This is a genomic window from Pseudomonas wenzhouensis (assembly GCF_021029445.1).
GTDB lineage: Bacteria > Pseudomonadota > Gammaproteobacteria > Pseudomonadales > Pseudomonadaceae > Aquipseudomonas > Aquipseudomonas wenzhouensis.
Genome location: NZ_CP072610.1, coordinates 3,260,465 through 3,372,708, shown reverse-complemented (window position 1 = coordinate 3,372,708; position 112,244 = coordinate 3,260,465). Strand labels below are relative to the sequence as shown.

106 protein-coding genes and 1 pseudogene (2 of these 107 running past the window's edge) are annotated in these 112,244 nt (G+C 62.9%); 52 read left to right on the top strand and 55 right to left on the bottom strand.

Annotated elements, in window-relative coordinates:
- A protein-coding gene (thrC, locus tag J7655_RS15565) for a threonine synthase (RefSeq protein WP_230925222.1) crosses the window boundary here: on the top strand, positions 1-478 show its 3' end. The gene continues 932 nt to the left of window position 1, outside the view; only the last 478 of its 1,410 coding nucleotides appear in the window; its start codon lies off the left edge, out of view; it ends in the stop codon at positions 476-478.
- A gap of 46 nt (positions 479-524) precedes the next feature.
- Here thrC and J7655_RS15560 read toward each other — a convergent pair whose 3' ends face one another.
- Positions 525-779, bottom strand: a complete 255-nt coding sequence (locus J7655_RS15560) for a hypothetical protein (RefSeq protein WP_230925221.1) — start codon at positions 777-779, stop codon at positions 525-527.
- A gap of 369 nt (positions 780-1,148) precedes the next feature.
- Here J7655_RS15560 and J7655_RS15555 point away from each other — a divergent pair, with 369 nt between their 5' ends.
- From J7655_RS15555 to J7655_RS15540, 4 genes are all read left to right on the top strand, one after another.
- Positions 1,149-1,697, top strand: a complete 549-nt coding sequence (locus J7655_RS15555; RefSeq protein WP_230925220.1) for a rhomboid family intramembrane serine protease — start codon at positions 1,149-1,151, stop codon at positions 1,695-1,697.
- 255 nt (positions 1,698-1,952) lie between these two features.
- Entirely contained in the window at positions 1,953-2,492 is a 540-nt protein-coding gene (locus J7655_RS15550; protein WP_230925219.1) for a YaeQ family protein, read from the top strand.
- Between the two features lie 182 nt (positions 2,493-2,674).
- Positions 2,675-4,384 (top strand): single-stranded-DNA-specific exonuclease RecJ, encoded by a 1,710-nt coding sequence (recJ, locus tag J7655_RS15545; protein ID WP_230925218.1) that lies wholly within the window; start codon positions 2,675-2,677, stop codon positions 4,382-4,384.
- A 232-nt stretch (positions 4,385-4,616) separates the two neighbouring features.
- On the top strand, positions 4,617-5,351 hold the full coding sequence (locus J7655_RS15540) for a tellurite resistance TerB family protein (RefSeq protein WP_230925217.1): 735 nt from the start codon (positions 4,617-4,619) through the stop codon (positions 5,349-5,351).
- Between the two features lie 14 nt (positions 5,352-5,365).
- Here the strand turns inward: J7655_RS15540 and J7655_RS15535 are convergent, their stop codons facing one another.
- A complete protein-coding gene (locus J7655_RS15535; RefSeq protein ID WP_230925216.1) occupies positions 5,366-7,138 on the bottom strand; it encodes a SulP family inorganic anion transporter in 1,773 nt (590 codons plus the stop codon).
- A gap of 179 nt (positions 7,139-7,317) precedes the next feature.
- Here J7655_RS15535 and J7655_RS15530 point away from each other — a divergent pair, with 179 nt between their 5' ends.
- On the top strand, positions 7,318-8,952 hold the full coding sequence (locus J7655_RS15530) for a GMC family oxidoreductase (RefSeq protein WP_230925215.1): 1,635 nt from the start codon (positions 7,318-7,320) through the stop codon (positions 8,950-8,952).
- Positions 8,953-8,960: 8 nt separating this feature from the next.
- Here the strand turns inward: J7655_RS15530 and J7655_RS15525 are convergent, their stop codons facing one another.
- A complete protein-coding gene (locus J7655_RS15525) occupies positions 8,961-10,607 on the bottom strand; it encodes a sensor domain-containing diguanylate cyclase (RefSeq protein WP_230925214.1) in 1,647 nt (548 codons plus the stop codon).
- A gap of 161 nt (positions 10,608-10,768) precedes the next feature.
- Between J7655_RS15525 and prfB the strand changes: the two genes are divergently transcribed.
- From prfB to J7655_RS15480, 9 genes are all read left to right on the top strand, one after another.
- A protein-coding gene (gene prfB / locus J7655_RS15520) for a peptide chain release factor 2 (protein ID WP_230925213.1) occupies positions 10,769-11,864 on the top strand; the annotation gives its coding sequence in 2 pieces (ribosomal slippage) (positions 10,769-10,840 and positions 10,842-11,864; 1,095 coding nt in all).
- An 80-nt stretch (positions 11,865-11,944) separates the two neighbouring features.
- Positions 11,945-13,447, top strand: a complete 1,503-nt coding sequence (gene lysS / locus J7655_RS15515) for a lysine--tRNA ligase (protein WP_230925212.1) — start codon at positions 11,945-11,947, stop codon at positions 13,445-13,447.
- A gap of 166 nt (positions 13,448-13,613) precedes the next feature.
- Positions 13,614-14,327, top strand: a complete 714-nt coding sequence (locus tag J7655_RS15510; protein WP_230925211.1) for a TetR/AcrR family transcriptional regulator — start codon at positions 13,614-13,616, stop codon at positions 14,325-14,327.
- A gap of 37 nt (positions 14,328-14,364) precedes the next feature.
- Positions 14,365-14,916, top strand: a complete 552-nt coding sequence (locus J7655_RS15505; RefSeq protein ID WP_230925210.1) for a hypothetical protein — start codon at positions 14,365-14,367, stop codon at positions 14,914-14,916.
- Positions 14,917-14,924: 8 nt separating this feature from the next.
- Positions 14,925-16,214 carry a flavohemoglobin expression-modulating QEGLA motif protein gene (locus tag J7655_RS15500; RefSeq protein WP_230925209.1) on the top strand — a complete coding sequence of 430 codons (1,290 nt, stop codon included), beginning with the start codon at positions 14,925-14,927 and terminating at the stop codon, positions 16,212-16,214.
- 47 nt (positions 16,215-16,261) lie between these two features.
- Positions 16,262-16,921, top strand: a complete 660-nt coding sequence (locus J7655_RS15495; protein WP_230925208.1) for a Bax inhibitor-1 family protein — start codon at positions 16,262-16,264, stop codon at positions 16,919-16,921.
- Positions 16,922-17,010: 89 nt separating this feature from the next.
- Entirely contained in the window at positions 17,011-17,757 is a 747-nt protein-coding gene (locus J7655_RS15490; protein ID WP_230925207.1) for a TIGR00266 family protein, read from the top strand.
- The gene (locus J7655_RS15485; protein WP_420850888.1) at positions 17,708-18,631 is read left to right on the top strand and encodes an alpha/beta hydrolase; all 924 of its coding nucleotides are present in this window, start codon (positions 17,708-17,710) and stop codon (positions 18,629-18,631) included. The genes J7655_RS15490 and J7655_RS15485 overlap by 50 nt, the downstream gene beginning before the upstream one ends.
- Positions 18,628-18,951 (top strand): PA3694 family proteiin, encoded by a 324-nt coding sequence (locus J7655_RS15480; RefSeq protein ID WP_230925205.1) that lies wholly within the window; start codon positions 18,628-18,630, stop codon positions 18,949-18,951. The genes J7655_RS15485 and J7655_RS15480 overlap by 4 nt, the downstream gene beginning before the upstream one ends.
- An 801-nt stretch (positions 18,952-19,752) precedes the next feature.
- On the opposite strand, the gene lptF is transcribed toward J7655_RS15480, so the two are convergent.
- Both lptF and J7655_RS15470 read right to left on the bottom strand, forming a co-directional pair.
- Complete coding sequence (lptF, locus tag J7655_RS15475) at positions 19,753-20,538, bottom strand: lipotoxin F family OmpA-related lipoprotein LptF (RefSeq protein WP_230925204.1); 786 nt, start codon at positions 20,536-20,538, stop codon at positions 19,753-19,755.
- Positions 20,539-20,585: 47 nt separating this feature from the next.
- Positions 20,586-20,999, bottom strand: a complete 414-nt coding sequence (locus tag J7655_RS15470) for a DUF4398 domain-containing protein (protein WP_187272877.1) — start codon at positions 20,997-20,999, stop codon at positions 20,586-20,588.
- Between the two features lie 543 nt (positions 21,000-21,542).
- Here J7655_RS15470 and ppc point away from each other — a divergent pair.
- From ppc to J7655_RS15430, 8 genes are all read left to right on the top strand, one after another.
- A complete protein-coding gene (gene ppc / locus J7655_RS15465) occupies positions 21,543-24,179 on the top strand; it encodes a phosphoenolpyruvate carboxylase (RefSeq protein ID WP_230925203.1) in 2,637 nt (878 codons plus the stop codon).
- Between the two features lie 223 nt (positions 24,180-24,402).
- Complete coding sequence (gene adk, locus J7655_RS15460) at positions 24,403-25,050, top strand: adenylate kinase (protein WP_230925202.1); 648 nt, start codon at positions 24,403-24,405, stop codon at positions 25,048-25,050.
- Positions 25,051-25,230: 180 nt separating this feature from the next.
- Positions 25,231-25,827: an HAD family acid phosphatase gene (locus J7655_RS15455; protein WP_230925201.1), complete on the top strand. Its 597-nt coding sequence runs from the start codon at positions 25,231-25,233 to the stop codon at positions 25,825-25,827.
- Entirely contained in the window at positions 25,802-25,999 is a 198-nt protein-coding gene (locus J7655_RS15450; RefSeq protein WP_230925200.1) for a hypothetical protein, read from the top strand. The genes J7655_RS15455 and J7655_RS15450 overlap by 26 nt, the downstream gene beginning before the upstream one ends.
- Positions 26,000-26,103: 104 nt before the next feature.
- A complete protein-coding gene (gene tsaB, locus J7655_RS15445) occupies positions 26,104-26,787 on the top strand; it encodes a tRNA (adenosine(37)-N6)-threonylcarbamoyltransferase complex dimerization subunit type 1 TsaB (protein ID WP_230925199.1) in 684 nt (227 codons plus the stop codon).
- Positions 26,788-26,900: 113 nt separating this feature from the next.
- Complete coding sequence (locus J7655_RS15440) at positions 26,901-27,245, top strand: hypothetical protein (protein WP_230925198.1); 345 nt, start codon at positions 26,901-26,903, stop codon at positions 27,243-27,245.
- A gap of 53 nt (positions 27,246-27,298) precedes the next feature.
- Positions 27,299-28,168 carry a DUF72 domain-containing protein gene (locus tag J7655_RS15435; RefSeq protein ID WP_230925197.1) on the top strand — a complete coding sequence of 290 codons (870 nt, stop codon included), beginning with the start codon at positions 27,299-27,301 and terminating at the stop codon, positions 28,166-28,168.
- 12 nt (positions 28,169-28,180) lie between these two features.
- Positions 28,181-28,882, top strand: coding sequence for an extensin-like domain-containing protein (locus J7655_RS15430; RefSeq protein ID WP_230925196.1), 702 nt, complete (start codon positions 28,181-28,183; stop codon positions 28,880-28,882).
- A 128-nt stretch (positions 28,883-29,010) separates the two neighbouring features.
- Here the strand turns inward: J7655_RS15430 and J7655_RS15425 are convergent, their stop codons facing one another.
- Complete coding sequence (locus J7655_RS15425) at positions 29,011-29,778, bottom strand: hypothetical protein (RefSeq protein WP_230925195.1); 768 nt, start codon at positions 29,776-29,778, stop codon at positions 29,011-29,013.
- 106 nt (positions 29,779-29,884) lie between these two features.
- Here J7655_RS15425 and J7655_RS15420 point away from each other — a divergent pair, with 106 nt between their 5' ends.
- Positions 29,885-30,670, top strand: coding sequence for a class I SAM-dependent methyltransferase (locus tag J7655_RS15420; protein WP_230925194.1), 786 nt, complete (start codon positions 29,885-29,887; stop codon positions 30,668-30,670).
- Between the two features lie 16 nt (positions 30,671-30,686).
- Here J7655_RS15420 and J7655_RS15415 read toward each other — a convergent pair whose 3' ends face one another.
- Entirely contained in the window at positions 30,687-31,322 is a 636-nt protein-coding gene (locus J7655_RS15415; protein ID WP_230925193.1) for a TetR/AcrR family transcriptional regulator, read from the bottom strand.
- 148 nt (positions 31,323-31,470) lie between these two features.
- Between J7655_RS15415 and J7655_RS15410 the strand changes: the two genes are divergently transcribed.
- Together J7655_RS15410 and J7655_RS15405 are read left to right on the top strand one after the other, a co-directional pair.
- The gene (locus J7655_RS15410) at positions 31,471-32,574 is read left to right on the top strand and encodes an efflux RND transporter periplasmic adaptor subunit (protein ID WP_230925192.1); all 1,104 of its coding nucleotides are present in this window, start codon (positions 31,471-31,473) and stop codon (positions 32,572-32,574) included.
- 6 nt (positions 32,575-32,580) lie between these two features.
- Positions 32,581-35,652, top strand: a complete 3,072-nt coding sequence (locus J7655_RS15405; protein ID WP_230925191.1) for an efflux RND transporter permease subunit — start codon at positions 32,581-32,583, stop codon at positions 35,650-35,652.
- A 120-nt stretch (positions 35,653-35,772) separates the two neighbouring features.
- Here the strand turns inward: J7655_RS15405 and bfr are convergent, their stop codons facing one another.
- The 3 genes from bfr to J7655_RS15390 all read right to left on the bottom strand — a co-directional run bounded on the left by bfr (position 35,773) and on the right by J7655_RS15390 (position 38,948).
- A complete protein-coding gene (gene bfr / locus J7655_RS15400) occupies positions 35,773-36,243 on the bottom strand; it encodes a bacterioferritin (protein ID WP_147812182.1) in 471 nt (156 codons plus the stop codon).
- Between the two features lie 268 nt (positions 36,244-36,511).
- Positions 36,512-38,041 carry a glycerol-3-phosphate dehydrogenase gene (gene glpD, locus J7655_RS15395; RefSeq protein WP_230925190.1) on the bottom strand — a complete coding sequence of 510 codons (1,530 nt, stop codon included), beginning with the start codon at positions 38,039-38,041 and terminating at the stop codon, positions 36,512-36,514.
- A gap of 148 nt (positions 38,042-38,189) precedes the next feature.
- On the bottom strand, positions 38,190-38,948 hold the full coding sequence (locus tag J7655_RS15390) for a DeoR/GlpR family DNA-binding transcription regulator (RefSeq protein WP_230925189.1): 759 nt from the start codon (positions 38,946-38,948) through the stop codon (positions 38,190-38,192).
- A gap of 98 nt (positions 38,949-39,046) precedes the next feature.
- On the opposite strand from J7655_RS15390, the gene ybaK reads away from it, so the two are divergent.
- From ybaK to J7655_RS15375, 3 genes are all read left to right on the top strand, one after another.
- On the top strand, positions 39,047-39,517 hold the full coding sequence (gene ybaK, locus J7655_RS15385) for a Cys-tRNA(Pro) deacylase (RefSeq protein ID WP_230925188.1): 471 nt from the start codon (positions 39,047-39,049) through the stop codon (positions 39,515-39,517).
- An 82-nt stretch (positions 39,518-39,599) separates the two neighbouring features.
- Entirely contained in the window at positions 39,600-41,087 is a 1,488-nt protein-coding gene (gene glpK, locus J7655_RS15380; protein ID WP_230925187.1) for a glycerol kinase GlpK, read from the top strand.
- Positions 41,088-41,192: 105 nt separating this feature from the next.
- Complete coding sequence (locus tag J7655_RS15375) at positions 41,193-41,999, top strand: PhzF family phenazine biosynthesis protein (RefSeq protein ID WP_230925186.1); 807 nt, start codon at positions 41,193-41,195, stop codon at positions 41,997-41,999.
- Here the strand turns inward: J7655_RS15375 and J7655_RS15370 are convergent, their stop codons facing one another.
- Both J7655_RS15370 and argF read right to left on the bottom strand, forming a co-directional pair.
- Complete coding sequence (locus J7655_RS15370; protein ID WP_230925185.1) at positions 42,000-43,106, bottom strand: ABC transporter ATP-binding protein; 1,107 nt, start codon at positions 43,104-43,106, stop codon at positions 42,000-42,002.
- The gene (gene argF / locus J7655_RS15365) at positions 43,103-44,023 is read right to left on the bottom strand and encodes an ornithine carbamoyltransferase (RefSeq protein ID WP_230925184.1); all 921 of its coding nucleotides are present in this window, start codon (positions 44,021-44,023) and stop codon (positions 43,103-43,105) included. Before argF ends, J7655_RS15370 begins: the two co-directional genes overlap by 4 nt.
- 358 nt (positions 44,024-44,381) lie before the next feature.
- Between argF and J7655_RS15360 the strand changes: the two genes are divergently transcribed.
- Together J7655_RS15360 and grxD are read left to right on the top strand one after the other, a co-directional pair.
- A complete protein-coding gene (locus J7655_RS15360; RefSeq protein ID WP_230925183.1) occupies positions 44,382-46,490 on the top strand; it encodes a molybdopterin oxidoreductase family protein in 2,109 nt (702 codons plus the stop codon).
- Between the two features lie 229 nt (positions 46,491-46,719).
- The gene (grxD, locus tag J7655_RS15355; RefSeq protein ID WP_230925182.1) at positions 46,720-47,046 is read left to right on the top strand and encodes a Grx4 family monothiol glutaredoxin; all 327 of its coding nucleotides are present in this window, start codon (positions 46,720-46,722) and stop codon (positions 47,044-47,046) included.
- A gap of 61 nt (positions 47,047-47,107) precedes the next feature.
- On the opposite strand, the gene J7655_RS15350 is transcribed toward grxD, so the two are convergent.
- Genes J7655_RS15350 through J7655_RS15340 form a run of 3 tightly spaced genes read right to left on the bottom strand, consistent with a single transcriptional unit; the run spans position 47,108 to position 50,209 of the window.
- The gene (locus J7655_RS15350) at positions 47,108-47,446 is read right to left on the bottom strand and encodes a YdbL family probable chaperone protein (protein ID WP_230925181.1); all 339 of its coding nucleotides are present in this window, start codon (positions 47,444-47,446) and stop codon (positions 47,108-47,110) included.
- A gap of 11 nt (positions 47,447-47,457) precedes the next feature.
- Positions 47,458-47,649: a YnbE family lipoprotein gene (locus J7655_RS15345; RefSeq protein WP_230925180.1), complete on the bottom strand. Its 192-nt coding sequence runs from the start codon at positions 47,647-47,649 to the stop codon at positions 47,458-47,460.
- Between the two features lie 4 nt (positions 47,650-47,653).
- On the bottom strand, positions 47,654-50,209 hold the full coding sequence (locus tag J7655_RS15340; protein ID WP_230925179.1) for an intermembrane phospholipid transport YdbH family protein: 2,556 nt from the start codon (positions 50,207-50,209) through the stop codon (positions 47,654-47,656).
- A 621-nt stretch (positions 50,210-50,830) separates the two neighbouring features.
- On the opposite strand from J7655_RS15340, the gene J7655_RS15335 reads away from it, so the two are divergent.
- Positions 50,831-51,082: an SEL1-like repeat protein gene (locus J7655_RS15335; RefSeq protein ID WP_147809657.1), complete on the top strand. Its 252-nt coding sequence runs from the start codon at positions 50,831-50,833 to the stop codon at positions 51,080-51,082.
- Positions 51,083-51,261: 179 nt separating this feature from the next.
- The gene (locus J7655_RS15330) at positions 51,262-52,611 is read left to right on the top strand and encodes a DNA recombination protein RmuC (RefSeq protein WP_230927739.1); all 1,350 of its coding nucleotides are present in this window, start codon (positions 51,262-51,264) and stop codon (positions 52,609-52,611) included.
- A gap of 70 nt (positions 52,612-52,681) precedes the next feature.
- Here J7655_RS15330 and J7655_RS15325 read toward each other — a convergent pair whose 3' ends face one another.
- Positions 52,682-56,170: a hybrid sensor histidine kinase/response regulator gene (locus tag J7655_RS15325; protein ID WP_230925178.1), complete on the bottom strand. Its 3,489-nt coding sequence runs from the start codon at positions 56,168-56,170 to the stop codon at positions 52,682-52,684.
- Positions 56,171-56,364: 194 nt separating this feature from the next.
- Between J7655_RS15325 and J7655_RS15320 the strand changes: the two genes are divergently transcribed.
- The gene (locus J7655_RS15320; protein WP_230925177.1) at positions 56,365-56,934 is read left to right on the top strand and encodes a GNAT family N-acetyltransferase; all 570 of its coding nucleotides are present in this window, start codon (positions 56,365-56,367) and stop codon (positions 56,932-56,934) included.
- 125 nt (positions 56,935-57,059) lie between these two features.
- Here J7655_RS15320 and J7655_RS15315 read toward each other — a convergent pair whose 3' ends face one another.
- Positions 57,060-58,394 (bottom strand): imelysin family protein, encoded by a 1,335-nt coding sequence (locus J7655_RS15315; protein ID WP_230925176.1) that lies wholly within the window; start codon positions 58,392-58,394, stop codon positions 57,060-57,062.
- A gap of 190 nt (positions 58,395-58,584) precedes the next feature.
- On the opposite strand from J7655_RS15315, the gene J7655_RS15310 reads away from it, so the two are divergent.
- Positions 58,585-59,157 carry a LemA family protein gene (locus tag J7655_RS15310; RefSeq protein ID WP_230925175.1) on the top strand — a complete coding sequence of 191 codons (573 nt, stop codon included), beginning with the start codon at positions 58,585-58,587 and terminating at the stop codon, positions 59,155-59,157.
- A 10-nt stretch (positions 59,158-59,167) separates the two neighbouring features.
- Entirely contained in the window at positions 59,168-60,073 is a 906-nt protein-coding gene (locus tag J7655_RS15305; RefSeq protein ID WP_230925174.1) for an E3 ubiquitin ligase family protein, read from the top strand.
- 60 nt (positions 60,074-60,133) lie between these two features.
- On the opposite strand, the gene J7655_RS15300 is transcribed toward J7655_RS15305, so the two are convergent.
- The 9 genes from J7655_RS15300 to J7655_RS15260 all read right to left on the bottom strand — a co-directional run bounded on the left by J7655_RS15300 (position 60,134) and on the right by J7655_RS15260 (position 71,000).
- Positions 60,134-62,188 (bottom strand): putative bifunctional diguanylate cyclase/phosphodiesterase, encoded by a 2,055-nt coding sequence (locus J7655_RS15300; protein ID WP_230925173.1) that lies wholly within the window; start codon positions 62,186-62,188, stop codon positions 60,134-60,136.
- A gap of 326 nt (positions 62,189-62,514) precedes the next feature.
- Entirely contained in the window at positions 62,515-63,096 is a 582-nt protein-coding gene (locus tag J7655_RS15295) for a superoxide dismutase (protein WP_003462535.1), read from the bottom strand.
- Positions 63,097-63,339: 243 nt separating this feature from the next.
- On the bottom strand, positions 63,340-64,671 hold the full coding sequence (locus tag J7655_RS15290; protein WP_230925172.1) for a DUF58 domain-containing protein: 1,332 nt from the start codon (positions 64,669-64,671) through the stop codon (positions 63,340-63,342).
- Positions 64,668-65,702, bottom strand: coding sequence for an AAA family ATPase (locus J7655_RS15285; RefSeq protein WP_230925171.1), 1,035 nt, complete (start codon positions 65,700-65,702; stop codon positions 64,668-64,670). Before J7655_RS15285 ends, J7655_RS15290 begins: the two co-directional genes overlap by 4 nt.
- On the bottom strand, positions 65,699-66,880 hold the full coding sequence (locus J7655_RS15280; RefSeq protein ID WP_230925170.1) for a DUF4350 domain-containing protein: 1,182 nt from the start codon (positions 66,878-66,880) through the stop codon (positions 65,699-65,701). The genes J7655_RS15285 and J7655_RS15280 overlap by 4 nt, the downstream gene beginning before the upstream one ends.
- On the bottom strand, positions 66,877-68,463 hold the full coding sequence (locus J7655_RS15275) for a DUF4129 domain-containing protein (RefSeq protein WP_230925169.1): 1,587 nt from the start codon (positions 68,461-68,463) through the stop codon (positions 66,877-66,879). The genes J7655_RS15280 and J7655_RS15275 overlap by 4 nt, the downstream gene beginning before the upstream one ends.
- A complete protein-coding gene (locus J7655_RS15270; RefSeq protein WP_230925168.1) occupies positions 68,450-69,430 on the bottom strand; it encodes a stage II sporulation protein M in 981 nt (326 codons plus the stop codon). Before J7655_RS15270 ends, J7655_RS15275 begins: the two co-directional genes overlap by 14 nt.
- Positions 69,427-70,152 carry an RDD family protein gene (locus J7655_RS15265; protein ID WP_230925167.1) on the bottom strand — a complete coding sequence of 242 codons (726 nt, stop codon included), beginning with the start codon at positions 70,150-70,152 and terminating at the stop codon, positions 69,427-69,429. The genes J7655_RS15270 and J7655_RS15265 overlap by 4 nt, the downstream gene beginning before the upstream one ends.
- Positions 70,153-70,241: 89 nt before the next feature.
- Positions 70,242-71,000, bottom strand: a complete 759-nt coding sequence (locus J7655_RS15260; RefSeq protein WP_230925166.1) for a DUF975 family protein — start codon at positions 70,998-71,000, stop codon at positions 70,242-70,244.
- 183 nt (positions 71,001-71,183) lie between these two features.
- Between J7655_RS15260 and sbcB the strand changes: the two genes are divergently transcribed.
- Positions 71,184-72,632, top strand: coding sequence for an exodeoxyribonuclease I (sbcB, locus tag J7655_RS15255; RefSeq protein ID WP_230925165.1), 1,449 nt, complete (start codon positions 71,184-71,186; stop codon positions 72,630-72,632).
- A gap of 194 nt (positions 72,633-72,826) precedes the next feature.
- Here the strand turns inward: sbcB and mvaT are convergent, their stop codons facing one another.
- Positions 72,827-73,201: a histone-like nucleoid-structuring protein MvaT gene (mvaT, locus tag J7655_RS15250; protein WP_230925164.1), complete on the bottom strand. Its 375-nt coding sequence runs from the start codon at positions 73,199-73,201 to the stop codon at positions 72,827-72,829.
- 294 nt (positions 73,202-73,495) lie between these two features.
- Between mvaT and purU the strand changes: the two genes are divergently transcribed.
- The 3 genes from purU to J7655_RS15235 are packed head-to-tail and all read left to right on the top strand — an operon-like array spanning position 73,496 to position 74,998.
- Positions 73,496-74,347, top strand: coding sequence for a formyltetrahydrofolate deformylase (gene purU / locus J7655_RS15245; protein WP_003462508.1), 852 nt, complete (start codon positions 73,496-73,498; stop codon positions 74,345-74,347).
- Positions 74,348-74,390: 43 nt separating this feature from the next.
- Positions 74,391-74,816, top strand: coding sequence for a CBS domain-containing protein (locus J7655_RS15240; protein WP_230925163.1), 426 nt, complete (start codon positions 74,391-74,393; stop codon positions 74,814-74,816).
- Positions 74,817-74,827: 11 nt separating this feature from the next.
- Entirely contained in the window at positions 74,828-74,998 is a 171-nt protein-coding gene (locus tag J7655_RS15235) for a hypothetical protein (RefSeq protein ID WP_230925162.1), read from the top strand.
- A 51-nt stretch (positions 74,999-75,049) separates the two neighbouring features.
- Here J7655_RS15235 and J7655_RS15230 read toward each other — a convergent pair whose 3' ends face one another.
- The gene (locus J7655_RS15230) at positions 75,050-76,927 is read right to left on the bottom strand and encodes a methyl-accepting chemotaxis protein (RefSeq protein ID WP_230925161.1); all 1,878 of its coding nucleotides are present in this window, start codon (positions 76,925-76,927) and stop codon (positions 75,050-75,052) included.
- A 155-nt stretch (positions 76,928-77,082) separates the two neighbouring features.
- Here J7655_RS15230 and J7655_RS15225 point away from each other — a divergent pair, with 155 nt between their 5' ends.
- Complete coding sequence (locus J7655_RS15225) at positions 77,083-78,558, top strand: helicase HerA-like domain-containing protein (protein ID WP_230925160.1); 1,476 nt, start codon at positions 77,083-77,085, stop codon at positions 78,556-78,558.
- A 125-nt stretch (positions 78,559-78,683) separates the two neighbouring features.
- Here J7655_RS15225 and J7655_RS15220 read toward each other — a convergent pair whose 3' ends face one another.
- Both J7655_RS15220 and J7655_RS15215 read right to left on the bottom strand, forming a co-directional pair.
- Positions 78,684-78,908, bottom strand: a complete 225-nt coding sequence (locus J7655_RS15220) for a hypothetical protein (protein ID WP_042857343.1) — start codon at positions 78,906-78,908, stop codon at positions 78,684-78,686.
- A 235-nt stretch (positions 78,909-79,143) separates the two neighbouring features.
- Positions 79,144-80,019 carry an aldose 1-epimerase gene (locus J7655_RS15215; protein WP_230925159.1) on the bottom strand — a complete coding sequence of 292 codons (876 nt, stop codon included), beginning with the start codon at positions 80,017-80,019 and terminating at the stop codon, positions 79,144-79,146.
- Positions 80,020-80,126: 107 nt separating this feature from the next.
- On the opposite strand from J7655_RS15215, the gene J7655_RS15210 reads away from it, so the two are divergent.
- Positions 80,127-80,882 carry a FadR/GntR family transcriptional regulator gene (locus J7655_RS15210; protein ID WP_230925158.1) on the top strand — a complete coding sequence of 252 codons (756 nt, stop codon included), beginning with the start codon at positions 80,127-80,129 and terminating at the stop codon, positions 80,880-80,882.
- A gap of 80 nt (positions 80,883-80,962) precedes the next feature.
- Here J7655_RS15210 and J7655_RS15205 read toward each other — a convergent pair whose 3' ends face one another.
- From J7655_RS15205 to J7655_RS15170, 8 genes are all read right to left on the bottom strand, one after another.
- Positions 80,963-81,868, bottom strand: a complete 906-nt coding sequence (locus J7655_RS15205) for an EamA family transporter (protein WP_230925157.1) — start codon at positions 81,866-81,868, stop codon at positions 80,963-80,965.
- Positions 81,869-81,963: 95 nt separating this feature from the next.
- On the bottom strand, positions 81,964-83,244 hold the full coding sequence (locus tag J7655_RS15200) for a TRAP transporter large permease (protein WP_230925156.1): 1,281 nt from the start codon (positions 83,242-83,244) through the stop codon (positions 81,964-81,966).
- Positions 83,245-83,772 carry a TRAP transporter small permease gene (locus tag J7655_RS15195; RefSeq protein ID WP_230925155.1) on the bottom strand — a complete coding sequence of 176 codons (528 nt, stop codon included), beginning with the start codon at positions 83,770-83,772 and terminating at the stop codon, positions 83,245-83,247.
- Positions 83,773-83,831: 59 nt separating this feature from the next.
- Positions 83,832-84,806 carry a TRAP transporter substrate-binding protein gene (locus tag J7655_RS15190; protein WP_230925154.1) on the bottom strand — a complete coding sequence of 325 codons (975 nt, stop codon included), beginning with the start codon at positions 84,804-84,806 and terminating at the stop codon, positions 83,832-83,834.
- 75 nt (positions 84,807-84,881) lie between these two features.
- Positions 84,882-85,757 (bottom strand): glucurono-1,5-lactonase, encoded by an 876-nt coding sequence (locus J7655_RS15185; RefSeq protein WP_230925153.1) that lies wholly within the window; start codon positions 85,755-85,757, stop codon positions 84,882-84,884.
- Positions 85,758-85,804: 47 nt separating this feature from the next.
- Positions 85,805-86,632, bottom strand: a complete 828-nt coding sequence (locus J7655_RS15180) for an NAD-dependent epimerase/dehydratase family protein (RefSeq protein WP_230925152.1) — start codon at positions 86,630-86,632, stop codon at positions 85,805-85,807.
- A gap of 439 nt (positions 86,633-87,071) precedes the next feature.
- A complete protein-coding gene (locus J7655_RS15175) occupies positions 87,072-87,830 on the bottom strand; it encodes an SDR family NAD(P)-dependent oxidoreductase (RefSeq protein ID WP_230925151.1) in 759 nt (252 codons plus the stop codon).
- Positions 87,831-87,892: 62 nt separating this feature from the next.
- The gene (locus tag J7655_RS15170; RefSeq protein WP_230925150.1) at positions 87,893-88,672 is read right to left on the bottom strand and encodes an SDR family NAD(P)-dependent oxidoreductase; all 780 of its coding nucleotides are present in this window, start codon (positions 88,670-88,672) and stop codon (positions 87,893-87,895) included.
- 186 nt (positions 88,673-88,858) lie between these two features.
- Here J7655_RS15170 and J7655_RS15165 point away from each other — a divergent pair, with 186 nt between their 5' ends.
- Positions 88,859-89,764: a LysR family transcriptional regulator gene (locus J7655_RS15165; protein ID WP_230927738.1), complete on the top strand. Its 906-nt coding sequence runs from the start codon at positions 88,859-88,861 to the stop codon at positions 89,762-89,764.
- Positions 89,765-89,775: 11 nt separating this feature from the next.
- Here J7655_RS15165 and J7655_RS15160 read toward each other — a convergent pair whose 3' ends face one another.
- From J7655_RS15160 to J7655_RS15145, 4 genes are all read right to left on the bottom strand, one after another.
- Entirely contained in the window at positions 89,776-90,879 is a 1,104-nt protein-coding gene (locus J7655_RS15160; protein ID WP_230925149.1) for a DUF1513 domain-containing protein, read from the bottom strand.
- Positions 90,880-90,881: 2 nt separating this feature from the next.
- Complete coding sequence (locus tag J7655_RS15155; RefSeq protein WP_230925148.1) at positions 90,882-91,943, bottom strand: imelysin family protein; 1,062 nt, start codon at positions 91,941-91,943, stop codon at positions 90,882-90,884.
- A 10-nt stretch (positions 91,944-91,953) separates the two neighbouring features.
- A complete protein-coding gene (locus J7655_RS15150; protein ID WP_230925147.1) occupies positions 91,954-93,366 on the bottom strand; it encodes a di-heme oxidoreductase family protein in 1,413 nt (470 codons plus the stop codon).
- A gap of 133 nt (positions 93,367-93,499) precedes the next feature.
- Positions 93,500-93,862 (bottom strand): winged helix-turn-helix transcriptional regulator, encoded by a 363-nt coding sequence (locus J7655_RS15145; RefSeq protein ID WP_230925146.1) that lies wholly within the window; start codon positions 93,860-93,862, stop codon positions 93,500-93,502.
- A 156-nt stretch (positions 93,863-94,018) separates the two neighbouring features.
- On the opposite strand from J7655_RS15145, the gene J7655_RS15140 reads away from it, so the two are divergent.
- Entirely contained in the window at positions 94,019-94,894 is an 876-nt protein-coding gene (locus J7655_RS15140; protein ID WP_230925145.1) for an NmrA family NAD(P)-binding protein, read from the top strand.
- 290 nt (positions 94,895-95,184) lie between these two features.
- The gene (locus J7655_RS15135) at positions 95,185-97,743 is read left to right on the top strand and encodes a sensor domain-containing protein (protein WP_230925144.1); all 2,559 of its coding nucleotides are present in this window, start codon (positions 95,185-95,187) and stop codon (positions 97,741-97,743) included.
- A gap of 6 nt (positions 97,744-97,749) precedes the next feature.
- Here J7655_RS15135 and J7655_RS15130 read toward each other — a convergent pair whose 3' ends face one another.
- A complete protein-coding gene (locus J7655_RS15130) occupies positions 97,750-98,745 on the bottom strand; it encodes a GlxA family transcriptional regulator (protein WP_230925143.1) in 996 nt (331 codons plus the stop codon).
- A 108-nt stretch (positions 98,746-98,853) separates the two neighbouring features.
- On the opposite strand from J7655_RS15130, the gene J7655_RS15125 reads away from it, so the two are divergent.
- Complete coding sequence (locus J7655_RS15125; protein WP_230925142.1) at positions 98,854-99,396, top strand: thioesterase family protein; 543 nt, start codon at positions 98,854-98,856, stop codon at positions 99,394-99,396.
- Positions 99,397-99,429: 33 nt separating this feature from the next.
- Here J7655_RS15125 and J7655_RS15120 read toward each other — a convergent pair whose 3' ends face one another.
- Complete coding sequence (locus tag J7655_RS15120) at positions 99,430-100,065, bottom strand: TetR/AcrR family transcriptional regulator (RefSeq protein ID WP_230925141.1); 636 nt, start codon at positions 100,063-100,065, stop codon at positions 99,430-99,432.
- A gap of 23 nt (positions 100,066-100,088) precedes the next feature.
- On the opposite strand from J7655_RS15120, the pseudogene J7655_RS21125 reads away from it, so the two are divergent.
- The 3 genes and pseudogenes from J7655_RS21125 (at position 100,089) to J7655_RS15100 (ending at position 102,392) form a co-directional block, all read left to right on the top strand.
- A pseudogene (locus tag J7655_RS21125) lies at positions 100,089-101,191 on the top strand (NADH:flavin oxidoreductase/NADH oxidase family protein).
- Positions 101,188-101,349 (top strand): hypothetical protein, encoded by a 162-nt coding sequence (locus J7655_RS15105; protein ID WP_230925139.1) that lies wholly within the window; start codon positions 101,188-101,190, stop codon positions 101,347-101,349. The pseudogene J7655_RS21125 and the gene J7655_RS15105 overlap by 4 nt, the downstream one beginning before the upstream one ends.
- A 227-nt stretch (positions 101,350-101,576) precedes the next feature.
- Positions 101,577-102,392, top strand: coding sequence for an oxidoreductase (locus tag J7655_RS15100; RefSeq protein ID WP_230925138.1), 816 nt, complete (start codon positions 101,577-101,579; stop codon positions 102,390-102,392).
- A 131-nt stretch (positions 102,393-102,523) separates the two neighbouring features.
- Here J7655_RS15100 and J7655_RS21120 read toward each other — a convergent pair whose 3' ends face one another.
- Positions 102,524-103,180 (bottom strand): methyl-accepting chemotaxis protein, encoded by a 657-nt coding sequence (locus J7655_RS21120; protein WP_420850954.1) that lies wholly within the window; start codon positions 103,178-103,180, stop codon positions 102,524-102,526.
- Positions 103,181-103,424: 244 nt separating this feature from the next.
- Positions 103,425-104,462, bottom strand: a complete 1,038-nt coding sequence (locus J7655_RS21115; RefSeq protein ID WP_420850887.1) for a nitrate- and nitrite sensing domain-containing protein — start codon at positions 104,460-104,462, stop codon at positions 103,425-103,427.
- 744 nt (positions 104,463-105,206) lie between these two features.
- Here J7655_RS21115 and J7655_RS15090 point away from each other — a divergent pair.
- Positions 105,207-105,917, top strand: coding sequence for an AzlC family ABC transporter permease (locus J7655_RS15090; protein ID WP_147810638.1), 711 nt, complete (start codon positions 105,207-105,209; stop codon positions 105,915-105,917).
- On the top strand, positions 105,917-106,246 hold the full coding sequence (locus tag J7655_RS15085; RefSeq protein WP_230925137.1) for an AzlD domain-containing protein: 330 nt from the start codon (positions 105,917-105,919) through the stop codon (positions 106,244-106,246). The genes J7655_RS15090 and J7655_RS15085 overlap by 1 nt, the downstream gene beginning before the upstream one ends.
- Before the next feature lie 27 nt (positions 106,247-106,273).
- Here the strand turns inward: J7655_RS15085 and J7655_RS15080 are convergent, their stop codons facing one another.
- The 8 genes from J7655_RS15080 to J7655_RS15045 all read right to left on the bottom strand — a co-directional run bounded on the left by J7655_RS15080 (position 106,274) and on the right by J7655_RS15045 (position 110,811).
- On the bottom strand, positions 106,274-106,861 hold the full coding sequence (locus J7655_RS15080; protein ID WP_230925136.1) for a putative glycolipid-binding domain-containing protein: 588 nt from the start codon (positions 106,859-106,861) through the stop codon (positions 106,274-106,276).
- Positions 106,862-107,023: 162 nt separating this feature from the next.
- The gene (locus tag J7655_RS15075; protein ID WP_230925135.1) at positions 107,024-107,365 is read right to left on the bottom strand and encodes a HopJ type III effector protein; all 342 of its coding nucleotides are present in this window, start codon (positions 107,363-107,365) and stop codon (positions 107,024-107,026) included.
- Positions 107,362-107,655: a DUF1244 domain-containing protein gene (locus tag J7655_RS15070; protein ID WP_147810641.1), complete on the bottom strand. Its 294-nt coding sequence runs from the start codon at positions 107,653-107,655 to the stop codon at positions 107,362-107,364. The genes J7655_RS15075 and J7655_RS15070 overlap by 4 nt, the downstream gene beginning before the upstream one ends.
- Positions 107,656-107,720: 65 nt before the next feature.
- Positions 107,721-108,092: a dihydroneopterin triphosphate 2'-epimerase gene (folX, locus tag J7655_RS15065; RefSeq protein ID WP_147810642.1), complete on the bottom strand. Its 372-nt coding sequence runs from the start codon at positions 108,090-108,092 to the stop codon at positions 107,721-107,723.
- Positions 108,092-108,652 (bottom strand): GTP cyclohydrolase I FolE, encoded by a 561-nt coding sequence (gene folE / locus J7655_RS15060; RefSeq protein WP_222711132.1) that lies wholly within the window; start codon positions 108,650-108,652, stop codon positions 108,092-108,094. Before folE ends, folX begins: the two co-directional genes overlap by 1 nt.
- A gap of 22 nt (positions 108,653-108,674) precedes the next feature.
- Positions 108,675-109,385 carry a dihydromonapterin reductase gene (folM, locus tag J7655_RS15055; RefSeq protein ID WP_147810644.1) on the bottom strand — a complete coding sequence of 237 codons (711 nt, stop codon included), beginning with the start codon at positions 109,383-109,385 and terminating at the stop codon, positions 108,675-108,677.
- A gap of 310 nt (positions 109,386-109,695) precedes the next feature.
- Positions 109,696-110,262: an antibiotic biosynthesis monooxygenase gene (locus J7655_RS15050; RefSeq protein ID WP_230925134.1), complete on the bottom strand. Its 567-nt coding sequence runs from the start codon at positions 110,260-110,262 to the stop codon at positions 109,696-109,698.
- Positions 110,263-110,373: 111 nt separating this feature from the next.
- Positions 110,374-110,811, bottom strand: coding sequence for a thiol-disulfide oxidoreductase DCC family protein (locus tag J7655_RS15045; protein ID WP_230925133.1), 438 nt, complete (start codon positions 110,809-110,811; stop codon positions 110,374-110,376).
- 90 nt (positions 110,812-110,901) lie between these two features.
- Between J7655_RS15045 and J7655_RS15040 the strand changes: the two genes are divergently transcribed.
- Positions 110,902-111,855, top strand: coding sequence for a MerR family transcriptional regulator (locus J7655_RS15040; RefSeq protein ID WP_230925132.1), 954 nt, complete (start codon positions 110,902-110,904; stop codon positions 111,853-111,855).
- Between the two features lie 15 nt (positions 111,856-111,870).
- Here the strand turns inward: J7655_RS15040 and J7655_RS15035 are convergent, their stop codons facing one another.
- A protein-coding gene (locus J7655_RS15035; RefSeq protein ID WP_230925131.1) for a PilZ domain-containing protein crosses the window boundary here: on the bottom strand, positions 111,871-112,244 show its 3' portion. Its footprint extends 247 nt past the window's final position; 374 of the gene's 621 nt are visible here — the last part of the coding sequence; its start codon lies off the right edge, out of view; its stop codon occupies positions 111,871-111,873.

The window sequence follows — 112,244 nt, the reverse complement described above, 5'->3', positions numbered from 1 at the left end:
GGTCTCGTCCAACTTCGAGCGCCTGCTGTTCGACCTGCATGGGCGTAATGGTGCGGCTATCGCCAGCTTGATGGATACCTTCAAGCAAGGTGGCGGCTTCAGCGTCGAGGAAGATCGCTGGGTCGAGGCGCGCAAGCTGTTCGATTCGCTGGCGGTGAATGACGAGCAGACCTGCGAGACCATCACCGAGGTGTACAAGGAGTGCGGCGAGCTGCTCGATCCGCACACCGCCATCGGCGTGCGCGCCGCGCGTGAGTGCCGTCGCAGCCTGGCCACGCCCATGGTGGTGCTGGGCACCGCGCATCCGGTCAAATTCCCCGAGGCGGTGGAAAAGGCGGGTATCGACGCCGTGCCGGCGCTGCCGGCACACCTGACCGATCTGTTCCAGCGCGAAGAGCGTTGCACCGTGCTGGCCAATGATCTGAAAACCGTGCAGCAGTTCGTTGCCGCGCATGGTAATCGCGGCAAGCCGCTCTGAGGCTGTCGCTTCGATAGAACCGGCGCCCTCGTGGCGCCGGTTTCGTTTACAGGGCGAAGATCAGGCCGGCTAGCGCCATTAGGATGATCAGGATCAGCCAGATCAGCGCATTGAGGTGGCTGGCGCGTACCACGGCAGCGCCACGCATACGTATGGGCGGGTTGTCTTCCAGGTATCGGTCGACGCGGCGCTGGGCTTCCTTCTGGTCGTTGGCCAGGTATTCGCTGAGCAGGTCGATGGCGGCCTGACGTTGATTGGCATGCAGCAGTTGGCGTACGGCCGGGGGGAGTTCGTCAAGCATGCGGCCGATCCTCTTGGTCAGGTGAGCGTCAGTCAGTCCCTGCTGGTGGCGACTGCTGGTCGGCACCTGATGTCGTCACAGTGGCAAGCTGGCAGTCATGGAGATGCTGCAGTTACCTTTAATAAGCCCTAGTAGCCGAGATATTGGCAAGGCGCCAGTTGACCATCGCCACTGCATGTCTGCGCTGCCGGTATCGAACGGTGCTTGCAGCGCTTGCGCGGGGCACGCAAGAATTGCCGGAGAGGGCAATAGCCTCTTGTCGCGAATAAGGATCATGCAAACGAATACCGATATTGGCTGGCGTAGTTGTGGCGTTACATGGGAGGTATCCATCTCGATGCTTTGCATGACGGCAGGCGGCGTAGCATCGTGAGGCGAGGCTGGCTGGTCGAGTTGCGTCCGCTGCTGTTGATCAGTGGCGCGCTGCTGCTGGTGCAACTGGTCAATGCTTCGCTCGGTGGCGCCTTGAACGTCTGGGGGCTGGTGCCCCGGCATATCGAGGCGCTGCCTGGCATTCTCCTCGCGCCCTGGCTGCACGGCAGTTGGGCGCATTTGCTGAGTAACCTCAGTGGACTACTGGTGCTCGGCAGCCTGGTGCTGCTGCGTTCGCGTAGAGACTTCTATTTCTCCAGCGCCTTCATCATTGTCGGTAGCGGTACGTTGGTCTGGCTGTTCGGACGCACTGGTCTGCACGTTGGAGCCAGTGGCTGGCTGTTTGGCTTCTGGGGATTGCTGTTGGCGCGAGCCTGGTTCGAACGCAGCTTGCTCGACTTGTTGCTGGCTGTGCTGGTGTTCTTCCTTTATGGCGGCTGGTTTTTCGGTCTGTTGCCGCGTGCCGATGTCTCCTTTGAGTACCACCTGGCGGGTGCGTTTTGTGGCGTGTTGTATGTCGCGCTGAGTCGCCGACAATATCGTTGAATGGACTGCAGCCGGCTCGGTGAGTAACTGGTGTGATCGCCTGGTTGGCCTGTGCCGAAGTAGCGATGAGCGCGACGGGGCAAGCGGTGTGAGGGTGGGTGCGGGTTATGACCTGAGCTCTTGCAGATAGAGCATCCTGTCGTACCGGGCGTCAGGACGGCTCACGTGACTGACGATGCGCGTGTGTCCGGTCAGGCGGCAGAAGAGGTTTCGCGGTAGACTTGGCGCCTTTCCCGACCAGCCAAGAAGCCCGCCATGGCCCTGCCATCGACCACGTACAAGATCGAACTGAACCTCACCGACATGGATCGCAGCGTCTATGAAAACCTGCGTTTCACCGTCGCGCGTCACCCGTCCGAAACCGAAGAGCGTCTGGCCGCGCGGTTGATCGCCTATGCGCTGTTCTATCGCGAGCAACTGGCGTTCGGCCGCGGCCTGTCGGATGTCGACGAGCCGGCGCTGTGGGAAAAGAGCCTGGATGATCGCGTGCTGCACTGGATCGAAGTGGGGCAGCCGGACAGCGAGCGCATTACCTGGTGCTCGCGGCGTACCGAAAAATTCAGCCTGGTGGCCTACGGTAACCTGCGCGTGTGGCAAACCAAGTGCCTCGATCCCGTACGCAGCCTGAAGAACATCAACGTGGTCGTCCTGGGCCAGGAGGCCCTGGCCGACCTGGCGCTGGACATGCCGCGCTCGCTGAACTGGAGCGTGATGATCAGCGATGGTGAGCTGTTCGTCACCGACGAGCGCGGTCAGCATGAGATCCCCATCGAGTGGCTCGCTGGCCAGCGTTGAGCCTGATGCGTGGCGTCGTCCACCCTACGAAACTGCCGTTCCCTCTCCCCTCGGGGAGGGGGCTAGGGAGAGGGGGGATTTCGGTGGCTTGGTGCTGCTGGATGGCCCCTCTCCCCCGGCCCCTCTCCCGTAAGCGGGAGAGGGGAGAAACCGTCCCATCTTGAAAAAGCGACACCTCGCCCATGCGTATCGAAGCCCGTCCCCTACCTGCACAACTGCCCGACCTGGGCAACTTGCCGCCGCTGCTGACCCGTCTCTACGCCGCCCGTGGCGTGCAGTCCGCCGAGGAGCTGGACAAGGGGTTAGCGCGGCTGATCCCATATCAGCAGCTCAAGGGCATCGACGCCGCCGTGGAGTTGCTAGTCGAGGCGCTGGCGCAGCGCCAGCGCATCCTGATCGTCGGCGACTTCGATGCCGACGGCGCCACCGCCAGCACAGTCGGTGTGCTCGGTCTGCGCCTGCTCGGCGCGGCGCATGTCGATTATCTGGTGCCCAACCGCTTCGAGTACGGTTACGGCCTGACCCCGGAGATTGTCGCCGTGGCGCTGGAGCGTCAGCCCGACCTGCTGCTGACCGTGGACAACGGCATCTCCAGCGTCGAGGGCGTGGCGGCGGCCAAGGCCGCTGGGCTGACGGTGCTGGTCACCGACCACCACCTGCCGGGGCCGGAGTTGCCGGCGGCCGATGCCATCGTCAACCCCAACCAGCCAGGTTGCACCTTCCCCAGCAAGGCCATGGCTGGTGTTGGCGTGATGTTCTACGTGCTGCTGGCGCTGCGTGCGCGCCTGCGTGAAAGCGGCTGGTTCGCCAGCCGTGCGGAGCCGAATCTGGGCGAGTTGCTCGACCTGGTGGCCCTCGGCAGCGTTGCCGACGTGGTACCGCTGGATGCCAACAACCGCATCCTGGTGCATCAGGGGTTGGCGCGCATTCGTGCCGGGCGGGCGCGGCCTGGCCTGCGCGCGATTCTCGAAGTCGCCGGGCGCGACCATCGGCGTATCACCTCCACCGATCTTGGTTTCATTCTTGGGCCACGCCTGAACGCAGCAGGGCGCCTGGACGATATGAGCCTGGGCATCGAATGCCTGCTCTGTGACGACGAGGCCCTGGCCCGCGACATGGCGGTGCAGCTCGACCAGCTCAATCAGGACCGCAAGGCTATCGAGCAGGGCATGCAGCGCGAGGCGCTGGCCCAGCTCAAGGATCTGCCTGTGGCGGACATGCCATTCGGTCTGTGCCTGTTCGAGCCGGACTGGCACCAGGGCGTGATCGGCATTCTCGCTTCGCGCCTGAAGGAGCGCTATCACCGCCCGGCCATCGCCTTTGCCGATGCCGGTGACGGCCTGCTCAAGGGCTCGGCGCGTTCGGTGCCGGGGCTGCATATCCGCGATGCACTGGATGCCGTGGCGGCCAAGCATCCGGGGCTGATCAGCAAGTTCGGCGGGCATGCCATGGCCGCCGGGCTGTCGTTACCGCAAGCCAACTTTGGTGCTTTCGCTGCCGCATTCGACGCCGAGGTGCGGCGTCAGCTCAGTGAAGACGATCTGACCGGGCGGTTGCTGTCCGACGGTCAGCTCGATGCCACCGAGTTTCACCTGGAACTGGCCCGCGCCCTGCGCAATGCCGGCCCCTGGGGCCAGCATTTCCCCGAACCGCTGTTCCATGGCGTGTTCCAGATCGTGGGTCAGCGCATCGTCGGTGAACGCCATCTGAAGCTGGTGCTCAAGACCGAGTGCGGCAGCGTGCAGCTCGACGGCATCGCCTTCAACATCGACCGTGAGGTCTGGCCCAACCCAACCCTGCGCTGGGCTGAAGTGGCCTACAAGCTCGACCTCAACGAGTTTCGCGGCAACGAGAGCGTGCAGCTGATGGTGGCGCATATCGCTCCGCGCTAAGGCGCAAGGCTAGCCAGCGCCGCCTTGATCGCCGACGGGTTGGCTTCGCTGAAGGCCGCCTGCATCAAGGGCAATAGGCGGTAGTGCAACTGCCGAAATCGTTCGTCGCTGGGCGTGGGTGCTGGTGCGGGCTGTCAAGCGCCCCTGGCGGTAATATCTGGAAGCATTCAGCTGGCTGCCGGGCCAGCGGCCGAAGCCTACACTCGGCGAGATTTCCTCAGGAGAATGCGCGATGAATACCCGTGGCTTGCTCGATCAACTGCTCAAATCCGGTCAGGACATGCTGCAGCAGAAGGGCGCTGGTTCGTCCTCTTCCGGCCTGGGAGGCGCACTGGGCGGCCTGCTCGGTGGTGCTGCCGGCAAGGGGGGCGGCAGCGATCTCGGCTCGATGCTCAAGGGCGCCGGTGGCGGTGCAGCGCTGGCCATGCTGTTGGGCAACAAGCGGGTACGCAAGGTCGGTGGCAAGGTGGCGGTGTATGGCGGTCTGGCTGCACTGGGCGTGCTTGCCTACAAGGCCTACGGCAACTGGCAGGCGCAGCAAGCCCAGCAGGGTGGCGCGCAGCCGGTCGAGCCGCAAACCCTGGATCGCTTGCCGGCGCCGCAGGTCGAACAGCACAGTCGCGCCATTCTCAAGGCATTGGTGGCGGCAGCCAAGGCCGATGGGCATGTCGATGAACGTGAGCGGCAGTTGATCGAAGAAGAACTGGGCAAGCTGGCGCAGGACGCTGAGTTGCAGAGCTGGCTGCACACCGAACTGAACAAGCCGCTGGATCCGGCCGACGTCGCGCGTGCTGCCAGCACGCCGGAAATGGCCGCAGAGATGTACCTGGCCAGCGTGCTGATGGTCGATGAGGAGCACTTCATGGAGCGCGCCTACCTTGAGGAGTTGGCGCGTCAACTGAAGCTGCCACTGGCGCTGAAGAGCGAGCTGGAGGCTCAGGTACGCGTACTGCCGGCTGGCGTCTGAGCCGTGTTCTCGTTTCAATCCGCATGCCGGGCATGTCCCGGCATCGCCTCACCCCCATGATCGTTCAGGTAGGCATCGACCGCCGCGCCAACGGTCGGTTGCAGGTGCCGTGCCTGACCGTCGTGCAGTAGGCCGAAGCGCCGCAGCTTGTCCTTGAGTGGCCCCTTCACCTCTGCGAAGTGCAGTTCGATGCCGGCCTCGGCGAGCATGCGCTCCAGCTCGCCGAGCATATCGGCAGAGGTCACGTCGATGCTGGTAACCGGCTCGGCCGCGATCACCACGCGGCGTACCGGTGCCGGAGCGCTTTCCAGCGCCTGCAAGAGGCATTGCTGAAACAGCTCGGCATTGGCGAAGAACAGCGGTGCGTCCCAGCGAAACAGCAACAGGCCGGGGATCTGTCGCGCATCGGGGTGTCGCTTGATGTCATGGTAGCCACGGATGCCCTCCACCTGGCCGAGAACGGTGTAGTACGGGCGCCAGCCGTCCCAGAGAAATTCGATCACCGCCAGCACCACGGCAATGCCGATGCCGGGGATCACGCCGAAGGTCACCACGCCGGCGAAGCAGGCCATCGACAGCCAGAACTCCCATTGCTGCACGCGGAAGATGCGCAGCAGATCGCTGACCACGAACAGGCCGATAACGGCGGCAATCACCACCGCAGCCAAGGCACTGGTGGGCAGGTATTGCATCAGATCTGGGGCCAGTACTAGCAGTAGAGCGACACTCAGGGCGCCGACCACGCCGGCGATCTGGGTCTTGGCACCTGCTGCTTCGGCCACCGGTGTGCGTGACGCGCTGCTGCTGATGGGAAAGCCCTGGAACAAGCCGCCGGCCAGATTTGCCGCACCCAGGGCGACCAGCTCCTGATTGGGGTCTACCGGGCGTCCGGTACGGGCTGCGTAGGTGCGCGACAGCACGCTGGTGTCGGCGAACGCGACCAGGGCAACGGCGATACCACCCAGCACTACGCTGGCCAGATCGACACCGCTGAGACAGGGCAGGGTGAAGCTGGGTAGCCCCTGGGGCAGTTCGCCGAGCACCTGCACGCCCTGGCTATCGAGATCGAACAGAGCGACCGCCAGGGTTGCCAGGGTCACGGCGATGAGGATGCCGGGCAATTGCCGGAAGCGGCTCAGCAGCAGGATCAAGGTCAGGGTGCCGACGCCGACGAGCAGGCTGTAGAGATGAACCTGGCCCTCGCTCAGCGCGCTGACGATGGCCTGGATATCACTGAGCGAACCCTGGCTGTCGATGGAGAAACCGAACAACTTGGGCGTCTGGCTAATCAGCACGCTCAGCGCGATACCGTTCATGTAGCCATAGCGGATGGGCTTGGACAGCAGTTCGGTGATGAAGCCCAGGCGCAGCAATCCGGCAATCAGGCAGGTGAGGCCGGCCACTATGGCCATCATGCTGGCCAGCGTCACCGCACGCATCGGATCGCCGCCGGAGAGCGGCAGCACCACGGCGAGAATCAGTGCCGCCAGGGCCGAGTCCGGGCCGAGCACGAGAATCCGGCTGGGGCCGAACAGCGCGTAGGCCAGCAGCGGCACGATGGTCGCGTACAGACCATAGATGCCCGGCACGCCGGACGCCTCGGCATAGGCAATGCCCACCGGCACCAGCATGGTGGTCAGCACCAGGCCGGCGGCAATGTCCTTCGGCAGCCAGGCCAGGCGATAGTCCCTGAGCGTTTGCAGCCCCGGAAGCCAGCGCAGCCAGCCGCGCTGTCGCGATAAGCGGGGAAGGGGCTTGTGTGGCGTGCTGGCTGGCGCTGGTGGCATCACGGGTGGGCTCTGGCAGGATTACGCGCAAGTAAAGCGCAGAGCGCAGGTGCTTCACCATAGCTGCCAGGCGATGAAGGCGCATTCAGCATGCGCATCAGACCAAAAGACCATTCATCCCGGCCCCCGGCTTGTTTTAGGCTGAAGACCAACGACAAGAACGACACGCGAGGATGCCCATGTCGCAAGCGCCCTTGGATGCCTATGACTACCTGATCGTCGGTGCCGGTCCGGCCGGCTGTCTGTTGGCCAATCGGCTGTCTGCCGACCCTGGCGTCAGTGTGTTGCTGGTCGAGGCGGGCGGGCGCGACAACTACCCCTGGATCCACATTCCGGTCGGCTACCTGTACTGCATCGGTAACCCGCGTACCGACTGGTGCTACAGTACCGAGGCCGATCCCGGTCTGCATGGCCGCGCGCTGAAGTACCCGCGCGGTCGCGTGCTGGGCGGCAGTTCCTCGATCAACGGCATGATCTACATGCGCGGTCAGGCGGCGGATTATGATGGCTGGGCGGTAGCGGGTAATCCCGGCTGGGCCTGGCGCGATGTGCTGCCCCTGTTCAAGCGCTCGGAGCACCACTTTGCCGGCGCCAGCGAGCTGCATGGTGGCGACGGCGAATGGCGGGTCGAGCGCCAGCGCTTGTCCTGGGAAATTCTCGAAGCCTTCCGTGATGCTGCGGCGCAGAGTGGCATTGCCAGCGTCGATGACTTCAATGGCGGTGACAACGAAGGCTGCAGCTACTTTCAGGTCAACCAGAAGCGCGGTGTGCGTTGGAATGCTTCCAAGGCCTTTTTGCGTGATATCCGCCAGCGCCCCAATCTGCAGGTGCTGACCGGCGCCGAAGCCGAGCGACTGGAACTGGCTGACGGTCGTGTCCGTGCGCTGCATCTGCGTTGGCAAGGGCAGGCACTGCGCATTGCGGCGCGCCGCGAGATCCTGCTTTGCGCCGGCGCCATCGGCTCGCCGGCCTTGCTGCAACGCTCCGGCATCGGCCCCAGGCCGCTGCTGGAGAAACTGGGGATCGGTGTCAGGCACGAGTTGCCCGGTGTTGGTGAGAATCTGCAGGATCACCTGCAACTGCGCCTGATCTACCGCGTCAGTGGCGTGAAGACGCTCAACCGCATTGCCGCTACGCCCTGGGGCAAGCTTGGCATGGCCCTGGAGTACCTGCTCAAGCGCAGCGGGCCGCTGTCGATGGCGCCAAGCCAGTTGGGCGCTTTCGCCAAATCCGACCCCGAGCAGGCGCGCGCCAACCTGCAATATCACGTACAGCCGCTGTCACTGGAGCGCTTTGGTGAGCCCTTGCATGACTTCCCGGCCTTTACCGCTTCGGTATGCCACCTGCGCCCCCATAGCCGTGGCAGCGTGGCAATCGCCTCGGCTGATGCCGGTGCGGCGCCGCTGATTCGCCCCAACTACCTGAGCGACGAGCGTGATCTGCGCGTGGCCGCCGATGCCATTCGCCTGACCCGGCGCATCGTTGCCGCGCCGGCACTGGCCCGTTACCGACCGCAGGAATACAAGCCTGGCCCGGACTATCGCAGTGAAGAAGACCTGCAGCGCGCGGCGGGCGAGATCGGCACCACCATCTTCCATCCGGTGGGTACCTGTGCCATGGGCCAGGGCCGTGATGCCGTCGTGGATGCCCGTCTGCGTGTGCATGGCATCGCCGGACTGCGCGTGGTCGATGCCTCGATCATGCCGAGCATCACCTCGGGCAATACCTGTTCGCCAGTGCTGATGATCGCCGAGAAGGCTGCGCAGATGATCGCCGAGGACGCGCAGTCGGTTCGTGTAGCGGCTGGCGACTGAGGTGCGGCTTAGTTGTGCCCGCTCGTCGAGCTGACATGGAACACGGCGCGGTTGCGTCCGGCATCCTTGGCCTGGTAAAGCGCCTCGTCGGCCAGTTGCAGGACGCTGTCGAGGTCTGCGTGATCAACGGGCCAGATTGCACCGCCGATACTGCAGCCGACGCGCGCTTCGCCGGCCTCCAGCGCGACGGGCTGGCCGAGCGCTGCGATGGCGCGTTCAGCGACCAGGCGCGCGTGATGCTGTGCGTCCTGCGCTGGTACTTGCAGCACCATGAGAAACTCGTCGCCGCCCAGGCGCGCGACCAGGTCGCCGTCACGCAGGCAGCCACGCAGACGCTGGGCAATCTCGCGGAGCAGGTGATCGCCGGCGACGTGGCCATAGGTGTCGTTGACCGGTTTGAAGGCATCGAGGTCGAGATAGAGTATGGCCAGACAACCATGCTGCAGGCGGCTGCGTTGCTGGGCCTGAGGCAGGAATTTTTCCAGTGCCATGCGGTTGGGCAGGCCGGTCAGGGCGTCATGATGGGCCAGGCTTTCCATCATCCCCAGTGCGGTCTGCTGCTGGGTCAGGCTGTTCACCAGATGGCGAATCGACTGGCTCAGTTGCTCGATTTCGCGGCTGCCTCTGAGGTTGGGTATTTCGCTGATCTCACCCGCGCTGAGGTGATCGGCGGCGTTGGCAATCTGTCGTAGCGGGCGGATGAAATAGCCGCTCAGCAGCCAGCCGAGCAGGGCGAACAGCAGTGCCAGGCCTGAGCCCCAGAGCAGGATGCTCTGCAACAAATCGCGTGCCGGAGCGTAAGCCAGCTCCAGCGGCTGACGTGCCACGACCGTCCAGCCCAGCCCCGGGTAATCCTGGTAGCCCTGGCTCAGGGTCAGGCCCGTGAGGTACTCATTGCCGTCAGGCCACTGTTGCACCTGCCAGCGGCTTTTACCGGGCTGTAGCCCTTCCAGCGCGGGCAGTTCGAGTTTCTGCCCGATCATCTGATGCGGGCCGAGCAGAATGCCCCGATCCTGGCCGATGACGAAGAACTCGACATTGCGCCGATCCTGCATGGGGCCGAGAATCGTCCGACGCACCTCATCGGCCCAGGCCCAGGACAGATGGCTGGCCAGAACACCAGTCAGGCTGCCGTCGCTGGCGAGAATAGGCAGGCTGATATCGACGAACTTCATCGCTTCGCCGCTTGGGTTGGGCAGCAACTTGGCCAGCAGCACGGCTTCGTGCACGTCACCGATGAACAAGCCGTTGCGTCCCTCCAGGTAGACCGGTCTCTGGGCGATGCTGACACCCTCCAGAATGCCGTTGCTGGAGGCCAGAACCTGGCCGTTCGGGTCAGTGAAGCCGATCCAGGCGATGCTGGGGATTTCCTGCTGCAGGCTGTCGAGCAGGCGTCGCACTTCGCTGGCGTCATCGGGCTGGCGCAGCGTCTGCAGGTTGCCGAGCACGCGCAATACGGCGGCGCGCGAGGCCATGTCACGATCCAGACGGTCGACCATCACGTAGGATACCTCGGCCATGCTGCGGCCCTGATCCTGGCGAATTTGCTGACTGCTGTGCTGACCAATCAGCGTGCCCAGCAGCCAGCTCAGTGCGCTGACCAGCAAGGCGATGAAAAGGGCGATCTGGCTGCGCAGGCTGTACGAGGCGGGCATGAGGGATTCCAGAGTGGGCCACTGCATTCGGCTGTGCGCTGAGTATAGTGCGCCGTCGATCTGCTGTGGCGTGATCCACTCGCAATAGTGGGCTGCCAGCCTGTGCTGGCTCGGGTATAATCACCGGCTTTTCCGTCCGATTTGCCGCGAGCGCCACTACCATGGAAATCAATCCGATCCTCAACGCCATCAAGGACCTGTCCGAACGCACCCAGTCAATTCGGGGGTATCTTTGACTACGATCACAAGCATGATCGCCTGGTCGAAGTAAACCGCGAGCTGGAGGACGCCAGCGTCTGGAACAAGCCCGAGTACGCGCAAGCGCTGGGCCGTGAGCGCGCCATGCTGGCGCAGATCGTCGAAACCATCGATGACCTCACCGGTAGTCTGGCCGATTCCAGGGATCTGCTGGAAATGGCCGCCGAAGAAAACGACGAAGGTGCGGTGAACGATATCGTCGCCGAAGTCGAGCGCCTGCGCGAAATCCTTGAGAAGCTGGAATTCCGCCGCATGTTCAGCGGCGAGATGGATGCCAACAACTGCTACTTGGACATCCAGGCCGGCTCCGGCGGTACCGAGGCCCAGGACTGGGCCAACATCCTGCTGCGCATGTACCTGCGCTGGGCCGACAAGCGCGGCTTCACTGCCGAGATCGTCGAGCTGTCCGAGGGGGAGGTCGCCGGGATCAAGGGCGCCACCGTGCACATCAAGGGCGAGTACGCCTTCGGCTGGCTGCGCACCGAGAGCGGCGTGCACCGCCTGGTGCGCAAGAGCCCGTTCGACTCCGGCGCGCGTCGTCACACCTCGTTCTCGGCGGTGTTCGTGTCCCCCGAGATCGACGACAAGGTGGAGATCGAGATCAACCCGGCCGATCTGCGCATCGACACCTACCGCTCCTCCGGCGCCGGTGGTCAGCACGTCAACACCACCGATTCGGCGGTGCGTATCACCCACGTGCCGACCAACACCGTGGTGGCCTGCCAGAACGAACGTTCCCAGCACGCCAACAAGGACACCGCCATGAAAATGCTGCGGGCCAAGTTGTACGAGCTGGAGATGCAGAAGCGCAACGCCGCCTCGCAGGCGCTGGAAGACAGCAAGTCGGATATCGGCTGGGGCCATCAGATCCGCTCCTACGTGCTCGACGACTCGCGCATCAAGGATCTGCGCACCGGCGTCGAGCGCAGTGACTGCCAGAAGGTGCTCGACGGTGACCTCGACGGTTATCTCGAAGCCAGCCTCAAGCAGGGCCTGTAAGCCCAGTAACTTATCTGCAGGCACCGCTCATGCGGCGCCTGCTCAAATTTTGTACGACACGCCAGGCAGATAAAGCGACCATGAGCGACCAACAACTCGACCACAACGAACTGCAACAGGAAGAAAACAAGCTGATTGCCCAGCGCAAGGAAAAGCTTGCTGCCGTCCGTGAGCAGGGCATTGCCTTCCCCAATGATTTCCGCCGCGACAGCCTGTGCGCCGACCTGCAGAAACAGTACGAGGGCAAGAGCAAGGAAGAGCTGGAAGCCGCCGCCATCCCGGTGAAGATCGCCGGGCGCATCATGCTCAACCGTGGCGCCTTCATGGTGCTGCAGGACACTTCCGGTCGCCTGCAGGTCTATGTCGACCGCAAGGGCCTGCCGGCCGAAACCCTGGAAGCGATCAAGACCTGGGATCTGGGCGACATCATCGCCGCCGAAGGCACCCTGGCGCGCTCCGGCAAGGGCGACCTGTACGTGCACATGAACAACGTGCGCCTGCTGACCAAGTCGCTGCGCCCGCTGCCGGACAAGCACCACGGCCTGACCGACACCGAGCAGCGCTATCGCCAGCGTTACGTCGACCTGATCGTCAACGAGGAAACCCGCCACACCTTCCGCGTACGTTCGCAGGTGATCGCGCACATCCGCCGCTTCCTCAACGAGCGCGGCTTCCTCGAAGTGGAAACCCCGATGCTGCAGACCATCCCCGGTGGCGCTGCGGCCAAGCCGTTCGAGACGCACCACAATGCGCTGGACATGGCCATGTTCCTGCGTATCGCCCCTGAGCTGTACCTCAAGCGGTTGGTTGTTGGCGGTTTTGAAAAGGTGTTCGAGATCAACCGCAACTTCCGTAACGAAGGCGTTTCGACCCGGCACAATCCCGAGTTCACCATGCTCGAGTTCTACCAGGCCTACGCCGACTACCGCGACAACATGGACCTGACCGAGGAGCTGTTCCGCGAACTGGCCCTGGCCGTGCTGGGCAGCACCGACGTGCCCTACGGCGACAAGGTATTCCACTTCGGCGAGCCGTTCGTGCGCCTGTCGGTGTACGACTCGATCCTCAAGTACAACCCGGATATCAGCGAAGCCGACCTGAACGATGTCGAGAAGGCCCGCTCCATCGCCAAGAAAGCCGGCGCCAAGGTGCTCGGCCATGAAGGCCTGGGCAAGCTGCAGGTGATGATTTTCGAGGAACTGGTGGAGAGCAAGCTGGAGCAGCCGCACTTCATCACCGAGTACCCGTTCGAGGTGTCGCCGCTGGCGCGTCGCAACGACCAGAATCCGGCCGTGACCGACCGCTTCGAGCTGTTCATCGGTGGTCGCGAGATCGCCAACGCCTACTCCGAGCTCAATGACGCCGAAGACCAGGCCGAGCGCTTCCTCGCCCAGGTGGCCGAGAAGGACGCCGGTGACGACGAAGCCATGCACTACGACGCCGACTTCGTGCGTGCCCTGGAATACGGCATGCCGCCCACCGCCGGTGAAGGCATCGGCATCGACCGTCTGGTGATGCTGCTGACCAACTCGCCGTCGATCCGTGACGTCATCCTCTTCCCGCACATGCGTCCGCAGGCCTGACGGCCATACGGAAAGCCGCCCTCGGGCGGCTTTTTGCTGTCTGTAACTCGGGCATTCAAGGCGATTTCTCCGGGGGACGGGCTGGCAAACGAAACGGAGCCTTTTGGTTGGCTGTCCAAGCGTTTACTCTGCTTGCCATCGCCAACTCACCGGAGGCCGCCCCATCTTGAATTTCCCATCTGCCTCCCCGAATGCCGCCCAGGCCGCTCATGACATTCTCGGCAGTGTTCAGTACCAGGGGCGCAAGGCCAGCCGTCAGGGCAGTGAGCAGCGTCGTCAGGCGATTCTCGATGCCGCCATGCGCATCATCGTGCGCGATGGCGTACGCGCGGTGCGTCACCGTGCGGTAGCGACCGAGGCGCAGGTGCCACTCTCGGCCACGACCTACTATTTCAAGGATATCAATGACCTGATCAGCGATACCTTCTCCCAGTTCGTCGAACGCAGCGCGGCGCAGATGGCGGAGTTCTGGACCGGCATCCAGAGCACGCTCGAGGCCATGCTCGGACGCTGCGATGGCAGCGAGCAGGCGCGTCGGCAACTGGCCGAAGAAGTCGCCGAACTGGCAGTGCGGTACGTGCAGCATCAGTTGCGTGAGCGTCATGATCACTTGCTTGCCGAGCAGGCATTCCTCCGTGAGGCGCTGCTCAACCCACGTTTGCGCGGTCTTGCGCATGCGCATCGGCAGATCCTGCAGCAGGGTATTACCCACTTTTTTGTCGCGATTGGTTCACGCCAGCCCGAGCAGGATGCCGTGCTGTTGACGGCCACCATCATGCAGATGGAGTATCAGGGGCTGTTGGACGGTGTCGAAAATCTGGACAGTCAGGCAATGCTGGCCATTCTTAAACGTTACATGAATCTGGTGCTCGGGCTTTGAGGTCCAACCAGTCAGTGGTTTTCACAAGGAGAGCGTAATGAAAGCCTGGCGCGCACTGGTCGCCCTGTCCTTCCTGCTGTTGAGCGGTTGCCTGGTCACCTTCAAGGATCCGATCCCGGCCAACGAGGCGGCGCCCATGCCGCTGCTGGGTGAGTGGACCCGCCAGGACGAATGGGGGGATCAGCTCTATCTGGAGATCACCCGTGCCGGCTCCAACCTCTATCAGGCGCGTATCTATGAGGGCAGTATCGACAATGAAGACAGTGTCGAGACCTTCGGCTTTACCGTCGCCCATCATGGCCGTCGCTGGTACCTTTCGGCGGGTTTGCCGAAAAGTCTGGGGGCCAACTTCGCCATTGCCGGTTTCGAGCTGACCCGTGGCAACGAGCTGGTGCTGTACAACCTGGATACCGACCGCATCCTGCAGGACATGGACAAGGGGCTGCTGGAAGGACAGACCATCACCATGCCGGAGGCTGACGGCGCACTGATCACCAGCCCGCTGGACAAGGTGTTCGCCTATCTCGACGATCCGGCCAATGCCGATCTGTTCGTCGAGGTGGCGCGTTACCAGCGGGTGGCCGAATAGGAATCGTAATGAGCAGCCCGCAAAAACTGGACGACTACCAACTCTGCATTCGCGCTCTCAGCGACCGTATCGTCGAGGCGCAGACCCCGATCCGCGTACTGGATGCGGTGAAATGGGATGACGGCATCCGTGAAGCGTTTCTCCAGGCCAAGGGCAAGCAGCCACCGGCGGTGGATCGCGACTACTACCTGAGTCGGCCGCTGGCCTTTGACGCGCAAGCGAAGAAGCTGGAATTCCAGAACATCGAGCGTGATATCACCCGTCAGCTCGGCCAGTTCAACCCGGTCGGGCAGATCATGCGGCGCATGTGCAAGGAATACCGCATGGTCATCCGCATGCTCGAGGCACGCGGCACCGAGGACTTCGGCCTGATCAGCCAGGAGCTGTATGGCGCCGCCTCCGATGCCTTCCACGCCGGTGACCCGACCCTGGCCGACCTGGGCCTGATGCTGTCGGATTACCTCAACAACATCGCAGCCCGTGGTGATCTGGAGGACGAGGCCAAGAACCTTGATGCCAGTGATGCCGTAAATATCCTGCAGCAGCGTCTGGCCGGGGTGTTCGGCGACGATACCATCCGCGTGTTCGAGTCCGATGGCATCCTTGCCGATGCCGCTGCTGGCGCCGACTACATCAAGATCCGCAGTGATGCGCGCTTCAACGAACGCGACGTCAAGACGCTGGAGGTGCATGAAGGTCTGGTGCATGTCGGCACCACGCTCAATGGCCTGAACCAGCCGATCTGCACCTTCCTGGCCAAGGGGCCGCCCTCGTCGACGGTGACCCAGGAAGGCCTGGCCATCCTCATGGAAGTGATCGCCTTCGCCTCCTATCCGACGCGCCTGCGCAAGCTGACCAACCGCACCCGTGCCATCCACATGGCCGAAGAGGGGGCAGATTTTCTTCAGGTGTTCGAGTTCTTCCGCGAGCAGGGGTACGGCATGGAGGGTAGCTACAGCAACGCCAGCCGGGTGTTCCGTGGCTCGCTGCCGAACGGCCTGCCGTTCACCAAGGATCTGTCCTACCTGAAGGGCTTCATCCTGATCTACAACTACATCCAGCTGGCGGTGCGCAAGGGCAAGCTGGAGCAGATCCCGTTGCTGTTCTGTGGCAAGACCACCCTGGAAGACATGCGCACCCTGCGCAAGCTGGTGGACGAAGGCCTGGTACTGCCGCCCAAGTACCTGCCTCCGCAGTTTCAGGACATGAACGCACTGTCGGCCTGGATGTGCTTCTCCAACTTCCTCAATCATCTGAGCCTGGATCGCATCGAAGCGGACTACGCCAATATTCTTTGATCGGTGCCGAGCTGGTGCCAGACTATCTCTGTAAAAGGACTTATCTCATGGAACACTCGGTCTTCGAGCGGCAAGGACAGCTCACGGATAGGCTGATCAGCCCGGCTGTCTACAATCTGGTCATTGGTTTGGCACTGCTCTGGGGCTTCATGTGCAACTGGTGGATGGTGGGTAACATCAGCACCGATTGGCTACGCAGCCTCAATCCCTGGGTGTTCTATGGCGGCTATTTCGCCTCGTGCATGCTCGGCGTCTATCTGTTCGCGCGTTCCAGCAATCCTTTGGTGAGCTTCGTCGGTTACAACCTGGTGGTGGTGCCGTTCGGCCTGGTTATCAATCTGGTGGTCAGCCGCTACGACCCGCAACTGGTACAGGAGGCAATCCGCATCACGGCGTTGGTGACAGTGGGGATGATGATTCTGGGCACGCTATTTCCAGCATTCTTCAGGCGCATTGCCTCGGCCTTGACCGTGGCCCTGCTGCTGGTGATCGTCGTGGAGTTGGTGGAAATCTTCGTGTTCCACACCCATCACGGCATCCTCGACTGGATCGTTGTACTGATCTTCTGCGGCTATATCGGCTACGACTGGGGGCGTGCCAACCAGATTCCGAAGACCCTGGACAACGCGATCGACAGTGCGGCTGCGTTGTACATGGACATCATTAACCTGTTCCTGCGCATCCTGCGAATACTGGGCCGCAAATGATTGGCTGATTCCGTGGGCTGTTTGCTGGAGCGGGAACGCGCCCAGAGCGGATAATCGTCGTGCCCGATAGACCAAGGAGACTTCCCCCTGTGCCCAGCCATCAGCTCGACTACGAAATCCTCGGTGCTTCCGCGCAATCGGTGGAAATCATCCTCGATCCCGGCGAGACGGTGATCGCCGAGGCCGGAGCGATGAACTACATGACCGACGGCGTGCGCTTCGAGACGCGCATGGGCGATGGTTCGGCCAGCGGTCTGCTGGGCAAGCTGTGGAGCGCCGGCAAGCGCATGCTCACCGGCGAGTCGCTGTTCATGACCCACTTCAGCAATGCCGGCAAGGGCCAGGCAAGAGTCGCCTTCGCCGCACCTTATCCGGGTACCGTGGTACCCATCGATCTGGCGCAGGTCGGCGGCCGGTTGATCTGCCAGAAGGATGCCTTTCTTTGCGCCGCGCATGGCACGCGCATCGGCATCAGCTTCGCCAAACGCATCGGCGCCGGCTTCTTCGGTGGCGAGGGCTTCATCCTGCAGAAGCTCGAAGGCGATGGCCTGGCCTTCGTGCATGCCGGCGGTACGGTGATCCGCAAGGAGCTGAACGACGAAACCCTGCGCCTCGATACCGGCTGCCTGGTCGCCTTCAGCAGCGGTATCGATTACGACATCGCCCTGGCTGGCGGGCTGAAGAGCATGCTGTTCGGCGGTGAAGGGCTGTTGCTGACCACCCTCAAGGGCACCGGTACGGTGTGGATTCAGAGCCTGCCGTTCTCGCGTTTGGCCGAGCGCGTCTATGCAGCGACCGTTCAGGCACGCGAGGAGGTGCGTGCCGGTGGCAAGTAGCCTGCGACTGGTGGTCTTGCTGCTGGCCAGTCTGTGGCTGAGCGGTTGCAGCGGCCTGCTGTTTTACCCGGAGCCAGGATTGCCGATTACCCCCGAACGGGCCGGGCTGGAATATCGTGATATCGAACTGCACGCCGCCGATGGCACGCGTCTGCATGCCTGGTGGCTGCCGGCCAAGGCCGGACTGAAGGTCAGGGGCACGATCCTGCACCTGCATGGCAATGGTGGCAATCTGGCCTGGCACCTGGGCGCTGTGCACTGGCTGCCGGAACAGGGCTATCAGGTACTGATGCTCGATTACCGGGGCTACGGCCTGTCTGCCGGCAAACCACGGTTGCCCGAGGTCTATCAGGATATCGACGCCGCCTTTACCTGGTTGGAGCAGGCGCCTGCGGTGCAGGGTAAGCCACTGACGCTGCTGGGGCAGAGCCTGGGAGGCGCCCTGGCCGTGCATTACCTGGCGCAGCATGCCGAGCGCCGCGAGCGTTTGCAGGGGCTGGTGCTCGATGGCGTGCCGGCGCGTTATCGCGATGTGGCGCGTGACGTGCTGAGCCAGTCCTGGCTGACCTGGCCGTTGCAGGTGCCCCTGTCCTGGCTGGTGCCGGACGGCGACAGTGCCATCGACTCGATTGCTCAGCTCGAGCCGTTACCGCTGTTGATCTTTCACAGCCTTGACGACAAGGTCGTGGCGTTTTCCAATGGCGACCGTTTGCATCGGGTGGCTCGCTCGCCGCGCCGCTTCATCGAGACCCGTGGCGGGCATGTCCAGACCTTTGCCGAGGAAGCCTGGCGCCAGGCACTGCTGGCCTTTCTGCATGATCCGCAGGGCGTTGTCGACTCGTCCATTCCCTCAGTTTCCGAGACCCCGCAATGAAAGAACGTGATCCCATCCCCCTGATTCTCACCGGCGTGGCCAGCATCATTGGCACCATCGGTGTGCTCTGGTACTACGGCTACGTGCACTTCGCCAAGCCGGAAGATGCGCTGCTGTTGTCCGACTTCACCATGCTCAAGACCGTTCCCGGCGAGGACTACAAGGTCTCGCTGAAACCGGCCAATCAGGTGGCGCAGTGCATCGACGGCGTGCTGGTGCTGTTCGACATGCAGCAGAAAGGGTTGACCGGCGTGCTGGTGGATAACAAGAAGCAGGCCGTGCGCTGCATGGGGCAAGAGACTCCGGCGCTGGAGCAGTAAGCTCAGGCGTCCAAAAGAAATGCTCTTCGCGTTCTCGCGGGGAAGATGCGTTTGGCACCGGACTGGCAAATAAGTGTGTGCTTCGGTGCTGGCCCTATCCATTAACGCGCCGCCTGGCCTGATGGGTTTCGCCCCTTACGGGCGAGTCACTTTCTCTTGCTTGCCCAAGAGAAAGTAACCAAAGAGAAGGGCACCCCGTTCATCCGGCCCCGGCTGCGCCGGGGTTCCCTCGCTCCATCACCGTTCCGGGGGCACGCCGAGAAGGGCCATCCATGGCCCATCACGGCTCTCGCGACATCCATGTCGCTCAACCCCTTCCACGGTGATTCCACTCGGCCTCCTGAAGGGGACTTGGGCGTCGTCTGTACCATCGCAGCTGAAGAGCAAAGGCAAAAGCCAGACGCCGCCAATTTCAACTTCGCAAAAATTATGCAAGCTCGCGACCCGGTCCCCTTCAGGAGGCCGGGTGGAGGTGTTGTGTAGGGGAGCGAGCCGCATGAATGCGGCGAGATACCGACGGCGGCCCTTGTAAGCCGGAGCAGCACCGGAACGAGGAAACGCAGCGAAGCGGAGTAACAGCCGCAGGCTGGCCCGAAGGGTGAGCGTAACGAATCAAGGTGTGGCGCCCGTAAGGGGCGAAACCCATCAGATCAGACGACACGCTAACGGATAGTGCCAAGTCATCGATAGCTAACACGTAATTGCCAGTCCGGTGGCAACCCGCGCTTTCCCCAGAAAATATGCGAAGAACCAAAAAGAAACCCGCCTGATCAGGCGGGTTTCTTCATTAGAGCACTGTGATCAGGCGCCGGTAGAGGAACGCGGAGCCACAGGCTGGTTATCGTTGGAGATGGTCACCTCGACACGGCGATTCTGCGCGCGACCGGAGTCGCTGGCGTTATCTGCCACCGGGTACTCCTTGCCGTAGCCTTGCGCGACGATACGAGTCGGCTCCACGCCGGCACGAATCAGTGCGCGACGCACGGCCTCGGCGCGTCGCTCGGACAGGCCCTGGTTGTAGCTGGCCGAGCCGACGCTGTCGGTATAACCCTCGACGATCACCTGGCGCTCCGGGTTTTCCTGGAGAAAGCGCGCCAGTTGGGTAACGTTGGGTAGTGCGCTGCTCTTGAGTTCGGCCTTGTTGAAGTCGAACAGCACATCACCGAAGGTGACCAGGGTGCCGCGCTCGGTCTGCTTGGCGTTGAGGCTGTCCTGCAGCTTGCGGATCTGTGCATCGCGTGCGTCGAGCAGGGCCTGGGCGCGTTGCGCCGAGCTGTTTTGCAATTCAGCTTCGGCGGTGCGCAGGGCGATGGTCTGCTTGGCCACCTCGACGCGCTGGTTGGTCAGGTAGGCCAATTGGTCGACCTTCTTCTCGTCGTCCTTGTTCATGTAGGCCTTGTCAGCCTTGTCCAGCCACTCCTGGGCTTCCTTGGTTTCCAGGGCGGCAACCCGGCTCGCCTGCGGATCGCTCTGCAGCGCAGAGAAGTTGCTGCGCGCCGACTCCAGATTGGCGTTGGGTTGGTGCGAGCAGGCAGCGAGGCCAACGCTCAGGGCCAGAAGGGCGGGGATCATCACGTGTTTACGCATGGCGTTCATCCTTTGCTCTGTCAGCGAATGGGTGGGTGGCACGGCGCTCACTGAGCGTTGCGCATGCCTTCCTCACGCAGTTCCTGAACACCCTGGCGGGCGTCCTGCACAGCTTGTTCGGCCTTGGCGGCCTGGGCCTTGCGTTCGGCGACTCGGGCATCCCACTCGGCCTGTTCGGCCAGACGGCGGGCTTTCTCGTAGTCTTCATCGTGCATGGCCAGCTCGGCTGCCTTGAGCTTGTCCTGTGCCGCTTTCATTTCCACGGCGGCGTATTCGGTACCGCCGGCGCTGATCGCCGCATTGACCGCAGACTGCGTCACGGCATATTGCTCGGTTGGCGGGTTGCCGGCGCAACCGGCCAGTACCAGGCTGCTGCCCAGCACCAGGGCAGCCAGTTTGATCCCGTGCAGACGGCTGCGCGAGGTGTTCTCGGTATGCGTCTTCATGGCAGCTAACTCCATTTTGAACACTCCTATGAATGTCGATATCCGTTGCTCATGGCGCGGCATGCTCTGTGTGTCCCTCTAGGCGGGTGACACGGTTTCGGCATGCCGGACCTGTAATAGGGACATGCCAGGTTTTTCAAAGGTTCAGAAAAAATGACAGTCTGCTCATGACTCAATGGATGACCGGTTAGTCAGTCGATTGTCTGGATCAGCTGCTGCAAGGTGCCGCTTGCTTGAGCGAAAGGCGCTATTTTCCTGGCTTTCTGAGGGTTGGATGGGGCGGGTATGTCGGGCGCCGAGCGAGCGATAAATCAGGATGCTCATTGAGTTGGTCGCTCATGACGTTTTATTCAGCGCATTCTCATGCTGTGGGTGGGTGATATATCGAACGACTCCGGCGGCTCGCCGCATGAGCGCGCATGAGCGCGCAGGGGCGTGCCGGCTTTCTGTCCGTGCAGATGCTGCAGACCATAGGGCGTGCTGCAGTACCGCGCCGCCCTTGTAAGACGCTGGCGCGCTGGGCACTCTGTCGATACTGGACTGGAAAAGGACTGCGACATGGCGGAAATCGATGCGCGTCTGCGCGAGGAAGTTCACCTGCTTGGCGAACTGCTCGGGCACACCATCAGCACCCAGCTGGGCGAGGAATTTCTCGACAAGATCGAGCGTATACGCAAGTCGGCCAAGGCTGGACGGCGTGGCTCCAGCGCCGGCGCCGAGCAACTGAGCAGCACCCTGGGTGACCTGGATGACGATGAGCTGCTGCCGGTGGCACGGGCCTTCAACCAGTTTCTCAACCTGGCCAATATCGCCGAGCAACAACATCGCGTGCGCCGTCGCCGCGCGGATGAGCCGGCCCCCTTCGAGCTGCGCGTGCTGGATGAGCTGCTCGAACGCCTGCTCGCTGCCGGCCAGGACGCCGATAAGCTGGCGCGGCAACTGGGGCGTCTGGACATCGAGCTGGTGCTGACCGCGCACCCCACCGAAGTGGCGCGGCGCACCCTGATCCAGAAGTACGATGCCATCGCCGCACAACTGACGGCGCTGGATCACAGCGACCTGTTGCCGGCTGAGCGCGAGCGCATCATCGAGCGTCTGCAGCGCCTGATCGCCGAGGCCTGGCATACCGAGGAAATTCGCCGCAGCCGGCCCAGCCCGGTGGACGAGGCCAAGTGGGGCTTTGCCGTCATCGAGCATTCGTTGTGGCAGGCGGTGCCGCAGTTCCTGCGTCGCGCCGAGCAAAGCCTACAGGCCGCCACCGGTCTGCGTCTGCCGCTGGATGCCGCGCCGATTCGCTTTGCTTCGTGGATGGGCGGTGACCGCGACGGCAATCCCAATGTCACCGCGCGGGTGACCCGCGAGGTGCTGCTGCTGGCACGCTGGATGGCGGCTGATCTGTACCTGCGTGACGTCGACAACCTGGCCGCCGAGCTGTCCATGCAGCAGGCCAGCGACGAGTTGCGTGCGCAGGTTGGCGAGAGTGCCGAGCCTTACCGCGCGTTGCTCAAGCAACTGCGTGAACGCCTGCGTGAAACCCGCAGTTGGGCGCAGCAGGCACTGACGACGGATATCCCGGCCAGTCGCGCGGTGCTGCAGGACAACCGCGACCTGCTGGCGCCGTTGCAACTCTGTTACCAGTCGTTGCATGCCTGTGGCATGGGCGTGATCGCCGATGGGCCGTTGCTCGACTGTTTGCGCCGGGCCGCGACCTTCGGTCTGTTCCTGGTGCGCCTCGATGTGCGCCAGGACGCTACCCGGCACGCGGCGGCGCTGTCGGAAATCACCGATTACCTCGGCCTTGGTCGCTATGCCGAATGGGATGAGGAGGCGCGCCTGAGCTTTCTCCAGCGTGAGCTGGACAGCCGCCGGCCGCTGTTGCCGAGCGACTATCGACCCTCTGCCGATACCGCCGAAGTGCTCGCTACCTGCCGTGAGGTGGCCGCTGCGCCTGCCGCCTCGCTGGGTTCCTATGTGATCTCCATGGCTGGTGCCGCCTCCGATGTGCTGGCGGTGCAACTGCTGCTCAAGGAGGCCGGGTTGCGCCGGCCGATGCGCGTGGTGCCACTGTTCGAGACGCTGGCCGATCTCGACCATGCCGGGCCGGTGGTCGACCGCCTGCTCGGCCTGCCCGGCTATCGCGCGCGTCTGCATGGCCCGCAGGAAGTGATGATCGGCTATTCCGACTCGGCCAAGGACGCCGGCACCACCGCTGCAGCCTGGGCACAGTACCGCGCGCAGGAAGAGCTGGTGCGTCTGTGCCGCGAACATCAGGTCGAGTTGCTCCTGTTCCACGGTCGCGGTGGCACCGTCGGTCGCGGGGGTGGCCCGGCGCACGCCGCCATCCTGTCGCAACCGCCGGGCTCGGTGGCGGGGCGTTTCCGCACCACCGAGCAGGGCGAGATGATCCGTTTCAAGTTCGGCCTGCCGGATATCGCCGAGCAGAATCTCAATCTGTACCTGGCTGCCGTGCTGGAAGCCACGCTGCTGCCGCCTCCGGCGCCGGAGCCGAGCTGGCGGGCGATGATGGACCGCCTGGCCGAGGTCGGGGTCAAGGCCTATCGCGGCGTGGTACGCGAGCATCCGCAGTTCGTCGAGTATTTTCGCCAGGCCACGCCGGAGCAGGAGCTTGGGCGTTTGCCGCTGGGCAGTCGCCCGGCCAAGCGGCGCGAGGGCGGTGTGGAGAGCCTGCGGGCCATCCCGTGGATTTTCGCCTGGACCCAGACCCGTCTGATGCTGCCGGCCTGGCTCGGCTGGGAGCAGGCGCTGGGGCAGGCGTTGGCGGGGGGCGACGCCGAGTTGCTGAAGGATATGCGTGAGCGCTGGCCTTTCTTCCGCACACGCATCGACATGCTGGAAATGGTGCTGACCAAGGCTGACGCCAGCATCGCTGCGCTCTACGACGAGCGCCTGGTCGAGCCGGCACTGCAGCCGCTGGGGGCGCAGTTACGCGACCTATTGTCGCAGGCGTGCGCTGCCGTGCTGGAACTGACCGGGCAGTCGCGGCTGCTCGCGCACAATCCGGAAACCCTGGAATCGATCAGCGTACGCAACACCTATCTCGACCCCCTGCACCTGTTGCAAGCCGAGCTGTTGGCGCGCTGTCGGCAACGTCAACAGGCGCCGGAGAGCCCTCTGGAGCAGGCGCTGTTGGTCAGCGTGGCAGGTATCGCAGCCGGCTTGCGCAACACCGGTTGAAGGGCTCGGAGGCGCTGGTGAATTGAGGGTCTGCCCCAGCCAAAAAGCGTGCAAGCGTCGCCAGAACGAGGAGTTTTATCCGACTTTTGGCGGCTTGTGCGCCCGGGGTGCGCTGTGTATCTTGAGCAGCCTTTTGGCCGCTACAGCTGCCGCAAACATTCAAGAGATTGGCCCCACGAGGCGAGTCCGACCGATTACTACATAACTCTTGAGGAGCACATCGATGCGCGTGATTCTGCTGGGGGCGCCCGGTGCCGGCAAAGGTACCCAGGCTCGCTACATCACCGAGAAATTCGGCATTCCGCAAATCTCCACCGGCGACATGCTGCGTGCTGCGGTCAAGGCGGGTACCGAACTCGGCCTGAAGGCCAAGAGCGTGATGGATGCCGGTGGCCTGGTCTCCGACGACCTGATCATCAATCTGGTCAAGGAGCGCATCGCTCAGGCCGATTGCGCCAATGGCTTCCTGTTCGACGGTTTCCCGCGCACCATTCCGCAGGCCGAAGCCCTGCGTGATGCCGGTGTGACCCTCGATCATGTGGTGGAAATCGCCGTGGATGACGAAGAGATCGTCAAGCGTCTGTCCGGCCGCCGTGTACACCCGGCTTCCGGCCGCGTCTACCACACCGAATACAACCCGCCGAAAGTCGCCGGCCAGGACGATGTCACGGGTGAAGAACTGGTTCAGCGTGAAGACGACAAGGAAGAGACCGTGCGTCATCGCCTGTCCGTCTACCATTCGCAGACCAAGCCGCTGGTGGATTTCTACCAGAAGCTGTCCGCCGCCACCGGTACGCCGAAGTGCAGCCACATTCCCGGCGTTGGCAGTGTCGAAGAGATCACCGCAAAGACCCTGGCTGCGCTGGACTGAATCCAGAGCGTCAGGCGTGTTTTACCAAGGCCCCGAAAGGGGTCTTGTCGTTTCTGGGAACGCGGATACGTTTGGGTCGCTCTGAAGCATGGGTCTGCGTTGCGGGCTCGTTAGTATCGATGATGCAGTTCCCGGCTGGCGCCGGGGCGTGTCGATAACCAATCAGGAAGAGGGTATGCAATGACCGACAAACGCATCTGGCTGGGCCTTGCCGTATCGCTGCTGAGCGCTCCACTGGCATTTGCCGACAGCTCCGCCGAGGGCAAGGCGGACTGTGCCGTGGCCAAGTTCACCATGGGCCTGCGCTTTCAGCAGCAGTCGGCGGAAGTCCAGGCGCTGCAGTTGCAGGCCTACAACATCGCCACCGAGAAACTCGACAAGGCGGTGGCCGCGGCCAAGGATCCGTCGAAGCTGGCCATCGTCACCGACCTCGATGAAACCGTGATCGACAACAGCGCCTTGCTCGCCCGTGATCTGGCCAATTGTCACCAGTACGATGCCTGGGACACCTGGCTGCCCTGGGAGCGTGACGGCACCCCTGAGCTGATCCCCGGTGCGAAGAAGTTTCTCGAGCATGCGGACACGCTCGGCGTGACCATTCGCTACATCTCCGACCGCTCCGATGAGCAGAAGCCGTACACCCTGGCCACCCTGAACAAGCTGGGCCTGCCGCAGGTGTCGGAGGAGAGCGTGCTGCTGCTCGGCCCGCCCAAGGTAGAGCGCCATCGTCAGCGCCGATCACCAGATCATCATGCTGCTGGGCGATACGCTGCATGACTTCGATGCGCGTTTTCGCAAGACACCGCTCGATGCCCAGCGCAAGACCGTTGCCGACGAGTCGGGCAAATGGGGTGTGGAGTGGATCGTGTTCCCCAATGCCGGTTATGGCACCTGGTCCAAGGCGCCGCTCAAAGGCTGGGAGGCCGAGCCGGTGGTCGAGCCCTGGTAAGTTCCGTCGGTCGCCCGGCGCGAGCCGGGCGCCGTCATGGTGCTGGAAAAAAATGCGTCGAGCCGGTCTAATGCCGGCTCTTTTTCTTCAGCCGTCAAAATGCAATGACCACTCTCCTGGCCCTCGATACTGCAACCGAAGCCTGCTCCGTCGCGCTGCTGCATGACGGGCGCGTGCTCAGCCACTATGAAGTTGCCCCGCGCCTGCATGCGCAGCGTTTGTTGCCGATGATCCAGCAGTTGCTGGGTGAGGCGGGCATCAGCGCCTCAGCGCTGGATGGCATTGCTTTCGGCCGTGGTCCCGGCGCCTTTACGGGTGTGCGTATCGCCATCGGCGTGGTGCAGGGGCTGGCCTTCGCCCTGGAACGCCCGGTATTGCCGGTGTCCAACCTGGCCGTGCTGGCCCAGCGTGCGCTGCGCGAGCAGGGCGCGACCCAGGTTGCAGCCGCCATCGACGCGCGCATGGACGAAGTGTATTGGGGGTGCTACCGCGCCGAAGCCGGCGAAATGCGTCTGCTCGGTCAGGAGGCCGTGTTGCCGCCGGAGCAGGCCGAAGCGCCGCGTGGCAGCGATGGTGATTGGTTCGGCGCCGGCACCGGCTGGGGCACCTTTGCTGCGCGTATCGCCCTCAGGCCTGCGGGCATGGATGGCAGCCTGCTGCCGCACGCCGAAGACCTGCTGAGCCTGGCTCGTTTCGCCTGGGCGCGTGGCGAAGCGTTGCCGGCCGATCGGGCGCAGCCGGTATACCTGCGCGATCAGGTGGCCACGCCGAAAGCACCACCGGCATGACAACTGGTCGGCGGCTGAGGGGCATGACCGCCTTGGCATTTGCCAAGGGCGCTGCCCGCCGCTACATTGCCAGTATTTCCCACTGTTCAGCCGAGCCCACCGAGCAATCCTAGATGCGGATCGACGGTTACTTACCCTCTTACTCGCCAGATCGCGGCCCCCGTTCGGGGACTGCGGTTACGCCCTATCGTGAGGCGCAGCGAGAGGTCGAAGTACAGCGTGAGCAACCGGCTGCTCCGGCCAGCAGCCAGGGTTTGGAGCCGGCGCCACAGATTCGTCGGGTACAGGCCAGCAGTGCCAACACCGACAGCTTGCCGACCCGTTCGCAGGATCTGGGTTATCAGCAGCCCGCGCTGAGCAACCGTGCCGCTCAGGCATTGGCCAGTTACAGCACCACCGCCGCTTACGCCAGCGAGTTCGATGCGCAGGAAGTGCTCGGACTCGATCTGTACGCGTAACCCTCTTTCATGGCGTGGCTCACGTCTTTCAGCCTGGACCGTGGCACAGAACGATGAGCGCTGCGCTTCCCTATTATCTGGGTTGTCCATCCTGGAGCGAAGCGGCCTGGCGCGCCACGCTGTATCCGCAGGATACCCGGGCGGCGGAATTTCTCAGCCGCTACACCGAGGTGTTCAACGCGGTGGAAGGCAACACCACCTTCTATGCCAGTCCCAGCGAAGAGACGGTTGCGCGCTGGGCGCAGGCGATGCCGATGCACTTTCGCTTCTGCGCCAAGTTGCCGCGCGATATCAGCCACAGCGACGATCTGTATCAGCAACTGGATGCCGTCGCGCAGTTTCGCCAGTTGCTGGCACCGCTCGGTGAGCGGGTAGCGCCTTACTGGCTGCAGCTGCCGGCCAGCTTCGGGCCGTCGCGCTTGCCTGAGCTGGCGGCATTCATCGAACACTGGGGCGATGGGCCGCTGGCTATCGAGGTGCGTCACCCGGAGTTCTTCGCCAAAGGCGATGCCGAGCGTGGGCTCAATCGCCTGTTGCACGCGCGTGGTATCGAGCGCATCTGCCTGGATTCGCGCGCGCTGTTCAGCTGCGACTCGCAGGCGCCGGCCGTGTTGCATGCGCAGGCCAAGAAACCGCGCCTGCCGACCCGGCCTACCGCGTTCAGTCAGAGCCCGCAGCTGCGTTTCATCGGTCATCCCGAGTTACTGGCCAACGACCCCTTCATGCTGCCCTGGCTGGACAAGGTTGCCGGCTGGATCGAGCAGGGGCTGCGGCCCTACGTCTTCGCCCATACATCCGACAATCGCCTGGCACCGGAGTTGGCGCGGCGTTTTCATGAGCAACTGATGCAGCGCCTGCCCGGCTTGCCTGAGCTGCCTGTCTTGCAGATCGAGCCGGAACTGGAGCAGCTGGACTTACTCTGATGGAGCATGAAGATGCTGATACGGATCATCGGCCGTTTGCTGTTTCTCGCCCTGCTGCTGGGCGCCGGGCTACTGCTGGCGCTGTGGCGTGGCTGGCTGGACGTGGCGCCGCGTTTCAACCCCTGGGCGCCGCTGGATGTGCGTGAAGCGCCGAACCTGCTGACTCCTTTCAAACTCTGGCGTCTGAGCGAGGATCGTGAGCTGTGCGACCTGGCGCTGGCGACGTCCGGCCTGCGTTTCACACGCCTGGCCGACAGCACGCCGCAGCCTGGCTGCCCGGTGGAGAATGCCGTGCGTATTCAGGGTGCCAGCGTTGGCCTGAGCAGCAGCTTCATGGCGACTTGCCCGCTGGCGGTGAGCTTCGCCCTGTTCGAGCGCCACCGTCTGCAACCCGCCGCACAGGCGGTGTTCGGTCAGCCGGTGACGCGCATCGAGCATGTCGGCAGCTTTGCCTGTCGCAGCATTGCCGGCAGCCAGCGGCCCAGCCAGCACTCCTATGCCAACGCGCTGGATATGGTCGGCTTCCGTCTGCGCGACGGCCAGCACATCAGCGTGCTGCGTGACTGGCCGGGGCAGGGCGACAAGGCGCGCTTTCTGCGCCTGGTGCAGGAAGCCGCCTGCGACAGCTTCAACGTCACCCTCGGCCCGCAATACAACGCTGCGCACCGTGACCACTTTCATGTGGATATGGGAATGTGGCGGATGTGCCGCTGAAGCGCTTGTGAGTCCTAGGGCGTCGCCCTACGCCTGTCGGTGGACGGCTTTACCTAGGGTGTGCCAGCAAGCGCCGCGTGATTCCCGGTGCGCACGGCGCACCCTACCCGCATGTCGATGCGGCGCGACTAGCGCTTGGCCAACAGCAGATCGGCCGCCTGGCCGTTGCGCCCATCGGCAAACTCGAAGCGACCCAGTTGGGCGATCCGGTCGTAAGCGCCGAGGGCGATGCTGACGTCGCGGGCGCGCAGGTCGATGGCGGCGACACCCGCTTCGCCCAGCGTCTGCAACTGCTGGCGGCCCTGGGTATCGAAACGCAGCAGGCGCAGGGTATCGAATACTGCATCGGCAGCGTCGATGCGACCGTCGCCGTTATCGTCGAAGCGCGCCAGTTCGGCGAAGCCGTTGGCGGCGCCATGCTGGTCGCCGAACAGTTCGCGGCCGTCGTCGATACGCCCATTGCCGTTGCGATCCAGTGCCAGAAGTGCGTCGTCGCCAGTGGGTACGCTGATCGAGTCCATACGTCCGTCGGCATCCAGATCGAAGCGCACCGGCCGGCTCAGGCCGCTGGTGGTAAAGCCGTTGCTGGCCAGATCCAGCACCAGTGGATCGACCTGTTGCGGCGCCTGCTCGGCGTTGACACTCAGCTCCAGGCCGCGTTGATCGATCAGCGCCTGGCTGACCACCGCGGCACTGCTGGGTACGGCAGGGGGGGCGGTGGTTTCCCGCAGTTCACGGGCAATCTCACCGGGTTTCTGTTCGTCTTCGATACCCAGGGTGCGGCGCAGGATCTGATAATTGATCGATTCATTCGCCGCATTCTCGAGTTCTCCGTCCAGTGGGCGAGAGCTGGCAGGGCTGCTGCTTGGGCGTGGCGCGGAAAGAGCGTCGAACATATGCACACTCGATGCGGCTGTTGGCGGCCGGGTCTGGCAGAATGCCGCTCTTTTCATATCGGCCGCGTTGCCGATGCGTTGAGTGATTTTTGAGCAGAACGAGTTCATGACCGACGAACGGCATAACGCCAGTATCCGCATTCAAGTCCTGCATCCTCGCTACGCCGAAGCGGGAGCTCTGTGGGCGGCACGTCTGGGCCTGCCGCTGGTGGGCGACACCGAGTTCGCCCTGCAGTTGGGTGACGATGGGCTGCAACTGGTCGAGTTGGGCGACAAGGCGCCCGGCCCAGTGCGGGTGGACTTCGTCGAGGGCGCTGCGGCGCACCGGCGCCAGTTCGGTGGCGGCAGCGGGCAGATGATCGCCAAGGCCGTGGGGGTGCAGTCAGGCATTCGCCCACGCATTCTCGACGCCACGGCGGGATTGGGGCGCGATGCCTTCGTGCTGGCCAGTCTGGGCTGCGATATGACCCTGATCGAGCGCCAGCCGCTGGTCGCGGCGCTACTGGAAGATGGCCTGCAACGTGCTGCGCTGAGCCTCGAGGTAGCGCCCATCGTGGCGCGCATGCGTCTGCTCACCGGTAATGCCATCGAGCTGATGCGCGCCTGGCAGGGCGAGGCGCCGCAGGTGGTTTATCTCGATCCGATGTTTCCGCACCGCGACAAGAGCGCGCTGGTGAAGAAGGAGATGCGTCTGTTCCGGCCCTTTGTCGGAGACGATCTGGATGCTCCAGCGCTGCTCGAGGCAGCGTTGGCTCTGGCCAGTCATCGCGTGGTGGTCAAGCGTCCGCGCAAGGCGCCAGCGATCGAGGGGATCAAGCCGGGTTATGTGCTGGAGGGTAAATCCAGCCGTTATGACATCTATCCGAAGAAGAAGCTGGAGCCTGGCGCATAAGGCACACCGCAGGCGCTCAGGGCCGATAGGCGCGTAGAAACAGCTGCACCGATTCCTGCACGTGACGTTCGGCAGCGTCGCCCGTCAGCGGCTCAGCGCAGCCGATCAGCAGGCGGAAATGTGCGCCGCCCTTGAGCAGGCTGAAGAAGTGGTCGGCAGCCAGGTGCGGGTCATTCAGGCTCAGCAGGCCGCGTTTGGCGGCCTTGTGCAGGAGCACTTCCATTTCTTCCTGAATCCTTTTCGGGCCGGCCTCGTAGAACATCTGCGAGAGCTTCGAACCCTGGCTGGCCAGGCTTATCATCATCCGGTGCATTTCCACCGATTCACGGCTGTTGACCAGCGTCAGGAAGCCACGGGCAATTTCCACAAGCTGGCTTTCCAGCGGCACGTCATCCGGCAGTTCGAACAGCAGCTCCGGCAGTTGCTCCTCGCACTTGGCTTCGATTGCTGCGGAGAACAGGGTCTCCTTGTCGGTGAAATGGTTGTACACCGTGAGCTTGGAGACGCCGGCCTCGGCCGCGATGGCATCCATGCTGCTGCCATCGTAGCCGTTGCGCAGGAACAGACCCTTGGCCGCATCGAGGATGGCGCGGCGTTTGGAAAGATCCTTCGGTCGACCGGGGCCGGCAGGTTGTAACAACTTGTCAGTCATTGGCGGATTTTAATACTGGACTGGCGGGTTTGCTATTTTTACTATACCCGCCAGTACAAATATTCCAAAGGGCAATTCCCGAGGTGTCGTCGCGCCAGCGTCGTGTGCTTTCGGGGCCGCCCCAAACCTTCTTCGAAAGGTGTTCGACATGTCCCGCCATGCTCCGCCGCTCGTCGCGTCCCTGAGTTTCGTATTTCTGTTGTCTGCCTGCGGCAATGCTGAACAGGCCGAGCAGGCGATACGCCCGGCCATGGTGGTGCAGCCGCAGCCGGCCGCCGCTCTGGTCGATAGTTATCCGGGCGAGGTGCGCGCGCGCTATGAGCCGGATCTGGCCTTCCGGATCGCCGGCAAGGTGAGCAAGCGCATAGTCGATGTCGGCGACCGGGTGAAGAAGGATCAGGCGCTGGCCGAACTGGACCCACAGGATGTGCGTCTGCAACTGGAAGCCACTCGCGCCCAGGTGGCCGCCGCCGAGGCCAATCTGCAAACCGTGCGCGCCGAGCGCGAGCGCTACAAGGCGCTGCTCGGGCGCAACCTGGTCAGCCGTTCGCAGTTCGATAACGTCGAGAATCAGTACCGTGCCGGCGAAGCACGCCTGAAACAGGTCAAGGCCGAGTACGACGTGGCCCGTAATCAGACCGACTATGCCGTACTGCGCGCCTCGCAGGACGGGGTGATCGCCCGCCGTGCAGTCGAGGTCGGGCAAGTGGTAGCGGCGGGGCAGACGGTCTTTACCCTGGCGGCCGATGGTGAGCGCGAAGTGTCGATCAGCCTGCCGGAGCAGAGCTTTGGTCGTTTCTCGATTGGCCAGCCGGTCGAGGTGGAGCTGTGGTCACAGCCGGATCAGCGCTTTCCTGGGCGCATCCGCGAGATGGCGCCGGCGGCGGATCCGCAATCGCGCACTTTCGCTGCCCGTGTTGCGTTCACCGAGGGCAAGGTACCGGCTGAGCTGGGGCAGAGCGCACGCGTGTTCATTGCCAGTAATGGTGAAATACCGCTGTCGGTACCGCTGTCGGCGTTGAGCGCCGAGCAGGGGCAACCCTTCGTCTGGGTCGTCGATCCTGCGACCCATGGCGTGCAGCGCCGACTGGTCCGGGTCGGCGCTTACGGCGATGAGCGCGTACCCGTGCTGGAAGGACTCGCCATATCCGACTGGGTGGTAGCCGCTGGCGTTCAGATTCTGCGTGAAGGGCAGAAGGTGCGCCCGGTGGATCGCGATAACCGCAACGTCGAACTGGCTGCCAAGGAGTAAGCCCGCATGAGCTTCAACCTGTCTGCCTGGGCGCTGCGTCATCGCCAGATCGTGCTCTACATTATGCTGCTCTTTGCCGTGGTCGGCGCGTTGTCCTATACCAAGCTGGGCCAGAGTGAAGACCCACCCTTCACCTTCAAGGCCATGGTGATTCGCACCAACTGGCCGGGCGCCAGTGCCGAGGAAGTCTCGCGCCAGGTCACCGAGCGTATCGAGAAGAAGCTGATGGAGACCGGTGAATACGACCGCATCACCAGCTTCTCCCGGCCGGGCGAGTCGCAGGTTACCTTCATGGCGCGTGACTCCATGCGCAGCTCCGATATTCCCGAGCTGTGGTATCAGGTACGCAAGAAGATCAGCGACATTCGTCATACGCTGCCGCCCGGTATTCAGGGGCCGTTCTTCAATGATGAGTTCGGTACCACCTTCGGCAACATCTACGCCTTGACGGGCAGTGGTTTCGACTACGCCGTGCTCAAGGACTACGCCGACCGCCTGCAGCTGCAACTGCAGCGGGTCAAGGATGTGGGCAAGGTCGAGCTGGTGGGGCTGCAGGACGAGAAGATCTGGATCGAGCTGTCCAACACCAAACTGGCGACCCTGGGGCTGCCGTTGTCTGCCGTGCAGCAGGCGCTGGAGGCGCAGAACGCGGTAGCCGCTGCCGGCTTCTTCGAGACGCCCAGCGAACGTATCCAGTTACGCGTGACCGGGCGCTTCGAGTCGGTACAGGAGATTCGCGATTTTCCCATTCGCGTCGGTGACCGCACTTTCCGAATCGCCGATGTGGCTGAGGTCAGGCGCGGTTTCAACGATCCACCCGCGCCGCGCATGCGTTTCATGGGCGAGGATGCCATCGGCATTGCCGTGGCGATGAAGGACGGCGGCGACATTCTGGTGCTGGGCAAGGCGCTGGAAGGCGAGTTTGCCCGTTTGCAGCAGACGCTGCCGCTGGGTATGGAGCTGCGCAAGGTGTCCGACCAGCCGGCGGCGGTAAAAGCTGGGGTGGGTGAGTTCGTCAAGGTGCTGGTGGAGGCGTTGGTGATCGTGCTTGCGGTCAGCTTCTTCTCCCTGGGCGTGCGCACCGGCCTGGTGGTGGCGCTAGTGATTCCGCTGGTACTGGCGATGACCTTCGCTGCCATGTACTACCTGGGGATAGGCCTGCACAAGATTTCGCTCGGTGCGCTGGTGCTCGGCCTTGGCCTGCTGGTGGATGATGCGATCATCGCGGTGGAGATGATGGCGATCAAGATGGAGCAGGGCTACGACCGCTTCAAGGCGGCGAGCTTCGCCTGGACCAGCACGGCGTTCCCCATGCTCACCGGTACGCTGATTACCGCAGCAGGCTTTCTGCCCATCGCCACGGCGCAGTCCGGCACGGGTGAGTACACCCGCTCGATCTTCCAGGTGGTCGCTATCTCGCTGATCGCCTCGTGGATCGCGGCCGTGATGTTCGTGCCCTACCTGGGCGACAAGCTGCTGCCGGATCTGGCCAAACTGCATGCTGCCAAGCACGACAGCGACGCCGGGCATGATCCGTATGCGACGCCGTTCTACCGCCGCGTGCGTGCCACGGTGCAGTGGTGCGTGCGCCGTCGTGGCATCGTCATTGCGTTGACCATCGGTCTGTTCGTCGGCTCGGTGCTGCTATTCCGTTTCGTGCCGCAGCAGTTCTTCCCGGCCTCCGGGCGCCTGGAACTGATGGTCGACATCAAGCTGGAGGAGGGGGCTTCGCTGAGTGCCACCGAGGCCGAAGTTCATCGTCTGGAGAAGCTGCTCAAGGAGCAGACGGGTATCGACAACTACGTGGCCTATGTCGGCACCGGTTCACCGCGTTTCTATCTGCCGCTGGATCAGCAACTGCCGGCGACCAGCTTCGCCCAGTTCGTGGTGCTGGCGTCGAGCATCGAAGAGCGTGAGCGTCTGCGTACCTGGCTGATTCAGGTGATGAACGACGAATTTCCGTCTCTGCGCAGCCGCGTCAGCCGCCTGGAGAATGGCCCGCCCGTGGGCTACCCGATTCAGTTCCGCGTCAGTGGCGAGCATATCGACGAGGTGCGTGCACTGGCCCGTCAGGTGGCGGACAAGGTGCGTGAGAACCCGCATGTGGTCAACGTGCACCTGGACTGGGAAGAGCCGAGCAAGGTGGTGATCCTCAATATCGACCAGGATCGTGCCCGTGCGCTGGGCGTCAACACCGCTGAACTGTCGCGCTTTCTGCAGGGCTCGCTGTCCGGTACCAGTGTCAGCCAGTACCGCGAAGGTAACGAGCTGATCGAAATTCTCCAGCGTGGTACACCGCAGGAGCGCAAGGCGCTGAGTCTGTTGCCGAGTCTGGCGGTGCCGACCGACAGCGGCCGCAGCGTGGCGCTGTCACAGGTAGCGACGCTGGAATACGGCTTCGAGGAAGGCATCATCTGGCACCGTAACCGTTTGCCCAACGTCACCGTGCGCGCCGACGTGTATGGCAATCAGCAGCCGGCCAGTCTGACCAAGCAGATCCTGCCGACACTGGAGCCGATCCGCGCCGAACTGCCGGATGGCTATCTGCTGGAGGTGGGCGGTACGGTGGAGGATTCGCAACGCGGACAGAAATCGGTGAACGCCGGTATCCCGCTGTTCATCGTGGTGGTGCTGACGCTGCTGATGCTGCAATTGAAGAGCTTCTCACGCTCGGCCATGGTGTTTCTCACCGCGCCGTTGGGGCTGATCGGGGTGACGCTGTTCCTGCTGATCTTCCGCCAGCCGTTCGGTTTCGTCGCCATGCTCGGCACCATCGCCCTGGCCGGGATGATCATGCGCAACTCGGTGATCCTGGTCGATCAGATCGAGCAGGACATCAGTCATGGTCTGGATCGCTGGCACGCCATCATCGAGGCCACGGTGCGCCGTTTCCGCCCCATCGTGCTGACCGCACTGGCCGCGGTACTGGCGATGATTCCGCTGTCGCGCAGCGTGTTCTTCGGGCCGATGGCCGTGGCCATCATGGGTGGTCTGGTGGTCGCCACGGCGTTGACTCTGTTGTTCCTGCCGGCGCTGTATGCGGCGTGGTTCCGGGTCAAGGAGAGCGAGGCGCATTGAGCCGTGGGAGGCGCTTCAGCGGCGACTTGCTATCGCGGCTGAAGCCCCTCCCACTATGTTCGTGGTAGCAATAAAAAACGGGAGCCATTGGCTCCCGTTCTTTTATGTCGCGGATCGGATTTATTCGTCCATCTGCGATTGCAGGTAGTTCTGCAGGCCGACAGCGTCGATCAGGCTAAGTTGGGTTTCCAGCCAGTCGATATGCTCTTCCTCGGAGCAGAGAATCTCCTCCAGCAGTTCGCGGCTGGCATAGTCGCCGATGCTTTCGCAGTAGGCGATGGCCGCTTTGAGATCAGCGTGAGCCTTGTGCTCGATCTTCAGGTCGCACTCGAGCATTTCCTTGGTGTTTTCACCAATCAGGATCTTGCCCAGATCCTGCAGGTTGGGGATGCCTTCGAGGAACAGGATGCGCTTGATCAGCTTGTCGGCATGCTTCATCTCGTCGATGGACTCGTGGTACTCATGCTCGCCGAGCTTTTTCAGGCCCCAGTCTTCATACATGCGCGCATGCAGGAAGTACTGGTTGATGGCGACCAGCTCGTTACCAAGAATCTTGTTCAGATGTTGAATGACCTTCTTGTCGCCTTTCATGTTCGCTCCTGCCGGTTCACTGACTGTGATGGCCTTGAATTTTCGGCTTCGTTTCTCGTTATGTCAAACCTAAGTGGTTGATACATAAATAAAAATTAAAAAGAATAAGAATGCTTTCATTCCGCAACTTGGTGCCAAGTTATTGATATGACGCAATAAATAAGTTGCTGAATAGATTGGTCAGGCGCCAGCGGATATAGGGTGTCGATATTTTATTATTTACGCTCATAAAAAAGCCCCGCCAAGCGGGGCATCGATACGCAGAAGATCAGGCGGCATGAGCCGAATGCGGGTCACGGCTGTTCAGGTAGTCCTGCAGGCGGGTCTGCTGTGCGGGTGTCATGAACAGGCCCAGTTTGCTGCGCCGCCAGAGAATATCGGCGCTGCTGCGTGCCCACTCCTCACGGCGCAGGTAATCCACTTCTCGGGTGTAGAGGCCGGCACCCAGGTGTTCGCCGAGGTCGGTCAGGTTATCCACGCCGTCGAGCAGGCGCCAGGTGCGGCTGCCGTAACTGCTGACCCAGCGCTTGGCCAGGCTGGTGGGTAGCCAGCCATGACGTTCACAGAGTGCTTCGACCAGTGTGCTCTGCTCCTGCATGTCTTCACCGCCAGGTAATGGTGCGCTGGCCGTCCAGCTCGGGCCGAGGTTGCTGAAGTAGGGCGCCAGTTGCTGCATGGCCGACTCGGCCAGTTTGCGGTAGGTGGTCAGCTTGCCGCCGAATACCGAGAGCAACGGCGCTTCGTCCGGTGTGCCGGAGAGTGACAATGTGTAATCGCGGGTGATGGCTGACGGCTCATCGGATTCGTCATCGCACAAGGGGCGTACGCCGGCGAAGCTGTGCAGCACATCGCTATGGCTTAGCTGTTGCTTGAAGTGCTCGTTGACCACCTTGAGCAGGTAATCGGTCTCCTCGGCGCTGATCGCCACCTGGGCAGGGTCGCCCTGGTACTCGCGGTCGGTGGTGCCGATCAGGGTGAAGCGCTCAAGATAGGGGATGGCGAAGACGATACGGCGGTCTTCGTTCTGCAGGATGTAAGCCTGTTCACCTTCGTAAAGGCGCGGCACGACGATATGGCTGCCCTGAATCAGGCGGATGCCGTAGGGCGACTCCTGCTTGAGGTCTTCACGAATGAAGCGCGCGACCCAGGGGCCGGCGGCATTGACCAGGGCGCGGGCGCGGATCGACAGCAGGCTGCCATCGCTGCGCTCCAGGTGGATATGCCACAGCCCCTTGCTGCGCCGCGCGCTGACGCAACGCGTGCGGGGGTGGATGTGCGCGCCTTTCTCGCGCGCGGCCATGGCGTTGAGCACCACCAGGCGCGCATCGTCCACCCAGCAGTCGGAATATTCGAAGCCCCGGCTGATTTCCGCTTTCAACGGGCTGCCGGCGCCGAAGCGCAGACTGCGCGAGGCCGGCAGGTGTTCGCGTTTGCCCAGATGATCATAAAGAAACAGGCCGGCGCGGATCATCCAGGCCGGGCGCAGGTGAGGGCGGTGTGGCAGGACGAAGCGCATCGGTTTGACGATGTGCGGTGCCTTGGCCAGCAGCACTTCGCGCTCGGCCAGGGCTTCACGCACCAGACGAAATTCATGGTGCTCCAGATAGCGCAGGCCACCGTGAATCAGCTTGCTGCTGGCCGAGGAGGTATGGCTGGCGAGATCGTCCTTTTCGCAGAGGAACACCGACAGGCCGCGACCGGCCGCATCGGCGGCGATGCCCACGCCATTGATGCCGCCGCCAACGACGGCAAGGTCATAGACTTCTGCAACAGGGCTGGCGAATGGATCGTGGGGCATGTTGCACGCTCGGCTATTGGATTCGAATGTGTTTATGTTCACTTTCGAAAATATGCTAGACGAAGATGCGCAACTTCGCTACCCCAGCGCGCGATTGCGCGCCGAGTGGTCGTGAAGGGAGCTTGAGCGTCGTTCGTAGGGCGCGTGCTCAGACCAGATCGAGCTGAACCTTGTGGCTATGCAGCAGGCGGGTAATCGCGGCTGAAGGCGCGCTGTCGGTGAACACGCGGTCGACCAGGGCGATGGAGCCCAGGCGCACCACGGCGTTGCGCCCGAACTTGCTGGAATCGGCGGCGAGAAATACCTGTCGGGCGTTGTCGATGATCGCCTGGGAGACCCGTACTTCCTGGTAGTCGAAGTCGAGCAGGCTGCCGTCTTCGTCGATGCCGCTGATGCCGACAATGGCGAAGTCGACCTTGAACTGCTGGATGAAATCCACCGCTGCCTGGCCGACGATGCCGCCATCGCTGCGTACCGTACCGCCCGCCACCAGCACCTCGAAATCGGCCTTGGCACTGAGTTGGGCGGCGACGTGCAGGTTGTTGGTGATGATCTTCAGACCCTTGTGGTTCTGCAGTTCACGGGCGATGGCCTCGGTGGTTGTGCCGATGTTGATGAACAGCGAGGCGTGATCGGGGATTTGCGCGGCCACGGCCTCGGCGATGCGCTGTTTTTCCTCGCGCATCTGCCCGGCACGCATGCCGTAGGCGGTGTTCTGGATACTCGAGGCTTCGCAGGCGGCACCGCCATGGGTACGGCGCAGCAGGCCATGCTCGGCCAGTTGATTGATGTCGCGGCGAATGGTCTGCGGAGTGACGGCGAACGCCTGGGCCAGTTCGTCGATGCTGACGTAGCCGCGTTCACGGGCAAGGTTGAGAATGTCGTGCTGGCGCGGAGCGAGGTTCATGAGCGCTTCCTGTGGTGGTCACTCATTATAGGGTGTGGCGGTGATGGATTTGAGCCTGTTACTGTAAGGCTTCTTTCACTGCGTTTTCACATTCGAACATGACGCCAGCAATCGATCTGTTGAAGAAGGCCAAGGCCGAACACCGTGTACACAGCTACCAGCACGATCCCAAGGCGCCGTCCTATGGCCTGGAAGCAGCGGAAAAGCTCGGGCTGGCGCCCGAACGTGTGTTCAAGACGCTGCTCGCGGTCACCGAGAAGGGCGAGTTGCTGGTGGCCGTGGTGCCGGTGGCCGGCAGTCTCGATCTCAAGGCACTGGCGGCGGCTGCCGGGGCGAAGAAGGCCGATATGGCCGACCCGACTGCTGCGCAACGTGCTACCGGCTATCTGGTTGGCGGTATCAGTCCGCTGGGGCAGAAGAAGCGCCTGCGTACCTTTATCGATGAGTCTGCGCAGCTGCAACCGAGCATTCACGTCAGCGCTGGCCGGCGTGGCCTGGAGCTGGAACTATCGGCCGCGACCCTGGCGCAGCATACCCAGGGACACTTCGCCGCCATAGGCAAAGCCTGAACCAAGCAACAAGCCGCGAGCAAAATAAGGCTGCGTGCGGTCATTAGCCGCGAAAATCGCCAATAACAGCAAGGAATCTTGCATGACCCAATACCTGCTAGCCATCGACCAGGGCACCACCAGTTCCCGTGCCATCATCTTCAGTGCTCAGGGCCTGCCGGTCGCGCGTGCTCAGCAGGAGTTCAAGCAGTACTTCCCGCAGGATGGCTGGGTCGAACACGACGGGCAGGAGATCTGGTCGTCCACGCTCCAGGTTTGCCGCGATGCCATCGCCAGCAGTGGTTTGCAGCCGCAAGCGATTGCCGCCATCGGCATCACCAACCAGCGCGAGACCACCCTGGTGTGGGATGCCGCAACGGGGACGCCCATTCATCCGGCTATCGTCTGGCAGGATCGCCGCACCGCCGATTATTGCGCCGGGCTCAAGGAACAAGGCCATGAGGCGCTGGTTTCGGCCAAGACCGGCCTGTTGATCGACCCGTATTTTTCTGCCACCAAACTGCGCTGGATTTTGGAGAATGTATCGGGTGCCCGTGAGCGAGCCGAGCGTGGTGAATTACGTTTCGGCACGGTGGACAGCTTTCTGCTGTGGCACCTGAGCGGCGGCAAGGTGCACCGTACCGACGCCAGCAACGCGTCGCGTACGCTGCTGTTCAATATCCATACCCAGCAGTGGGACGAAGAGCTGCTCGAGCTGTTCGAGATTCCCGCCGGCCTGCTGCCGGAGGTGCTCGATTGCGCCGCCGAGTTCGGCCATACCGACGCCGAGTTGCTCGGTGCCAGCATCCCGGTGCTGGGCATGGCCGGTGACCAGCAGGCAGCGCTGATCGGCCAGGCCTGTTTCCAGCCGGGCATGGTCAAGAGCACCTATGGCACCGGCTGCTTCATGATCCAGAACACTGGCGAGCAGCCGGTGAGTTCGAAGAATCGCCTACTCACCACGGTCGGCTATCGCCTCGATGGCAAGGTCACCTACGCGGTCGAGGGCAGCATCTTCGTGGCCGGCGCTGCCGTGCAGTGGCTGCGCGACGGTATCAAGCTGATCAGCCATGCGCGCGACAGCGAGGCGCTGGCCGAAGCGACGGGCGAAGCCTGCGGGGTGTTTTTGGTGCCGGCCTTTACCGGCCTGGGCGCGCCGTATTGGGACCCGAAGGCGCGTGGCGCGATTTTCGGCCTGACCCGCGATACCGGGATCAAGGAGATTGTCACCGCCGGCCTGCAGTCGGTGTGCTACCAGACCCGTGACCTGCTCGAAGCCATGCGCCAGGATGGCGCCGCCGCGCCCAGTGCGCTGCGCGTGGATGGCGGCATGGTGGAAAACAACTGGGTCATGCAGTTTCTTGCCGACATTCTGGGTGTCAGCGTCGAGCGGCCCGAGGTCACCGAGACCACGGCGCTGGGCGTGGCCTACCTGGCTGGGCTGAAGCTTGGCCTGTATCGCGACCTCGAGGCCATCGCCAGTCATTGGCATCGCCAGCAGCGCTTCGAACCGCGCATGAACGACGTGCAGCGTGAGCGTCTCTACGCTGGTTGGCTGGATGCCGTGAAACGCGTGCGCAGCGAACCCTGACGTTTCAGCACCGCTGCAGCAGGGCATCTGGAAAACGGCAACTGTATCTGTTGCAGGTTATCCGCCGCAGGCATGCTGGTGTTTTTGTATGGCCGGGAGCCCATCATGCCGCTCGATTTTCATCAAGTTGACGCCTTTACCGATCAGCCTTTCGCGGGCAATCCGGCCATGGTCTATCGCCTCGATACCTGGCTCGACGAGGCGCTGATGCAGCGTATCGCCGCCGAGCACAACCTGGCCGAGACCGCCTTCGTGGTGAAAGAGGGCAGTGCCTGGCATATCCGCTGGTTCACTCCGACCAGTGAGGTACCGCTGTGCGGGCATGCCACCCTGGCTGCGGCCAAGGTGTTATTTGATCTCTACCAGGAGCCGGCCGAGGTGCTGGATTTCACCTGCTTGTCCGGCGCGCTGCAGGTCACCCGGCAGGGTGAGCGTCTGCAGCTGGATTTCCCTGTGCGCCCGGTGCTGCCGGTGGCGGCGGCGCTGCAGGCCGACGTCGAGCGTGCGCTGGGGCAGCCAGCGCAGCAGGTGCTGGCTTTTCTCAACCCCGATGGCAGCGTGCAGGAATTGATGGTGGTGCTGGCGTCCGAGGCGCAGATCCGCAGTTTTGCCCCCAATCTGCCTGCACTGGCCGCGCTGCCTGGCCTGGGTGTGCTGGTGACGGCCAGCGGGCAAACGCACGACTTCGTCTCGCGTTATTTCGCGCCGAGCGTTGGCATCAATGAAGACCCGGTAACCGGTTCGACGCACTGCATGCTGGTGCCGTACTGGGCCGAGCGTTTGGGCCGCAACGAACTCAGCGCCTTTCAGTGCTCAGCGCGTGGCGGTGAGCTGTCATGTCGGCTCGATGGCGAGCGAGTGAAGATCGCAGGCCACGCACGGCATATCGCCAGCGGCCAGCTGATGCTCTGATCAGTTGCTGCTGACCCGGCGCACGCCGCCGGAATCGCTGAGCTGCAACTGAGCCGCGACGCTGCCGAGCGCGGGAAAGGCTACCAGGTGATCGGCGGCGATGCGGATGCCCACTTCATCGCCCGGCGAGTGGTCGGCGTGGCTGGGGAAGATCGATTCCAGCTGGCTGCCGGTGGGCAGTTGCAGGCGGTACAGGGTGGCGGCGCCGAGGAAAGTCTTGCCGACGATGCGGGCCTTGAGCTCGCTGTGTTCATCCGCAACGATGTCATCCGGACGCAGCAGCACATCAACCGCGCTGCCCTGTGCCCAGGTGTAGGCGCGGTTGCCACGGATCACGCCGAGTTCGGTTTGCACCGTATCCGGGCTGAGCAACTGGCCGCGAATGAAGTAACCCTGGCCGATGAAGCTGGCAACGAAGGGGGTCAGCGGCTCATGGTAGAGATTGAAGGGGGTGTCCCACTGTTCCAGGCGACCCTTGTTGAATACGCCGACGTTATCGCTGACGGCGAAGGCTTCTTCCTGATCGTGAGTCACCAGAATGGCGCTGGTGCCGCGTGACTTGAGAATGTCGCGCACCTCATGGCTCAGGCGTCTGCGCAGTTCGCCATCGAGGTTGGAGAAGGGTTCGTCGAGTAGCAGCAGTTTCGGTTCCGGCGCCAGGGCACGGGCCAGGGCAACGCGCTGTTGCTGACCACCAGACAGTTCGTGTGGGTAGCGCTTGGCCAAATGGCCGAGCTTGACCAGCTCCAGCAGTTCCTGGGTCACACGCTCGGCATTGGGCTGCTGGCGAATGCCGAAGGCGACGTTGTCCGCGACGCTGAGGTGAGGGAACAGGGCGTAGTCCTGGAACACCATGCCGATATGGCGTTTTTCCGGCGCCAGGGTGAAGCCGGCGCGGGAAATGACTTCACCGTCGAGGACGATTTCACCTTCGAGCACCGGTTCGAAACCGGCAATGGCGCGCAGTGTGGTGGTCTTGCCGCAGCCCGATGGGCCGAGCAGGCAGCCGATATCGCCGGCGTTGAGGTGCAGGTCGAGATCTTGCACCACTTTGAGCGCGTGGTAGCCGCAGTTCAGCCCGCGCAGCTGCAGCAGAGGCTGGTTCATGCGTGGTGGTATGCCGGTTCGACCAGCATCTCCAGCAGCGCCTTCTGTGCGTGCAGGCGGTTTTCGGCCTGATTCCAGGCGACCGAACGCGGGTCGTCGAGCAGGTCGACGCTGATTTCCTCGCCACGATGCGCCGGCAGGCAGTGCATGAACAGCACGTCTGCGGCGGCGGCATCGAGCAGCTCGCGGGTGACCTGGTAAGGGCGGAACAACGCCATGCGTTGCTCGGCTTCGTCTTCCTGGCCCATCGAGGCCCACACGTCTGTGCTCACTAGATGTGCGCCGGCCACGGCTTCGCGCGGGTCGCGCAGCAGTTGCACGCGGTCACCGGCCAGCGCGAGGAAATGCGCATCGGGCTCGTAGCCTTCCGGGCAGGCGATCCTGAGCTGGAAGTCGAAGCGGATCGCCGCCTCGATATAGGAGTTGCACATATTGTTGCCGTCGCCGATCCAGGCCACCGTTTTGCCGACGATGCTGCCACGGTGCTCGAGGAAGGTCTGCATGTCGGCCAGCAACTGGCAGGGGTGCAGGTCATCGGACAGGCCGTTGATCACCGGTACCTTGGACTTGGCGGCGAACTCGGTGAGGTTGCTGTGGGCGAAGGTGCGGATCATCACCGCATCGAGCATGCTCGACATAACGATGGCGGCATCGCCAATTGGCTCACCACGGCCCAGTTGGGTGTCGCGCGGCGAGAGGAAGATGGCCTGGCCGCCGAGCTGAATCATGCCAGCCTCGAATGACAGGCGGGTGCGGGTCGAAGCCTTCTCGAAGATCATGCCCAGTACGCGATTCTTCAGCGGCTCGAACAGCACGCCGCGATTGCGCAGATCCTTCAGCTCGATGGCTCGGCGGATCAGCCCCACCAGTTCGTCCGGTGTGTAATCCATCATCGAGAGAAAGTGTCTGACGCTCATCGTTAACTACCTTTATCACTTCAGTTCGCAAGCCCAGGGTCGGCACTAAAACCGACAAAAACAGCAGAGCTTGCGGCAGGAGGCCGCAGGGTGCGACGAAACAGGGGAAGGCGCGATCTTATAAGGAAATGACGAGAGGGCGCAAACAGCCACTTTCGGCCATCTGCACATCAGTTGTGGTGAGGAAAAGGACGCCACCAGACCAGGCGCTTGAATCGCTGGGTAATCGCCTGAATCGGCAGGCCTGATGCCTGCCGATTCACGGGACGAACGCTGCTGGCGTCGCCGTCTTGCCCGGCCCATAGTTCCTGACCTGCGACCACGATGGTCGACATGGATCAGAACAAGAGGCCCGGCCATGACCAAGTCCCTCCATTACCGTGCATGCCATCTGTGCGAAGCCATCTGCGGCCTTGCCATCGAAACCGAAACCCAGGCTGACGGCAGCACGCAGATTCGTTCGATCAAGGGCGATGCCCAGGACAGCTTCAGCCGTGGCCACATCTGCCCCAAGGCCGTGGCCCTGCAGGACATCCAGAACGATCCCGACCGTATTCGCCAGCCCATGCGCCGCATGGGTGAGCAGTGGCAGGCCATCGGTTGGGATGAGGCGTTCGAGCTGGTGGCCGAGCGCCTGAGTGCGATCCAGGCCGCGCACGGGCAGAGCGCCGTGGCCGTGTATCAGGGCAATCCCAGCGTGCACAACTATGGGCTGATGACCCACAGCAACTACTTTCTCGGCCTGCTGAAGACGCGCAACCGTTATTCGGCCACCTCGGTCGACCAGTTGCCGCACCATCTGACCAGCCTGCTGATGTACGGCCACGGTCTGCTGATTCCGATTCCCGATATCGACCACACCGACTTCATGCTGATTCTCGGCGGTAATCCGCTGGCCTCCAATGGCAGCATCATGACCGTGCCGGATGTGGAAAAGCGCCTGAAGGCCATCCAGGCTCGCGGTGGCAAGCTGGTGGTGGTCGACCCTCGGCGCAGCGAAACTGCCGCGATTGCCGACCAGCATCTGTTCGTCCGCCCCGGCAGCGATGCGGCCTTGCTGCTGGGCATGCTCAATACCCTGTTCGAAGAGGGCCTGACCCGTGACAGCCATCTGGCGGTGGAAGGGCTGGAGCAGGTGCGCGCGGCCATTGCAGGTTTCCATGCCGAAGCCATGAGCGCCCGTTGTGGTGTGCCGGCGCACAGCATCCGCCAATTGGCGCGTGACTTCGCCGCCGCCGACAAGGCGGTGTGCTATGGCCGTATGGGGGTGTCCACCCAGGCCTTCGGTACGCTGTGCCAGTGGCTCGTGCAGGTGATCAACTTGGTCACCGGCAACCTCGATCGTGTCGGCGGTGTGCTGTGTACCTCACCGGCGCTGGATCTGGTGGCCAGCACCTCGGGTGGGCATTTCAATCGTTGGCAGAGCCGGGTATCCGGCCTACCGGAGTACGGCGGCGAGCTGCCAGTCTCGGCGCTGGCCGAGGAGATGCTGACGCCAGGCGAAGGACAGATCCGTGCGCTGGTCACGGTGGCCGGCAACCCGGTGCTGTCCACACCCAACGGTCGCCAGTTGGAGCAGGCGCTGGACGGCCTGGACTTCATGCTCTCGGTGGATTTCTACATCAACGAGACCACCCGTTACGCCGACCTGATCCTGCCGCCGACCGCACCGCTGGAACATGACCATTACGACACCACCTTCAACGTGTTCGCCGTGCGCAACGTCACTCGTTTCAACGAGGCGGTGCTGGCCAAGCCGGACGGTGCGCTGCATGACTGGGAAATCTTCGTCGGCCTGGCCAAGGCCTTCACGTCGCGCAACAACCTCGAGTTGAAACCGACCATGGCGCCGCAGCAGATGATCGACATGGGCCTGCGTTTCGGTGCCTATGGTGATGGCAGCGCGCACAAGCTCAGCCTGGCGACGCTGCGTGAGCACCCGCATGGCCTCGATCTTGGGCCTTTGCAGCCGAATCTGGCCGCCCGCCTGAAAACCCCGAGCAAGGCCGTGCAGGCGGCTCCAGAGTTGTTGCTGGCCGATCTTGCGCGGTTTGCCGGGCAGGAACTGCCGAGCGAGCATGAGTTGCTCCTGATCGGCCGCCGCCATGTACGCAGCAACAATTCCTGGATGCACAACTATCACCGCCTGGTGAAGGGCAAGCCGCGTCATCAGCTTTTGATGAACCCGGCGGATCTGGCCCGTCGCGGTTTGGCCGATGGTCAGCGCGTAAGCGTGCGCTCGCGTGTGGGCAGCATCGAGGTGGAGGTCGCCGCCAGCGATGAGGTGATGGCCGGTGTGGTCAGCCTTCCCCATGGCTGGGGCCATGCCCGCCCTGGCGTGCAGATGGACATTGCCCGTGCGCAACCGGGGGCCAGCGCCAACGACCTGACCGACGAGCGCGAGTTGGATGTGCTGTCCGGTAATGCCGTGCTCAATGGTGTGCCGGTTGAGGTGGTGGCTGCGTAGACGGGCGTCTGTCCTGAGCGGGTTGTGGGAGCCGCGCCTCGCGGCGAAGGGTGGCCGCCACGCCATGTGGCGGACATTCCAAGCGCTTCGCCCCGAAGCGGGGCTCCCACGGGGCAGCGCAAGACCACGCAATGGATGCTCGGCAAGGCCGAGCATTATGCTCGGCTTTTCGCTACAATCGCGCCACCGTGGCGACCGTCGGGTCGCGAAGTCTATGCTGAGGTGCCCCATGGATATCATCGAAACCATCAAAGAGCAGATCGCCAACAACACCGTTCTGCTGTACATGAAAGGCTCGCCCAACGCCCCGCAGTGTGGCTTCTCCGCCCGTGCTGCGCAGGCTGTGATGGGCTGCGGCGAGAAGTTCGCCTACGTCGACATCCTGCAGAATCCGGAAATCCGCGCCAACCTGCCCAAGTACGCCAACTGGCCGACCTTCCCGCAACTGTGGGTGGCTGGTGAGCTGGTCGGCGGCAGCGACATCCTCTCCGAGATGTACGAGAAGGGCGAGCTGCAGACCCTGATCAAGGATGCCGTGAGCAAAGCCAGCGCCTGATCGCTGCTTCTCGAACAAAGAACCCGCCTAGGCGGGTTCTTTGGTTTCTGCTGCACGCTTTTTACTTCTGCAGCCACTGGCCGTTGAGCTGGATGAACTGGCCCCTGGGCGTGCGCTCGATGGCCTTCTTGCCAGCAATCGCCTCCACGTCGCTGAGGCTGATGCCATTGTCCTTGGCCACTTTCTGGTATTCGGCGCGTCGCGCCTGGTTGATCAGGCGGGCGATTTCGTCGGCCTGGCCGCCGGGTTTGACCACACCCAGATAGCCATTGGGTTGCTCGCCCAACTGGCCGCTGGCCTTGGCGTCGCCGAGGGCGCTCATGGCCTGATTGAGGTTGAGGGCGTAAGCCGGCAGGCTCAGGGTCAGTGCCAGCAGCAGGGTCGAAATATAGCGGGTCATCATGCTTCTCCTTAGAACAGGCCGCTGTCTTCGTTGAAGACATTGTCCAGCGCCTTGTCCACCTTGATGTAGATTTCGTGTTCGACCTTGACGTTGAGGTTGATGTTGATCGGCTCGTTGGGCATGGCCAGTTGCACCGTCGGGGTACAGGCCTGGCACAGCAACCCCAGACTCAGGGCGGCGAGAAGGCGACACGTGCGCATGGCGTTACTCCTTCGTTTCTTCGGGGACGCGCTGGCGCATCCGTTGCTGAATCCGCTGCTGGATGATGTCGCTGACCTTGTCGGTCAGCTGCAGGCTCGCCAGCAGGGTCGGAATGTCTTCTTCCAGGTTGATGGTGAAGTGGATCGGGCGGCCCTGTTCGATGGCCGGATTCTGTCCATGTAGACGCATACCGAGGCGCAGAGTGCCGGATGCATCGTAGTCGAGGCTACTGCTGAGCAGATCATAGTGGAAGTCTTCCAGCGCATCGGTGACAAGTTTCATGCCCGGGTTGGCCTGACCCATGGCGCGGATGCGCGGCGAATGAAAGCGCAAACGGCCGCCGGGGGCGCGTGCTTCGAGCTGGCCCTGCTCGATGCTGATCGCGTCGCTCAGGCGCAGCGGCAGTGTGCCGTCGAGCAGACCATCACCTTCCAGCCCTTCGGCTGGATAGGCGCGAAACAGCGCCTGCAGATCCAGGCCGCTGAGTTTGAGCGGCAGCAACTGGCTGGGCTGAGCCAATGCCCAGGTCGCCGGTTCCAGGTGCAGGCTGCCGCCGAGGATGCCCAGCTCGGCGCGCTGATGGCTCAGAGTGCCGGCCAGCGGACGTTGCAGGCTGGCCTGATAGCGGGCTTGCAGCTGCAACGGGCCAAGGGCGATGCCGGGGTCGATTTGTTTGGCGCTAAGGTTCGGCAGCTCCAGCATCAGCTGATCGCCGATCAATTGCAGCTGCAGTTCGCCCTCCACGCCGCTCAGGGTGCTGCGATCATGGATGCCGGCCAGGCCTTTGCCATTCAGGCTCGCCCGCAGGTGCAGGGGCTTGCCTGCTGGCAGACTGAGGCTGGCGTCGGCCTGGATGCGGCCGTTGTCCAGGGTCAACAGCGGCGGCCAGTTGGCCAGGGTTTGCGCCAGTGGGTTGCCGGCGCGCAGGAAGAGTTCATCGAGCGTGGCGTGCAGCGCCAGCCCATCGGCTGCGTTATTGAGCTTCAGGGCCAGGCTCAGGCCGGAGTCGTTCAGCAGGGGGCCATCGAGTGTCTGACGGGCGCTGTCAGCCTCTATCCGGCCTTGCCATTGCCAGCCTTGGGCCTGCAATTGGGGATGCAGCAGGTTCTGTACGCGCAGCGCCAGTGGCCCGGATAGGGTCGGCGCAAGGGGCATGCCGGTAAGGTCGAGATTGGCGAGGGATAGCTGCGCCTGCTGCATGTCCAGATCGGCACTGCGCAGACGTTGGATTTCCAGGCGCGAGTTGCCGGCCAGCGCGAGTTGCAGCTGTTGCGCTGTGACCTTGCCCGACAAATCGAGATTCAGCTGCAGGCCATCGGCTCTATTGTTGCCCAACTCTACGCGCTTGCTGCGGGCATCGAGCTGCAACTGGCGCACCTGCAGCGCCCAGTCGCGCGATTGCTGCAGGCCAAGCTCGGCGTTGGCCTGCACGTCGAGCGCCCCTTCTCCAGCGAGGCTCAGGCGCAGGGCCAGTTCGTTATCCATGCGGCTCTGTAGCGGCTGCAGTTGCAGCTGCAGACGGTTTGCGCGAAGGCCGCTTGGCAGCGCGGCCAGCCAGGGCGCGTCGCTGGTGTAGAGCTGCAGGTTGCCGTGCAGCTTGCGCGCTTGCCAGGCTCCCGCGCTACTGAGCAGGTCGAGCTGCAGTTCTCCGCTGAGCAGACCAATGCCGGGCAGTGGCCAGGGTTGCGGCAACTGGGCATTGACACGCAACCAGCCCGGCGCGGCCAGCAGCTCATCCAGCTGGCGGGTGGTGTGCGGCAGTTGCAACTGCCAGCGGGCGATGATGCCGGCCTGCCGCGGCGCCGTTGGCAGGTTGTTCGCGTCGAGTGGCGTCCATTCACTTAGCCAGGCGGCGACCCAGGCGATTTCCGGTGGCGGCGCGAGCAGCAGGTTGCCGTTCCAGTGCAGGGCGTCGCCCTGAGCGACCAGGTCGCTGTGCAGCTCCATTTGTTGCTGGTCATCCAGGTGCAGGGTCATCTGCAGTTGGCGCGTGCTGTCCAGGGCGTCATCGAGCCCCTGCACGTGCGCCTGCAGCGTTGCGCTATGACTGTCACGCAGCAGTCTTACCTGCAGGTGCAGGGCATCGTCCAGATGCTGCAGGTCGAGTTCACCGGCGAGAGTGCAGCGGCCATCCGGGCAGGGCAGTTGTAACTGGACATCGCCCAGTTCGATCAGTCTGGGCAGCCAGGGCAGGGTGTTCAGGACGGCCTGAAGACTGGCACTTAGGTCGCTGTCGCTCGGGGTGTTTGCGGCCTGATCGGCCGGCAGCCAGTCCACTTGCAGACCCTGCGCATTCAGGCGATAGCGTGGCGCCTCGCTGGCCAGCCATTGCAGTTGAAGCTGCTCGGCACGAGCGTGCAATTCACCGCTGCGGCGCTGCACCAGGCTCACCTCATGCAATTGCAGGCCACGCCAGGTGACGCTGAAGCTCTGCCAGTCCAGCTCGGCCTGCTGCGTGTCGAGCAGCTGTTGAACGCGATAACTGGCATAGCCGGCCAGTAACGGCAGCAGCGCCGCAAGTGCCATGCAGATGCTCAGCCAGAAACGCCGGCGGCTCATGATTTCTCCTTGCTGGTGGCGTTGCGCGACGGTACCCCATGCCCTGGAGAGTGCCAAGCCGATCTGCATGGCGAGCCGTGGCAGGTGTTCGCCCCATCAGGGTGGCGACAGGCATGCCGATCGAGCACGGCTGTTTTCCCTGGGGCGTTTCTGGTGCAAGGGGCGGGCGTCAGCGCCCCGCATGACGGCTGTAGTCACCATGCTGATGCCCCGAAACAGAGCGCTGCGCGGATATGCCGCAGCGAGTTGTGCACAAAGCTGAAGCCATCTGTCACATCACTGTCAGAAACGCCGCTAAGCGTTTGATTTTTCGTGGTTGCTTTTTAAGTCAATGAAAAATATGCAATTTTTTTGTTGGTGAAAAAATCGACAGTTTGTCTGCGAGCCCCGAAGCATCGGGCCTGGCAGCGCTTTCGCCCAAGTTGTTCACGGAGTTATCCACAGCTTCTGTGGATTGTGATGCAACCCTTTTATGGAACGGAAATGCGTTCGCCAGGCAAGGCTTTACCTTCGCTAAAAAAGGAGTAGAGTGGCGCGCCCCGCAGCCACCTCCCTTTATCTATGCCTCGCGCTTTACCTTCTTCATCCCCTGCAACTGGTTCCGGTTCTTCTCGTCTGCCCATGCGCGTTGCGCTCTGGCTGCTCGACAGCCCGCGTCTGGGGCAAGCCTCCAGCGTCAAGCGCATCGCCGGCAACCTGCTCAAGCAGCCGGCGCGTCAGGGCTGCGTAGAGGCGCAAAGTCGCCTGGGCCAATTGCTCTGCCGCGATTGCGGCAACACCCGTGATCGCCGTATCGGCTATGAACTGCTGCGCCAGGCCGCGCGAGCCGGTGACCGTGGTGCCCAGCTGGAGCTGCAGCGCCTGTCACGCTGACGGCGTGCTGGCCCATGTAAGGCAGCGGCTAGGTATACTGGCCGGCGGTTCAACATGGAGCGTCTATGCCAATCGATCCTCTCTCTCTCGCCATCGGCGCCGTCGTCGCGCTGATTCCCTTGCTGGCGGGGCTCTGGTCACTGCAACGCCGACTGACGCGCGAGCAGGGCGAGCAGGCTCTGCTGCAGGAGCGCCTAGAGCACGCGCAACTGAGTCAGGCCGGTCTGCTGGCGCAGCTCGATGCCTGTCGTGCAGAGCTGGCCGAGGTCAGCGAGATCAAGGTCGAGCAGCAGACCGAGCTGGCCGGCCTGCGCCGTGAGAACGAATTGCTGCAGCAGGAGCGGCAGATCGCTCGCGAAGCCGCGCAATCCTGGCATCAGCAGCGTGAACGCAACGAGGCCGAACTGCGCCGCCTCACCGCCGAGTGTGCGGCGCTGGCGGCCGAGCTGCAGGAAAACCGCGATAACCAGCAGCAACGCCTCGATGACCTGCAGGGCGCGCGCAATGAGCTGCGTGCGCAGTTCTCCGAACTGGCATCGAAGATCTTCGACGAACGCGAGCAGCGGTTTGCCGAAACCAGCCAGCAGCGCCTTGGCCAATTGCTCGACCCGCTCAAGGAGCGCATCCAGGCGTTCGAGAAGCGTGTCGACGAGAGCTATCAACAGGAAGCGCGCGAGCGTTTTTCCCTGAGCAAGGAGCTGGAGCGCTTGCAGCAGCTCAACCAGCGTCTGGGCGACGAAGCGACCAACCTGACCCGTGCGCTCAAGGGGCAGAAAACCCAGGGCAACTGGGGCGAGCTGGTGCTCGAGCGGGTGCTCGAGCATGCCGGCCTGGAGAAGGGCCGCGAGTACCACACTCAGGTCAGCCTCAAGAGTGCCGGCGGCGAGCGCTTCCAGCCCGACGTGCTGATTCGTCTGCCTGGCGACAGGCAGGTAATCGTCGATGCCAAGGTCAGCCTCAGTGCCTATCAGCAGTATGTCGCGGCGGTGGACGAGCCGATTCGCCAGCAGGCGCTCAAGCAACATCTGATCTCGCTACGCAGCCACCTCAAGGGCTTGTCCGGCAAGGACTACCAGCGCCTCGAGGGCCTGCACAGCCTGGATTTCGTCCTGCTCTTCGTGCCGATTGAGGCCGCTTTCGCTGCGGCCTTGCAGGCTGAGCCGGAGTTGTTTCAGGCCGCCTTCGAACAGCAGGTGGTGATCGTCAGCCCGACCACCTTGCTGGCGACGCTGCGGGTCATCGACAGTCTCTGGCGTCAGGAGCGCCAGGGTCAGAACGCCCGCGAGATCGCCGAACGTGCCGGCCAGCTGTATGACAAGTTCGTGGCCTTCGTCGCGGACCTGGATGAAATGGGTAGCCGCCTGCAACAGCTGGACAAAGCCTACGCCAGCGCGCGCAACAAGCTGGTCGATGGCCGGGGCAACCTGATCGGGCGGGTGGAGAACCTCAAGCTGCTTGGCGCTCGTGCCAGCAAGAGCCTGCCGACCGAGTTGCTGGAGCGCTCCGCCGACCTGCCGGCGCTGGACTGACTGTCGCCATGCACGATGGCGCCGGGCAGCCCGGCGCTAATGCACAGTGCCCAACCCGAGCGAAAAGAACCTAACCGCGCAACACCAGATGGCGGCTGAGCAGCGCGCGCAGGGCCGCCGGCTTGACCGGTTTGGGCAGGTAATCGAGGCCGGCGGCATGCACTTCGGCGACCAGCTCCGGGCGACCGTCGGCGCTGATCACCACGCCAGGGACGGGCTCGTTCAACCGTGTACGTAGCCAGGCCATCAGCTCCGTACCGGTTTCGCCTTCGTCCAGGTGGTAGTCGATCAGCGCCAGTTGCGGGCGCACGTCTTCGCTGAGCAGGTGTTCGCATTCCAGACGGTTGCGCGCCGTCCAGACCTGGCAACCCCAGCGCGACAGCAGGCTGTGCATGCCGGTGAGGATGCTGTCCTCGTTATCGATGCACAGCACCTGCGTGCCTTGCAGGGGCTGGGCGTCGCCAGCCGGTGCGCTGATGCCCTGGGGCTTCGGTGCGGGCTTGCGGGCCAGCGGTACGCTGACGCTGAAGACGCTGCCTTTACCCGGCCAGGAGCGTACTTCCAGATGGTGGCCGAGCACGCGGCAGAGGCCGTCAGCGATGGCCAGGCCGAGGCCGAGGCCTTTTTCGGCGCGGGTCTGGTGGCTGTCCAGGCGCTTGAATTCTTCGAAGATCACCTTGCGTTTGTCTTCGGGAATGCCCATGCCGCGATCCCACACCTCCAGGCGCAGTTGCTTGCCTTCACGGCGCACACCCAGCACCACACGGCCCTTGGCATAGCGAAAAGCGTTGGTCAGGAAGTTCTGCAGGATCCGGCGCAGCAGTTTGATATCGCTGTCGATCCACTGCCGGCTGCCGTGGACGCGCAGGTCGATATCCTGTTCGCCAGCCAGCACACCAAACTCGGCGGCCAGGGTATCGAACAGGCTGGCGAGCGCGAAGGGATGACGATCCGGAGTGATGCGCCCGTTTTCCAGGCGCGAGATATCCAGCAGGTCGGTGATCAGGTCTTCGGCCGAGCGCAGTGAGCTGTCCAGGTGCCGCACCAGTTCCTGGGCCTCGCCGGGCAGGGCTTCGTCCTGGTGAGACAGTGCGGCGGAGAACAGCCGGGCAGCATTCAGGGGCTGCATCAGGTCATGGCTGACGGCGGCCAGGAAGCGCGTCTTCGACTGATTGGCCGCCTCGGCATGGGCCTTGGCTTCGCTCAGCGCCAGGTTCAGTTGCGACAGCTCATGGGTGCGCTCGGCGACGCGGCGTTCGAGGCTCTCGTTGGCCTCCTTGAGGGCGCGTTCGGCTTCGCGGAACTCGGTAATGTCGGTGAAGCTCATGACGAAACCGCCACCCGGCATGGGGTTGCCGATCAATTCGATTACCCGGCCATTGGGGAACACCCGCTCATAGCTGTGCGCGGTGCCCTGGCGCATCCAGTACAGGCGTTTGGCGACGTTCTCCTCCAGATCGCCACCGCCGAGCATGCCGCGCTCGGCGTTGAAACGGATGATCTCGGCAATCGGCCGGCCGACGTAGATCAACCCTTCGGGGTAATCGAACAATTCTAGATAACGGTGATTCCAGGCCACCAGGCGCAGGTTCTGATCGACCACGCTGATGCCCTGGGTGATGTTCTCGATTGCGCCCTGCAGCAGGGCGCGGTTGAACTGCAGCACCTCGCTGGCTTCGTCGACGATGCGCACCACATCCTCGACCTGCATCTCGCGGCCCTCGATGGCCGCCTTGACCACCGCGCGGGTCGAGGAGGCGCCGAGCACGCCGGCGAGCAGGCGCTCGGTATGGGCGATCCACTCGCTGTTGGCCGGCTGGTTGGGGTCGAAATCCTTGCCTTTGCCCTGGCGCAGGGCGAAGCGGGTGAAACTCTGGCGCGCACGTTCTTCGCCGACGAAGCGGCTGGAGAGTGCCAGCAGGTCGGCTACCTGCACCGCCAACAGGCTGCGACTGCTGGGTTTGGTACCGAGGTCATGACCAATGAAGCGCCCGGCTTGCCAGTGTTCGGAAACCCGCGTGCGCGAGAACCAGGACACCCAGGCGAACAGCAGCATGTTGCCGGCCAGCGACAACACCACGCCACGCGTCAACGGGTCGACCTGCAGGCCGATGGGGGTGTAGAGCAGGGTGGTGAGAGCGGGGAAGCTCTCCAGTGACCAGCCCATGCCACGTGCCGCCAGCGGCAGCACCAGGGTGTAGAACCAGAGCACGGCACCCAGGATCAGGCCGGCGAACACGCCACGGCGGTTGGCCTGTTTCCACACCAGTGCACCGAACATGGCCGGTGCCAGCTGGCCGATGGCAGCGAACGAGACCTGGCCAATGGTGGCCAGGCTGGTGCCCTCACCGAGCAGGCGATAGCAGACGTAAGCCAGCAGCAGAATGAGCACGATGCTGACCCGGCGGGCGGTGAGCATCCAGTGACGAAAGGCCTCGAATGGCCGCTCGGTGTTCTGCCTGCGCAGCAGCCAGGGCAGCAGCATGTCGTTGGAAATCATGGTCGACAAGGCCACGGAGGCGACGATTACCATGCCGGTAGCGGCCGAGGCACCGCCGATGAAGGCGAGTACGGCCAGGCCCGGATGCGCCTCGGCCAGTGGCAGGCTGATGACGAAGGAGTCCGGGGTGATGCCCGCCGGCAACAGCATCTGGCCGGCCAGAGCGATGGGCACCACGAACAGCGCGGCCAGCACCAGGTAGGCCGGGAACACCCAGCGCGCCAGGAGCAGATCCCGGGGTTCGATGTTTTCCACTACGGTGACATGGAATTGCCGTGGCAGGCAGACGATGGCGATCATGGCCATGCCGGTCTGCACCAGCATGGCTGGCCAGTTGATCGCTTCGTTCCAGAACGCGTCCAGCTCGGCGGTGTTGTACGCCTGTTCCAGCAGGTCGTCGAAGCCGTTGTACAAGCCGAAAGTAACGAAGGCGCCTACCGCAAGAAATGCCAGCAGCTTGACCAGTGATTCGAATGCGATGGCCAGCACCATGCCGCGATGGTGCTCGGTGACATCGAGGTTGCGCGTGCCGAAGAGGATGGTGAACAGTGCCAGAGCCAGCGATACGATCAGCGCCGTATCCTGGGCGCTGGTACCGATGGACTGCGGGTCGATACCGATCAGCAGATTGACCCCCAGCACTATGCCCTTGAGTTGCAGGGCGATATAGGGCAGCACGCCGACCAGGCAGATCAGCGCCACGACGATGGCCAGTGCCTGTGATTTACCGTAGCGCGCGGCAATGAAGTCGGCGATGGAGGTGATGTTCTCCTGCTTGCTGATCATCACCATCTTCTGCAGCACCCAGGGCATGGTCAGCAGCAGGATGATCGGGCCGAGGTAGATCGGCAGGAATGACCACAGTTGCTCGGCGGCCTGGCCGACGGCGCCGAAGAACGTCCAGCTGGTGCAGTACACCGCCAGCGACAGCGAATAGACCCAGGCACGGATTTTCGGCGGCATCGGTGCGCTGCGGCGGTCGCCATAGAAGGCGATGGCGAAAAGAACGGCCATGTAGATCAGGGCGACCGCAGCGATCAGCCCGGGTGACAGCGTCATGCAGACTCCGAAACACGCAGTGGAACGAAACGACAGTGAGCAGTGTTGCACAAAGCCGGGCGCTGTCGGCTGCGACCAAGGTCGCAGCCAAGCGGGCGTGCTTTGCCGCGAGACCCGATTGTGCAGCAGCGCCGCGCCTGATAGCTTGTCCCGTTTGCGATTGTGCCCAAGGAAGGAACCCGAGGAAGCATTCTATGTTCAAGCCGCAGTTGGTGACGTTGCAGCGTGGCGCTCTGCGCCTGGAACCCATGGCCGACGCAGACATTCCGGCGTTGGTCGCCTTGGCCGAAGCCAATCGTGAGGCGTTGTTGTACATGAGCGGCACGCAGCGACTGGACTGGTATCGCAGCGCCCTGGCCGATCTGCGCGAGCAGCGGGCCTTGCCTTTCGTCATTCGCCTGGGTGACGAACTGGTCGGAACCACTCGTTTCGCTGATTTCATGAATAGCCTGCCGGCCTGCGAAATCGGCTGGACCTGGCTCGACCGACATCAGCATGGCAGCGGCCTGAATACCAGTATCAAGTACCTGATGCTCAGGCATGCCTTCGATCATTGGGGCATGGTTCGCGTGCAACTGAAAACCGCCGCCAGCAACCTGCGCGCGCAGCGCGCCATCGAGAAACTGGGCGCGGTGCGCGAGGGGCTGCTGCGCAACCATCGCCGTCTGGCTGATGGCCGTCTCGACGACAGCGTGCTGTACAGCATCACCGACCACGAGTGGCCGGCGCTGCGCGAGGCGATGGAGGCAGGCTTCGGCGCCTGAGCCTTTGCCTGCAGTCGTTACACGCAGGGCACTGGCTTCTGGCGCAGCGTAGGTGAAAAGACGCCAGGTACAAAAAAGCCGGCGCTCCTTAGCGGGGCGCCGGCTTTTTCAGCGGGCTGCGTCGATCAGAATTGGTGATCGGCGGTGTCCGGGTTCAGGTCGCCGATGCCCAGCTTGCCTGCAGCCTGCTCGATGGCGCCGGTCTGCTTGACCAAGGCAGCGATGGCGTCACGCACCAGTTGCTGGCCTTCGGTGTTGTCGGCTGCAATCAGCTGGTCGAAGTGCACGTTGTTCTTCTCGGCGCTATCGACCAGCGCCTGCAGCTTGGCTTCGGTTTCCTGCAGGTCGGCCTTGAGGGTGGCATCGGCCTGGGCATCGATCTTGGCCACCAGCTCGGACAGGCTCGGGCCGGTCAGGGTGCTGCCGTCGACCTTCTTGTACTCGCCCAGGTAGACGTTGCGAATGCCTTTGCCGTTGTAGAAGTGCGAGTTGTGGGTGTTGTCGCTGAAGCAGTCGTGCTCGTCTTCGGTGGAGTTGGCTTCCAGCGCGACCTTCATGCGCTCGCCAGCCAGTTCGCCGAGCGACAGGCTGCCCATGCCGAACAGCATCTTGCGCAGGCCATTCTCGGCGGAGTCGGCGACCAGTTCGCTGCGGTAGTTGCCTGCCACGCCGTCTTTCCACTGTTCGACCATGTCGTTCAGGTCGCTGACCAGCAGGTCGGTGGCGGCCTTGAGGAACGCGCGGCGACGCTCGTTGTGACCACCGGTAGCGCCTTCACCCACCACGTAATCGGTGTAGGGGCGCTCGCCGGCGCCTGGGTTGGTGCCGTTCAGATCCTGGCCCCAGAGCAGGAATTCGATGGCGTGGTAACCCGTGGCGACGTTGGCTTCGGAGCCGCCAAGCTCGTTCAGGCTGGCCAGCAGCTCGCCGGTGATCTCGCTGACGTCGATCTTGTCTTCGCCGACCTGAATCTCGGTGTTGGCGATGATGTTGGCCTGTGCGCCGGGGTTACCCAGGGCATGCTGGTAGTCGTCGGCGACGTAGTCGATCAGGCCTTCGTCCAGCGGCCAGGCATTGAGTTGGCCTTCCCACTCGTCGACCACCGGGTTACCGAAACGGAACACTTCGGTCTGCATGTAGGGAATGCGCGCGGCCAGCCAGGCTTGGCGGGCGGCTTTCAGGGTCGCTTCGCTAGGATCGGCGAGCAGCGCATCGACGGCAGCCTGCAGCGCCTTGCCGGTGCTGGCAGCGTCGCTGAATACGGCCAGAGCCAGGTCGGCATAATGGTTGACCACGGCCTTCGCCGCTGCTTCGTCGACTTGGGCTGCGGTCGGAGCCGCGCTCTCGGTGGCGGCGGCAGGCGCGGCAGCCTGGGTGGCAGGGGCTTTGTCTTCGCCGCAACCAGCGAGAGAAATGGCGATGGCCAGCAGGCTGGCGGAGGCCAGGGGCATACGAATCATGGCGGGGTCCTTTGCATGTACGAAATATGAGTGGTACGCGGGAGTACCTGAAAAACTGCGACATAATGCAAATGTTTCGCATTATGTGTAAAGGCCATTATTCATCGCTGTGCAGGATATCGCTGCCGAGGCGTCACGCTGCCGCTAGAATGCCAGCACCTGAAGCGCAGTTCTGCCTGGAGAAAACTGCATGACCCTGACCGCCGTGATCGTCCTCGTTGTCCTCGTCCTGCTCGGCGCCTACGCGGTGTCCCTGTACAACGGCCTGGTGCGCCTCAAACATGGGGTGAGCAAGGCCTGGTCGAACATCGATGTGCTGCTCAAGCAGCGTCATGATGAACTGCCCAAACTGGTGGAAACCTGCAAGCAGTACATGCAGTACGAAGGCGCTACCCTGGAGCGGGTGATCGCGGCCCGCAGCGCCGTGGCCAGTGCCCGTGAACAGCAGGATGTCGGCGCTCTGGGCAAGGCCGAGAGCGGGTTGCGCGCCGGCCTCGGTCAGCTCTTCGCGCTGGCCGAGAATTACCCTGAGCTGAAGGCCAACGACAGCTTCCAGCACCTGCAGCAGCGCATCAGCGGGCTGGAAAATGGCATCGCCGACCGCCGCGAGCTGTACAACGAGGCGGTCAACCTCAACAACGTGCGCATCGAGCAGTTCCCCGACGTGATCGTCGCGCGCCTGTTCAACTTCCAGGCTGCCGAGTTGCTGGTGTTCAGCGATGCAGAAAAGGCTGATGTGGATCTGAAGTCGCTGTTCAGCTGAGCACTTGCCGATGATGCAGGCCGATCCCCTGGGTTTCTTCTTTACCCTGAGCTTCACCCTCGGCGCCTGCCTGGGCGGCGCCTGGTGGTGTTTGCGGCGCTGGTCGCAGGCGCGCCACCTGCTCGATACGCCAACGTCGAAGATACGCTCGGCGGCGCAGGGGTATGTCGAACTTTACGGCGTGCTCGAAGCGCTACCGGATATGCAGCCGCGTGGGCCGCTGACGGGGAAACCTTGCCTGTGGTGGCGCTTTCGTATCGAGGAATATCGCTCCAGTGGCAAGAAGCGCAGCTGGCGGGTGATCGAAAGTGGCACCAGTGATGCCTGGCTGCGCCTGGTTGATGGCACCGGCGAATGCCTGATCGATCCGCGTGGTGCCGAGATCCGTACGGCCGTGCGTGACGTCTGGCAGGGTAACCTGCGCCACCCGCTGGGGCCGGCCAAGACGGGATTGCTCGGTTTTCTCAGCAGTGGCACGCGCTATCGCTACACCGAAGAGCGCTTCCATGTCGGGCAACCCTTGTATGCCATTGGCGACTTTCGTACCCGTGGCGCGGCGCAGCAGGGGTTCGACAGGCATGCCGCTCAGGGTGAAGTGATCCGCGAATGGAAGGGCGATTACCTCGGCCTGTTGCGCCGTTTTGATAGCGACGGCAACGGTGAACTCGATGAGCAGGAATGGAATCGCGTGCGACTGGCTGCGCAACTGGAGGCTGAAGACCGGCATCGGCAAAAGGCATTGGAGCCGGCGCAGCATCAGATGACCAAGCCTGGCGAGCGGCAGCCGTTCATTCTCTCCAACAGCGGAGAAGACGAACTGGCGCGCAGCTTCTACTGGCAGGCTGCGGGTGGTGCCGTATTGTGCCTGCTCGGTGCCTTGGCCACGGCCTGGCTGTTTGGCGTGCAGAACTGGTAAACGCGATTGCGGTTAGGAATGAAAACGCCGCGATCAATCGCGGCGTTCCTGTTTGAGCGGTCAGAGCGTTGCCGCTGAGCTCAGGCGCCGCGCCTGCTTGAGAAACAGCGTCAGCTCACGTGCCGGCAGTGGTTTGCTGTACAGGTAACCCTGACCTTCATGGCAGCCCTGGGCAATGATGTAGGCTTCCTGCTCGGCGGTTTCCACGCCCTCGGCGATGACCTGCATGCCCAGGCTCTTGCCCAGCTGGATGATGGCGCGAACGATGGTGGCATCGTCTTCATCTTCGAGCAGATCCTGGACGAAACTCTTGTCGATCTTGATCTTGTCCAGCGGCAGGCTCTTGAGGTAGCTCAGTGAGGAATAGCCGGTACCGAAGTCATCGATGGCGATCAGTGCACCGGAGCGGCGCAGGCTGAGCAGATGCTGGGCGGCGGTACTGATGTCTTCCATCAGGCCGGTTTCGGTGACCTCCAGCTCCAGGCTTTTCGGCGGCAGGCGGTAGACCTGCATCAGATTGTTGACCACGCGCGGCAGCTCGGCGTGGTGCAACTGCACGGTAGACAGGTTGATGGCCATGCGCAGGTTGCTGAAGCCCTGGTCGTGCCATTCCCTTAGCTGGCGGCAGCTCTGGTCGAGAATCCACTCGCCGATGGGAATGATGGTGCCGTTCTGCTCGGCCAGCGGGATGAACAGATCCGGCGCCACGAAACCATGCTGTGGATGTTGCCAGCGCAGCAGGGCCTCGACGCCGACGATGCTGTGATCGCGATAGTCCACCTGTGGCTGATAGACCAGGTGCAGCTGATTCTGCGCCAGGGCGTCGCGCAAATCCTTCTCCAGCTCACGGCGGCGGCGCATCTCGCTGTCGACGCTGGCGATATAGAACTGGTAACGGTTGCGTGAGCGGCTCTTGGCCAGGGTCATGGTTTGTTCGGCTTTTTGCAGCAGTTTCTCGGTGCTGTCGCCGTCTTCCGGGAACAGGGTGATGCCGATGGTGGCGCGCAGGCGAACTTCGTGCTGATCGAGCCTAAAGGGCTGCTCTAGATCATCGAGTATGCTTTGTGCCAGTTCGGCCGCTTCGTAGGGTTGTTCGATATCGGCCTGAACCAGGGCGAACTGGTCGCCTCCCAGGCGTGCCAGAGCACCAAGACGGCCGCTGTGGCTGCGCAGGCGGTCGGAGAGGGCGAGCAGCAACTGGTCGCCGCTTTGATAGCTGAATTGCTCGTTGATGCCCTTGAAATCATCCAGGCCGACGCAAAGAACGGCGACGCGGCGCTGCAGGCGGCCGGCATCTTCGAGAATCTGGTCGAGTTGCTGCTGCAGTTGCTGGCGGTTCGGCAGACCCGTGAGGAAATCGTACTGCGCCATGCGTAACAGACTGTTCTCGGCCTCATGACGCAGGTGGGTGTTGCGTTCGATGGAGGCCAGCAACTGGTTGGCCGTATTGATCCACAGGCCCAGTTCGTTCTTCTCGTTGCCCGGCAGCATCGGCAGCTTGTGTTCGCTGGGGCGGTCGGGGTTGATGTTGGTCAGGTGCTCGATGATTTTCGAGAGTGGTTTGGTCAGCAGCCAGTGATAGACCAGATAGAGCACCAGCCCCATGGCCATGGCGCGCAGCACGCCCGATATGAAGATGATCACCGAGTTGGTGACGAAACTCTCGCCATAAGGCGCGGTATCCAGGGTGATGTTGAGGTCACCGTAATACTCGCTGTAGGGGCCGCGACCCACCAGCTTGGTCGAAAACAGCTGCTCCTTGCCGAGAATGGTGTCGGTCAGCCAGCGCGTGGGCATCTGTGCCAGATCACGCGAGCGCTCGGCGAGCATTGGCTCGTTGGGATGGCCGATGGAGGCGTAGCGTACCGACTCGTGCTGAAACAGGCCTTCGATCACCTGCATGCCCATTTCCCGGTCCAGGCTGTAGACCGCTTGCGTCGACGGGTCGCGGAACATGCCGAGGATGCGATGGGCGTCGTTGGCAACCGCCTGGCGGGTCTTATAGGCATCGAAAACGATCTGCGCACAGCTCAACACCACCCCGACCACGAATGCTGACAGCAGCACCACGCGGAGCAACTTGAGCGACAAGCTGTTTTTCAATTCCAGCTTCAAAGGCAATTCCTTGTGTCGGTGCGTACAGCGTCAATCTGATGAGAGTATTGGCAATCTAACCTTGGCCGTCAAAGGGCCATCATCGCTAATTGGTACTTTTTACCCAACAAATCAGAGCTTGGAGCGAGTTCGTACGTTGAGCCGGCCACTGCACTGTGTCGGTGTCAGGGCAGCAGACTTGAGCATCTGTACGCATCGTTCGTCTGTCGAGTGTCGGTTCTGCAGCCGATTGCAGGCATAAGGCGCTTCATCTGACAGCATTCTCAACGGCCGAAAACGAAAAACCCGGTCATCGGGACCGGGTTTTCGCATGACACGGCTTGGAATCAGGCCGCGTAATTCTGGGCGACGAAGTCCCAGTTGACCAGGTTCCAGAATGCTTCGACGTACTTCGGACGCAGGTTGCGGTAGTCGATGTAGTAGGCGTGTTCCCAGACGTCGCAGGTCAGCAGCGGGGTGTCGCCGCTGGTCAGCGGGCAGCCGGCGCCGATGGTGCTGGCCAGGGCCAGGGAACCGTCAGCCTTCTTCACCAGCCAGCCCCAGCCGGAACCGAAGGTGCCGATGGAGACCTTGCTGAACTCTTCCTTGAACTTGTCGAAGGAACCGAAGGCCGCGTTGATGGCGTCAGCCAGGGCGCCGGTCGGCTGGCCACCGCCGTTCGGCGACAGGCAGTTCCAGTAGAAGGTGTGGTTCCACACCTGGGCGGCGTTGTTGAAGATGCCGCCCGAGGAAGTCTTGACGATTTCTTCCAGGCTCTTGCCTTCGAACTCGGTGCCCGGCACCAGGTTGTTCAGGTTCACGACGTAGGTGTTGTGGTGCTTGTCGTGGTGGAATTCGAGGGTCTCGGCGGAAATGTGCGGCTCGAGAGCATTCTTTTCGTAAGGCAGCGGCGGCAATTCAAAAGCCATGGTCTATCTCCTACTCAGGTCGTGTGCGGTATGCGCAAGGCCGATCACGGGCGGCCTATAGGCGGCGTCGAGTTTGTACTCTTTGCGCCGCAGACTCGGGATCATAGCACCCGACCACGGCCATAACCACGCAACATCTGTGTGGGAAAGCCGGTGCCAGGGCCTTTGCAGCATTGGGTTCGACAGTCAAGGGCGCCAGCAGTTGCCTCTTTCGGCGCGGCTTTGCCGAAATGCCAACAGACCTCAAAGCGCGCCGGCTTTCTTCCAGGCCAGATAACTGCTGACCAGCTCCGGGCCGAGTTCGCCCGGGCGCGCATCGAGTACCGGTACTTCATGGGCAGCCAGACGCTCGTGCAGTTCTGCACGGGCATTGAGATAGTCGAGCGTGCCGCAGTAGGCCAGGGCCTGATCGAATTGTTCCACGGGCGTCTGGCGCAGACGGTCCAGGGCTTCCTCGCGCAGGCTGGCGATCAGCACACGATGTTGGCGTGACAGACGGCGCACGGCGGCGAGCAGATCCTGATCGTCTTCGTCGCGCAGGTTGGTCACCAGCACCACCAGCGAGCGGCGCCGCTGACGCGCCAGCAGCACGTCGGCAGCGGCATTGAAGTCGGCCGGTTGCTGGCTGGTGTCGAGGTCATAGACGGCATTGAGCAGCACATTCAGTTGCGCCGGGCCTTTGACCGGCGCCAGGTAACGCGACTGGTTGCCGGCGAAGGTCGCCAGGCCGACGGCATCGCCCTGGCGCAGCGCCACGTAGCTGAGCAGCAGGCAGGCGTTGAGGGCGTGGTCGAAGTGCGACAGCTCGTCGTCCTGGCTGCGCATGCGCCGGCCGCAATCGAGCAGGAAGACGATCTGCTGGTCGCGCTCGTCCTGGTATTCACGAGCGATGGGCGTACGCTTGCGCGCAGTGGCCTTCCAGTCGATCTGGCGCAGGGTGTCGCCGTCACGAAATTCACGCAGCTGGTGAAATTCCAGACCCAGGCCGCGGCGCGGGCGCTGGCGCACGCCCAACTGGCTCAGCCAGTCGTCCACGGCCTTGAGTTGCGCGCCGTAGAGGCGGGCGAAGTCCGGGTAGACGCGGCTTTCGCCAGCCAGCGGCAACAGGCGCTTGGCTTGCCACAGGCGCAGCGGGCTGGGCAGTTGCAGCTCGCACTGGGCGAAGTGGAAGTGCCCACGGATCAGCGGCTTCAGACGATAGCTGACCCGCGTCTGCTGGCCAGGCTGCAGGGTGATGCGTTGCGGCAGGAAGTCGAAGGCCATGCCTTCTGGCACATGCTCGAAGACCTCGATTTCCTGTGTTTGAGTGAAATCGTGGTGAGCGATCAGTTGCACCTCGCTCCAGCGCCCCAGCGGCAGGTTGCCGGGCAGCACGCGCTCCAGGCGCGGTGAGCGCTGGCGGCGCAGCCACAAGGCATCGACGGCGGCGATCAGCAGCAAGGCCAGCAACAGCCCCCAGGCCAGCGGCATCAGGCTGTCTGCCAGGCGAATGCCGAGCAGGGGCAGGGCGCCGAGCAACACGGCGGCGGCGAACAGGCCGCCGAGCAGCCCGAGGAGCAGGCGCGAAGGTTTCATAGGCGTGGCGCCGGTACCTGGTCGAGCAACTGTTGCAGCACCTGATCCACCGACAGGCCTTCGATGTCCAGCTCCGGCGCCAGACGCACGCGATGACGCAGCACGGCCAGGGCGCAGCCCTTGATGTCATCCGGCAGGACGAAATCGCCGCCGCGCAGCAGCGCGCGGGCACGGCCACCACGCACCAGGGCGATCGACGCGCGCGGCCCGGCGCCCATGGCCAGGCCCGGCCAGCTACGGGTAGCACGGGCCAGGCGTACGGCGTAATCGAGCACCTGATCATCCAGTGGCAGATCGCTGGCGATCTTCTGCAGCGCCAGCACGTCCTTGGCTTGCAGCAGGGTACGCAGCGGGCTGACTTCGAGCATGTCGGCCCTGGCCGAGCGGGTCACCTGGCGCACCATGTTCAATTCTTCGTCCTGCTGCGGATAATCCATGCGCAGTTTGAGCATGAAACGGTCCAGCTCGGCTTCCGGCAGCGGGTAGGTGCCTTCCTGCTCGATCGGGTTCATGGTCGCCAGTACCATGAATGGCAATTGCACCGGCAGGGCACGGCCTTCCAGGGTCACCTGGCGCTCCTGCATCACCTCCAGCAGGGCGGCCTGGGTCTTGGCCGGCGCGCGGTTGATTTCGTCAGCCAGCAACAGGTTGGTGAACACTGGCCCCTTGCGCAGCTTGAACTGCTCGCTCTGCATGTCGTACACGGCATGGCCGGTGACATCGCTGGGCATCAGGTCCGGGGTGAACTGGATGCGCGCGAATTCGCCGCCGAAGCAACGCGCCAGGGCGCGCACCAGCAGGGTCTTGCCGAGGCCCGGCACACCTTCGACCAGCACATGGCCACCGGCGAGCAAGGCGGTTAGCACGTCGTCGATCACCGCACCCTGGCCGATCACGGCCTTGCGCAGCTCGGTGCGCAGAGCCTGGGCCAGTTGGCTGGCGCGTTGGCGTTGCTGCGCTTGCGGGTTGCTCGGCGCGGCGGCCGGGGTTTCCTGCACCGGCAGGTTGTCGTTCTCGGGGATTTCGCTCATAGGGCATTCCTGAGGGTTTGCAGGTGGGCGACCTGGCGGGTGAAGTCACTGGCGGACAGGCGTTGCGGCGGCAATGGGCGCATGGCCTGGCTGATGTCCTTGGCGGGCAGGCGGGTCAGGCGACCGAGCACCTGCCACTGTTCGGCGACGGCGAGCTTCTCGAAACCGGGGTGGCGGCGCCGCGCTCGGCGATAGATATCCTGTTGCAGGCCTTTGAGCAGACTGTGCTGACCACTGCGCCGGAGGAGGAAATCGGCGCTGCCGCGCAAGTGCTCTTCGAGCTGACGGCGGGCGCGGCTGGCCGGTGCCTGCAACGGGCCTTGACGCATACCGACGTGCCACAGGCTGGCGATGATCAGCAGCGCCAGCACCAGCAAGGCCAGCGGGAAATGGCGCAGCAGCAGGCGCGCCAGGCTGTCGCTGTCGGCGTGATAGAACAGGGTGACGGCGCTGTCCTGGCTCAGGTACCAGAGCAGCCAGGCGTGGTCGTATTCATTGATGGTGCGGTTCTGCCAGATCCACGGATCGCTCAGTACGGTGATCAGGCCGTCGCCATGGTAGAGCTGCAGCAGGTGTGTGGCGGCCTCGCTATTGGCCCAGGCGTGGGCACGGTTCTGCGCGTCGTACAGGTGAAAATCGGTGTCGAAGGCGATATAGGCCGGCGCCTGCTCATTCTCCAGATAGAGCTTGGTGAGTTGCGGGTAGGCGTCGCTCTCCTCGTTCTCCTGCTCCGACTCGCTGCTCTCGTCGTCGTCCAGATCGTCGCTCATGTACTGCTGGATGCCGAGCAGGTCGAGCAGCAGGTCGCCGCTCTGGCCTTCCTCTTCGTCCCACAGGCGTTCGGCGATGAACAGCAGATGACCGCCATTGGCCGTCCATTGCAGCACGCGCTCGACCTGGCGCGGCGTCATGTTGCCACGGTCGGCCAGCAGCATCAGGGTCTGGCCCGCGCTGGGCAGGCCGTCGAGCACCTCCAGACCTTCTGCGCGGCGCGCGGCGATACCCTGTTTGCGCAGGAAATGCTCGGCGGCCAGGTAAGGGCTGTTGGCAACCTCGGGGGCAGGGCCGTGCTCGATCACGTCTTCGTAAGGTTCGAGTTTGCCCAGCACGTAACTGGCGATCAGTCCCAGCGCCAACAGCAGGGCCATGGCGAGGATGAATCCGCTGCGCCGACTCATGCCGCACGCTCCTGGCCGAACAGGCTGCGCCACCCCTGGCACAGACCCTCGCGCAGTGATTCGGCCGGTGCGCGGTGACCATAGGCCAGCGCCTGCCAGTGCTGGGTGAGCTGGCGACTGTAGTCCTCCAGGTTCTGCTGCCCAAGGCCTGCGACCAGGTGCAGCACTTCGCCTTCGGTGTGCGACTGCTTCAGGGGCAGGCGGTGTTCGTGTAGCAGGCGGCTGAGCAGGGCGCGGTAGAGCAGACCGAGTGCAGCGCGCGGTTGTTCGGCCCAGAGCCGCTCAGCTTCGCTGGCGACATCGTCGGGCAGCGTTTCCGGCGCCAGTTCGAGCCCGAACAGCTGCTGTGGTGCGGCCTGCCGGCGCCGTGTCGGCAGACCGATGCGTTCGGCAAAGGCCTGCAGCCACTCGCGGTAGCGCCACAAGACGAAGGCCAGCAGCGCGGCCAGCGCCGCCCACAGCAGTACTTCGAAGACTTGCGCGACGACATCCAGGCTCTTCCACCATTCGCCGAGTTTGAGCAGGTTCTTGAGCATGTCGAGGAAGGCTTCGATGTCTTCCGGTTTGGTTTCCTCCGCGGGCTTCTCTTCGCCCAGGCGCCAGCGGGTGACGGTTTCGCGGTGCTGGAAGGGCGGTTCGTCGAGCAGGGCCTTGATGCTTTCACGCGCGGCCTGGCTGCTCAGTGGCTGCTGGAGCAGGCGCGGCGCGTCGGGGCCTTGCGGGTCAGCCTGCTTGGCCTCCTCGCTGACGGCTGGCGCTGTGTCGGCCCAGGCCTCGCTGGGCAGCTGCGTCAGCAGCAGGGCGCAACCGAGCAGCAGGGCATAGGCGCTGCCGGTCAGGCGTTGGCGCAGGCGGCGGAAGGTCAGTTCGATATCCCAGGCTTCCAGGGCGGTGCGGCGGTTGAGGTAGAGGGTGAAGCCGCAGGCGACATAGACCGGCTCCCAGATGATCAGCAGCAGCACGTAAAGCAGGTTGGACAAGTGTTCCAGCCACAGCCACTGGCCGCTGCTGGCGGCGATCAGGCTTTCCCAGCTCCAGTCCAGTTCCACCTGCTGTGGCAGCATCAGATAGAACAGGGCGACCAGGCCCATCCACAGGGCAATTTCCAGATGCATGCCGACCAGCGTCAGCCAGGTGGCAGCGGCGCTGTCGCGTTGGCCGAGCACCACCAAGCGCTGGCTGCGCGCCTGACCGGACAGGCCTTCGAGCTGCTGTACGGGCAGGTCGAAACTGCGCGTCGGGCTCAGGCGGCGCCAGGTCAGGCTGGCCAGCAGTTGTGGCCACAACAGTTGCGGCAGCGCACGCAGGGATTGCTTGAGCGTGGGCGTATTGCCGAACAGCGCCTGGGAAAGGATGTACAGCGGCAGCCGCTCATAGGCGGGTTTGAGCCACCAGAACAGGAAGATGGCCCAGCCCGGATACTGCCAGAGCAGGGCGCAGAGCAGGGCGAACAGCGGCAGGGTGACCAGCGCCCAACTGGCCATCAGCAGGCCGGCGTGACGACGGGCGAGCAGCACGCCGAGGTCGATGGCTTCCCAGGCGCTGCGCGGGCGGATGGCCACGCTGGCTTCAGTCAGGCGCATGCTGCCTCCGCCCGGCCAAAAGCAGATAGCTCAAGACCAGTGCCCAGAGTCCGGCACCGACGATGTACTTGATGTCCGGGCTGGCGAAGGTGGTCGATGACCAGAATGCCTCGATGAAGGCCGCCAGCAGCAGGAACAGGATCACCCCGGCCACCAGTTGAATCGCCTTGCCGGCTGCCAGGCGCAAGGCTTCGCTGCGAGTCAGGCGCCCCGGGGCGAGCAGCGCCCAGCCGAGCTTGAAGCCTGCCGCGCCGGCCAGGGCGATGGCGGTCAGCTCGAAGGCACCATGGCCGATGACGAAAGACCAGAACGGCTCGCCATAGCCGATGCGCGTCAGGTGGCCCGCCACCGCGCCGATCATCAGGCCGTTGAACAGCAGGAAGAACAGGCTGCCGAGGCCGAGCAGCAGACCGCTGGCGAAGGTCTGAAAGGCGATGCCGATGTTGTTCATGATGTAGAAGCCGAACATCACCCAGTCATCACCGGAGCCTCGTTCGCTGAAGCGGCCGAGGCGGCGCGCATCAGGGTCGTACATGCGCTCCATCTCGCTGACCTGCTCGGGACTGACCAGGCTGAAGATCAGTTCGGGATAGAGGTAGGTCAGCATCCCCATCAGCGCCAGGCTGCCGAAGAACAGCAGGCTGGCGACGCAGACGCTGCGCCATTCGCTACGTACCAGGCGTGGAAAACCGCCGAACAGAAAGCGGATTATTTGCGCGCCGAGATGGCTGCGATGACGGTAGAACTGCTGGTGACCACGCATCGCCAGTTGCTGCAGCTGGTCGATCAGGTGGCTGCTGTAACCGCGGGCCTGGGCCAGGGCCAGATGCTGACAGAGCTGGCGGTAGCGAGCGGCGAAGCTCTGGCAGGTCTGCGCATCGGCCTTGCCGCGCTCGAGTGCATCGAGTTGGCCGTTGAAGGCATCCCAGTCCGGCTGATGGCGACTTTCGAACAGACTCTGCTTCACGGGGCATTCCCCAGCAGGCCATGGGCGATGCCATTGAGGCGCGGCTCGGCCTGCTCGGCAGGCACCTGCAGCGGTTCGGCCAGCAGCGCCGCCAACTCTGCTCGGCGGGCTGCGGACAACTGGCCGCCACGTTCGGCGAAACCGAGGATGGCGCGTTGCTCGCCCAGGCTGAGCGGGAAGGGCGCGGGCAGTGGCTCCGCTTCGGCAAGCTGTGGTTTGCTCAGCGGCGCATCGCGATAGACCACCAGGGTGCCGGCGGCAATATCGCCGAGGCGCTTGAACGCCGGATGGTTCAGGCAACTGATGATGCCCAGGGTGTAGCCGAACGGCAGGATATCGACGAAGCGCAGCAGGTTACGGGTCAGCGACGCGGCCCAGCCGATGGGCGTGCCGTCATCGTGTACCACGCGCAGGCCGAGCATCTGCTTGCCGGGGGAACGGCCCTGGTTGAGGACTTCGAACAACACCATGTACCACCAGGTCACGAGAAACAGCAGGATGGTACCCAGGCCCATGCCGAACTGCCCGAGCAGGCCCAGTACGATGAAGGTCACGGCAAGAATCAGGCCGCGAATGGCCAGGTCGATGGCGAACGCCAGGGCGCGCGGCACCAGCCCGGCCGGCCGCAGGTGCAGATCGATGCCTTCCGGCGTTTCGACCTGATAGCGGGTATCCAGAGGCGGCTGCTGGGACGAAAGACTGACGCTTGAGCGTGAAGGCATCGGCGGACTGCATCAAGGAAAGCCCGATGCTAGCGAGCAGCGGGCCAAGAGCGCAACCGGGCCAGCGAACTGGCCCGAGTGACGTCGGTTTATTGAGCGGCCGGCAACACGCCAAAGATGGTGCGATACAGCACGCCCATGGCCACGACCATCAGCGGAATGCTCCATACCAGGCCGATGCCCAGCGGTATGGCGCTGACGATGATGATCAGGCCGAGCACGATGAACAGGCCGAAGACCTTGAACCAGTGTTGGGTGATGGCCTTGCGCGAGGCTTCCAGCGCCTGCCAGGGCGACAGGCCGCGCTCGACCACCAGTGGCACGGCCAGCAGATAGGCGACGCCCAGGTAGATGCCGGGGATCAGCAGCAGGATCATGCCGAGGTAGATCAGCAGCATCATCACCACGGCGGTGATGATCAGCGGCACGGTGCGGCCGAAGTGGCTGAAAATCTCGTTGAAGTTCAGGGGTTGATCAGCGGCGCGGCGAATGCCGACCATGTTGATGCCGGCCATGAAGGGGTAGGCCAGGGCCGAAGCCAGCAGCGAAATCAGGATCTCGCCAATGAATACCAGGGCCAGGTTATCGCTCAGCGCGCCGAAGATACCGACCACGCCGCCGAGGATGAAGGTGGCAGCCAGCAGCACCACGTAGAACACCAGAAAGCCACCGATGATGATGCCTTTGGTGCCCTTGACCTTGCTCCAGGACTCGCTCAGCAGCTCACCGATGCTGAAGTCATAACCACGCGCCAGGGCTTCTTCGATACTCGGTGCATGACCCTGGGGCGACTGTTGCAGATCGCTGGAGGGGGCGGCATGGGGATTGGGGGTAATCGCGTCACTCATGGTTGCGTCCTTGTACAGAGTGCTAGAGGAGTGCCAATGCTAATGGTTACAGCATTTTTCTAACAAGGGCGTTGCGTCCGCTCATGCCGCGCCTGTGCGCTGGTTCATGCTTTTGCCGAAGGCGGCGAGACCGCAGGTGAATGATAGACTGCGGGCAATTTTGCCTTGGGGACGCAGCTGCCAATGACTTCCAGCATCTTCTGGTACGACTACGAGACCACCGGTATCAATCCGCGTTGCGATCGTCCGTTGCAGGTGGCGGGCATCCGTACCGACGAGGCGCTGAACGAGATCGGCGAGCCGCTGAACCTCTATTGTCGGCCCAGCGATGACATCCTGCCGCACCCGGCCGCCTGCCTGGTCACTGGCATCGATCCGCAGCGCCTGCAGCAGCTGGGCCTGGACGAAGGCGAGTTCATGACCCGTGTGCATGCCGCGCTGTCGGCGCCCGGAACCTGTGGTGCGGGATACAATAGCCTGCGCTTCGATGATGAGGTGACGCGTTACAGCCTGTATCGCAACTTCTTCGACCCTTACGCGCGCGAATGGCAGGGCGGCAACAGCCGCTGGGATCTGATCGATCTGGTGCGCACTGCTTACGCACTGCGGCCCGAGGGCATCGAGTGGCCCGAGGAGGAGGGGCGCGTATCGCTCAAGCTGGAGCGGTTGACCCAGGCCAATGGCATCGATCATGGCCAGGCGCACGATGCGCTGTCCGACGTGCGCGCCACCATTGGCCTGGCGCGCCTGCTGCGTGAGCGGCAAACAAAACTGTACGACTTCCTCTATCAACTGCGCAGCAAGCAGCGGGTCATGGATCAGATTCGCCTGCTGCAGCCGGTGCTGCACGTTTCCGGGCGTTTTTCGGCGGCACGTCATTATCTGGCGCCGGTTCTGCCGCTGGCCTGGCATCCGCGCAATCGCAACGCACTGATCGTCTGCGACCTGCAGGCCGATCCCTCGCCCTTGCTGGAGCTGGACGCCGACACCCTGCGCAGCCGTCTCTACACGCGTCGCGAGGAACTCGCTGAGGGAGAGATGCCGGTGCCGTTGAAGTTGCTGCATATCAACCGCTGTCCGGTGGTGGCCCCTTTGTCGGTGTTACGAGAGGCGGATCGGCAGCGTTTGCAGTTGGACTGGTCGGTTTGTCAGCGCCATATCGAAGTGTTGAAGAATGAACAGCCACTGTGGCAGGACAAGTTGGCGAGTGTTTACCGGGAAGAGGCCTTTGCAGGCAGTCACGATCCCGAGCAACAGCTATACGATGGTTTTATCGGTGATCGCGATCGTCGTTTGTGTGAGCAGGTACGTGCCGCACAACCTGACGCATTGGCCAACAATAAAAAATGGCCGTTCGATGATGCACGACTGCCCGAGTTGTTGTTTCGTTATCGGGCGCGCAATTTTCCGGCCAGTCTGTCCGTCGCTGAGTCTCAGCGCTGGGATGCATTCTGTCGGCAGCGTTTGAGTGATCCAGAGTTCGGTGCACCCAATACCCTGGCGCAATTTTATGCGGCAATGGAGTCGCTGCGGGCAAACTGCAGCCCCGAGCAATTGCAAGTGTTGCAGCAATGGCAGGCCTATGCGCAGGCGTTGCAGGCGCGTTTGGCCATAAGTTCCGTAGGGATTTAAACGGCCAGGTGCTCAGGGCAATGTGCAGCGTATGAGGCGCACATCATGGCGTGCAGGAAAGAGGCCAGTGCGGAAACTGTTCGCTTGATGCGGATATTGCGCCTGCCGGAAATCGCCCTGAATAATTGGCGGCTGAAAACACCGCGACAATAAAAAACGCCAGCATGGCTGGCGTTTTGGGCATTGCGCAGGTGTTAGCCCAGCAGCGTGGCCCAGCCTTCGACGACGTCGGCGCCCCACTTGGCTTTCCATTCTTTCAGGGTCTTGTGGTTGCCGCCTTTGGTTTCGATCACTTCGCCGCTGTGCGGATTCTTGTATTGCTTGACCTTGCGTGCACGCTTGACGACGGCAGGCTTGGCTGCACGAACGCCTTTGGCAGTCTTGGCTTCAGGGTCGAGCAGGGCGATGATATCGCGCAGCGACTTCTGATATTCGCCCATCAGGGTGCGCAGTTTGCCTTCGAATTCCAGTTCTTTCTTCAGCTTGTCGTCTTGCGACAGGTTCTTCAGACGCTCTTGCAGTTCTTTGATGGCTTCTTCTGTGGCGCGGTATTCATTGATCAGCGACATGGATATTTACCTTGGCGTGAATAAATCTGTGGTAGTCAACAGTGGGTCAATAATAATCAGGCGCTAATAGCAAGTAAACAGTGCGAGATAAAATGACTGTGCCGCAGTGCAACCCTTTGTGTCATTCAACGGTGAATTAAATCGGTAATGGCGAGCGCTTGTGGAAGTTTCAGCGCCGCGTAACCGCACATTATTCGACTGGGGGCGACGTCGATAGGCTGGCAGCCCTGCTGCAGTTTTGCGCGCATGCCGTTAGAATGCCCGGCTTTATGCGTCGCCCTTGGGGTTTTAATTATGCGTACGTTCAGATTGGTCATCTCTTGCCCTGACCGCGTCGGCATCGTTGCCAAAGTCAGTAATTTTCTCGCCACCTACAACGGTTGGATTACCGAAGCCAGTCACCATTCCGACACGCAGAGTGGCTGGTTTTTCATGCGTCACGAAATCCGTGCCGACTCACTGCCGTTCGATCTCGATGGCTTCAAGCAGGCCTTCGCGCCGATTGCCCGCGAATTCTCGATGGAGTGGCGCATTACCGATTCGGCGCAGAAGAAGCGCGTGGTGCTGATGGCCAGCCGCGAGTCGCACTGCCTGGCCGATCTGCTGCACCGTTGGCACAGCAACGAGCTCGATTGCGAGATCCCCTGCGTGATCGCCAACCACGACGATCTGCGCAGCATGGTCGAGTGGCATGGCATTCCGTACTTCCATGTGCCGGTCGACCCCAAGGACAAGGCTCCGGCCTTCGCCGAAGTGGAGCGTCTGGTCAAGGCGCACCAGGCCGATGTCATCGTCCTGGCGCGCTACATGCAGATTCTGCCGCCGGCACTATGCGCCGAGTTCGCTCAGCGGGTGATCAACATTCATCACAGCTTCCTGCCGTCCTTCGTGGGCGCCAAACCCTATCACCAGGCCTCGCTGCGTGGTGTCAAGCTGATTGGCGCGACCTCGCACTATGTCACCGAAGAGCTGGACGCCGGCCCGATCATCGAGCAGGACGTGGTGCGGGTGACCCATCGCGACGATATCGAGGAAATGGTGCGCCTGGGCAAGGACGTGGAGAAAATGGTGCTGGCGCGTGGGCTACGCTATCACTTGGAAGACCGAGTGCTGGTGCACGACAACAAGACGGTGGTATTCGACTGACTTGCTGCATGGGCCGGCCACTGCACGACAGAGGAGAACGCCCATGCTCAAGTCCATCAAGGTGCGCGACTACATGACTCGCCATCTGGTGACCTTCAGGTCGGATACCGATCTGTTCACTGCCATCAATCGACTGCTGGAGCACCGTATTTCCGGTGCTCCGGTGGTCGACTCCCAGGGCCACCTGATTGGCCTGTTGTCCGAGGGTGACTGCCTGCGCGGCATTCTCTCCGGCGCCTACTACGAAGCAGTCGGTGGCACCGTCAGTACCTACATGACCACCGAGGTGGAGACGGTCACGCCCGAGGCTGACATCATCGAGCTGTCGGAGCGCTTCCTGCATGGCCGGCGGCGGCGTCTGCCGGTGATCGAGCATGGGCGCCTGGTCGGGCAGATCAGTCGCCATGATGTGCTGCGCGCAGTCAAGGAGTTCGCCCAGCATGAGCAGGGCGAGCTGAGCATTGGTTGAGGGCGTTGACGATGAATGATCCGTTGGACAAGGCCACCGCCAAGGCGCCTCCGACACTGGGCGAAGGCTGCGTGCGGCGCTACGATCCCGAAGCCCTCAGCGATGAGGATGGCACCGATTTCGCCGAGGCGGCCGAGCTCTGGCGACAGTTGCAGGAGCAGCGGGACAATTCTGGCGCGTGATGCAATACGAAGGGCGTCCTGCAGACGCCCTTTCTTCATGCGGCTGACTGCCTAGATACGGAAGCTGTCGACCAGGTGCTTGAGGCGTACGGCCTGTTGTTCCAGGTCGCCGCAGGCGCGCAATGTCGCTTGCAGGTTCTCCACGCCTTCCTGGTTGAGGGTATTGATCTCGATGATGTCCATATTCAGTGATTCGATCACCGAGGTTTGTTCTTCGGTCGCAGTCGCTACCGACTGGTTCATGCCGTCGATCTCGCCGATGCGGGCCGTCACAGTCCCCAGGCGCTCACCAGCCTGGTTGGCAATTTGCACGCTGTCTTCACTGTAGCGCTGGCTTTCGGTCATGGTGGTGACCGACTCGCGTGAACCGACCTGCAGTTCCTCGATCATCTTCTCGATTTCCTGTGCCGATTCCTGGGTGCGGTGCGCCAGGTTGCGCACCTCGTCGGCGACCACGGCGAAACCGCGTCCTGCCTCGCCGGCACGGGCTGCTTCAATGGCGGCGTTGAGTGCCAGCAGGTTGGTCTGCTGGGAGATGCTTTTGATCACTTCGAGAATCTGACCGATATCCACGGTCTTGCTGTTGAGCATCTCGATCTTGGCGCAGGCGTCGCTGATCTTGTCGGAGAGTTCGCTCATCGAGCGGATCGCCTGCTGCACCACCTTGCCGCCGTCCTCGGCCTGATGCCGTGCATCCGAGGCCTGGCTCGAGGCGTCAGCGGCGTTGCGGGCGATTTCCTGCGCGGCGGCGCCGAGTTGGTTGATTGCCGCAGCCACGCTGTTGGTGCGGCTGGACTGTTCGTCGGAGTTGGCCATCGATGAGTTGGAGGCATTGACCACCAGTTTCGCGACTTCGTTGACCTGGACGGTCGCCGAAGACACCTCGCGGATGGAGCTGTGGATACGTTCGACGAACTGGTTGAAAGAGCGCGCCAGCGCGCCAAATTCATCGTTGGACTGGATCGTCAGGCGCTTGGTCAGGTCTCCTTCACCCTGGGCAATGTCCTCCATGGCCTTGCCCATGGTGGTCAGCGGCTGCATCAGCACGCGGATCAGCAAGCCGAGCAGGGCAATGATCAGCACCACGGCAATCACCGTGGCGACGATGGCTGAGGCGCGGAACTCGCTGAGCATCGCGTAGGCCTTGGCCTTGTCGATGGACAGGCCTACGTGCCAGTTGACCGAGGGCAGCCCCTGAACCGGGGTGAAGGTAAGGATACGGGTGTCACCGTTCAGTGTGGATTCGCTGAATGCCTTGCTGATACTCGGGGTGTCCTGTGGATAGATCTCCTTGAGGTTCTTCATGACCAGGTCTTTGTCCGGGTGCACCAGAACCTTGCCGTCGGCACTGACCAGGAAGGCATAGCCGATGCCGTCGAAATCCAGGGCATTGATGATATCGACCAGGGTTTGCAGGCTCAGATCGCCGCCGACCACGCCAGCGGGCCTGGCCGGGGTGGCAACGGTGATGATCAGCTCGCTGGTTGCCGCATCGATGTAAGGTTCGGTCAGGGTCGTGTTGCCGGCAGCCATGGCGTCCTTGTACCAGGGGCGGCTGCGTGGGTCGTAGTCGGCGGGCATCTGCTCATCCGGGCGCATGGTGAAACCGCCGCTCTCGGTGCCCAGGTAGGTAAAGGCGAAGGAAGAGGTCAGCGCCTTCTGTTCCAGCAGTTTGATCACGCGCTCCTGCTCGCTGTCATTGCTGATCGACTGGGCGGCGCTTTCCACCAGCAGGATGCGCCCTGACAACCAGTTTTGAATATTGCTGGCCGTTACATTACCCATTTCATGCAGGTAGTTCTCCAGGTCTTCGCGGATGGCATTGCGTTGCAGGTAATCATTGTAGAGAGTGAACAGGGAAAAGGCGGCGATGACCACAAGGGATGCGGCGAGCAAAATCTTGTGGCTGAACTGCAGGTTTTTGTTCATGTTGTGTTGTATCCGGATGGCTCTGGAACCAGTCTTGTGTTCCACCATGGCGTTCTTGGGGCGCTGTGGTGGGCTGTTGCAGCAGGCAGGGTGACGTTTCGTTCTATTTTATGTCGGCATACCTGCAGTAAAGCTTTAACCCAGAGGATGGCAAGATGCCTTTGATTTCGCAGTTTGTATTGGGTGCTGGCAGTGATTGGCAGGCGGTGGGGCAACCGTTGCGCCTGGCCAACCGTCACGGGCTGATCGCGGGCGCAACCGGTACCGGCAAAACGGTGACCCTGCAGCGTCTGATCGAGACTTTCAGCGATGCCGGTGTGGCGGTATTCGCGGCCGATGTCAAAGGTGACCTGTGTGGCCTCGGCGCCGCCGGTGCGCCGCAGGGCAAGGTCGCCGAGCGTATTGCCAGCATGCCCTGGCTGAATCACCAGCCACAGGCCTACCCGGTGACGTTGTGGGATGTGCATGGACTGAGCGGCCACCCTTTGCGCACCACGCTCAGCGAGATGGGCCCTCTGTTGCTTGGTGCGCTGCTGGAGTTGACCGACAGTCAGCAGGCTGCACTCTATGCTGCCTTCAAGGTGGCGGATCGCGAAGGATTGCTGCTGCTCGACCTGAAGGACCTGAAAGCGCTGCTTGGCCATCTCAAGGACAACCCGCAGGTGCTCGGGGAAGACGCTGCGTTGTTTACCAGCACCTCGGCGCAGGCGTTGTTGCGCCGTTTGGCCGGTCTGGAGCAGCAGGGTGCCGAAGCCCTGTTCGGTGAGCCGGCATTGCAGCTCGAAGACCTGTTGCACCCGGATCGTGATGGCCGAGGCCGCGTGCATCTGCTCGATGCCTCGCGCCTGGTGCATGAGGCGCCCAAGGTCTACGCAACCTTTCTGTTATGGCTGCTGGCCGAGTTGTTCGAGCAGTTGCCGGAGCGTGGCGATGCCGACAAGCCGCTGCTGGCGCTGTTCTTCGATGAGGCGCATCTGCTCTTTCAGGGTACGCCCAAGGCGCTGCAGGAACGTCTGGAGCAGGTGGTGCGGCTGATTCGCTCCAAAGGGGTCGGCGTGTATTTCGTCACCCAGTCGCCAGGTGATTTACCTGATGATGTGCTGGCCCAGCTCGGCCTGCGCATTCAGCATGGTCTGCGCGCTTTTACGGCCAAGGAGCAGAAGGCTCTGCGCGCCGTGGCTGATGGCTTTCGCCCGAACCCGGCGTTCAACACGCTCAGCGTGCTCACCGAGTTGGGTATCGGCGAAGCGCTGGTTGGCACGCTGGAGGAAAAGGGCACGCCGGCCATGGTCCAGCGTGTGGCCATCGCGCCGCCGCAGTCGCGTATCGGCCCGCTGAGCGATGCCGAGCGGGCCGCGCTGGTGCGCCAGTCATCGCTGGCGGGGCGCTATGACAAGCCTGTCGACCGCGAGTCGGCCTACGAGCTGCTCAACGCTCGTGCCGAACAGGCTCGTGATGCCGCGCCAGCCAAGGCAGCAGGAAAACAGCAGGTAGAGCTAGGGTTGGGCGATATGGCCAGCGATCTGCTGGGCAGCGCCATGAAAAGTGCCTTGCGTCAGGCGGCCAACCAGCTAGGCCGGCAACTGGTGCGCGGACTGATGGGGTCGTTGATGGGGGGCAAGAAGCGCTAGAAACGGTCGTCACCCCGCGAAGGCGAGCATCCAGTGCTGTGCGGTCAGGTTCGCGGGTGTGATGCTAAATGTCATTGTCAGCGCGTCCACTGTGGCCGGGCAGATGAACCCGGTACGGCAGGCTGTTACTGGCCTGCAGCTTCGCCAGCGGCTTCCTGCTTGTCCTGGCGTTCTTTCTCGATCTTCTCGATTTCCTTCTCGAAGGCCTGATCGAGCAGGCTGGGTTTCTTGCGCCAGGGTTTACGGTCAGGATCCGGTTGAGCGGCGTAGGTAATGACTTCTCCGCCGTAAACATCCTTGTAACGCTGCGCCTGGCGCTCAAGTTCGGCGCGCAGTTCGTCTTTCGTCACGTGTTTTACCTGTCTGTTATGAGCGATCCACACGACACGTGAAGCACCAGGCTTCACTGCAGCGGTCAGGAATCGATCAGGGGCTTTGCCTTGAGTGGCAAGGAGATGATCGTGCAAAGCGTGCGCAATCTTCTCCGTGTTCTTCGCTACTTGACTGTTTGTAACTTTATTACGAGAAAAGTTGCATGCAGCAACTATCGCGTATTATCACCAACGCCTTGCCAATGTCCAGTAATCAGCCTCTTAGCGTCTGGTAATGCAAGCGCAAGTGCAGTTGGCAACTTTGTCCGTGAGCCAGTAACTGCAAGCCCGGGCGCGTTGGCAGGTGATGCGCATTGACCGGGTGAGTGACGGGCTCGAAACAGAAGAAGTTCTGCGCCTGCGGACAGAACAACAGAAATACATCGCTGCCTTCGGCCTCGCAGACCAGTTGATAATCGGCATCCGCTTGAATGATGCGCGCCATGCCCGGCCATTGGGTAAAGGCATTGTCGACGAGTTGCTGCGGCAGCAGGGTCGGCTCTTCGAAGTTCCATGCCGGCGGCAACTCGACCCACTGACTGGACAGTTTGTCTTCAGCGTATAACCACACCCCGGCGGCTTTGGCCTGCAGGCGCGTGTGCGCGTTACGTGGCAGATAGGGGTGCAGGCCCAGACCATACCAGGTGGCGTGCGCGCCAAGATGGGTGGCGTGTAACGTCATGCGCAGGCAGCCGTCGTGCAGGCGAACGTGCAGCGTGGCGCGGTAGGGAAACGGCGATTGGCTGTCGAGGCGCAGGCTCGCGCTGTCGGATGTCACGTCGACTACCTGCCAGGGCTGCTGCCAGGCACTGCCATGAATCGGCAGGGGCTCATGATCGGTGTTGGCGCTTAGAGCCTGCCAGCCGGCAGGTGTATCGAAGCCGCCGCCGCCGATGCGATTGGACCAAGGAAGTAATGGATAGCAGGCCAGGCGCCTAGGATTGGCGCCGGCTAGCGCCTGCTCGTCGCTGTGTCGCAGCAGCGCTCGGCCATCGCTCAGGCGAGTCCAGTTGACCAGGCTGGCGCCCAGCTCTGGGGCGAGGGTCAGTTGTGTCAGGCTATCGCGCAGGGTCAGCAGGGTCGTTGGCATGTGGCGCTCCTGGGGCTATAAATGTCGGGAATTCATAGTGTCATCGTACAACTGCTGGGCTATCATGGCGGCAAAGCCACGTGTCTTAATTCGAGAATTCGTCCACCATGGATACGCAAAACGCTCAACCTCGTGCTCGTCGCAAACACCGCAGCCTGGCTCAGGAATTGGTGGCCGAGCTGTCGCAGCGCATTCGTGATGGACTGATCAAGCGCGGGGAGAAGCTGCCGACCGAATCGGCGATCATGGAGGAACAGGGCGTCAGCCGTACGGTGGTACGCGAGGCCTTGTCGCGTTTGCAGGCAGCTGGTCTGGTGGAAACGCGTCACGGCATTGGCACCTTCGTGCTGGACACGCCCAGTGCCAGTGGTTTTCGCATCGACCCGGCGACCATCGTCACCCTGCGCGACGTGCTGGCCATTCTCGAGCTGCGTATCAGCCTCGAGGTCGAGTCTGCGGGCATGGCGGCGGCGCGTCGTACCGATGTACAGCTCAAGGCCATCCGTGAGGCACTGGATGCCATCAACGAAAGTGCCGCGCATGCCAGTGATGCAGTGTCCTCGGACTTCCAGTTTCACCTGCGCATCGCTGAGGCCACCGGTAACCGCTACTTCACCGATATTCTCAGCCATCTGGGCACCAGCATCATCCCGCGGACCCGGGTCAATTCCGCCAGCCTGGCGCGTGATGACCAGAGCCATTACATGGCGCGCCTGGAACGTGAGCACGAGCAGATCTTCGAGGCCATTGCGCGTCAGGATGCCGAAGCGGCGCGTGCGGCCATGCGTCTGCACCTGACCAACAGCCGCGAGCGCTTGCGTCAGGCACACGAAGCAGCCGAGGCTGAAGCGCTGCACGGCTGAAGCCTGCCGAATGCACGCGGCGGCCTTGTGCCGCCGCGTGCGCTTCAGTGCCAGGCAGGAATCAGCGCACATGACGCTTTTTAGCGGCGATAGGCTAGGGCGATGATGCCGCCGACCACGACTAGGCCGCCGACCACCTGCAGTGCCCCCAGCACCTGACCCAGGATCAGCCAGCCGAGGACCATGCCGGCCACCGGCTCCATGTTCATGACCGGTGCATTACGCGCGATGTTCAGGCGTGGCATGCAAATGAACAGGGCGGAGAAGGCGGCACCATAGAGCAGCACCAGACAACCCAGCGCGATCCAGCCGACGCTTGCACTGGGCAGGCTCAAGCCGCCCGGAATCAGGCCGCTGGCGCCGAGCAGGGTGGAGGCGCTGAACACCACCGCCAGGGTCAGCATGCTGCGTACCGAGCCGGCCAGGCTGGAGAGGCGGTGCTCGGTGATCCACAGGGCGACGGCAAACACCCCGGCAGCGGTCAGGCTGAACAGAATGCCGGCGATCCATTCGCCATCCGGCGCGGCGCTGCTGCTCAGGCGTCCGGGCACGTCGAGCACCAGTACCAAGCCGAACAGGATAACGCCCATGATCCCCAGCGCCTGGCGCGTCGGTGCCGGGCCGCCAAGCGCCCAGGTGAGCAAGGCCAGAAGAATCGGCGACAGGTTCACCACCAGCAGCGCCAGTGCCACCGGAATGCGCGCCACGGCCGAGTAGATGCAGAAGCTCTGGATGGCGATCAGCAGGCCCAGCAGGATCTGCCAGCCCCAGGTGGCCCGCCCCAGTTTCAACGACTCTCGTCGCCACAGCACCAGCGCGACCAGTACCAGCAGGGTCACGCCGGCGCGCGCGAGCATCGCCAGGAGCAGGCCTGTGTCGTGGTCGAAGGCGATCCGCGCGGCGATATGGTTGCCGGCAAACGAGCAGGCCAGCGACGCGAGGATCAGAACGGCGATGTGACGGGGAAATGGGGTGGAACCTGGCATGACGTCAATCCTGTCTAGTCATGGCCTGCAAGCAGGCCCTAAAGCAAAACGCCGCCCGATTGGGCGGCGTCTCGTGCAATGCCCCGGGTTGGCTGTCAGAGCACCACGCTCGGCAGCCACAGCGAGATAGCGGGGATGTAGGTAACGGCCATCAGCACGGCGAACAGCGCGAGGTAGAACGGCAGCAGGGCCTTCACGGTATTTTCGATGGTGACCTTGCCGATTGCGGCGCCGACGAAGAGCACTGCACCCACTGGTGGAGTGATCAGGCCGATACCCAGGTTGACCAGCATGATCATGCCGAAGTGTACCGGGTCTACACCGAAAGAGGTGACCACCGGCAGCAGGATCGGGGTGAGGATCAGGATCAGCGGCGCCATGTCCATCAGCGTGCCCAGCACCAGCAGCATGAAGTTGACGCACATCAGGATCACGTAGCGGTTGTCCGAGAAGGTCAGGAACGCGGTGGTGATCTTCGACGGGATCTGCATCAAGGTCATGATGTAGCCGAAGCTCGCCGCGAAGGCGATCAGGATCATCACGATCGACAGCGTGCGTACGGTGCGGTGCAGCATCTTCGGCAGTTCACGCCACTTGTAGTCGCGGTAGATGAACATGGTCACGAAGAAGGCCCAGATCACCGCGACGGCAGCTGATTCGGTGGCGGTGAATACGCCGCTGAGAATGCCGCCGAGGATGATGAACATGGTCATCAGGCCCCACAGCGCCTCTACGCAGATCTTGATCGCCTGGCGCAGCGGAATCACTTCGCCCTTCGGGTAGTTGCGTTTCTTGGCGAACCACAGGCACAGGGTAGCCAGGGTTGCGCTCATCAATAGGCCCGGGCCGATACCGGCGACGAAGAGCGCAGCGATGGACACCGTGCCACCAGCGGCCAGTGAGTAGATCACCGAGTTGTGGCTGGGCGGGGTGAGCAGCGCCTGTACCGAGCCGGAGACGGTGACGGCGGTGGCGAATTCACGCGGGTAGCCTTTCTTCTCCATTTCCGGGATCAGCACCGAGCCGACCGAGGCGGTGTCGGCCAGGGAGGAACCGGAGATAGCGCCGAAGAACGTCGAGGCAGTGATATTGACCAGTGACAGACCGCCACGGACGAAGCCCACCAGTACCCCGGCGAACGCCACCAGGCGCCGCGCCATGCCGCCTTCGGCCATGATCGCGCCGGCCAGTACGAAGAACGGAATGGCCAGCAGGGAGAATTTGTTCACGCCGCCGGCAATCTGAATCATCACGGCATGCAGCGGGATGTCGATGTACCAGGCGCCGAGCAGCGCGGAAACACCGAGTGAATAAGCAACCGGAACGCGCAGCAGGATCAGGACGATGAAACTGCCCAGGAGAATGGCGGCATCCATTTACGCGACCTCCTTGCAATCTTCAGTGTGTTCGAAGTCGACGGCACGGCGCTTGTGTTGATCGCCGTAAAGCAGTTGTTCGATGACGAACAGGAGGGTGATGAAACCGCCCACCGGGATTGGCATGTAGCTGATGCCGACACGTACCGAGGGCAGGGTGCTGAGGTATTGGTTCCAGGTCGCTGCACACAACTTGTAGCCCCAGATCAGCATGAACAGCGCGATGCCGCCCATGACCAGGCGTACGAATAGCGTGATCAACGGTGCCAGGGTTCGTGGCAGGCGATCGGTCAGTGAGGTCACGGCCATGTGGGCACCAGCACGGTAGCCGGCAGCGGCACCGACGAAGGTGAACAGCACCATCAATAGCACTGAAATAGGCTCGGGCCAGCCCAGTCCTTGACCCAGCACGTAACGGCTGAAGACGCCCCAGGGGATGATCGTGGCCATGATCACGATCGCCAGGCTGGCGGTTGCGATGCAGGCACGGTAGATGGCGTCGTTGACGCCTAGAACCAGGTTTTTCATGAGACTTCACCGGTTGCGCGGCGCAGGCGGTTGGCCTGCGCCGCGCGCTTGCGCGTGGATTACTGGACGGCTTCGATGCGCTTGATCAGGTCGGCGAACTGCGCGCCGTACTTCTCACGAACCGGGGCGGTGGCGTCGTAGAAGGGCTTGGTGTCGACTTCGATGAACTCGACGCCTTCAGCCTTGAGCTTCTCGTCGCTGGCCTTTTCCTTGGCGACCCACAGCTTGCGCTCTTCCAGTTGCGCTTCCTTGGCCAGTTTCTTGACCAGCGCCTGTTGTTCCGGCGTCAGCTTGTTCCAGGTGGTCTTGGACATCAGCAGCGGCTCGGGGAGGATCAGGTGATGGGTCTGGGTGTAGTACTTGGCCGCGCGGAAGTGGTTGTGCTCGAGCAGGGTCGGCGAGTTGTTCTCGGCGCCGTCGATCACGCCGCTCTGCAGGGCGCTGAAGATTTCACCGGTGTCCATGGCGATGCCGTTGGCGCCCATGGCGTTGAGGGTGTCGATGAACAGCGGGTTGCCGATCACGCGGATCTTCATACCCTTGAGGTCTTCCAGCTTGCGTACCGGCTTCTTGGTGTAGAGGCTGCGGCTGCCGGCTTCCATCCACGCCAGGCCGACCATGTTGAAGTCGGAATTGGTGATGGCGTCGAGAATTTCCTGACCGATCTCGCCGTCGACCACCTGGCGCATGTGCTCGATATCGCGGAACACGAACGGCATGTTGAAGACGTTGGTGGCCGGTACCACCGGACCTACCGAACCGAGGCTGACGCGGGTCAGCTGCACGGCGCCGATCTGCGTCTGCTCGATCACTTCTTTCTCGGAACCCAGCACACCGCCGGCGAACATGCGGTATTTGATTTCACCGTCGGTGGCCGCTTCCAGCTTCTTGCCGAGGCTCTCCATGGCCACTACGGTCGGGTAGCCAGCCGGATGGATTTCGGCAATCTTCAGGGTCGTCTCGGCCTGTACCAGGGAGGACAAACCGAGCGCTAGGGGAAGTGTGGCGAGAAGCAACTTGCGTTTGAGGTTCATGCGGAAAGCTCCGTCTTGTTGTTGTGGGTAAGCAGCGGTGTAGCCGGTGCCGCGAACGGCCCGGGGTGAAGCGGGTCAGGGGTGGAAGGCAGGCTCCTCGATACCGCACACGCCGGCCTGCAGGGCGAACACACCGCCGGCCAGTGGCTGGTCGGAGAGATCGCCGCCAGGGCGGATCGAGGTGACGAACAGGGTGTCCAGATTGGCCCCGCCGAAGGCGCACATGGCGGGTTTCTTCACGGGAACCGCCAGCGAACGGTCGAGGCGGCCATCCGGGGTGAAGCGATGGATCAGGCCAGCGTCGTTACCGCAGATCCAGTAGCAGCCGTCGACGTCCATGGCCGCGCCATCCGGGCGACCCGGATACTGCTGCATGTCGATGAACAGGCGCCGGTTGTGCGGCGTGCCGCTGTCGGTGTCGTAGTCGAAGGCCCAGACGTTCTGCACGCTTGGGTGCGAATCGGAGAGGTACAGGGTGCGGCCATCGGGGCTGAAGGCCAGGCCGTTGGGCACGATGAAGTCGTCGAGCACCTGCTGCAACTGGCCGTCGTAGCGATACAGCGCACCGACGCGCGCGCCCTGGGCCATGTCCAGCAGCATGGTGCCGGCCCAGAAGCGGCCCTGGCGATCACAGCGACCATCGTTGAAACGCATCTCTGCTTGGGCATGTTCGACCTGCGCCAGGCGCTCGCTCTGGACGCTGCCATCGGCTTGTGGGCGCAGATGGAAGAGGCCGCTCTGCATGCCGGCGAGCCAGCCACCGGCAGGGTGCAGGGCGATGCAGGCAAGCATCTCCTCGGCCTGCCAGCTTTGCGTCTGGCCAGTGGCTGCAGACCAGCGGTGCAGGCGTCCGGCAGGTATATCGACCCAGTACAGGGCCTGTTCGGCTGTGCTCCAAACCGGGCTTTCACCCGTGGCGTTGCGCGCATCGACAATCAGTTCGGCTGTCATGGCAGGGCGCTCTAGTTGTTGTTATGGCGGGGGGGGGGGCGAGCGTATCAGTCGTCGCCGAACGGGCCGGCGGCCACGAAGGCGCCGCCCTGGTAGATGCGCGCGGGGTCGTCGGCGGCCGGCATCGGCTGCGCTTCGACCTTGTCGCGAAACACTTCCGAGCTGTCCTTGGGCGTGAAGCCCAGGTGCGCGGCCTGGCTGTTGTCCCACCACACGTCACGGTTGGCCGACATGCCGTAGACCACGGTGTGGCCGACGTTCGGGGCGTACAGGCAGCGTTCGAGCAGGTGGGTGAGGTCGTCGTAGCTCAGCCAGGTGCTCATCATGCGGCGGTTGGCCGGCTCGGGGAACGAGGAGCCGATGCGGATGCTGACGGTTTCGATGCCGTAGCGGTCGAAGTAGAAGCTGGCCATGTCTTCGCCGTAGGACTTGGACAGGCCGTAGTAGCCATCCGGACGGCGCTGGCAGTTGGCGTCGAGATGCTCGTCCTGCTTGTAGAAGCCGATGACATGGTTGGAGCTGGCGAACACCACGCGTTTCACGCCATGGCGACGGGCCGCTTCGTAGACATGGAACACGCCGCAGATGTTGGCGCCGAGAATTTCCTCGAAGGGACGCTCGACCGAGACGCCGCCAAAGTGCAGGATGGCATCGACGCCATCGACCAGTTGATGCACAGCCGCTTTGTCGGCCAGGTCGCAGCGCACCACTTCTTCATGGGGGCTGGCGGCAGGGGCCATCTCGCCGATGTCGGACAGGCGCAGGATGTTCGCGTAGGGGCGCATGCGCTGGCGCAGTACCTTGCCCAGGCCGCCGGCAGCGCCGGTCAGCAGCAGGCGATTGAAGGGGCGCAGTTCACTGGAGGTCGTGGTCATGGCGGGCCTGGACTCGTATTACTTGTTGTTATTGGGTTGTCATACGTTGTCGTATGACTTGTGGCGATTATCAGCACCCCTCTGGGTAATGTCAACGCGATAATGGATGTTAATTACACGCCAAAGGCGGTGTGAGATTGCCTTTTTCGCTCGGTAAATGAGCCGGCGATTTTACTGAAGAATGTTATGAGAGCGCTCTGGAAAGCAGATTTCGGAGGTCTGCCTGAATGTCAGAGGGAGCAGGTGGGCAATCGGTGTGTGATGCGGGCAGGGCTGCTGTGTGGCGGTATTCGACTAATGTTGTATGACAACGTATCTCGATGTGCCGCTGCGCCACTGATGATTGGCCACCGCCAAACCGAGATTCTGCGTGCGCGCACTGTTCTGCGGCGATGGCGCGTGTTTTTTCGCGCTCATCACTTGTGCATGCAGTGGTGTGTCAGTGACCTGCCGACACGCCGTGATCGATGGCCAGGTCCGCGCCAGTGATGGAGCGTGCGCCAGGCAGGCAGAGAAAGTGCACCAGCTCGGCGACCTCGGCTGGCTGTATGAAGGATGCACGTTCACCCTGCGGGTACTTGGCCAGCAGATCACGGTAGTACGCCTCGGGATCTCCACCGCCATAGTGTTCAGCCTGGAAACGCAGCATGGGCGTGTCGATGTCGCCTGGCGAAACCGTATTGCAGCGGACACCGAAGGGCGCGAGATCGAGCGCCAGTGCCTTGCTCATCAAGGTAACGCCACCTTTGCTGGCGCAATAGGCCGCTGCGTTGCGGTTACCCTGACGCCCGGCATCGCTGGAAATGTTGACGATCGCGCCCTGTGTGGCTTTCAGATGAGGGATGAGCGCCGCGCACATGAAGAAGCTGCCCTTGAGGTTGACGTCCAGCACGATGTCGAAATCCTCCTCGCTGCAGTCCTCGACCGGCCCCTCACGCCAGACGCCAGCGGCGTTCACCAGGGCGTCGATGCGGCCCAATGTCTGCACGGCTTCGGTGGCGATGCGCTGGCATTCGCCGGAGTGGCGTATATCACCGGCACAATGGCCGGCCAACTGTCCCGTGTCGTCCAGCCTGCGCAGTGCTGCGCTGTCCAGGTCGGTGGCGAATACACGCCAGCCTGAGGCACTGAAACGTTGCACCAGGGCCTGGCCGACACCACCGCATGCGCCGGTTATCAAAACGACGGGTTCGCTCATCGGTATTTTCCTCTGTTGCAGGTGACGCCATTGCTGGCGTAGGCAGATGAGACGCCGTCGAGTCAGGGCGCCTTGTTTTCGATCAGGCAATTACCGCCATCGACCACCAGCACTTCGCCGGTCACGTAGCTGGCCTCCGGTGAGGCAAGAAAGGCCACGGCTGCGGCGATCTCCGCCGGGTGTCCCGCACGGCCGATGGGCGTGTAGCGACCGGCGAGGCGTTCCTCTTCGGTTGACGACTCGGTGGCGATCCAGCCGGGGGCCACGCTGTTGACGGTGATGCCATCGCGAGCGACTTCCAGCGCCAGGCCCATGTTCATCCCGACCATTGCAGCCTTGGCTGCGCTGTAGGCCGCTTCACCGCGATTGCTGCCACGGGTGCCGGTCGTGGAGCTGATCTGTACCACCCGTCCGTAGCCTCTGGCACGCATGCCGGGCAGCACCGCTCGGGTCAGCAGAAAGGCCGTGGTCAGGTTGCGGTTCAGCGCCAGGTTCCAGGTTGCCAGATCGGTATCCACCACCTCGGCGAAGGGCTCCGGGCTGCCCTGCATGGCCATGCCGGCATTGTTGACCAGAATATCGATCCGCCCCCAGAGCGATTCGGCCCAGGCGGCCAGGTCGTTGACCTGGCCTTCGTCAGTCAGGTCGGCGATACAGCCTTCGGCCTCGAAGCCCTCACTGCGCAACTGCGCCACACGGTCGAACAGGCGTGCGCTGCTGGCGCTGATGATCAGTTTCACACCGTTCTGCCCTAGCCGACGGGCGATGGCCATGCCGATGCCATGCTCGCTGCCCGCACCACTGATCAGGGCCACCTGACCTTGCCACTGCACGTTCGTCATTGCGCTCTCCTTCGGTTTAGCGGATGTGCGGCAGAGTAGGGCGTATCCGGCTGATGGAAAAAGACAGCTATCGTCAGATTTTCTGATAGCTTGGATCGACTCTTCCCAAGAAAAAGCGCATGAGGTGGCAGTTTTTTTGTCGTTCACCTTGTCGGTTGAAAAATGAAATCAGGAATTCTGAAAACCATGGCGTTTTCCAGTGATTCGCTCGCGATCTTCCTGGCCGTGCTCGACGGCGGCTCCTTTTCTGCCGCAGCGCGCAGGCTTGGCCGGGTACCCTCGGCGGTGAGCATGGCGATTGCCCAGCTTGAGGCAGAGCTGGATCTGCTCCTGTTCGACCGCACCACACGCAAGGCCTTGCCTACCGCCGCCGCCTTGGCGCTCGAACCGCAGGCGCGTCAGGTGATCTGCCAGTTGAACCTGCTCGATGCCCAGGCGCTGCAACTGCACAAGGGGTTGGAGCAGCGCCTGAGTATCGCGATCGCCCCGGAGTTGTTGCCGGGGCGCTGGAGCTTGCCCCTGGCCACTTTGGCCGAGGAGTTTCCGGGGTTGGAAGTCGAGGTGCGTTCGGCTACCCAGGTCGATGCCGTGCGCATGCTGCATGAAGGTACGGTGCAGTTGGCGGTGGTCTTCGAGCGACCGGGAATCGATGAGCGCGAGTCCTTTCTCGAGGCGGGCAGCCAACTGCTGGTGGCGGTCGTGGCGCCCGGACATGTGCTGGCCCAGGAGCAGAACCTCGCGGTACGTGAAGAGCTGCTGGCAGAGCAGCGGCAGATCATGGTCGGTTCAGGCAGACCACAGGGCGCTGATCCCCGTATGGTGCTGTCACGGCGCTTCTGGTTGACTGACAGTTATCAGGCGACCCTGGAACTCGTCCAGGCCGGCCTGGGTTGGGCCTACCTGCCACAGCCTCTGGTGCAGCCGCTGATCGCTTCCGGGGCGGTCACTGAAGTGCGTTTCAATAACATGACCAGCCGCCTGCGCCTGTGGGTAGACCTGATCTGGATGAAGTCGCAGCCACTCGGCCTGGGTGCCCGGCGCTATCTCGAACGGATGCGCCAGGTGTTCAGAGATGAACCACCCCGAGCCTGAGGTGGATGGCCTCAGGCCAGACGCAGATGGTTGTCCCACAGGCCGGCGGGCAACTCCAGTGCCTTGGCCAGGATGCGCTCGCCGCTGCAGTCGTAGAGCCTGCAGCGACCCTGACCGGAGGTGACGACGAAGCCGTCGGCGACTGCACCTACGCCTGCGCAGTCCGCTAGCGGCACGTCGAGACGCACTTCGGCGCTGTCCAGATCCCAGATGAAGAAGCGGTTGCCGCGCGGTGCGGTCATCGCCAGCAGACGCAGCTCGTCGTGGATGGCCACGCTGGCGGTGTACTGGTTCATCGCCGCACGCTGCGCTTCGCCGAGGGCGAAAGGTTGATACGGCTGGCCGGGGCGTTTGATCGCCAGCAGCGGTACGGCATCGTGCATATCGCCCATGTACTGCTGACCACTGACCACCGTGCCGTCGCGCGCGACAGCCAGGTGGCGGATGCTGTTCTGCTGGTCGGCCAGGTACTCCTGGCTGACCAGGCTGCCGTCGCGCTGCATCAGCACCAGGCTGGCCTGCATGGCGTCGAGGTTCATCTCCACACGGCTTTCCGCTTCGGTGCGGATGCCGCCGTTGGCCACCACCAGGGTTTCGCCATCGGGCATCCACAGCAGTTGGTGCGGGCCGACGCCATGCGTGCTGTGTTCGCCATTGCGCTGCAGTTGCTCGCCCTGCAGGCGATAGACGCCGAGTACGCCGCGACCCGGTTCGCGGGTGTCGTTCTCGGTGCTGTACAGCCACTCGCCATCTTTGTGGAACACCGCATGGCCGTTGAAGTGCCGGTCGGCCGGTGTCTGCAGCGTTTGCAGCAGGCGGCCGTCGCGGGTGTCGATCAGGTAGCTCTCGGTGCTCGGGCGGCGCCCGACGAACAGCGCCAGGGGTAAGCTGGGGTGCGGCACCACGTCATGGCAGCGTTCGTTCACCGGGGTGGCAAAGGCGCGCTGGCCGTCGAGGCGATAGCCGACGGCATAGTGCCTGCCATCGCCGTCATCGCGGGCCGACAACAGCAGCGGTTGTCCCGCCGGGCCGAACCACGTCCAGCCGCCGAAAGCACCGGCGGCCGCCAGACCGGCAGCGGCGGCGCCAAGGCCGAGGAAGGCTCTGCGGCGCATGTTCAGTCCCCGTCGTGGGCGTTGAAGCCGATCTGTACGTCGAGCGCCTTGGCCAGCTCGCTTTCCTGCAGGCGATGCAGGCGATTGAGGCTGTCGTAGAGCTCGTTAAGGGCTGCGCGACCGGCTTCATCGGCCAGCAAGTCGCCCAGTGGCTTGTCGAGTGCGGCCAGGCGATGGCGAGTGTCCTGGTAAGCGGCGTCGATGCGGTTGGCCAGGTCAGCCTGATCGTCGCCCAGCAGGGTCTGGATACCGTCACGGTTGCTGCCGTGCCAGAGCAGTTCGGCATTGGCCAGTGCCGCGCCCAGGTTGGCTAGGCTGGCGGCGCTGCGCCAGGCTTCGGCCTGGTAGGGCTGAGGGATGCCTTTGCTCTGCCGGCCCATGGGCGCGCCGAGTTTTTTCTTCAGGCCATCGAGTGCAGTGACCTGTACGCGCAGCAGGTCGGCAATGGCTTCGTTGGCGTCGGCATAGCGTTCGTTGGGGAATGCCTTGAGCTGTTCGGCCATGCCCGGTTTGCCTTGCCATTCGCTGATGATCTGCGCGGCCAAGGCCTGCTGGTGTTGGCCGATGGCTTGCAGCAATGGGCAATAGCGCACTTTCTGTTCGGCTTGAGTGAGATCCAGCGCCGGGTCGAACAGGATGTATTCGTAGGCCGTCAGCCCCTGCACCACCACGCTTGCCTTGGCCAGGTCATCGTTGCTCAGTTGCGGCTTGCTCTTGAGCAGAGCCTCGACCTGACGCTGCACCAGGTTCTTCTTGTCCGGCCAGAACTGGATCTGCCAGGCACGATTGCCTTCGGCCAGCGGCCCTACCAGCAAGGGCTGCAAACCAGCCCAGGCACTCTGCGCGCCGAGGAAGGCCTGGCGCGCGGTGCCCAGGTCGGCATTGCCGGCGCAGAACGCCTCGGCATTCACGGCCAATTGACGATCGGTCTCCTGCCAGCTGGCGTAGGCCGGCAGCAGCACGCCGTCGGTCAGCGCTGCGCTGACCTTGGTGCGAGGGTTCTGCTGGCCGCAACCGAGCAGAGCCAGACCTAGCAGTGAGGCGATCAGAGTTCTATGCAACATTGCAGGCTCCTTAGAGGGAATTGAGGAAGGCGAGCAGGGCGGAGCGCTCTTCGCCATCGAAACGCAGTACATGCTGCTTGGCAGCCTCGGCTTCGCCACCGTGCCAGAGAATGGCCTCCAGCAGGTTGCGCGCACGGCCGTCGTGAAGGAACTGGGTGTGGCCGTTGACCGCTTGCGTCAGGCCGATGCCCCACAACGGCGGCGTGCGCCATTCGCGGCCGCTGGCGAGAAACTCCTCGCGGCCATCGGCCAGGCCTTCGCCCATGTCGTGCAGCAGCAGATCGGTATAGGGACGGATCAACTGGTTGGCCAGTTCCGGCTCGGCGGCATCGGCCGAGGTGGTGAAACTGGGCGTATGGCACTTCTGGCAGCCGGCCTGATGGAACAGGCTCTTGCCCTTGAGCACAGCAGGGCTGTCGACATCGCGCCGCGCCGGTACGCCGAGGTTGCGGCTATAGAACAGCACGCTGGCGAGGATGTTGTCGCTGACCTCCGGTTCGCCGCCATGGGGGGCGGCGAGGCAGTCGTTCTGCGCCGCAGTGCAGTTGTCATGGGCAATCAATGTGGTGGTCAGGCCCATGTCATTGGCGAAGGCGTCGGCGTTCTGCTGATTGAGGTTGGGCTGGCCGGCCTTCCAGCCGAAGCGACCGAGCACCGTGCGCTGCTGTTGGCGATCCCAGACCCGGTTGGGGCGGCCGGAAATACCATCGCCGTCGGCATCGTCCGGATCGGCGTTCGCCAGGATGTCCTGTTCGGCGATGGCTTCGAGCAGGCCGAGGCCGATCATCGGCGGGGCAATGCGGGTGGAGAACAGGGTATCGGGGTGCATCTCGCCGTAACCGAGTTGAGTGATCTGCAACTGCGGTTTGCGCAGTTCCACCTGCGTGCCGTCGGCGAAGCGCACCGGCACGCTGCGGTAGGTCACGCGAACCTTGCCTTCTGGGGCTACGCCGGGGTTGGCCATATCCTGCAGTTGAGTGCCATAGGTCGGTTCAGGCACCACGCCATGGCGTACCAGCCAGTGGGCATGCTCCGCGCCAGCGGGCAGCGACAGGCGCACCAGCATGGAGGCGGCGCTGACGGCATTGGGCTCCGGTGGGTGGCCGCGCCCATCCTTGATGTGACAGTTCTGGCAGCCGTTGGTGTTGAACAGCGGACCGAGGCCATCACGTGCTGTGGTGGTGGCGGGCGCGGTGACCCAGGGATTGCGGAAGAAACTGTTGCCTACGGCAAAGTCCAGGCGCCGGCTCGGTGCCAGATTGGCCGAGGGCTGGGAGAAGGCGTTGTGATCGAACTTGCGTACCGTGGCGGTGCCTGCCGAGAGTGCCTCTCCCGGCTCTGCCGCCGTGAAGTTCGCTTGCTGCTCGCAGGCGATCAGGGGCAGGGCCAGAAAGGGCAACAGGCAACGCTGGAGCGGCGACATCGAGGAACTATCCGAACAGGCAAGAAAGCGGGGCGCCAAGCTTAGCAGGCTAACGTAATTTAAATAAGATGAATTAGCGTTATCTCTATGTGGCCATAGGTCGCGGCCGCTTTCCCGATACGCCTGGCAAGGCTCAGGCCGATACCGGCTTTGCCGCGTCGTAGCGGGCACGGGCCTGGGCGATTGTGCTGTGGCTATTCTCAGCCCAGGCAATCAACCCGGCCAGCGGTACCAGCAGCGACTCGCCCAATACGCTCAGCCGGTATTCCACGCTGGGCGGTTTGGTGGGGTAGACCGTCCGTTCTAGCAGGCCGTCGCGTTCCAGTTCGCGCAGGGTCTGGGTCAGCATGCGCTTGGAGATATCCGGCACGGCTCGCTGTACCTCACTGAAACGCAGCGCCTGCCGGGTGAGAGCCAGCAGGATCAGCATCGTCCATTTGCTGCCCATCTGGTCGAGTACATCGCGCACCGGGCAGCGCTCGGCTATGAGTGGCATCGTACTCCAGGCCTGGAAGCTGGCAGCCAGTCTGGCACGTACAGTCGCAGGGTTATCGCCGGGTAACCTGGTCACGAAAAGCTGCCTCCTTCCACATGTGGCTTAGTGGTCTCAGAATGAAACCAGGTTTTTATTCTAGTCCATGAGGTGAATACGATGACAACGCCAGAAACCATCCTGATAACCGGCGCTGCCGGGCAGCTGGGGCGCCTGGTACTGGCCGATCTGCAGCGTCGGGCGGTGACGGCGAAGCTGGTTGGTCTGGTACGTGATGCCGCCGGGGCTCGCGATCTGGCCGAGCAGGGCGTGGAGCTGCGGGTCGCCGACTACAACGATCCGCTGGCACTGGCCAGTGCTCTGGTGGGGGTCGACAAGCTGTTGCTGATTTCTTCCAGTGAGGTGGGGCAGCGCAGCGCTCAGCACCGCAATGTGGTCGATGCCGCCGTGGCCGCAGGGGTCAGGCTGATTGCCTATACCAGCGTGCTGCATGCCGACCGCAATCCCATGATGCTGGCGCGCGAGCACCGTGAGAGCGAAGCGCTGATCCGTGCCAGCGGCCTGCCATTCACCTTGCTGCGCAATGGCTGGTACAGCGAGAACTACGCCATAGGCGTGGCGGCGGCTGTGGAGCATGGCGTGGTGTTCGGCGCGGCGGCGGATGGCAAGTTATCGCTGGCTGCGCGCCGCGATTATGCCGAGGCAGCTGCCGCAGTGCTGGTCGAGGATGTGGCCAGGCATAGCGGCAACGTCTATGAGCTGGCGGGTGATCAGGCCTATACCCTGGCGGATTTCGCTGCGGAGATTACCCGTCAGGCCCATCACCCCGTGCGTTACCAGAACATGCCGCAAGACGAGTACAAGGCAGCGCTGATAGGCGTGGGCCTGCCCGCAGATGTTGCCGAATTGCTGGCCGATAGTGATGCCAGGGCCGCAGAGGGTGTGCTCTACGAGCCAGGTAAGGCCCTGAGCCAGCTTATTGGTCGCCCGACTACAGCCCTGAGCGAAAGCGTGGCGAGCGCTCTGGCATCCTGATGCCGTACGGCATATCCGCTGGCATGTTGTGCCCCCTGCTCGGCACATCACTGCTGTTGTCAGCTGCCCAGGGTTCGCTGCATCGAGCCAATCACCACCGAGCGACCACGGCACGATGATCTAGGCTGAATCCATGGAGCAGATGGCGAGGGACTGACGCTGCAGTGGCCATGCCACAGAGAGGCGGTGTTCGAGTGTGCCGAGCCCCGCGGCTTGATCGGTCTTGTGCTCTGCGTGCGGCGTGCGATGATGCCAATGTGCCTTTATGGTGCCCGTGGAGTTCGATCATTTTGAAAACACTGCTTGATGCGCAATGGGCTGCACTGGAACGGGTCATGGCCATCGCTGAATTTGCCCCCGATGGTCGGCTCGTGCGCGCCAACGACAACTATCTGGCCTTGTTCGGCTATTGCACGGAGCAGGTTGCCGGGCAGCATCATTCGTTCTTCTGTAGTGCCGACAGCGCCGAGCCTGTGGCGCACGAGCGTTTCTGGCAACCCCTGAGTGCCGGCGCAGCATACAGCGGGCAGGTCGAACGCCTGCGCCAGGGTGGCCACAGTTGCTGGCTACAGACCACCTACATGCCGGTCATGGATGAGGCCGGCCGGGTACGGCAGATCATGCAGGTCGCCATCGATATCACCGCGCGGATGCAGCACGAACAGGAACAGCAGCGCCATCTCAGGCAGTTGTCGCTGGTGGCCGATGCCAGCGACTCGGCTGTGGTGATCAGTGATGCGAATCCGTACATCGTCTACGTCAATGCCGGCTTCTGCCGGATGTTTGGCTGGACGGCGCAGGAGGTCTTGGGGCAGGGGCCCATCGCCCTGCTTGCTCCTGACAAGGATGCCGAGTACGTGCAGCGATATCGAACCACGCTGGCAGCAGGCTTGCCGGTTGAGCGCGAGGAGGTCGTCGAGGGCAAGGACGGACAGCGTTACTGGGTCAAGATCATCAGCAACCCGATCATGGATGGCGCCGGGCAGTGGCAACTGACGGTGACCATCCTGACCAACATCACTCAGGCCAAGATGCATGAGGTATTGCAGCACTCGGTCATGGAGGCCATGGCCCGGGAGCGGCCACTGACCGAGGTGCTGGAGCTGATCTGCATGGAGGTCGAGCGTATTGCCCCCGAAGTGGTCGCCTCGATTCTCGAGGTGGACGAAAGTGGTCTGCTGCACCCGCTGGCGGCACCAGGCCTGGCGCTGGAGTACCAGCAGAAACTCGATGGCGTGGCAATCGGGCCGGCCGTCGGTTCATGCGGGACGGCGGCCTGGCGCAAGGCATATGTCTGGGTCGATGACATTGCCACTGATCCACTGTGGGCCGATTACCGTGATCTGGTGCTGCCGCTGGGCTTTCGGGGCTGCTGGTCCGCTCCTGTGCTCAACGCACAAGAGCGAGTTGTCGGTACCTTCGCCTTTTACTTCCGCCGCGCGCCGCAGGATTGTTCGATGCAGTTCTACAGGCGCCTGGTCGAGGCCTGTCAGCATTTGTGCGGGCTGGCGCTGGAGCGTGAACAGACACGCCGGCGCATACGCCAACTGGCGTTCTACGACGCCCTTACCGGGCTGCCCAACCGCAGTCTGCTGCAGGCCCGGGCGGATCAGGCGATTACCACTGTCACGCGAGAGGCCGAGTGGCTGGCGGTGTTGTTCATCGACCTTGACCGCTTCAAGCACGTCAATGATTCACTCGGGCATTCCGCCGGAGACGATCTGTTGCGTCAGGTTGCCGCGCGTATCCAGAGTGTATTGCGCGAGTCGGACATCGCCGGGCGCCAGTCGGGTGATGAGTTCGTCGTGGTTCTGCCCGGTTGCGATGCCAATGAGGTGACGCTGGTGGCCGAGCGTCTGCTGCAATTGCTGGCGGAACCGTTCAGCCTGGGTGGAACCAGCCTGCAGGTTTCCGGCAGCATCGGCATCGCCATGTATCCCAATGACGGGCGTGACATGGAGACGTTGATGGGGCGCGCCGACATGGCCATGTACCAGGCCAAAAGCAGTGGACGAGGCCGCTTCCATTTCTACAGCAGTGAAATCAACAGGTTGGCGCAGGAGCGTCTGCAGATGGAGGGCGCCTTGCGCCAGGCGATCAGGCAGGGTGGGCTGCACCTGCATTACCAGCCGCAAATCGATCTGGCCGACGGGCGTCTCTATGGCATCGAAGTCTTGGCGCGCTGGACGCACGCAGAGCTGGGTGAGGTTCCGCCCGTGCGTTTCATTGCCCTGGCTGAGGAGTGTGGGCTGATCGTCGAACTGGGGCATTGGGCTGTGCAGGAGGCCTGCCGGCAGTTGGCCGAGTGGCGCGCTGCGGGGCTGCGCGTGCCGGTGATATCGGTCAACCTGTCGCCGACCAGCTTCCATAACCTCGACTTGCCGGGCTTTCTGGCCAAGACCCTGCAGGCCAATGCCCTGCTGCCAGAGGATCTGACGCTGGAGCTGACCGAAAGCATCCTTCTCGACAGTAACCCCAGCACGATGAAAGTCCTCGATGAGCTGCATCGACAGGGCATCCGTTTGTCACTGGACGACTTTGGTACGGGCTACTCCAGCCTCAGTTATCTGCGGCGGCTGCCCATATCGGAACTGAAGCTCGATCGCAGTTTCGTGTTCGACCTCGAGCATGATGAGGCGACGCGAGCCCTGAGCAGCGCAATTCTGGGCATTGGCAAGAGCCTGCAGCTGACGGTGGTAGCCGAAGGCGTGGAAAATGAAGTGCAGCATCGCCTGCTGCGCGAGCAGGGCTATCCGGTGGCGCAGGGCTATCTGTATTCCAGGCCGCTTGCCGCGCTGGAATTTGCGCAATGGCTGAATCAGGCCGCAGGCCGGCAGAGCGAGACATGAACGGCGTCAGCGCATGGTCTTCGCCCCTGGTTCAGGGTCGCCCGGCATGCGCTGGAAACGCTTGCGAAAGGCGCTCGGTGAGACACCGACCCGCTGGCAGAACAGGCGGCGGAACGAGTTGCTGTCCTCGTAGCCGACGCGACGGGTGATCACCTCGAAATTCAGCCGGGTGGTTTCCAGCAACTCCTTGGCCTTTTCCAGGCGCAAGGTCTGCAGGTAGGCCAGTGGCGCGTAGCCTGTTGCGTCCTTGAAGCGACGTTTGAAGTTGCGCACGCCGAAGCCGAAGCGCGCGGCCAGTTCGTCGATGCCGCAGGGTTCGGCGACGTGTGTCTCCATCCAGTCCTGCGCGCGCAGGATCGCTGCATCGCCATGGCTGCGGGGCAATGACCAGCTGATATAGACGGACTGCTCGCTGCGCACGTTGTCGAGCAACAGATAGCGACTGCATTGCTGCGCCAGCTCGCGCGAGGCGAAGCGGCGAATCAGGTGCAGCAGCAAGTCTATCGCTGCACTCGCGCCGCCACTGCTGATCACCCGGCCGTCCTCGCAGAGGATACGGCGCGCGTCCACGCGTGCTTGCGGGTAACGATGTCGCAAGAGATCGGCGAAGGCCCAGTGGGTGGTGACTTCGACACCGTCGAGCAGGCCGGCTTCAGCCAGCATGAAGGTGGCCGTGCACATCGAGGCTACGACTGCGCCCTGTGCATGCTGATGGCGCAACCAGGTCGCATAGTGCCCGAACGCCGGCAGGGCTTCGCGCAGGCTGAAAAGAAAGCCGGGGATCAGCACTAGGTCGGTTTTTGTCACCGCGTTCATCGCCATATCCACCTGCATGCTGCGGCCAAGCGCGTTGTTCACCGGTTGTCCATCCAGCGAGACCAGGCTGAGGGTGAACGGCGCAGCGCCCGGCCGGGCGAAGCGATTGGCCGCATCGAGGACTTCGAGTGACAGGGCGGCGCTGGCCATGGAGCTGTACTCGGCCAGCAGCAGGGTGATGTGCATGGGAGCCTGCTTGCGTAATTCGCATGGTATTAGTCATTTATGCATCTACCTTAGCGCAAACGGACTATTTAGAGTGCGGCATCCGCCATTCAAACAGGTGTTTTTCGCATGAACCTATGGTTTCGTCTTTTCCTCATGCTGCTGCGTCGCCCCTGGCGCAAGCCGGTGCCATGGCTCGCCACCACTGTGGTGCGGCTGCGGGTGTGGCCGCTGGATCTGGATTTCAACCGCCACGTCACCAATGGTCGTTACTTCACCCTGGCCGATGTCGGACGCATGGATTACGTACTGCGCAGCGGCGCTTTTCGCGTGGCGCTTCGGCACCGCGCGCTACCCATCGTCGGCGATGTGTGTGGCAAGTTCCGTCGCGAGCTGAAGCTGTTCGAGCGCTTCGAGATCCACACACGCATGCTGGGCTGGGACGGCAAGTGGAGTTTCGTCGAGCACCGTTTCGTCAAGGATCAGCGGGTGATCGCCGTGGTGGTCATGCGTGGGTTGTTCCGTGGGCCGAAGGGCAATGTCGTGCCAGCCGAGTTCGCCCGCGAACTGGGCATCGACGAACAGTCGCCGCCATTGCCGCAGTGGTTGCGGGAGTGGTCGACGAGCTGCGATGGGCTGAGCCTGCAATTGCGTGATGCCGAGCAGATGTAAGGTTCTGCTGGTTGGAATCCTGGTTGAGCCAGCCTATGCCTGCTGGGGGGCTGGAGCAGTATCGGCAGGCTGGCCAGCGGGCCGGTCGCAGTCATGCTCGGTTTGGCGGGGCTGACGCGTGCCCAGAAGCGCCGCGCGGCAGGTGTCGAGAATCTCATCGGCCAGCGGCGAGTCATCAGGGCAGGCGCGCGACAGGATCAGTGCCCCCAGCGCATGGGCGATGGTGTCAAGCGCCTGGGCACGTGCGCTGCGTGGGTCGGCATCCATGTCTTCTGCAGCGAGCACTTGCGCCAGGATCTTTTCGAGCCCTGCCGCGAAGGTCGTCTTGATCGCAGCCGACTGACGCGCTGCATCACCGCTCAGGGCTGCGAGCGTGCAGCCACCGCTCAGGTCGTCACGATGCTCGCGCGAAAGGTACTGGCCAATGAACTCATCCCGCCCGATGCCGTTCATCGATGAGGTCGTTCTGCCCAGCCCGCATGCAGCTGCCTCCGCCAGCAACTCGGCCTTGGAGGCGAAGTGTCGGTAGAACCCGCCATGGGTCAGGCCGGCAGTCGCCATCAGCTCGGCCACGCCTACACCGTCGTAGCCACGTTCACGAAACAGGTGGCTGGCCGTTTCGACGATGCGTGCCCGGTTTGCCTCTACCTGTGCCTTTGTGACCTTCACGGTCAGCTCCTTTTGCGGTCGGAATGGATGCGCAGAATGCATTGATGTTGTCTGTCATCAAAATCTTTGACTATTTTGATTATGATCGTAATCATAATTCCGTCAACATCGCTCGCGATCCTTGCAGGCGCGTCTGCCAACGATGTCATCCACTTCCAGGTAACGCTCACATGCCACACTCCACTTCGCTCACCCCCAATCTTCTGGCGCAACAGCTGTGCCTGCCCGGCGGTGGTGTGCTGCGTAACCGTTTGGCCAAGGCGTCCATGAGTGAGGCGCTGGGTACTTACGACAACCGCCCGACCCTGGCGCTGGTCAGGCTTTACCAGCGCTGGGCCGCCTCCGGGATCGGACTGATCCTGACCGGCAATGTGATGATCGATCGCCGTGCTCTGGGTGAGCCGGGCAATGTGGTGATCGAAGATGAAGCTGACCTGTCGATCCTGCAGCAATGGGCACGGGCTGCTACCGATCAGGGGGCGGCCATCTGGGTGCAACTCAATCATCCCGGCAAGCAATCGCCCAAAGGTTTGAACGAGCGCACCCTCGCACCATCGGCAGTGCCATTTCGCGAGGATATGGCGGCGTTCTTCGAGACGCCTCAGGAAGCCACCAGTGCCGAAATCCAGGAGATCATCGAGCGCTTTGGCCGTAGTGCCGCCATCTGCAAGAAAGCGGGTTTCAGCGGTATCGAGATTCATGCGGCGCATGGTTACCTGATCAACCAGTTTCTCTCGCCTCACCATAATCGGCGCACGGATCAATGGGGGGCTCAGCGCAGAACCGGCGTCGTTTCCTGTTGGCCGTCTACAGCGAAATCCGACGTCAGGTGGGCGCCGATTTTCCCGTTGCGATCAAGCTCAACTCTGCCGATTTCCAGCGCGGCGGCTTTACCGAAGACGAGTCGCTGGCCACCATCGAGGCGTTGGTCGAAGCCGGTATTGACCTGATCGAGATATCCGGCGGTACTTATGAGGCTCCGGCGATGAGCGGCACGCTCCCTGAGCAGAAAAAAGCCTCCAGCCTGGCGCGCGAAGCCTATTTCCTCGAATTTGCCAAGAAGGTGCGCACCACGGTGCAGGTGCCGCTGATGCTGACCGGGGATTTCGCAGTGCTGCCGGGATGAACCTGGCGCTGGCATCCGGCGCGGTGGATGTCATCGGCCTGGCACGGCTACTGGCCATCGACCCGAATGCACCGGCTGCGTTGCTGCAGGGAAGGGACAGCGCGCAACAGGTACGCAGCATCAAAACGGGCATCAAGCACTCGATCGCATGGGGCTGATGGAGATTCTCTGGTATTCCCTGCAGCTCAAACGCATAGCCCGGGGCGGCGAGCCTCGCGCCAATGAGAGTGGCCTGCTGTCGTTGCTCAAATCACTGGCCATGAGTCGCTGGGGGACTTACCGCACTCGGCGCTTGCGGGCGCGCAATTGATGGGCCAATAGCGATTCCATCCATCGCGACTGCCCTTCGGCGGTTGCTGCATCACCTCATGAACAAGGTACTGCCATGACATCCAATCCTCCAATTGCACTGGTCACCGGTGCTTCATCCGGTATTGGCCAGGCCACGGCCAATTGGCTGGCGAAAGCCGGCTACAGGGTCTACGGCACAAGCCGGCGTGGCGCGCAGGCCATGCAGGGTTCCATCAGCATGCTGACCCTCGACGTGACGGATGACGCCTCGGTGTCGGCGCTGGTCAGCGAACTGATACGACGCGAAGGCGGGATCGATCTGCTGGTCAACAACGCCGGTTTTGGCATTGCCCCGGCAGGCGCCGAAGAAAGTTCGATCGAGCAGGCCCAGGCGCTCTTCGATACGAACTTCTTTGGCGTCGTACGCATGACCCGCGCCGTCGTACCGCACATGCGGCGCCAGGGCCATGGCCGGATCATCAACCTTGGCTCGATTCTGGGTGTCGTGCCCATGCCGTACGTCGCCCTCTACGTCGCCAGCAAACATGCGCTGGAGGGGTATTCCGAGGCCCTCGATCATGAACTGCGTACACGCGGCATTCGTGTTTCGGTCATCGAGCCGGCCTTCACCAAGACCCAGTTCGAAGCGAACACCATTGAGGCCGATGCCACGTTAGACGAGTACCGTACGGTTCGCGCAAGCCTGGCCAAGGTGCTCAGTCAATCGATGGCCAGCGCTGACGACCCGGATATCGTGGCCAAGGTGGTCGTCAAGGCTGCGAGTGCCGCACGGCCCAAACTGCGTTATACCGCCGGGGCGGCGGCTGCTCGTTTGAGCCTGCTGCGCACATTCGCTCCGGCTGCCATGCTCGATTCGGGTATCCGCAAGAGCCTGCAGCTCGACCGATAGGCTGCAGGCCAATAAACCATGGGTCATGCCCGTCCCCTGGCATGACCGGTGGCCATCGATGGACAGCGCACCGAAATGCGACCGGGCGTTAGCCCGTGCAGCTGGTACCCGGCTACCGGCCCCGGATGGTGTCAGCCCACCTTGAAGCGACTCACCAGTTGCTGCTGATGATCGGCCAGGCTGGCCAGCTCACGGCTGTTGACGGCGGTCTGTTCGGCGGCGGCACTGACCTGGATGACCAGGTCATTGATGTCGTTGACGTTACGGTTGATTTCTTCCGACACCAGGCTTTGCTCCTCGGCGGCGGAAGCCACCTGGATGTTGCGGTCGCTGATGCTGGCGATGCCATCGGCGATCTGTACCAGCAGCTCGCCGGCCTTGACCACGTTGTCGGCGCTGGCCTGCGCCTTGTCCAGGGTTTCCTGCATGGAGCTGGCGGCACGGTCGGAGCCGCTTTGCAGGTTGCTGATCATCTGCTGGATGCTGACGGTGGAATCCTGGGTTTTCTGCGCCAGTTGGCGCACCTCGTCGGCGACCACGGCAAAGCCTCGGCCTTGTTCGCCGGCACGGGCGGCTTCGATGGCGGCGTTCAGGGCCAGCAGGTTGGTCTGCTCGGCGACGCCACGGATGACGTCGAGCACCGAGGAGATGGCATCACTCTCTTTCTTCAGCTCGAGAATGATCCGCGCAGTCTGCTCGGCCTGCGTCGACAGCGCCTGCACCAGGCGTACGGTGTCCTCGATCTCTCTCTTGCCCTGCAGGGTATTGTCGTTGACCTGGCGCGACATTTCGGCCGCTTCGGTGGTGCTGCGGGCGACATCCTTGACCGTGGCGCTCATCTCGTTGATGGCGGTGGCGACCTGATCGGTGCCCTGGCGCTGTTGCGCCACGTTCTGGCTGGTCTGCAGGGCGACGGCCGAGGACTCCTCGGCAGCAGTGGCGACCTGCGCCGCCGCATTGCCGATTTCCTGGATCACGCCCTTGATCTGCTGCGCCATGTGGTCGAGGTTACGTGCGATCACACCGAACTCGTCACCGCCCTGGTAGCGGGTGTGAGCGGTCAGGTCGCGTCGGGCTCGGGGCGACCAGGGTATCGTTGACATCGCTGACCGCTGACTTGATGTTGCGGATGATCAGCAGCGACAGGAGTACCACGGCCGAGAGCACGCCGAGCATGGCCGCGACGGTCAGCCACAGGCTTTGGGCCGCTTCGTCCCGAGCCCGGGTAGCAAGGTCCGCGACGTTCTGGCCCAGCGCGCGCTCGACCTGCACCATCAGGTCGATGCGGTTGGTAGACAGCTTGAACCACTCTTCGGGCTGGGTATCGAGGGTTTCGCCCAGTGCCTTCTCCATTGCCGCGCGCTGCAGGTTGCTGGCGGCCTGCGCGGCAGGTTGTTGCAGCGCGCTGTCGAGCTGGTTCTTGAAATCCGCCGTGGCCCGGCGCTGAAAGGCGTCCTGATAGGCCGCGAACTCACCCAGATTGCGGCTCAGGCGCGAGAGCTGGTCGGCATTGAGCTGCTTCTGGCTGAAGGTCAGGCCGAGCAGGGCACGTTCGCGCCCGGCGCGCTCCTTCATTTCCACGAACTGGTTCAGGGCGCCGAGGGCTCGCAGGATGCGCGGATCGCTGACACGTGCCTCCAGCGAGTGGGTGTAGCCAATCAGGCTGACGATCAGACGGGTATAGCGTGCGCCGGATTCGCTGCTGTTGATCGATTGCGCGTCCACCTGTTGACGCAGGGTGACGATGTCATTCAGCCCGCCGAGTACTTCGTTGAGTTCGGCCGAGCTTTCTGCCGACAGGCTGCGCAAGGATGTGATCGCCGCGTCGCTGTCGAGCCGGAACTGGCTCAGCGCATCGCGCATGGACGTACCGCCACTGCCGAGAAAGACGCCACTGGCGCCGCGCTCACGCTGCAGGGCGGTGACTGCCGCGCTGATTTGCTGAGCGGTGTCACTGGCAGCCAGGGTGTGCTTCATCTCGCTCAGTGTCTCGTATTTACCGGCCACATACAGGGCGGAGAAGGCCAGGAAACCCAGTAGGGGGAAGATCAGGATGAGGAGGAGTTTCACGCTCAACGGGGCATTTTTCAGCATCGCTTTAGGCCTATCTCTGAAGTGAGGTATTGGCAGGCGAACGACGCTGGCCGAAGGTCTGTCGACCGAGGGTGATTCGCGCGTTCAGGGATCTGGCTGCCCCTTTGGGTGCACTGCGTGGTATCGACTGTTTCAAGTATTGGCGCCGTGGTCCGATGGCCGGCCCGTTCATAGGGCGTTGCGGCCATATCGGTCTGGCGCATATTCCGGGCACATGCATGGAATGCTCATCGTACGTTCGGCAGGTTTCTTTAACGCAATCTGCGAGCCAGCATTGGCACGATGATGAGCATTCAGGCATGACACAGAATGTGCTTGGACGCAGTCATCAGATTAGAGAGAATCTCTGGTCGATTCTTGACCGGCAGCAACGAATCACTGTTTTGTCTGCTGCGTGGTGCCCCATGCTGGCCTGCAGGCCGTGCAGCAGGCAGCAGTCCTGAATGGCGCATGTGGCTTGGCTGCCCTTGTTGCGTTGCCAGTCCCGGAGCTGACGTGCTGATGCGTCGCTGTTCAATGCCCTCTTCAGCTGACCCTCTTGTGCGCCATTACGGCGCACACTGTTCTATGCCTGTGCGCAGCGTGCTGGGCGAGTCGGCGTAATCCATGTAGGCGGGCCTGAGACAGGCATGCGTCGTGCTGTCTGCGCCGGATTTTGCGCAAGAACGTTCAAGACCTTCAGCGGCCATGCGGTTAAGCTCAGCAGCGCAAGGAGGTTCCATGTCCCGTCAACACGAATTCACCCAGGGCGCCCGCGATATGCTGCCGATGCTGCTCGGCGCCATTCCCTTCGGCATCATCTTCGGTAGCCTGGCCGGCGCTGCAGGGCTCGATGCCTGGCAAACCCTGGGCATGTCCATGCTGGTGTTCGCCGGTTCGGCGCAGTTCATCGCCATCAGCCTGCTGGCCGGTGGTGCCGGTATCGCCGTGGTGTTGTTGACCACTTTCGTGGTCAATCTGCGCCATGCGTTGTACAGCGCCAGCCTGCAGCCCTACGTGCGTCACTTGCGCAAGCGCTGGCGCATGCCGTTGGCCTTCTGGCTCACCGATGAGGCCTATGCGGTGGTGGTGCAGCGTTATGCCCGCGGGGATCAGGGGATCTACCGGCATTGGTACTTCCTTGGCGCGGCCCTGGCCATGTACGGCAACTGGCAGTTGTGCACGTTGGTGGGGGTGCTGTTTGGCCAGGCCGTGCCAGACATCGGCGCATGGGGGCTGGATTTCGCCATGCTGGCGACCTTCATCGGCATCGTCGTACCGATGCTGCGCAACCAGCCGCAGGTAGCGGCGGCCTTGGTCGCGGCTGCCGTGGCGCTGGCATGCCATGCCTTGCCCTACAAGCTCGGCCTGATGGCGGCAGCCGCCAGCGGTATCGTCGTCGGTGTGTGGTTGGAGCGGCGCAAACCGGCGCTGCAGGAGGAGTGGGGCTGATGGATATCTGGTTGCTGATTCTGGGTATGCTGGCGATCACCTTCGCTACACGCTACAGCCTGTTCGCCTTTCCCGATCTGCGTTTTCCACCTGTGATCAGGCAGGGGCTGCACTACGTACCGACAGCGGTGCTCACGGCCATCGTGGTGCCTGGCATGTTACTGCCGGATGGGCAGCACTGGGCGCTGAGCTGGAACAACGCCTACCTGCTGGCGGGCGTCGCCGCCATTGCCATTGCCGCCTTCACGCGGCATTTGCTGGCGACCATCGGCGGCGGGCTGCTGGTGTTCTTCGTGTTGCGCTGGGCGTTCGGTCAGTTGCCGATCTGAGTCACCTTGGCCTGCCTGGGGGCGCGGTTACACCAGTGTGCAGATCTTCAGCTCGCGCTGGCTCAGGCGCAGGTACTGTTCGTTGGCCTTGAGTAGCAGAACCTGGTCGTCGACGCTCAGCTCCTCATGGGCATGGCCTCCGACCTGGCTGCGATAGTGGCTTTCACCGGAGTGGCGGCGCAGGCATTGATAGCGCTGCAGGCGTGGCTCGACCCGCAGGCTGAGTACATCCACGTAAGCGACCGTGACTTCATCGCGCTGCCCGGTTTCCAGGGCGCTGCGTTGCAGCAAGGGGGTGTGGGTGAAGGGCGAAGCCGAGAGCATGATGTGCTGGCAATGCTGCAGGTCGTGGCGCGGTTCGCCATTGAGTAGCCAGTGGCCGCGCAGGTCACGTTGCAGGCAGAGCTTGCGCGGCCCCTGGTTGTCGACCTTGAGCCAGAGGCGGCGAAAGCGCCAGCGTGGGTCGCAATCGATCATGTAGCTGGCCGCGATGCTGTTGCCCCTGATCACCTGCATGAGGTGGCTGGTGGCGTGAATGCCATTGGCATCCTGGCTCAGACGTAGCGTCTCCACGCCGGGCGTGTGACGGGGTTTCCATACCAGAGTCTGTTGCATCGGGGCTGCTCCATGCCGCATGCGAAAAGGAGGGAAGGGCGGCATGCGCGCGCAGAACACAATCCCTCGTGTTCCATCGTTGTTGTGGCGCGCAGAATAAAGTGATGGCGATCCGATGTCTGTAAGCTTTTGGCTACAGATGTGTCGCACCTTGGCGTATTTTCAGGCCTTGCGGGTCAGGGGGGAGCGCTCGAACGTCACGCCCTCCAGGCCGTGCTCCAGCAATGCGCGAATGTTGCCGTGATCGTTGCCTTGCGGGGTGGCCAGCACGCTGCGGTAGTGTTCGCCGAAGGCGCGCAGGGCTTCGTCCTGGCTCAGGCTTTCGAGCAGCGCAAGGCCCAGGGTCTTGCAGGAGCCTTCGTTCTGTCCGGCAGCATTCTCCACGTTCCCGTTGCGAAAAGCGCTGGGCTGATAGTCGTAGTGCTCGGCGACAAAGGCCAGGGTTTCACTGAAAGCGTAATCGTCCTGTTGCAGGCGGCTGCGCAGTTCGTTCAGGGCGGTCATTCGTGCTTTCCTTTGGCAAAGGCGGCTTTCTGCTCAGCCGAGGCTTCTTTCTGGTACTTGGCTTTCCAGTCGGCATAGGGCATGCCGTAAATGGTTTCGCGGGCCTGGTCGACACTGACGTCTACGCCAAGATCGTCGGCAGCAGCCTTGTACCATTTCGACAGGCAGTTGCGGCAGAAACCGGCCATGTTCATCAGGTCGATGTTCTGTACGTCAGGCCGGGTGCGCAGGTGCTGAACCAGGGCACGAAAGGCTGCAGCTTCCAGTTCGAGGCGTTCTTGCTCGGTCATGATGGGCTCTCCGGGAGATGGTGGCGGCGATGATAAGAGCCTCGCCGGAGAGCGGCAAGCCGCTGTCAGCGATGGCCCGCCAGGGTAATGGAGACCGACTCGGCGAAGCGCAGGGCATGCGGTTTGTCCACTTCTACTTCGGCGTAGCGCACGGCCTGGTGAGCCATGACCAGATCAAGAATTTCCTGAGTCAGGCGTTCGAGCAGGGCGAAACGGTTACCCTCCACGTGGGCGATGATCGCCTTGGTGATGGTGCGATAGTTCAGCGCATGCTCGATATCGTTGACCTCAACCGCATCGACGGCAGGGTAGAGGATGGTGAGGTTGATCAACACGTCCTGCTTGTTGTTGATCTCCTCTTCCTTGATACCGATATAGGTGCGCAGGCGCAGATCCTTGACGCGGATGCGCGCCATTCCGGGTTCCAGTCGCGGCATCAGTTGCTCCGTCCGATCAGTTGCAGAAATTCATGGCGAGTGTTGCAGGACTCACGAAAGGCGCCCAGCATCACCGAGCTGCTCATCACCGAGTTCTGCTTCTCCACGCCGCGCATCATCATGCACATGTGCTTGGCCTCGATCACCACGGCCACGCCGGCAGCGTTGGTCACGCGCTGGATCGCATCGGCGATCTGCTTGGTGAGGTTTTCCTGGATCTGCAGGCGTCGTGCGTACATGTCGACGATACGCGCGACCTTGGACAGCCCCAGCACTTTGCCAGTGGGGATGTAGGCGACATGCGCCTTGCCGATGAAGGGCAGCAGGTGGTGCTCGCACAGCGAGTACAGCTCGATGTCCTTGACGATCACCATCTCGTCGTTGTCGGACTCGAACAGGGCGCCGTTGACGATTTCGTCCAGCGACTGCTGATAGCCGTGGCAAAGGTACTGCATGGCTTTGGCAGCCCGCTTGGGCGTGTCGAGCAGGCCTTCGCGTTCGGGGTTTTCACCCAGGCCTACAAGGATTTCGCGGTATTGCTGGGAAAGGGGATGGCTCATGGCAGTGTCCTGGGCAGTCGCGTCACTTGAGGTGGCGGCCGCCATTGAGGGTAAGGGTTGTTCCGGTTACGTAGGGGTTGTCCAGCAGGTAACGCAAACTCTGGTAGAAGGCCTGTGGGCCAGGCTCGATGCCCAGCGCCGATTTGGCCAGGGTCTTGCTCCGGTAGGCGGCGTCGTCGCTGTCGTTGAACATCAGCAGCGCCGGGGCAATGCTGTTGACCTTGATACGCGGTGCCAGGCGCGCAGCGAATGACAGGGTCAGGCTCTCCAGACCTGCCTTGCTGGCGCAGTAGGCGGGGCGATTGGCGCTGCCCTTGCGTACCACATCGTCACTGACATGGACGATATCGGCGTGCTCCGACTGCAGCAGCAGGTCGCTGCAATGCAGGTTGATCAGGTAGGGTGCAAGCATGTGCACGTTGAACAGCTGCCGAAACGCTTGTGCTTCTTCGCCAGGTGTTTCGGCGAGCCACTGCGAGGCGTTGTGCACGATAGCGCGCAAGCCTTGGCACTGAGCCTTGAGTTGATCGATGAAGGCCAGAATCCCAGGCTCACTGCTAAAGTCAGCCTGCAAGGCGATGGCGCCACGTTCACGCAGTTGCATGATGCTGTCACGCTCGCGGCGATAGCTGACGATCACCGCCTGGCCTTCGTCGAGCAAGCGCTCGGCACAGTAGAGGCCGACCCTCTGGCCGGCGCCGGTGATCAGGATGGGAAATTGGGCAGCGCTCATCTGCGGCTCGCACGGTAGAAATTGGAGGCCTGGTTAATACCGCCTCGGGATACCTGACCAGTGGCAGGCGGTACTCACCAGACCGTGTACAAAGTTATACCAGAGTGCAGGGTTGTACAACCCTGAGAAGTATGGGGGCTTGTCGTCATGAGCGGCGCGGAAGCCTATTTTGCTGACTTTTAAGGCTTTTTGTTAGGTTGGTTAGTGGAGTATTTTTGTACTTTAGCTGTACGGGATGGTTGTTTTGTACAGGTGTGGGCTGTGCACGCAGCGCAGTCGGCCAGCTGTTGGCTGGCCGATGGAGGGGGATTCAGGGTTTGCCGATGCTGGCCGCGCGTCTGCTCAAGCGGCGCGGGCCATTGCCCTGCAGCCAGGGTTCCAGCAGGCGAGTCGATAGCGGGATGAACAGGTAGGTCATCAGCGGCGTCAGGGTCAGGGTCGACAGCAGTACGCGGCTGACCAGCGACAGGTCGGAAAGCCAGGTGCCGAACAGCAGGTTGAAGGCCAGGGACACCGGAAAGAAGGCCAGCCAGATGGCTACGCTCTGTTTCCAGCGTGGTGGCTGGCGGTGTGCGCTGCCAAACCAGGCATCGAGACCGATCGCACGCTTTTCCAGCGGCTGGGCGAACAGACCGCTACCGCGTTGCAGCCAGGCCTGGCGGGAGGCGGAGTGCTCCCAGGCAGTCATGGTCTGCTCGTCGCTAAAACGAAAGACGATCTGAAATTCGTCGTCGCCGGCAGGCGGGGCCAGAACGCCTGAGCCGAGGTAGCCCGGAAAATCGGTGGCCAGGTGTTCGCCCTCGCGCAGCCAGGCGATGAAGTCGTGATAACGGCCATTGGCAACGCGGCGCGCCACCATCAGGGTAACGGGGGACATTGTGTATCTCCTCGAGTGCTGCCGTTCGCCGGGTATGGCTCAGGGCATAATCGGGCACGGGGTGGTGTGCTCGATACAAACGCAGCAAGGATTATTCCCGTTTTGCTGAAATTAGCCAGCCCCGCCGGATGGCGGGCGCTGGCTCGGACAGGCCTCGCCCTTGCGGCAACGCGCTGCACCATCCGGGTGCGGCAGGCGGGCCAGATGCGGGCGCAACCGGCAGAACAGCCGGTAACCCCACTCCAGCAGGGGGCGCAGAGGACGCCAGCGCAGTGGCGCGACCCAGCGTCCCAGGCCCGCGGCCTCCCAGCTCCACAGGCTGGCATCGAGGCCATACAGCCACTGACCGTCGGCCCAGCGCGCGTGCAGGCGATCCTGCATGGCTGTGAGGGTGACGCCCAGCGGCGCAGGGTCGAAGTCCCCGGCGGCAATGTCCACCAGCAGCAGGCGTTGTGGTGATGCATGCTGGCTGAGCATGCGAATTTCGCGGGCGCACAGCGGGCAGTCGCCGTCGAAATACAGGGTCAATGGCCAGGCAGGGTTGTGCATAAAATAGCCTTGTACAGTTCCTGCACAATGTAAGCTGGCCTTGGCTGGGTTACAATGCCTGTGAATTTCGTTGCCGTGATGCCTGAAGCCATGCCAGAACTCGCCTCCGTCACATCGCTTGCGTCCAGCGCTTTGAAGCAGGAAGAGCTGTTCCCCATCCGCGAGGTTTCTCGTATCACCGGCGTCAACCCGGTGACCCTGCGGGCATGGGAGCGGCGTTACGGCCTGATTCAGCCCACGCGGACCGACAGCGGTCATCGCCTTTACTCACATGCCGATATCGAAGCGGTGCGCAGTATCCTGGCCTGGATCGAGCGCGGCGTAGCGGTGAGCAAGGTGGGTTCGATTCTGGCCAAGAGCGCCAGCAGCCGCAGTGCAGCCACCCCGGCGTACAACGAAGTCAGCAGTGACGACTGGAGCGAGTGGCAGGATCAGGTGCGCAGCGCGCTGCAGAACTTCGATGAGCCTCGTCTGGAGCGCCTGTACGGGCAGATATTTTCCTGCTACCCGCTGCCTGTGGTGTTTCAGGACATTGTCATGCCGGTGTGGCAGGAATTGCTGCTGCGTCAGGATGAGGTCGGTCAGCGCGGTGAATGGCTGATGCTCGATGGTTTCCTGCGTGGGCGCTGCTGGCAGCGTTTGCAACTGGGGCGTGACGATGCCCGTGAGCGTGTCCTGCTGGTGGCGCTGCCGGGGCAATGCCGCGAGCTGGAGTTGCTGGTTGCTGCCTTGCTGTTGGGCAATCAGGACATCGATGTCACGGTAATGGGGCCTGGTGTACCGCTGGCGGATCTTGCGCTGATCTGTGAGCGTATGCAGCCGCAGGCGCTGGTGCTGTTCAGCAATCAGCCGCCAGGCGAGGAGTTGCCGAGGCAGCTGTCACGTCTGGCGCTGGGCCTGCAATGCCCGGTATTGCTGGCTGGTGACAGTGCCGATCTGGCCGAGGACAGCCTGGCGGGCTCGCCCATCGCATGCCTGGGTAATGAAGCGCGTCTGATGCAGCGACGTCTGCAGCAGTTCCTGGCGGGCCATCTCGATACCTGACGACTCAGGCAACGATCAGCTGACGGCCGCCATCTGCAGTGGTTGCGCGCTGTGCTGTTCGAACAGATAGCGGCGCAGGGTCTGTTCGTCTTCTGCATGCAGCGTTTGCAACCTGTAGGCATAACGGCTCTGGCAGACGCGCCTGACCAGCCTGGCGCGCAGTTGCACGCGGCGATCCTCAGGCAGCATCAGCTGCAGCAACGGATTACTGGCGGGCAGGCCGGGTTTGCCGTATTGCAGCAGCATTCCATTGTTCGAGAGTTCCAGTGCTTTCAGGCCGCTGGGCTGATCGTTGCTGTCGAGCAATGTCAGTGGCGAACTCAGGGTCAGGCGCCAGGGGCGCTCGTTCACGCCCTGTTCGAAAATCAGCGGCGCGCCCAGCTCGAGGC

What these genes read in the sequence shown, in the direction of transcription:
- J7655_RS15560 (WP_230925221.1), bottom strand. Translation starts at nt 779, where the DNA reads ATGCTTGACGAACTCCCCCCGGCCGTACGCCAACTGCTGCATGCCAAT.
- J7655_RS15550 (WP_230925219.1), top strand. Translation starts at nt 1,953, where the DNA reads ATGGCCCTGCCATCGACCACGTACAAGATCGAACTGAACCTCACCGAC.
- recJ (WP_230925218.1), top strand. Translation starts at nt 2,675, where the DNA reads ATGCGTATCGAAGCCCGTCCCCTACCTGCACAACTGCCCGACCTGGGC.
- J7655_RS15540 (WP_230925217.1), top strand. Translation starts at nt 4,617, where the DNA reads ATGAATACCCGTGGCTTGCTCGATCAACTGCTCAAATCCGGTCAGGAC.
- J7655_RS15535 (WP_230925216.1), bottom strand. Translation starts at nt 7,138, where the DNA reads ATGCCACCAGCGCCAGCCAGCACGCCACACAAGCCCCTTCCCCGCTTA.
- J7655_RS15530 (WP_230925215.1), top strand. Translation starts at nt 7,318, where the DNA reads ATGTCGCAAGCGCCCTTGGATGCCTATGACTACCTGATCGTCGGTGCC.
- J7655_RS15525 (WP_230925214.1), bottom strand. Translation starts at nt 10,607, where the DNA reads ATGCCCGCCTCGTACAGCCTGCGCAGCCAGATCGCCCTTTTCATCGCC.
- lysS (WP_230925212.1), top strand. Translation starts at nt 11,945, where the DNA reads ATGAGCGACCAACAACTCGACCACAACGAACTGCAACAGGAAGAAAAC.
- J7655_RS15505 (WP_230925210.1), top strand. Translation starts at nt 14,365, where the DNA reads ATGAAAGCCTGGCGCGCACTGGTCGCCCTGTCCTTCCTGCTGTTGAGC.
- J7655_RS15500 (WP_230925209.1), top strand. Translation starts at nt 14,925, where the DNA reads ATGAGCAGCCCGCAAAAACTGGACGACTACCAACTCTGCATTCGCGCT.
- J7655_RS15495 (WP_230925208.1), top strand. Translation starts at nt 16,262, where the DNA reads ATGGAACACTCGGTCTTCGAGCGGCAAGGACAGCTCACGGATAGGCTG.
- J7655_RS15485 (WP_420850888.1), top strand. Translation starts at nt 17,708, where the DNA reads ATGCAGCGACCGTTCAGGCACGCGAGGAGGTGCGTGCCGGTGGCAAGT.
- J7655_RS15480 (WP_230925205.1), top strand. Translation starts at nt 18,628, where the DNA reads ATGAAAGAACGTGATCCCATCCCCCTGATTCTCACCGGCGTGGCCAGC.
- lptF (WP_230925204.1), bottom strand. Translation starts at nt 20,538, where the DNA reads ATGCGTAAACACGTGATGATCCCCGCCCTTCTGGCCCTGAGCGTTGGC.
- J7655_RS15470 (WP_187272877.1), bottom strand. Translation starts at nt 20,999, where the DNA reads ATGGAGTTAGCTGCCATGAAGACGCATACCGAGAACACCTCGCGCAGC.
- ppc (WP_230925203.1), top strand. Translation starts at nt 21,543, where the DNA reads ATGGCGGAAATCGATGCGCGTCTGCGCGAGGAAGTTCACCTGCTTGGC.
- adk (WP_230925202.1), top strand. Translation starts at nt 24,403, where the DNA reads ATGCGCGTGATTCTGCTGGGGGCGCCCGGTGCCGGCAAAGGTACCCAG.
- J7655_RS15455 (WP_230925201.1), top strand. Translation starts at nt 25,231, where the DNA reads ATGACCGACAAACGCATCTGGCTGGGCCTTGCCGTATCGCTGCTGAGC.
- J7655_RS15450 (WP_230925200.1), top strand. Translation starts at nt 25,802, where the DNA reads ATGCTGCTGGGCGATACGCTGCATGACTTCGATGCGCGTTTTCGCAAG.
- tsaB (WP_230925199.1), top strand. Translation starts at nt 26,104, where the DNA reads ATGACCACTCTCCTGGCCCTCGATACTGCAACCGAAGCCTGCTCCGTC.
- J7655_RS15440 (WP_230925198.1), top strand. Translation starts at nt 26,901, where the DNA reads ATGCGGATCGACGGTTACTTACCCTCTTACTCGCCAGATCGCGGCCCC.
- J7655_RS15435 (WP_230925197.1), top strand. Translation starts at nt 27,299, where the DNA reads ATGAGCGCTGCGCTTCCCTATTATCTGGGTTGTCCATCCTGGAGCGAA.
- J7655_RS15430 (WP_230925196.1), top strand. Translation starts at nt 28,181, where the DNA reads ATGCTGATACGGATCATCGGCCGTTTGCTGTTTCTCGCCCTGCTGCTG.
- J7655_RS15425 (WP_230925195.1), bottom strand. Translation starts at nt 29,778, where the DNA reads ATGTTCGACGCTCTTTCCGCGCCACGCCCAAGCAGCAGCCCTGCCAGC.
- J7655_RS15420 (WP_230925194.1), top strand. Translation starts at nt 29,885, where the DNA reads ATGACCGACGAACGGCATAACGCCAGTATCCGCATTCAAGTCCTGCAT.
- J7655_RS15415 (WP_230925193.1), bottom strand. Translation starts at nt 31,322, where the DNA reads ATGACTGACAAGTTGTTACAACCTGCCGGCCCCGGTCGACCGAAGGAT.
- J7655_RS15410 (WP_230925192.1), top strand. Translation starts at nt 31,471, where the DNA reads ATGTCCCGCCATGCTCCGCCGCTCGTCGCGTCCCTGAGTTTCGTATTT.
- J7655_RS15405 (WP_230925191.1), top strand. Translation starts at nt 32,581, where the DNA reads ATGAGCTTCAACCTGTCTGCCTGGGCGCTGCGTCATCGCCAGATCGTG.
- bfr (WP_147812182.1), bottom strand. Translation starts at nt 36,243, where the DNA reads ATGAAAGGCGACAAGAAGGTCATTCAACATCTGAACAAGATTCTTGGT.
- glpD (WP_230925190.1), bottom strand. Translation starts at nt 38,041, where the DNA reads ATGCCCCACGATCCATTCGCCAGCCCTGTTGCAGAAGTCTATGACCTT.
- J7655_RS15390 (WP_230925189.1), bottom strand. Translation starts at nt 38,948, where the DNA reads ATGAACCTCGCTCCGCGCCAGCACGACATTCTCAACCTTGCCCGTGAA.
- ybaK (WP_230925188.1), top strand. Translation starts at nt 39,047, where the DNA reads ATGACGCCAGCAATCGATCTGTTGAAGAAGGCCAAGGCCGAACACCGT.
- glpK (WP_230925187.1), top strand. Translation starts at nt 39,600, where the DNA reads ATGACCCAATACCTGCTAGCCATCGACCAGGGCACCACCAGTTCCCGT.
- J7655_RS15375 (WP_230925186.1), top strand. Translation starts at nt 41,193, where the DNA reads ATGCCGCTCGATTTTCATCAAGTTGACGCCTTTACCGATCAGCCTTTC.
- J7655_RS15370 (WP_230925185.1), bottom strand. Translation starts at nt 43,106, where the DNA reads ATGAACCAGCCTCTGCTGCAGCTGCGCGGGCTGAACTGCGGCTACCAC.
- argF (WP_230925184.1), bottom strand. Translation starts at nt 44,023, where the DNA reads ATGAGCGTCAGACACTTTCTCTCGATGATGGATTACACACCGGACGAA.
- J7655_RS15360 (WP_230925183.1), top strand. Translation starts at nt 44,382, where the DNA reads ATGACCAAGTCCCTCCATTACCGTGCATGCCATCTGTGCGAAGCCATC.
- grxD (WP_230925182.1), top strand. Translation starts at nt 46,720, where the DNA reads ATGGATATCATCGAAACCATCAAAGAGCAGATCGCCAACAACACCGTT.
- J7655_RS15350 (WP_230925181.1), bottom strand. Translation starts at nt 47,446, where the DNA reads ATGACCCGCTATATTTCGACCCTGCTGCTGGCACTGACCCTGAGCCTG.
- J7655_RS15345 (WP_230925180.1), bottom strand. Translation starts at nt 47,649, where the DNA reads ATGCGCACGTGTCGCCTTCTCGCCGCCCTGAGTCTGGGGTTGCTGTGC.
- J7655_RS15340 (WP_230925179.1), bottom strand. Translation starts at nt 50,209, where the DNA reads ATGAGCCGCCGGCGTTTCTGGCTGAGCATCTGCATGGCACTTGCGGCG.
- J7655_RS15335 (WP_147809657.1), top strand. Translation starts at nt 50,831, where the DNA reads ATGCGCGTTGCGCTCTGGCTGCTCGACAGCCCGCGTCTGGGGCAAGCC.
- J7655_RS15325 (WP_230925178.1), bottom strand. Translation starts at nt 56,170, where the DNA reads ATGACGCTGTCACCCGGGCTGATCGCTGCGGTCGCCCTGATCTACATG.
- J7655_RS15320 (WP_230925177.1), top strand. Translation starts at nt 56,365, where the DNA reads ATGTTCAAGCCGCAGTTGGTGACGTTGCAGCGTGGCGCTCTGCGCCTG.
- J7655_RS15315 (WP_230925176.1), bottom strand. Translation starts at nt 58,394, where the DNA reads ATGATTCGTATGCCCCTGGCCTCCGCCAGCCTGCTGGCCATCGCCATT.
- J7655_RS15310 (WP_230925175.1), top strand. Translation starts at nt 58,585, where the DNA reads ATGACCCTGACCGCCGTGATCGTCCTCGTTGTCCTCGTCCTGCTCGGC.
- J7655_RS15305 (WP_230925174.1), top strand. Translation starts at nt 59,168, where the DNA reads ATGATGCAGGCCGATCCCCTGGGTTTCTTCTTTACCCTGAGCTTCACC.
- J7655_RS15295 (WP_003462535.1), bottom strand. Translation starts at nt 63,096, where the DNA reads ATGGCTTTTGAATTGCCGCCGCTGCCTTACGAAAAGAATGCTCTCGAG.
- J7655_RS15290 (WP_230925172.1), bottom strand. Translation starts at nt 64,671, where the DNA reads ATGAAACCTTCGCGCCTGCTCCTCGGGCTGCTCGGCGGCCTGTTCGCC.
- J7655_RS15285 (WP_230925171.1), bottom strand. Translation starts at nt 65,702, where the DNA reads ATGAGCGAAATCCCCGAGAACGACAACCTGCCGGTGCAGGAAACCCCG.
- J7655_RS15280 (WP_230925170.1), bottom strand. Translation starts at nt 66,880, where the DNA reads ATGAGTCGGCGCAGCGGATTCATCCTCGCCATGGCCCTGCTGTTGGCG.
- J7655_RS15275 (WP_230925169.1), bottom strand. Translation starts at nt 68,463, where the DNA reads ATGCGCCTGACTGAAGCCAGCGTGGCCATCCGCCCGCGCAGCGCCTGG.
- J7655_RS15265 (WP_230925167.1), bottom strand. Translation starts at nt 70,152, where the DNA reads ATGCCTTCACGCTCAAGCGTCAGTCTTTCGTCCCAGCAGCCGCCTCTG.
- J7655_RS15260 (WP_230925166.1), bottom strand. Translation starts at nt 71,000, where the DNA reads ATGAGTGACGCGATTACCCCCAATCCCCATGCCGCCCCCTCCAGCGAT.
- sbcB (WP_230925165.1), top strand. Translation starts at nt 71,184, where the DNA reads ATGACTTCCAGCATCTTCTGGTACGACTACGAGACCACCGGTATCAAT.
- mvaT (WP_230925164.1), bottom strand. Translation starts at nt 73,201, where the DNA reads ATGTCGCTGATCAATGAATACCGCGCCACAGAAGAAGCCATCAAAGAA.
- purU (WP_003462508.1), top strand. Translation starts at nt 73,496, where the DNA reads ATGCGTACGTTCAGATTGGTCATCTCTTGCCCTGACCGCGTCGGCATC.
- J7655_RS15240 (WP_230925163.1), top strand. Translation starts at nt 74,391, where the DNA reads ATGCTCAAGTCCATCAAGGTGCGCGACTACATGACTCGCCATCTGGTG.
- J7655_RS15235 (WP_230925162.1), top strand. Translation starts at nt 74,828, where the DNA reads ATGAATGATCCGTTGGACAAGGCCACCGCCAAGGCGCCTCCGACACTG.
- J7655_RS15230 (WP_230925161.1), bottom strand. Translation starts at nt 76,927, where the DNA reads ATGAACAAAAACCTGCAGTTCAGCCACAAGATTTTGCTCGCCGCATCC.
- J7655_RS15225 (WP_230925160.1), top strand. Translation starts at nt 77,083, where the DNA reads ATGCCTTTGATTTCGCAGTTTGTATTGGGTGCTGGCAGTGATTGGCAG.
- J7655_RS15215 (WP_230925159.1), bottom strand. Translation starts at nt 80,019, where the DNA reads ATGCCAACGACCCTGCTGACCCTGCGCGATAGCCTGACACAACTGACC.
- J7655_RS15210 (WP_230925158.1), top strand. Translation starts at nt 80,127, where the DNA reads ATGGATACGCAAAACGCTCAACCTCGTGCTCGTCGCAAACACCGCAGC.
- J7655_RS15205 (WP_230925157.1), bottom strand. Translation starts at nt 81,868, where the DNA reads ATGCCAGGTTCCACCCCATTTCCCCGTCACATCGCCGTTCTGATCCTC.
- J7655_RS15200 (WP_230925156.1), bottom strand. Translation starts at nt 83,244, where the DNA reads ATGGATGCCGCCATTCTCCTGGGCAGTTTCATCGTCCTGATCCTGCTG.
- J7655_RS15195 (WP_230925155.1), bottom strand. Translation starts at nt 83,772, where the DNA reads ATGAAAAACCTGGTTCTAGGCGTCAACGACGCCATCTACCGTGCCTGC.
- J7655_RS15190 (WP_230925154.1), bottom strand. Translation starts at nt 84,806, where the DNA reads ATGAACCTCAAACGCAAGTTGCTTCTCGCCACACTTCCCCTAGCGCTC.
- J7655_RS15185 (WP_230925153.1), bottom strand. Translation starts at nt 85,757, where the DNA reads ATGACAGCCGAACTGATTGTCGATGCGCGCAACGCCACGGGTGAAAGC.
- J7655_RS15180 (WP_230925152.1), bottom strand. Translation starts at nt 86,632, where the DNA reads ATGACCACGACCTCCAGTGAACTGCGCCCCTTCAATCGCCTGCTGCTG.
- J7655_RS15175 (WP_230925151.1), bottom strand. Translation starts at nt 87,830, where the DNA reads ATGAGCGAACCCGTCGTTTTGATAACCGGCGCATGCGGTGGTGTCGGC.
- J7655_RS15170 (WP_230925150.1), bottom strand. Translation starts at nt 88,672, where the DNA reads ATGACGAACGTGCAGTGGCAAGGTCAGGTGGCCCTGATCAGTGGTGCG.
- J7655_RS15165 (WP_230927738.1), top strand. Translation starts at nt 88,859, where the DNA reads ATGGCGTTTTCCAGTGATTCGCTCGCGATCTTCCTGGCCGTGCTCGAC.
- J7655_RS15160 (WP_230925149.1), bottom strand. Translation starts at nt 90,879, where the DNA reads ATGCGCCGCAGAGCCTTCCTCGGCCTTGGCGCCGCCGCTGCCGGTCTG.
- J7655_RS15155 (WP_230925148.1), bottom strand. Translation starts at nt 91,943, where the DNA reads ATGTTGCATAGAACTCTGATCGCCTCACTGCTAGGTCTGGCTCTGCTC.
- J7655_RS15150 (WP_230925147.1), bottom strand. Translation starts at nt 93,366, where the DNA reads ATGTCGCCGCTCCAGCGTTGCCTGTTGCCCTTTCTGGCCCTGCCCCTG.
- J7655_RS15145 (WP_230925146.1), bottom strand. Translation starts at nt 93,862, where the DNA reads ATGCCACTCATAGCCGAGCGCTGCCCGGTGCGCGATGTACTCGACCAG.
- J7655_RS15140 (WP_230925145.1), top strand. Translation starts at nt 94,019, where the DNA reads ATGACAACGCCAGAAACCATCCTGATAACCGGCGCTGCCGGGCAGCTG.
- J7655_RS15130 (WP_230925143.1), bottom strand. Translation starts at nt 98,745, where the DNA reads ATGCACATCACCCTGCTGCTGGCCGAGTACAGCTCCATGGCCAGCGCC.
- J7655_RS15125 (WP_230925142.1), top strand. Translation starts at nt 98,854, where the DNA reads ATGAACCTATGGTTTCGTCTTTTCCTCATGCTGCTGCGTCGCCCCTGG.
- J7655_RS15105 (WP_230925139.1), top strand. Translation starts at nt 101,188, where the DNA reads ATGAACCTGGCGCTGGCATCCGGCGCGGTGGATGTCATCGGCCTGGCA.
- J7655_RS15100 (WP_230925138.1), top strand. Translation starts at nt 101,577, where the DNA reads ATGACATCCAATCCTCCAATTGCACTGGTCACCGGTGCTTCATCCGGT.
- J7655_RS21120 (WP_420850954.1), bottom strand. Translation starts at nt 103,180, where the DNA reads ATGTCGCGCCAGGTCAACGACAATACCCTGCAGGGCAAGAGAGAGATC.
- J7655_RS15090 (WP_147810638.1), top strand. Translation starts at nt 105,207, where the DNA reads ATGTCCCGTCAACACGAATTCACCCAGGGCGCCCGCGATATGCTGCCG.
- J7655_RS15085 (WP_230925137.1), top strand. Translation starts at nt 105,917, where the DNA reads ATGGATATCTGGTTGCTGATTCTGGGTATGCTGGCGATCACCTTCGCT.
- J7655_RS15080 (WP_230925136.1), bottom strand. Translation starts at nt 106,861, where the DNA reads ATGCAACAGACTCTGGTATGGAAACCCCGTCACACGCCCGGCGTGGAG.
- J7655_RS15075 (WP_230925135.1), bottom strand. Translation starts at nt 107,365, where the DNA reads ATGACCGCCCTGAACGAACTGCGCAGCCGCCTGCAACAGGACGATTAC.
- J7655_RS15070 (WP_147810641.1), bottom strand. Translation starts at nt 107,655, where the DNA reads ATGACCGAGCAAGAACGCCTCGAACTGGAAGCTGCAGCCTTTCGTGCC.
- folX (WP_147810642.1), bottom strand. Translation starts at nt 108,092, where the DNA reads ATGCCGCGACTGGAACCCGGAATGGCGCGCATCCGCGTCAAGGATCTG.
- folE (WP_222711132.1), bottom strand. Translation starts at nt 108,652, where the DNA reads ATGAGCCATCCCCTTTCCCAGCAATACCGCGAAATCCTTGTAGGCCTG.
- folM (WP_147810644.1), bottom strand. Translation starts at nt 109,385, where the DNA reads ATGAGCGCTGCCCAATTTCCCATCCTGATCACCGGCGCCGGCCAGAGG.
- J7655_RS15050 (WP_230925134.1), bottom strand. Translation starts at nt 110,262, where the DNA reads ATGTCCCCCGTTACCCTGATGGTGGCGCGCCGCGTTGCCAATGGCCGT.
- J7655_RS15045 (WP_230925133.1), bottom strand. Translation starts at nt 110,811, where the DNA reads ATGCACAACCCTGCCTGGCCATTGACCCTGTATTTCGACGGCGACTGC.
- J7655_RS15040 (WP_230925132.1), top strand. Translation starts at nt 110,902, where the DNA reads ATGCCAGAACTCGCCTCCGTCACATCGCTTGCGTCCAGCGCTTTGAAG.